The organism is Plantactinospora sp. CA-294935, from assembly GCF_050936445.1.
Lineage (GTDB): Bacteria > Actinomycetota > Actinomycetes > Mycobacteriales > Micromonosporaceae > Plantactinospora.
Map to the genome: position 1 here is coordinate 6,195,415 of NZ_JBNJMU010000001.1, position 115,343 is coordinate 6,310,757.

The 115,343-nt window shown below is 71.9% G+C and carries 86 protein-coding genes and 1 pseudogene (2 of these 87 only partly in view); 50 read left to right on the plus strand and 37 right to left on the minus strand.

The annotated features are described in order from the left end of the window. Positions 1-741 carry the 5' portion of a LacI family DNA-binding transcriptional regulator gene (locus ACQEVC_RS27390; RefSeq protein WP_432882901.1) on the minus strand. The gene continues 327 nt to the left of window position 1, outside the view, so 741 of the gene's 1,068 nt are visible here — the first part of the coding sequence; its start codon is at positions 739-741; the stop codon falls past the left edge of the window. A gap of 228 nt (positions 742-969) precedes the next feature. On the opposite strand from ACQEVC_RS27390, the gene ACQEVC_RS27395 reads away from it, so the two are divergent. Both ACQEVC_RS27395 and ACQEVC_RS27400 read left to right on the plus strand, forming a co-directional pair. Next, positions 970-2,616, plus strand: a complete 1,647-nt coding sequence (locus tag ACQEVC_RS27395) for a sialidase family protein (protein WP_432882903.1) — start codon at positions 970-972, stop codon at positions 2,614-2,616. A 93-nt stretch (positions 2,617-2,709) separates the two neighbouring features. Then, positions 2,710-5,985 carry a hypothetical protein gene (locus tag ACQEVC_RS27400; protein ID WP_432882905.1) on the plus strand — a complete coding sequence of 1,092 codons (3,276 nt, stop codon included), beginning with the start codon at positions 2,710-2,712 and terminating at the stop codon, positions 5,983-5,985. Positions 5,986-6,265: 280 nt separating this feature from the next. Here the strand turns inward: ACQEVC_RS27400 and ACQEVC_RS27405 are convergent, their stop codons facing one another. The 5 genes from ACQEVC_RS27405 to ACQEVC_RS27425 all read right to left on the minus strand — a co-directional run bounded on the left by ACQEVC_RS27405 (position 6,266) and on the right by ACQEVC_RS27425 (position 14,990). Beyond that, the gene (locus ACQEVC_RS27405) at positions 6,266-9,307 is read right to left on the minus strand and encodes a family 78 glycoside hydrolase catalytic domain (RefSeq protein WP_432882907.1); all 3,042 of its coding nucleotides are present in this window, start codon (positions 9,305-9,307) and stop codon (positions 6,266-6,268) included. A gap of 365 nt (positions 9,308-9,672) precedes the next feature. Continuing rightward, a complete protein-coding gene (locus ACQEVC_RS27410) occupies positions 9,673-10,908 on the minus strand; it encodes an SGNH/GDSL hydrolase family protein (protein WP_432882909.1) in 1,236 nt (411 codons plus the stop codon). 14 nt (positions 10,909-10,922) lie between these two features. Continuing rightward, on the minus strand, positions 10,923-11,792 hold the full coding sequence (locus ACQEVC_RS27415) for an alpha/beta hydrolase fold domain-containing protein (RefSeq protein WP_432882911.1): 870 nt from the start codon (positions 11,790-11,792) through the stop codon (positions 10,923-10,925). Beyond that, the gene (locus ACQEVC_RS27420; protein ID WP_432882914.1) at positions 11,789-13,147 is read right to left on the minus strand and encodes a sulfatase family protein; all 1,359 of its coding nucleotides are present in this window, start codon (positions 13,145-13,147) and stop codon (positions 11,789-11,791) included. The genes ACQEVC_RS27415 and ACQEVC_RS27420 overlap by 4 nt, the downstream gene beginning before the upstream one ends. Before the next feature lie 16 nt (positions 13,148-13,163). Further along, a complete protein-coding gene (locus tag ACQEVC_RS27425) occupies positions 13,164-14,990 on the minus strand; it encodes a glycosyl hydrolase family 28-related protein (protein WP_432882916.1) in 1,827 nt (608 codons plus the stop codon). A 263-nt stretch (positions 14,991-15,253) separates the two neighbouring features. Between ACQEVC_RS27425 and ACQEVC_RS27430 the strand changes: the two genes are divergently transcribed. From ACQEVC_RS27430 to ACQEVC_RS27475, 10 genes are read left to right on the plus strand one after another with little or no spacing between them, the layout of a single operon-like run. Next, a complete protein-coding gene (locus ACQEVC_RS27430; RefSeq protein WP_432882919.1) occupies positions 15,254-16,324 on the plus strand; it encodes a LacI family DNA-binding transcriptional regulator in 1,071 nt (356 codons plus the stop codon). Further along, positions 16,321-17,247 (plus strand): ABC transporter permease, encoded by a 927-nt coding sequence (locus tag ACQEVC_RS27435; RefSeq protein ID WP_432882921.1) that lies wholly within the window; start codon positions 16,321-16,323, stop codon positions 17,245-17,247. Before ACQEVC_RS27430 ends, ACQEVC_RS27435 begins: the two co-directional genes overlap by 4 nt. Further along, positions 17,244-18,110 (plus strand): ABC transporter permease, encoded by an 867-nt coding sequence (locus tag ACQEVC_RS27440; protein WP_432882924.1) that lies wholly within the window; start codon positions 17,244-17,246, stop codon positions 18,108-18,110. Before ACQEVC_RS27435 ends, ACQEVC_RS27440 begins: the two co-directional genes overlap by 4 nt. Positions 18,111-18,142: 32 nt before the next feature. After that, on the plus strand, positions 18,143-19,666 hold the full coding sequence (locus tag ACQEVC_RS27445) for an ABC transporter substrate-binding protein (protein ID WP_432882926.1): 1,524 nt from the start codon (positions 18,143-18,145) through the stop codon (positions 19,664-19,666). Then, positions 19,663-20,694, plus strand: coding sequence for an ABC transporter ATP-binding protein (locus tag ACQEVC_RS27450; RefSeq protein ID WP_432882929.1), 1,032 nt, complete (start codon positions 19,663-19,665; stop codon positions 20,692-20,694). The genes ACQEVC_RS27445 and ACQEVC_RS27450 overlap by 4 nt, the downstream gene beginning before the upstream one ends. Further along, on the plus strand, positions 20,691-21,497 hold the full coding sequence (locus ACQEVC_RS27455) for an ATP-binding cassette domain-containing protein (protein ID WP_432882932.1): 807 nt from the start codon (positions 20,691-20,693) through the stop codon (positions 21,495-21,497). The genes ACQEVC_RS27450 and ACQEVC_RS27455 overlap by 4 nt, the downstream gene beginning before the upstream one ends. Before the next feature lie 11 nt (positions 21,498-21,508). Then, positions 21,509-23,134, plus strand: coding sequence for an FAD-dependent oxidoreductase (locus ACQEVC_RS27460; protein WP_432882935.1), 1,626 nt, complete (start codon positions 21,509-21,511; stop codon positions 23,132-23,134). Further along, on the plus strand, positions 23,134-24,060 hold the full coding sequence (locus ACQEVC_RS27465; protein ID WP_432882937.1) for a dihydrodipicolinate synthase family protein: 927 nt from the start codon (positions 23,134-23,136) through the stop codon (positions 24,058-24,060). The genes ACQEVC_RS27460 and ACQEVC_RS27465 overlap by 1 nt, the downstream gene beginning before the upstream one ends. Continuing rightward, entirely contained in the window at positions 24,053-25,693 is a 1,641-nt protein-coding gene (locus tag ACQEVC_RS27470) for a glycoside hydrolase family 13 protein (RefSeq protein ID WP_432882940.1), read from the plus strand. The genes ACQEVC_RS27465 and ACQEVC_RS27470 overlap by 8 nt, the downstream gene beginning before the upstream one ends. A 45-nt stretch (positions 25,694-25,738) precedes the next feature. Beyond that, positions 25,739-27,286: an arylsulfatase gene (locus tag ACQEVC_RS27475; RefSeq protein ID WP_432882943.1), complete on the plus strand. Its 1,548-nt coding sequence runs from the start codon at positions 25,739-25,741 to the stop codon at positions 27,284-27,286. On the opposite strand, the gene ACQEVC_RS27480 is transcribed toward ACQEVC_RS27475, so the two are convergent. The 11 genes from ACQEVC_RS27480 to ACQEVC_RS27530 form a co-directional block, all read right to left on the minus strand. Continuing rightward, positions 27,283-27,588, minus strand: coding sequence for an alpha-amylase family glycosyl hydrolase (locus ACQEVC_RS27480; protein ID WP_432882946.1), 306 nt, complete (start codon positions 27,586-27,588; stop codon positions 27,283-27,285). The two genes, ACQEVC_RS27475 and ACQEVC_RS27480, sit on opposite strands and share 4 nt — an antisense overlap. 31 nt (positions 27,589-27,619) lie before the next feature. Next, positions 27,620-29,443 carry a glycosyl hydrolase family 28-related protein gene (locus ACQEVC_RS27485; RefSeq protein ID WP_432882949.1) on the minus strand — a complete coding sequence of 608 codons (1,824 nt, stop codon included), beginning with the start codon at positions 29,441-29,443 and terminating at the stop codon, positions 27,620-27,622. An 85-nt stretch (positions 29,444-29,528) separates the two neighbouring features. Then, the gene (locus ACQEVC_RS27490) at positions 29,529-30,350 is read right to left on the minus strand and encodes an ATP-binding cassette domain-containing protein (RefSeq protein WP_432882951.1); all 822 of its coding nucleotides are present in this window, start codon (positions 30,348-30,350) and stop codon (positions 29,529-29,531) included. Continuing rightward, positions 30,347-31,348, minus strand: coding sequence for an ABC transporter ATP-binding protein (locus tag ACQEVC_RS27495; protein WP_432882954.1), 1,002 nt, complete (start codon positions 31,346-31,348; stop codon positions 30,347-30,349). Before ACQEVC_RS27495 ends, ACQEVC_RS27490 begins: the two co-directional genes overlap by 4 nt. Before the next feature lie 31 nt (positions 31,349-31,379). Next, positions 31,380-32,879 carry an ABC transporter substrate-binding protein gene (locus tag ACQEVC_RS27500; protein ID WP_432882957.1) on the minus strand — a complete coding sequence of 500 codons (1,500 nt, stop codon included), beginning with the start codon at positions 32,877-32,879 and terminating at the stop codon, positions 31,380-31,382. Between the two features lie 73 nt (positions 32,880-32,952). Continuing rightward, positions 32,953-33,837, minus strand: a complete 885-nt coding sequence (locus ACQEVC_RS27505) for an ABC transporter permease (RefSeq protein ID WP_432882960.1) — start codon at positions 33,835-33,837, stop codon at positions 32,953-32,955. A 43-nt stretch (positions 33,838-33,880) separates the two neighbouring features. Continuing rightward, positions 33,881-34,810, minus strand: coding sequence for an ABC transporter permease (locus ACQEVC_RS27510; protein WP_432882963.1), 930 nt, complete (start codon positions 34,808-34,810; stop codon positions 33,881-33,883). 149 nt (positions 34,811-34,959) lie between these two features. Continuing rightward, on the minus strand, positions 34,960-35,265 hold the full coding sequence (locus tag ACQEVC_RS27515; protein WP_432882966.1) for a DUF6385 domain-containing protein: 306 nt from the start codon (positions 35,263-35,265) through the stop codon (positions 34,960-34,962). A gap of 62 nt (positions 35,266-35,327) precedes the next feature. Beyond that, positions 35,328-36,263 carry a DUF6772 family protein gene (locus tag ACQEVC_RS27520; RefSeq protein ID WP_432882968.1) on the minus strand — a complete coding sequence of 312 codons (936 nt, stop codon included), beginning with the start codon at positions 36,261-36,263 and terminating at the stop codon, positions 35,328-35,330. A 47-nt stretch (positions 36,264-36,310) separates the two neighbouring features. Beyond that, positions 36,311-37,948, minus strand: a complete 1,638-nt coding sequence (locus tag ACQEVC_RS27525) for a sialidase family protein (RefSeq protein WP_432882971.1) — start codon at positions 37,946-37,948, stop codon at positions 36,311-36,313. Further along, complete coding sequence (locus ACQEVC_RS27530) at positions 37,945-39,018, minus strand: LacI family DNA-binding transcriptional regulator (RefSeq protein ID WP_432882974.1); 1,074 nt, start codon at positions 39,016-39,018, stop codon at positions 37,945-37,947. Before ACQEVC_RS27530 ends, ACQEVC_RS27525 begins: the two co-directional genes overlap by 4 nt. A gap of 205 nt (positions 39,019-39,223) precedes the next feature. Here ACQEVC_RS27530 and ACQEVC_RS27535 point away from each other — a divergent pair, with 205 nt between their 5' ends. The 3 genes from ACQEVC_RS27535 (at position 39,224) to ACQEVC_RS27545 (ending at position 41,152) form a co-directional block, all read left to right on the plus strand. Further along, positions 39,224-39,535, plus strand: coding sequence for a hypothetical protein (locus ACQEVC_RS27535; protein ID WP_432882976.1), 312 nt, complete (start codon positions 39,224-39,226; stop codon positions 39,533-39,535). A gap of 174 nt (positions 39,536-39,709) precedes the next feature. Then, positions 39,710-40,591: a formylglycine-generating enzyme family protein gene (locus ACQEVC_RS27540; RefSeq protein ID WP_432891714.1), complete on the plus strand. Its 882-nt coding sequence runs from the start codon at positions 39,710-39,712 to the stop codon at positions 40,589-40,591. Between the two features lie 189 nt (positions 40,592-40,780). Then, positions 40,781-41,152: a hypothetical protein gene (locus ACQEVC_RS27545; RefSeq protein WP_432882979.1), complete on the plus strand. Its 372-nt coding sequence runs from the start codon at positions 40,781-40,783 to the stop codon at positions 41,150-41,152. 87 nt (positions 41,153-41,239) lie between these two features. Here ACQEVC_RS27545 and ACQEVC_RS27550 read toward each other — a convergent pair whose 3' ends face one another. After that, a complete protein-coding gene (locus tag ACQEVC_RS27550; protein ID WP_432882982.1) occupies positions 41,240-43,453 on the minus strand; it encodes an MMPL family transporter in 2,214 nt (737 codons plus the stop codon). A gap of 106 nt (positions 43,454-43,559) precedes the next feature. Here ACQEVC_RS27550 and ACQEVC_RS27555 point away from each other — a divergent pair, with 106 nt between their 5' ends. Then, positions 43,560-44,180, plus strand: a complete 621-nt coding sequence (locus ACQEVC_RS27555) for a TetR/AcrR family transcriptional regulator (RefSeq protein WP_432882985.1) — start codon at positions 43,560-43,562, stop codon at positions 44,178-44,180. A gap of 157 nt (positions 44,181-44,337) precedes the next feature. Here the strand turns inward: ACQEVC_RS27555 and ACQEVC_RS27560 are convergent, their stop codons facing one another. Next, positions 44,338-45,357 (minus strand): DUF3500 domain-containing protein, encoded by a 1,020-nt coding sequence (locus ACQEVC_RS27560; RefSeq protein ID WP_432882988.1) that lies wholly within the window; start codon positions 45,355-45,357, stop codon positions 44,338-44,340. A gap of 210 nt (positions 45,358-45,567) precedes the next feature. On the opposite strand from ACQEVC_RS27560, the gene ACQEVC_RS27565 reads away from it, so the two are divergent. Further along, on the plus strand, positions 45,568-47,031 hold the full coding sequence (locus ACQEVC_RS27565; protein ID WP_432882990.1) for a fibronectin type III domain-containing protein: 1,464 nt from the start codon (positions 45,568-45,570) through the stop codon (positions 47,029-47,031). Positions 47,032-47,400: 369 nt separating this feature from the next. Here ACQEVC_RS27565 and ACQEVC_RS27570 read toward each other — a convergent pair whose 3' ends face one another. Continuing rightward, positions 47,401-47,997 carry a hypothetical protein gene (locus ACQEVC_RS27570; RefSeq protein WP_432882993.1) on the minus strand — a complete coding sequence of 199 codons (597 nt, stop codon included), beginning with the start codon at positions 47,995-47,997 and terminating at the stop codon, positions 47,401-47,403. 137 nt (positions 47,998-48,134) lie between these two features. Here ACQEVC_RS27570 and ACQEVC_RS27575 point away from each other — a divergent pair, with 137 nt between their 5' ends. The 4 genes from ACQEVC_RS27575 to ACQEVC_RS27590 all read left to right on the plus strand — a co-directional run bounded on the left by ACQEVC_RS27575 (position 48,135) and on the right by ACQEVC_RS27590 (position 54,126). Next, positions 48,135-50,945 (plus strand): BTAD domain-containing putative transcriptional regulator, encoded by a 2,811-nt coding sequence (locus tag ACQEVC_RS27575; protein WP_432882996.1) that lies wholly within the window; start codon positions 48,135-48,137, stop codon positions 50,943-50,945. Positions 50,946-51,046: 101 nt separating this feature from the next. After that, the gene (locus tag ACQEVC_RS27580; RefSeq protein ID WP_432882999.1) at positions 51,047-51,286 is read left to right on the plus strand and encodes a hypothetical protein; all 240 of its coding nucleotides are present in this window, start codon (positions 51,047-51,049) and stop codon (positions 51,284-51,286) included. A gap of 1 nt (position 51,287) precedes the next feature. Then, a complete protein-coding gene (locus tag ACQEVC_RS27585) occupies positions 51,288-53,153 on the plus strand; it encodes a RiPP maturation radical SAM C-methyltransferase (protein WP_432883001.1) in 1,866 nt (621 codons plus the stop codon). Between the two features lie 127 nt (positions 53,154-53,280). Continuing rightward, on the plus strand, positions 53,281-54,126 hold the full coding sequence (locus tag ACQEVC_RS27590) for an SAM-dependent methyltransferase (RefSeq protein ID WP_432891717.1): 846 nt from the start codon (positions 53,281-53,283) through the stop codon (positions 54,124-54,126). A 125-nt stretch (positions 54,127-54,251) separates the two neighbouring features. Here the strand turns inward: ACQEVC_RS27590 and ACQEVC_RS27595 are convergent, their stop codons facing one another. The 4 genes from ACQEVC_RS27595 to ACQEVC_RS27610 form a co-directional block, all read right to left on the minus strand. After that, positions 54,252-55,649 (minus strand): family 43 glycosylhydrolase, encoded by a 1,398-nt coding sequence (locus ACQEVC_RS27595; protein ID WP_432883003.1) that lies wholly within the window; start codon positions 55,647-55,649, stop codon positions 54,252-54,254. A gap of 273 nt (positions 55,650-55,922) precedes the next feature. Continuing rightward, complete coding sequence (locus ACQEVC_RS27600) at positions 55,923-57,311, minus strand: glycoside hydrolase family 43 protein (protein ID WP_432883005.1); 1,389 nt, start codon at positions 57,309-57,311, stop codon at positions 55,923-55,925. A 221-nt stretch (positions 57,312-57,532) separates the two neighbouring features. Further along, entirely contained in the window at positions 57,533-58,432 is a 900-nt protein-coding gene (locus ACQEVC_RS27605; protein WP_432883008.1) for a carbohydrate ABC transporter permease, read from the minus strand. Continuing rightward, a complete protein-coding gene (locus ACQEVC_RS27610) occupies positions 58,429-59,442 on the minus strand; it encodes an ABC transporter permease (protein WP_432883010.1) in 1,014 nt (337 codons plus the stop codon). The genes ACQEVC_RS27605 and ACQEVC_RS27610 overlap by 4 nt, the downstream gene beginning before the upstream one ends. Positions 59,443-59,534: 92 nt before the next feature. Here ACQEVC_RS27610 and ACQEVC_RS27615 point away from each other — a divergent pair. After that, positions 59,535-59,798, plus strand: a pseudogene (locus tag ACQEVC_RS27615) (NAD(P)-dependent oxidoreductase); the annotation flags it as partial. A 24-nt stretch (positions 59,799-59,822) separates the two neighbouring features. Here the strand turns inward: ACQEVC_RS27615 and ACQEVC_RS27620 are convergent. Further along, entirely contained in the window at positions 59,823-60,929 is a 1,107-nt protein-coding gene (locus ACQEVC_RS27620) for an epoxide hydrolase family protein (protein WP_432883012.1), read from the minus strand. Between the two features lie 112 nt (positions 60,930-61,041). Here ACQEVC_RS27620 and ACQEVC_RS27625 point away from each other — a divergent pair, with 112 nt between their 5' ends. Continuing rightward, entirely contained in the window at positions 61,042-61,521 is a 480-nt protein-coding gene (locus ACQEVC_RS27625; RefSeq protein ID WP_432883015.1) for a MarR family winged helix-turn-helix transcriptional regulator, read from the plus strand. A 59-nt stretch (positions 61,522-61,580) separates the two neighbouring features. Here ACQEVC_RS27625 and ACQEVC_RS27630 read toward each other — a convergent pair whose 3' ends face one another. Beyond that, complete coding sequence (locus ACQEVC_RS27630; protein ID WP_432883017.1) at positions 61,581-62,021, minus strand: hypothetical protein; 441 nt, start codon at positions 62,019-62,021, stop codon at positions 61,581-61,583. 351 nt (positions 62,022-62,372) lie between these two features. On the opposite strand from ACQEVC_RS27630, the gene ACQEVC_RS27635 reads away from it, so the two are divergent. Further along, positions 62,373-62,705 carry a YciI family protein gene (locus ACQEVC_RS27635; protein ID WP_432883019.1) on the plus strand — a complete coding sequence of 111 codons (333 nt, stop codon included), beginning with the start codon at positions 62,373-62,375 and terminating at the stop codon, positions 62,703-62,705. Further along, positions 62,702-63,922, plus strand: coding sequence for an RNA polymerase sigma factor (locus ACQEVC_RS27640; RefSeq protein ID WP_432883021.1), 1,221 nt, complete (start codon positions 62,702-62,704; stop codon positions 63,920-63,922). Before ACQEVC_RS27635 ends, ACQEVC_RS27640 begins: the two co-directional genes overlap by 4 nt. Before the next feature lie 248 nt (positions 63,923-64,170). On the opposite strand, the gene ACQEVC_RS27645 is transcribed toward ACQEVC_RS27640, so the two are convergent. The 3 genes from ACQEVC_RS27645 to ACQEVC_RS27655 all read right to left on the minus strand — a co-directional run bounded on the left by ACQEVC_RS27645 (position 64,171) and on the right by ACQEVC_RS27655 (position 68,105). After that, positions 64,171-65,241: a glycosyltransferase family 2 protein gene (locus tag ACQEVC_RS27645; protein ID WP_432883024.1), complete on the minus strand. Its 1,071-nt coding sequence runs from the start codon at positions 65,239-65,241 to the stop codon at positions 64,171-64,173. After that, positions 65,238-66,413 carry a 3-dehydroquinate synthase family protein gene (locus ACQEVC_RS27650; RefSeq protein ID WP_432883026.1) on the minus strand — a complete coding sequence of 392 codons (1,176 nt, stop codon included), beginning with the start codon at positions 66,411-66,413 and terminating at the stop codon, positions 65,238-65,240. Before ACQEVC_RS27650 ends, ACQEVC_RS27645 begins: the two co-directional genes overlap by 4 nt. A gap of 267 nt (positions 66,414-66,680) precedes the next feature. Continuing rightward, positions 66,681-68,105: an AMP-binding protein gene (locus ACQEVC_RS27655; RefSeq protein ID WP_432883028.1), complete on the minus strand. Its 1,425-nt coding sequence runs from the start codon at positions 68,103-68,105 to the stop codon at positions 66,681-66,683. 396 nt (positions 68,106-68,501) lie between these two features. Between ACQEVC_RS27655 and ACQEVC_RS27660 the strand changes: the two genes are divergently transcribed. Genes ACQEVC_RS27660 through ACQEVC_RS27670 form a run of 3 tightly spaced genes read left to right on the plus strand, consistent with a single transcriptional unit; the run spans position 68,502 to position 78,014 of the window. After that, positions 68,502-74,330: an amino acid adenylation domain-containing protein gene (locus ACQEVC_RS27660; RefSeq protein WP_432891720.1), complete on the plus strand. Its 5,829-nt coding sequence runs from the start codon at positions 68,502-68,504 to the stop codon at positions 74,328-74,330. Further along, complete coding sequence (locus ACQEVC_RS27665) at positions 74,323-74,559, plus strand: phosphopantetheine-binding protein (protein ID WP_432883031.1); 237 nt, start codon at positions 74,323-74,325, stop codon at positions 74,557-74,559. Before ACQEVC_RS27660 ends, ACQEVC_RS27665 begins: the two co-directional genes overlap by 8 nt. Next, positions 74,556-78,014: an amino acid adenylation domain-containing protein gene (locus ACQEVC_RS27670; protein WP_432883035.1), complete on the plus strand. Its 3,459-nt coding sequence runs from the start codon at positions 74,556-74,558 to the stop codon at positions 78,012-78,014. The genes ACQEVC_RS27665 and ACQEVC_RS27670 overlap by 4 nt, the downstream gene beginning before the upstream one ends. A 70-nt stretch (positions 78,015-78,084) precedes the next feature. Here ACQEVC_RS27670 and ACQEVC_RS27675 read toward each other — a convergent pair whose 3' ends face one another. From ACQEVC_RS27675 to ACQEVC_RS27690, 4 genes are read right to left on the minus strand one after another with little or no spacing between them, the layout of a single operon-like run. Then, positions 78,085-78,609 (minus strand): phosphopantetheine-binding protein, encoded by a 525-nt coding sequence (locus tag ACQEVC_RS27675; protein ID WP_318393639.1) that lies wholly within the window; start codon positions 78,607-78,609, stop codon positions 78,085-78,087. Beyond that, on the minus strand, positions 78,590-80,614 hold the full coding sequence (locus tag ACQEVC_RS27680) for an AMP-binding protein (protein ID WP_432883037.1): 2,025 nt from the start codon (positions 80,612-80,614) through the stop codon (positions 78,590-78,592). The genes ACQEVC_RS27675 and ACQEVC_RS27680 overlap by 20 nt, the downstream gene beginning before the upstream one ends. Then, on the minus strand, positions 80,611-83,835 hold the full coding sequence (locus ACQEVC_RS27685) for a non-ribosomal peptide synthetase (protein WP_432883040.1): 3,225 nt from the start codon (positions 83,833-83,835) through the stop codon (positions 80,611-80,613). The genes ACQEVC_RS27680 and ACQEVC_RS27685 overlap by 4 nt, the downstream gene beginning before the upstream one ends. Beyond that, positions 83,832-84,650 (minus strand): hypothetical protein, encoded by an 819-nt coding sequence (locus tag ACQEVC_RS27690; RefSeq protein ID WP_432883042.1) that lies wholly within the window; start codon positions 84,648-84,650, stop codon positions 83,832-83,834. Before ACQEVC_RS27690 ends, ACQEVC_RS27685 begins: the two co-directional genes overlap by 4 nt. Before the next feature lie 376 nt (positions 84,651-85,026). Here ACQEVC_RS27690 and ACQEVC_RS27695 point away from each other — a divergent pair, with 376 nt between their 5' ends. Next, a complete protein-coding gene (locus tag ACQEVC_RS27695) occupies positions 85,027-86,466 on the plus strand; it encodes a condensation domain-containing protein (protein ID WP_432883045.1) in 1,440 nt (479 codons plus the stop codon). 51 nt (positions 86,467-86,517) lie between these two features. Here ACQEVC_RS27695 and ACQEVC_RS27700 read toward each other — a convergent pair whose 3' ends face one another. Then, entirely contained in the window at positions 86,518-87,798 is a 1,281-nt protein-coding gene (locus ACQEVC_RS27700) for a helix-turn-helix domain-containing protein (RefSeq protein ID WP_432883046.1), read from the minus strand. Positions 87,799-87,960: 162 nt separating this feature from the next. On the opposite strand from ACQEVC_RS27700, the gene ACQEVC_RS27705 reads away from it, so the two are divergent. The 13 genes from ACQEVC_RS27705 to ACQEVC_RS27765 all read left to right on the plus strand — a co-directional run bounded on the left by ACQEVC_RS27705 (position 87,961) and on the right by ACQEVC_RS27765 (position 100,360). Continuing rightward, complete coding sequence (locus tag ACQEVC_RS27705) at positions 87,961-88,713, plus strand: hypothetical protein (protein WP_432883049.1); 753 nt, start codon at positions 87,961-87,963, stop codon at positions 88,711-88,713. Then, a complete protein-coding gene (locus ACQEVC_RS27710) occupies positions 88,703-90,016 on the plus strand; it encodes an aspartate aminotransferase family protein (RefSeq protein WP_432883052.1) in 1,314 nt (437 codons plus the stop codon). Before ACQEVC_RS27705 ends, ACQEVC_RS27710 begins: the two co-directional genes overlap by 11 nt. Then, complete coding sequence (locus tag ACQEVC_RS27715; protein ID WP_432883054.1) at positions 90,013-91,566, plus strand: GMC family oxidoreductase; 1,554 nt, start codon at positions 90,013-90,015, stop codon at positions 91,564-91,566. The genes ACQEVC_RS27710 and ACQEVC_RS27715 overlap by 4 nt, the downstream gene beginning before the upstream one ends. A gap of 38 nt (positions 91,567-91,604) precedes the next feature. Beyond that, positions 91,605-92,177: a hypothetical protein gene (locus ACQEVC_RS27720; RefSeq protein ID WP_432883057.1), complete on the plus strand. Its 573-nt coding sequence runs from the start codon at positions 91,605-91,607 to the stop codon at positions 92,175-92,177. Next, on the plus strand, positions 92,174-93,181 hold the full coding sequence (locus ACQEVC_RS27725; RefSeq protein WP_432883060.1) for a BtrH N-terminal domain-containing protein: 1,008 nt from the start codon (positions 92,174-92,176) through the stop codon (positions 93,179-93,181). The genes ACQEVC_RS27720 and ACQEVC_RS27725 overlap by 4 nt, the downstream gene beginning before the upstream one ends. Positions 93,182-93,204: 23 nt before the next feature. After that, positions 93,205-94,521: a DegT/DnrJ/EryC1/StrS family aminotransferase gene (locus ACQEVC_RS27730; protein ID WP_432883062.1), complete on the plus strand. Its 1,317-nt coding sequence runs from the start codon at positions 93,205-93,207 to the stop codon at positions 94,519-94,521. After that, entirely contained in the window at positions 94,518-95,390 is an 873-nt protein-coding gene (locus ACQEVC_RS27735) for a transketolase (protein ID WP_432883065.1), read from the plus strand. The genes ACQEVC_RS27730 and ACQEVC_RS27735 overlap by 4 nt, the downstream gene beginning before the upstream one ends. Further along, positions 95,387-96,364, plus strand: a complete 978-nt coding sequence (locus tag ACQEVC_RS27740) for a transketolase family protein (RefSeq protein WP_432883067.1) — start codon at positions 95,387-95,389, stop codon at positions 96,362-96,364. Before ACQEVC_RS27735 ends, ACQEVC_RS27740 begins: the two co-directional genes overlap by 4 nt. 84 nt (positions 96,365-96,448) lie before the next feature. Next, positions 96,449-96,616 carry a lysine biosynthesis protein LysW gene (locus ACQEVC_RS27745; RefSeq protein WP_203855675.1) on the plus strand — a complete coding sequence of 56 codons (168 nt, stop codon included), beginning with the start codon at positions 96,449-96,451 and terminating at the stop codon, positions 96,614-96,616. After that, on the plus strand, positions 96,613-97,476 hold the full coding sequence (locus ACQEVC_RS27750; protein ID WP_432883071.1) for a RimK family alpha-L-glutamate ligase: 864 nt from the start codon (positions 96,613-96,615) through the stop codon (positions 97,474-97,476). Before ACQEVC_RS27745 ends, ACQEVC_RS27750 begins: the two co-directional genes overlap by 4 nt. Next, a complete protein-coding gene (argC, locus tag ACQEVC_RS27755; protein ID WP_432883074.1) occupies positions 97,473-98,501 on the plus strand; it encodes an N-acetyl-gamma-glutamyl-phosphate reductase in 1,029 nt (342 codons plus the stop codon). Before ACQEVC_RS27750 ends, argC begins: the two co-directional genes overlap by 4 nt. Before the next feature lie 9 nt (positions 98,502-98,510). Further along, positions 98,511-99,320 (plus strand): [LysW]-aminoadipate kinase, encoded by an 810-nt coding sequence (locus tag ACQEVC_RS27760; protein ID WP_432883076.1) that lies wholly within the window; start codon positions 98,511-98,513, stop codon positions 99,318-99,320. Continuing rightward, entirely contained in the window at positions 99,317-100,360 is a 1,044-nt protein-coding gene (locus ACQEVC_RS27765) for a M20/M25/M40 family metallo-hydrolase (protein ID WP_432883078.1), read from the plus strand. Before ACQEVC_RS27760 ends, ACQEVC_RS27765 begins: the two co-directional genes overlap by 4 nt. A 64-nt stretch (positions 100,361-100,424) precedes the next feature. On the opposite strand, the gene ACQEVC_RS27770 is transcribed toward ACQEVC_RS27765, so the two are convergent. After that, positions 100,425-102,389 (minus strand): non-ribosomal peptide synthetase, encoded by a 1,965-nt coding sequence (locus ACQEVC_RS27770; protein WP_432883080.1) that lies wholly within the window; start codon positions 102,387-102,389, stop codon positions 100,425-100,427. Between the two features lie 88 nt (positions 102,390-102,477). Here ACQEVC_RS27770 and ACQEVC_RS27775 point away from each other — a divergent pair, with 88 nt between their 5' ends. From ACQEVC_RS27775 to ACQEVC_RS27810, 8 genes are read left to right on the plus strand one after another with little or no spacing between them, the layout of a single operon-like run. Continuing rightward, positions 102,478-103,605: an acyl-CoA dehydrogenase family protein gene (locus ACQEVC_RS27775; protein ID WP_432883082.1), complete on the plus strand. Its 1,128-nt coding sequence runs from the start codon at positions 102,478-102,480 to the stop codon at positions 103,603-103,605. Continuing rightward, positions 103,602-104,465 (plus strand): acyl-CoA dehydrogenase family protein, encoded by an 864-nt coding sequence (locus ACQEVC_RS27780; protein WP_432883085.1) that lies wholly within the window; start codon positions 103,602-103,604, stop codon positions 104,463-104,465. Before ACQEVC_RS27775 ends, ACQEVC_RS27780 begins: the two co-directional genes overlap by 4 nt. Further along, positions 104,462-105,232, plus strand: a complete 771-nt coding sequence (locus ACQEVC_RS27785; RefSeq protein ID WP_432883087.1) for a thioesterase II family protein — start codon at positions 104,462-104,464, stop codon at positions 105,230-105,232. The genes ACQEVC_RS27780 and ACQEVC_RS27785 overlap by 4 nt, the downstream gene beginning before the upstream one ends. Positions 105,233-105,241: 9 nt before the next feature. After that, the gene (locus ACQEVC_RS27790) at positions 105,242-106,552 is read left to right on the plus strand and encodes a DegT/DnrJ/EryC1/StrS family aminotransferase (protein ID WP_432883090.1); all 1,311 of its coding nucleotides are present in this window, start codon (positions 105,242-105,244) and stop codon (positions 106,550-106,552) included. Continuing rightward, positions 106,549-107,577 (plus strand): hypothetical protein, encoded by a 1,029-nt coding sequence (locus tag ACQEVC_RS27795; protein WP_432883093.1) that lies wholly within the window; start codon positions 106,549-106,551, stop codon positions 107,575-107,577. Before ACQEVC_RS27790 ends, ACQEVC_RS27795 begins: the two co-directional genes overlap by 4 nt. A gap of 23 nt (positions 107,578-107,600) precedes the next feature. Continuing rightward, positions 107,601-108,911: an MFS transporter gene (locus tag ACQEVC_RS27800; RefSeq protein ID WP_432883095.1), complete on the plus strand. Its 1,311-nt coding sequence runs from the start codon at positions 107,601-107,603 to the stop codon at positions 108,909-108,911. Next, positions 108,908-109,546 (plus strand): class I SAM-dependent methyltransferase, encoded by a 639-nt coding sequence (locus ACQEVC_RS27805; protein WP_432883098.1) that lies wholly within the window; start codon positions 108,908-108,910, stop codon positions 109,544-109,546. The genes ACQEVC_RS27800 and ACQEVC_RS27805 overlap by 4 nt, the downstream gene beginning before the upstream one ends. A 16-nt stretch (positions 109,547-109,562) precedes the next feature. Beyond that, positions 109,563-112,862, plus strand: coding sequence for a condensation domain-containing protein (locus tag ACQEVC_RS27810; protein ID WP_432883101.1), 3,300 nt, complete (start codon positions 109,563-109,565; stop codon positions 112,860-112,862). A 57-nt stretch (positions 112,863-112,919) separates the two neighbouring features. On the opposite strand, the gene ACQEVC_RS27815 is transcribed toward ACQEVC_RS27810, so the two are convergent. Further along, on the minus strand, positions 112,920-113,936 hold the full coding sequence (locus tag ACQEVC_RS27815) for a hypothetical protein (RefSeq protein ID WP_432883103.1): 1,017 nt from the start codon (positions 113,934-113,936) through the stop codon (positions 112,920-112,922). A gap of 16 nt (positions 113,937-113,952) precedes the next feature. Continuing rightward, positions 113,953-115,343, minus strand: the 3' portion of a protein-coding gene (locus ACQEVC_RS27820) for a non-ribosomal peptide synthetase (protein ID WP_432883105.1). It continues 442 nt past the right edge of the window; 1,391 of the gene's 1,833 nt are visible here — the last part of the coding sequence; its start codon lies off the right edge, out of view; it ends in the stop codon at positions 113,953-113,955.

The window sequence follows — 115,343 nt, forward strand, 5'->3', positions numbered from 1 at the left end:
GCGGATCTCCGCGAGCAACCCCGCCACCTCGTCCGGCGACTCAAGGGTCCATACCGGGCCGACGGGCCGCCGCAGGTCCCTGGTCGGCACCGCGCGTCGGAACCCCTTCTCCCGGTCGCGGCTCGGTTGGGCGTCGCCGTTGCCGATCCGCGCGTACACGACCCGCTCGTGTCCCACCTCGAAGAGTCGCTCGGTCAGCCGCTGCGTCGCTCGGGCATAGTCGGCGGCGACATAGGGGATCGGCGCACCGCTGACCTCGCGGTGTCCCACGTAGACGAACGGGTATCCGGAGTCGCGGAGCTGCTCGATCTCCTCGACGTTCGGATAGCGACCGAGGAGCAGCGCACCGTCGGCCAGGGCCAGCCGCGTCGACCCGTCCCGGAAGATCTGCCGGCCGCCGGCAACGCCGGTGAACAGCAGGAGGTCGTACCCGAGCTCGGCGGCCTCCTGCTCCATGCCGAGCAGGAACGGGAAGTAGAAGTCGACGCTGGTGGTGGGGAAGACCGGTTCGAAGGTGTAGACGCCGATGATCCTGTTGCGGCCACCGGCGAGCGACCTCGCGGAGGCATTGGCGACGTAGCCCAACTCGCGGATGACGTTCAGCACCCGCTCGCGGGTCACCGGGCTTATCCGCACGCCCGCGTCGCGCTCGTTCAGCACGAGCGAGACCGTCGCCTGGCTGACGTCGGCAAGGCGGGCGACGTCGGCCTGGGTCGGTCGCCTCGCCGGTCCGCGGGTCATCCCTGCCCCTTGCTAATGCGCCCGACTGTGGTGATCGCCAGCTTCGCCCGCCGGTCGCGGCAGTGTCAAGGGAGCTGGCGCTCGTCTCTTCACGGTCAGCGGCAGGAAACGAGCCGGAAATGCTAATACCCATTAGCACCTGGTGTCATGATCAGGACGGCGGTAACGTCCGGAAAACCTCATCGAGGTCGTGCAACGCCCGGAGCGTCCGTCCAAGGAGACATTCGCATGGTCCTGCCCATCAACCGGCACGGCGTACCACGACGAACCGTCCTGGCCGCCGGTGCGGCCGCAGCGGGCGCGGCGCTGCTCGGCGCGCGTCCCGCCCTCGGCTCCGGCTCCACACCAGCGACACGCGACGGGTTCTTCGCCGAGTCGACGGTCTGGGCCAGTGGCGAGGACGCAGTGGTGACGCACTTCGTCTACGGCCTGGCGGTCACTACTCGGGACACCGTGCTGGCTTTCAGCGAGGCGCGCCTGAGCCGTACTGACGACGGCGCACACCACGTGGTGTGCCGACGCAGCGTCGACGGCGGGGCGACCTGGGGCGACACCATCGCGATCGAGAGCAGCGAGGGGGAGGAGAGTTGGGCGAACCCGACGCCGCTCGTCGACCGGTGGACCGGCCGGGTCTTCGTCTTCTACGCCCTCAACGAGCACAACGCGGCGAGCCGGGTGTTTTTCCGGTTCACCGACGATGACGGTCGAAGCTGGTCCGACCGCAGCGAGGTGACCGGTCTCTTCGACGGTGACGAGCACGAATGGACGTTCCATCTGCCCGGGCCGGGCCACGGGATCCAGCTCGCCGACGGCCGGCTCGTGCAGCAGGTGTGGCACCGGCGCGGCGTGGCGTTCCCGGCCGATCAGCGGCGGTACGGGGTCGGCGTGATCGTCAGCGACGACCACGGCGCCACCTGGCGGGCCGGCGGTGTGGCCCCGGTGTCGCCGATATACCCGGTCAACGAGTCACGCCTGGTACAGCGACCCGATGGTTCGATCGTCCTCAACGGCCGGTACTCCAGCGGCGGCGTCCACCCGCGGATCACCGCGGTCAGCGTCGATCGGGGCGAGTCGTGGTCGCCCCTGGTGTTCGACTCGTCGGTGGCCCACTTCACGGCGGTGGACGCGAGCTTCACCCGCTACACCGGCGGTCCGGGCAGTCGTGCCGTCTCCCGGACGCTGTTCAGCCGACCGGACAGCACCGCCCGGCGGGAGAACCTGACCGTGAGCCTCAGCTACGACGAGGGATGCAGCTACCCCTACAGCAGGACCGTCTACTCCGGACGGTCGAGTTACTCCGACATCGCCCGGCTCGCCGACGGGACGATCCTGGTGTTGTACGGCAAGGATGTCAACACCAACAACGTCGTCGACCGCGTGGCGCTCGCGCGCTTCGACCTGGCATGGCTCACCGGTGGCGAGGACTCGCTGCGGCGGGGTACCCGGATCCGGGAGTTCCGCCTGCCGGCCGAGACCGCGCGGTGGCGGGTCAGCGGCGGTGCCGCCGAGGCCGTCACCGATCTGAACGCGTCGGGATACCGCCTGCTCGACTACGTGGCGGCGGCCCCGGGCGACCGCCTCGAACTGTCCGTGCCGGTCCCGCTGCCCGGTGTCTACGTCGTGACGGCCCGGTGCCGGCAGGACGCCGCGTCGGGCGTGGTCCGTGCCTCGATCGTCGGCGTCGGACCGGGGGAGACCTTCGCGCCGGCCATCGACGTCGGCACCGCATTCCGCGAGTTCTCCTGCGGACGCTTCACCATCGCCCGGCCGGGCACCTACCGGCTGCGACTCGCGGTCGACGGACCCGGGGCCGGCGGCGGGACAGGACTCGGCCTGGACCACATCCGCCTGACGCAGGTCCCGCCCGGTCGCTGACGCCCGCCCGCGTCCGCACCGTCGAGCCAATCTCCCCCGCAGGTAGACCGTCGGCCCTCGCAGGCACCTGCTCGACCGCACTCGGAGGTTCCCATGACCCGGCCCGAAGCGGGACTCGCCCGCCGCGCCCTGCTCCGGTACGCCGCAGCCGGAAGCGCCGGCGCCGCCGTACCCGCCCTGGTGGCATCCGGTGCCGCCGCAGCCGACACCGACGGCGGCGGCGACGTTGACGCCCTCGTCCTGCAGAACCACGCGATCAGCCTGAGATGGCGGCACACCCCCGACGGTTGGGCATTGACCTGGCTGCGGAGCAAGCGGCACAACGGCTGGCGGAGCGTCCGCACGCCGTCCGGCCGGTACGGCATCTGGTCGGCCGGTTCGGCCCCGGACCCCGACAGTGTGCGGCGGGTGACCGCCGGAACCCGCACGTCGTTCCTGCCGCAGCGGGCGAGCCGGCGGGGGCAGACGGTCACCTTCGTCGCGACGCAGCCCACCGGCACCATGCGGGCGGTGTGGCGGCTCGACCCCGCCACCGCGACCGACGTCGTGGTGACGCTCACCTGGACGCCGAACAGCGCCGGCTGGTATTCCATCCCGAGCCCGACGCTCGCCACCCTCGCCGACGAAGACCTAGGCTGGGGCGTCATTCCCGGCTACTGGTCGTCGGCGACCTCGGCGACCGACGACACGCTGACCTACCAGTACCAGGTGGGCGTGCCGACGGTACCGCTGGTGACCACGGAGGCCACGACGACCAGCCTCACCGCCATCCTGCGAAGCCGCACCCAGGACGTCGCGCTCGCGGTCATCGCCGACCCGTCGCTGGCCCGCGACCCGTGGGCCGACAGCGCCTCCACGCAGAGCACCTGGCAGGTGGGCATGTCGCTGCGGGCGCTCACCGGCGAACTCAGCCCGACGAGCGTCTACCCGGTGCTCGGGCAGGCCGGCTCGCAGCTCGCCGCCGGCGAGTCGGTCACGGCGACGTTCCGGTACGTGCTCAGCGACGAGAGCTGGTACGAGGCGGCCAGGCACGTCACCCGGGACGTGTACCGGCTGGGCGACTATCTGGCCCTGGCGCGCGCGACCGACTCGCTGTCGCATCGAATCAACCGGATGCACGACTTCATCGTGTCGCCACGCTCCCAGTGGCACACCTGGGAGCACGCCGGGCTGACCCTCGGCGCCGAGAGCGGCAAGCTCTCCGACGTCGGCGCCATGTGGATGATGGACAAGCTCACCGGTGACCCGATCATCCGCCATGACCGGCTGCCGGTGGCCCGGAACTTCAAGCTGGCCCAACAGCAGACCACCGAGGGGCCGTTCCACGGCGCCGCGCTCGGCGAGTACTTCATGAACGGTGGCTGGGTCAGCGAGCTGGTCTGGACCAACAACCCCACCCCGGACTACGTCTCGCCGATCTTCACCACCTTCTACACGCTCGCCGACATGGGCAACATCGCCCTGTTCGACCCGTCGGACACCGAGATCCGGGATCGGATCCGGCTCGGCGCCGACAAGCTGTTGAGCTGGCAGCACGACGACGGCAGCTTCGACATCGGCTACCAGCGGGAGAAGCCGGACGTCCGGCAGTACCCGGAGCTGCCCGACCTGCGTGCCACCTGGTACGGCTTCGTCGCCGCGTACCGGGTTCTCGGCGACGCCCGGTACCTGGCCGCGGCCCGCCGCGGGGCCGACTGGTTCATCGAGCACGCCGTCACCACCGGTGACTTCGTCGGCGTGTGCGACGACGCCCGGCTGACCCGCGACTTCTCCGTCATCTTCGCCGCGCAGGCCCTGCTCGAACTGCACGAGCTGACCGGGGTCCAGTTCTATCGGGATGCGGCGATCGAGTGCGCCCGCTTCTACACGCTGCACATCTTCGACCATCCCACCGCCACCACGACCACGAAGACCTTCCACGGTGTCGAGGTGGCGGACTGGCAGACCAGCCAGGTCGGCCTCAGCTACGAGCGGTCCGGCTACACCGGCAGCGCGAGATGGGGCGGGCCCATCCTGCTGGCCAGCCACGCCGGTGCGTTCGTACGGTTCTTCCAGCTCACCGGTGACGTGCACTTTCTCGACCTGGCCCGGGCCGCGGCCCGCGGCCGTGACGCCTTCGTCGGTCTCGGCAGTGGCATCCCGTCGTACTACTGGTCGGCCGGCAACGGTGGCGACAGCGTCTACCCGTGGCACGGGTGGTGGCACATCGGGTGGGTACTGGACTACCTGCTCGCCGAGGCCCACCTGCGCACCGGCGGCAGGGTCAGCTTCCCGCCCGGACTCTGCACCGCCAAGGTGGGTTCCCACCGGCCGTACGGCTTCGCCGCCGGCCGGCTGTACGGACAGCCGGTGGACCTGTGGATGCCACGGACCCTGCTCACCGTCGACGACCCGAATGTGGACGTCATCACCGCGCGGTCGACCGACGGCACCCGGTTGTACCTGGTGGCGCTCAACCAACTCGGCCGGGCCACCTCGGCCACCGTGACGCTCAACCCGCGCGGCGTCGAACCGGGCAGCCGCGCCACCTGGACGGGTTGGCGGGCCGTCACCGGAAAGGTCGCCAGGGCCGGCGACGCCGAGTGGTCGCTCTCGCTGCCCCCGAACGGAGTCGCCGTCCTCGCTGTCGACGTGAGGCTTTCCGACGACCCGCTGGGGCCGGAGTTGCGGGGCGTCACAATCGACGGCGAACCCCTGACGCCACTGGTCTTCTGGTCGTACTTCGCCACGGTCGAGAGCTGGGCCCAGTGGCGCGTCGCCGGCGTAGACGCCTGGACCGACACCGCCCACGAAACCGGGTATGCCTTCACGCAGACCCTGGACCTGTCGACCCTCGAGCGGCCGACCGTGGTGCAGGTGCGCGTCGCCACCCGCCTGCCGGACGGGACCGTCGGATACTCGCCGAGCACCGAGTGGGAGGTGCCCGAGGTGTACGTTCCGGACGGCCCGAACCTCGCGCTGAACCGGCCGGTCGACGTCAGCTCGACATACCAGCCGCGGTACACCGGCGACCTGGCGGTGGACGGCAACGCCACCTCGAACGCCAGCCGCTGGCTCTCCGCCCTCGACGACGCGCAGCCGTCGATCACCGTCCACCTCGCCGCGCCGACCTCGCCGAGGCTGGTCCGGCTCTACACCGGCGGAGGGACCCCCTCCCTTCGGATCGTCGCCGGCGTCGTGCAGACCCGCAGCCCTGACGGCACCTGGGCCCAGGCCGGCGCCTTCACCGGCAACACCCTTCCGGTGGTCGACATCCCGATCGACTCCGGCCCCACCGACCAGGTTCGCCTGGTGGTCACCGAGCGGTCCACCGACGAGATCGACGTGGCGCGCGTCCACGAACTCGAGATCTACGACAAGGTGCGTTAGTCGGGCAATAACAGAGGGCAGTCATACCCGCCCAGAAACCTGGTGTGGGCTGCCGCTGGCCGGGCTACCGGAGCAGGCGCGGGTCGACGGCGTCGGCCATTGCGCGGTAGCCCGGCCGGGCCGGGGTGGGTGTGGTCGCCGCTGTCGTACCCCGGGGAGCAGCGATGTCGGGTCCCGCGTAGCGCGGCGTCGAGGTCGATGACTCCGTGGTGGTCGACGCAACCACGGAGGTACGCGTCGAGTTCGGTGCGCACCCGCTCCCGGCCCAGTCCTGCGGGGTCTACAGTCTCGAGGCGAAACGGTAGGTGCCCGAGCCCACCTCGTAGACCGCGTACCCGCCTTGCGTCTCGACGTACCTGACGCCGTCGGCCCGGTCGGCTGGCCGACGGCCTTCGGTGACACTGTCACTGTCGCTGGTCGGCACGTAGACCGTCGCGGAGGAGTTGACCGGTACGGTGACGTCGAGCGTCAACGCGTCGTCGTCGCGCTCCCACCCGACCGCGATCCGGCCGCGGATGGACTCGTGCGTCGCGGTGGCGTGCCCGAGTGAACCGATGCGCGGTCGAACGACGAACTTCTCGTAGCCGGGCCCGGACGGGGACGGCGTGATGCCCGCGAGGTCACTGTAGAACCACTGGTCGACCGTGCCCAGCATGTAGTGGTTGTTGGACCCCGGAAGGATGGCCCAGCGCGACGGGATCGTGGTCGCTCCGTTCTCGATCCAGTAGCCCCAACTGGGGTAGGTGGTCTGGCTGGCGAGCCGGTGCGCAACGTCGTGGTGACCGTACGCGGACAGCACCGGCAGCAGCACGCTGGTGCCCAGGATTCCGGCGTTGAGGTGCCAACCGCGAGCCTTGATGTCGTCGACCAGGCTTTGCACCACCGAGGCCTTGTGCGCCTCCGGGACCATGTCGAAGGCGAGCGGCACGGCATTGGAGGTCTGCTTGTACTCGAACCCCTCGAAGGTGTCGTAGTAGCCGCCGTTCTGGTCGTAGTAGACGGCGTTGAACCGGTCCCGCACGTGGTCGGCCAGGGCGGTGTAGCGCGCGGCGTCGGCGGCTCGGCCGAGCACAGTGGCGATCTGCGCCATTTCGCGGGCCGACTTGTAGAAGTAGGCCGTGCCGACCAGGCGCCGGTCTTCCTGAGGGTTCGCCCCGAAGGGTGACGAGTGGTCGCCGTACTGCTCGACGCTCATGATTCCGTCGTCGAGCTGCGTCTGCATGAAATCCATGTACCTGGTCAGCAACCCGTAGTGCTCGGTGAGCACGGTGCGGTCACCGTAACTGACGTAGAGAGCCCAGGTGAGTGCCGGAAGCACGCCGGTCCAGGCCGCGGAGATACTCCCCGAACGGAAGTCGTTCGGCCATGGCGCGACGACCGTCACCCTCCCGTTCTGCGCGGTATCCACTTGGTTGTCCTCGAAGTCGTCCAGCCACTTCTTGAAGAAGGCGGCCATGTCGAAGTTGTAGAGCATCGTCGGCAGCGCGACGTGCGCGTCGCCGGACCAGCCGCGCCGCTCGAAGGTCGGGCTGTCGGTCGGAATGCTCTGCAGGTTGTTGAGGATGGTGGCCCGCATCGCATCGTGGATGCGACCGTACAGCCGGTTGGACGACGTGAAGCGGCCAACCGAGTCGACCGCGTTGTGTACCTGCCGACCCGTGATGGTGCTGGTGCTGGGCCGCTCGGGCAGGCCCTCCACCTGGACGTACTGGAAACCGGTGTAGCTGAACCCAGGCTCCCAGACCTCCCTGCCCTTGCCGTTGAGGAGATAGATGTCGAGCTGTCCGGGCGCGTCGCTACGCTCCGGGTCGTGGTGGCCGAGGTTCCGCACCGTTCCGTCGTCGTTCAACTCCTCGCCGTACAGCATCCTGACCTCGCGGCCGGCCGGACCGGAAACCGACAGTCTGGCCCAACCAGCCGTGGTCCGGCCCATGTCAAACACATATACGCCCGGCTTCGGCTCCGTGATGCGCACCGGCTTGATGTCGGTCGCGGTGATCGGAGGCATCGACTGCGCCCGAATCTCCTGCGCCGGGGGCGAGAGGACCGCCGCGCTGGACCAGCCTGTGGCGTCGTAGCCGGGCGTGACCCAACCCGGCAGCGCCCGCCGGGCGTCGTATGTCTCGCCGGTGGCGATGTTGTCGTAAACCCTCGGCCCCTCGGTCACCCGCCAGGTCCCGTCCGAGGCCACGGTCTGGGTACTACCGTCGGTGTATTCAATCTCCAACTGCAGTAGCAGCTTGGTATCGTCGACGAAATCCGCACCGCCGGCCGGGCTGACGAATCCGAAGTGACCTCGACCCAGTTCGGCGCCGATCGCGTTGGCACCCCGCTTGATCTGCCCGGTGACGTCGTAGGTCGAGTACAGCACCCGTTGGTTGTAGTCGGTGAAAGCCGGATCGAGGACTCGGTCACCGCTGCGTTCCTCGCTCCTCGTGGCCGCGGCTATCCGTGCGCCGTTGAGGTAGTACTCACCATATCCGAGCCCGCTCGCGTAGAGCCGCGCTTGTTTGACCGGCTTGGTGACACCGAACTCCTTCCGGAGCAAGGGCGCCGGCGGATGGGTAGGGCGAAGCCGCACCTGGTTCAGCCACGGCCCCTTCCCGTAGGCCGCCACCCCGAGCGCGTCGGACCAGCCGGTGTCGTCGAAACCGGGCTGGTTCCAGCCCGACTCGGCCTGCCGGGTCGCGCGCCAGGACGAGTCCGTCATGACCTCGACACGCTCGCCGCCGGCCAGTTCGACGATGAGCTTGGCGACCAGGCCCGCCGGGCCCACATACCGGTTGCGGGCCGAAACCGCCAGCGTGTTGGGCCCGGCCACCAGCATGTCGGCGAGATCGACCTCAATGGCCATCCGACCGCCGAAGACACGCGAGTGAGAACGCGCGGCCTCCGCCCCGTTGACATACAACACGAACGCGTCATCCGCCGCGACGACCATCACGGCTCGCTCGACGGGTTGGGCCGGCAGGTCGAGCGTCCGCCGGAAGTAGCGAGAGCCGGCGGGTACGGAGGTTGCCGGGTCGCCCTCCGGGTTCCAGATCCACCAGGCTCCGGCCAGGTTGTTCGGTCCCTCCGGCATGCCGATCCACTCGGCCTTCCAGTCGGACTCGTCGAGCAGCCCCATCTCCCACCAGGCCGGGGCGCTCCATGCCCGGACGTCGCCGTCACCGTCGGCGACCCGCACCCGCCAGAAGTACCGGGTACCGGCACGCAGACTCGGGCCCGCGTACGCGACGTTGACCGACTGGGACGACGCCACCCAGCCGGAGTCCCACACGTCCGGTCGGCCGCCGGTCAACCGGTCGGACGTGGACGCCACCTGAACGCGGTAGCCCGTCTGCACCTGTGCCCGCTGCGATGACTCCAGTACCCAGCTCAGCAGAGGATGAGGTTCGTCAATCCCCAACGGATTGTGCGCATACTCCACCGTCATATCGGCCACGACCAGCCCGCGATCAGCCGCCGGCGCCGGCTGCGGCACCAGCGACGCCACCAACAGCGGAACCGTCAGCACGGCAACCGCGCGAACCCGGAGTCGGAACACAATGCCTCCCACACAGATCGGTGCATGGAGCAATGGATGAATCGGCACACCGCCGCTACCACCAACAGACCGAACAATCGCGGTGTGAAAACGAAGACCTCGCGTACCCCGACGGCACGCCGTACCGGTTGAAGCTCGAGCTAACCGAGCAGGCGCAGTTCGACGGCGTCGGCCATGGCGCGGTATCCGGCCGGGCTGGGGTGGGTGTGGTCGCCGCTGTCGTACTCGGGCAACAACGATGTCGGGTCTTCCGGGTCGCGTAGCGCGGCGTCGAAGTCGATCACCCCATCGTGGTCGGCGCCGCTGCGGAGGTAAGCGTTCAACTCGGTGCGGACCCGCTCCCGTTGTTCGGTGTACGCGCCTCGGTGAGACGGCAGAACGGTGCCGGCGATGACCCGCAGGCCGCGGGCCGCCGCACGGTACGCGATCTGCCGGTGCGCGGCGATCAGGTCCGCAGAGGTGACGGTCGAGCCGTAGATGTCGTTGATGCCTTCCAACACGATCACGGTGCGCACGCCCGCATGGGAAAGGACGTCGCGGTCCAGCCGGGCCTGGGCGGTGACGCCGGCACCGGGTCGCTCGGTGATGAGCCGGTTGCCCGAGATGCCCGCGTTGAGGATCGCTGGCCTGCGGGGTGGGGGCAGGGTGGCGGCGATGCGCTCGGCGAGGAAGTCGCACCACCCCTGGTAGCCGCCCCGGGGCAGGCTGCCGCTGTCCGTGATCGAGTCGCCGAGCGCGACGATCGTACCGGCGGACGGCTCACCCTCGCCGATGACCGCATCCACCCAGAACCAGTGCTCCACCGGTGTGTGGAACGCCGCCCCGGACTCGTCCGCACCGGCGTCGCCCGGTGGGGACAGGAAGGAGAAGTCCTTGGGGCGTAGGTGCCCGGTGACCTGCTCGAACCGGCCGGGCGTGTAGACGCTGATCGCCAGGTCATCGCCCGGCCCGATGAGGAGCGGCACCGGGTCGCTGATCACCTCGGCGCCCGGCGGTACGGTGATCGCCGTCGAGCCGCCGAAGGTGAGCGCCTTGTTCGTGCCTGGCACCAGGGCCGCGCCGGCCGATCGGCGGCCGAGATAAGCCGAGCCGACGGGGAGCGGCGCGGTGCCGAAGGCGTTACTCAGCCGGACCCGCAGCCTGCGGGCGCCGATGGTCGCCCGCACGGTGACCCGGACGGTCTGGTCGGCGATCGGGTAGGGCAGCGCGTCCGGCGACGTTCCCCAGATGGTCACCGGTCGGTGGGTCGGCGGTGTCACGACCGCAGCCGCCGGCCGAGAGGTCGCGAGCTGCGCGCCGACGGCCGCCACGCCGACTCCACTGAGAAACGCGCGCCGCCCGACGCGACTCGGCGACTCCTTCTTGGAGGCGAACATGTGCGTCTTCCTCTCTACCTGGTCGGGCCTGGCGAGGTGGACGCCGGCGAGCCGATCACCGACGTGAAGTGCTCGCCGAGGAAGCGGGTCGTCGCGCTCAGACAGCCGGCGTGGTCGTGTACCGGGAGTGCGTGCCCTTTTCCCACGACGATTTCGAGCCGGTTGGGCACGCCGGCGGCGTCGAGCGCGGCGTGGAATGCCTCGGCCACGGCCGGCGGCGTGGCCTCGTCCTGGTCACCGACGCGGGTGAGGATCGGCGGACAGGTCGGGGTGACGTGGGTGATGGGGGACGCCTGGGCGGCCGTCACCTGGTCGCTGTCATCGCCGAGGAACGCCTGGACCCGCTCCGGGAGCGGCGGCCGCCCGAGTGCCTCGCTGCGCAGGTCGACGACAGGGTTGTAGAGCACCGCCGCCTGAACCTGGCTGGAGACTTCCGCCCAGCCGCCGGATCCCTCGAAGCGCCCAGGGGTCAGGGCGACCATGGCCGCCAACTGCCCTCCGGCCGATCCGCCGGCTACCGCGATCCGCCGGGGGTCGAGGCCGAGCTCGGCGGCGTGGCCGCGCATCCAACGCACCGCGCACTTCGCGTCTTCGAGGGCTGCCGGCCACCGGGCTTCCCCGGACAGGCGATAGTGGATCGTGGCGGTTACGTAACCGTCGGCGGCGAGCTCGTCGGCGAGTCGGGCGAGCAGACCGGGGGTACCCGAATTCCACCCGCCGCCGTGGATGAAGACGACCCCCGGCCGTTGCTGTGCCGGATCGCCGGCGTGGAGGCCCAGAGTCAGGGCGCGTCCTCCCTTGCCCGCTGTCCCGTAGACGACGCCCGATCGCCATCGATATCCCCGGCGCGGCGAAGGAGCGCTGGCGGGTGGTGGTTGTGTCACGAACGTTCCCTTCCGGGCCCGAGCCAACTCATCGCCTCGTCATGTGAGGGCGACCGCACCGCGCCCACGAGCAGCGGATCGTCGACCTCGGTCAGCCACTGGCGCAAGCGGGCCATCAGTGCTGCCCGGTCGTCGGCGTAGTGTGGATCGTCGATCACGTTGGACAGTTCGTCCGGGTCGGCGTCGAGGTCGTACAGTTCCGCAACGGGATGGCTGGAGGCCGGGCCACTCAGTCCGACCCGCGGCGTACACCGCCGGCGCCACGACTGGCTGGCGTCCATGATCGACGGCGCGGAGCTGAAGTTCACAATGAGCTTTCGCGAACCGGTTCGTACGCAGCGGCGCGGATCGTAATAGTCGTGGTAGGTGAGCTGACCGAAGACCGCCTGGTGATGTCGGCCGGCCGTCCCCGTCATGGCCGGCGCCTGGCTGAGGCCTGCCACGTCGGCCGGGATGTGTCGTCCGAGCCCGTCGAGCAGCGTCGGCACCAGGTCGATCCCGGAGAACAGATCGGTCACGATCCGGCCGCCCTGCCAGCCGAGCGCCGGTGCCCGGGCCAGTAGCGCTATCTCCAGTCCTGGGTCGTAGAGGGTGCATTTCGCCCTTGGCAGCGCGAGGCCGTGGTCGGTGACGAAGACCACGATGGTGTTCTCGGCCAGCCCCAGATCGTCGAGCTTGCTCAGAACCCGGCCCACGCAGGCATCCATGTACCGCACTGCGCCCTGCAGTTCCGCGATCTCTTCTCGGGCGCTCGCGTCGTCGACCAGGTAGTCGGGTACCGCAACTCCTCGCTCGGCGTACGGCGACATGTGGTCGCCGACGAATCCCATGACTCCGGCAGGGTCGCGGCGGCCCGGCAGCCGGTGCGGTTCACGGAACCCGACTTGAAGGTAGAACGGCCGGCCGAGGTCGGCGAACCGGACCAGCCGGTCGATCGCCCGGTCTGCCACGACTTCTCCGTGACCTCCCGTCAGCACCTCGTCGAAGCCGAGCCGCCGGGCAACCTCTCCGTCGGGTCGGACCCGGGACTCGTGCTGCACACCGATGAGCGAGGTGAGATAGCCAAGTTCCGCCAGCCTGTCCGCCAGGTGGCGTTCGCCCGGCCGAAGGTCCCAGCCGAACTGGGCGTGGGTCAGGCCGAGTACCCCGTTCTGCTGGGGGAAGCGGCCGGTGAACAGTGACGCCCGCGACGGGCTGCACTGGGGGGCGGTGCTGAACGCCCGGCTGAAGCGGACGCCCGAAGCGGCCAGACGATCCAGGTTCGGTGAGTCGACTGTGGGCACGCCGTAGCAGCCGAGAAAGCGACCGAGGTCGTGGCAGTGCAGCACAAGGACGTTCAGCCCGCGACTGTCCATGTCGATCCGTCGGCCGTCAGACAGCCGAGCCGAGGACGACGTTGCGCCAGGACTGGCCGTCGGAGAGCGCGAGGGTGCGCTTGCCGGTCAACGGATCGCGGACCATGACGAGCCCGCCGACGTTGTCCGCCGGGTCCGGCAGGGAGTCCGGCGCGTGCTCGGCGAGCATCACCTGATGGGTGTAGACGGACCGCATCCGCCGATCGGCGCTGCCCAGATCCCGCACCTTGTCGGCGGGCGGGACCAGGCCGTTGACGTTGGAGGTCATCGAGACCACCTCGTTGCTGGAGTTGGTCGCGCACAGCAACTCGGTGGCGGCCGAGCCGGACTGGTTGACCGGGACCACCCGCAGCCCGCCCTTGACGCCGACGCTGGCGTTGCTGCCCTCCACGACGAAACTGCCGTAGGCGTCCGAGCCGACGTTGGGTGCGGCGGTGGTGGTGGACCGGACGATGACGGAGCCGTTGACGGCGGCGGTGAGCTGGTGTTGGTTGGCTCCGGCGCTGCGCCGTTCGACGTAGTTGTCGGCGCCGACCGTGCCGGCGTACAGGACACCGGCGGTGTTGCCGAACGTGTTGCCCGCGACCGTGGATCCGGAGACGGTACCGACGACCCGCACCGGAGCCGTGCTCGCCACCGGGTTGTCGCCGAACACGTTGCCGATCGCCGTCACGCTGGCCGCGTCGCCGTTGATCCGGACAGCACCCCACCGTTCGTCCCGGTCGAGATTCCAGTTGTCGAACGAGTTCGAGGCAACCGTGATCTCGGACGCCGACGAGGCGAAGTAGACCGGCGAGCGGAGGACCCAGTTGAAGCTGTTGCCGGTGATCGTGACCTTCCGCGCGGTCGCCTCGGGGCGGAACTCGATCGCGTGCGACGGGCGACCTCCGCCGGTGGGCTCACCGCCGCCGAAGATGTTGCCGGTGAAGGTGAGGTTCGTGCCGCCGGACGTGATGGCGACGACTGATCCGCCGGACCCGTTCTCGACGACGTTGCCGGCGAACGTCGAGTTGACGATCCCGCCGGAGAACAGCCGCCGGCCGATGTCGAGAACGTTGTTCGAGATGACCGCGCCGCGGAAGTTGTGGGCGTCCGCGCCCGACGTGACGATGGCCGTGCCCATGCTGTGGAAGTGGTTTCCCTCGATGAGCCACTTGCGCATCCCGTAGGGCAGCAGGTGGACGCCGCTGCCGGAGACCCCGGCGGTGGGCCATGAGATGTCCAGCCCGAAGTCACCGACCGCGACCAGGTTGTTGGTGAAGACGAGTCCGCGTCCGACGTGCTTGACGGCGGTGTAGAACTCCACGAAGGTGCACTCGGTGATCGTGGCGTCCATGTCGTCGGTGTTCGCCCGTTCGGCACCGGGATCCCGGGCGATGTGGATGGCCTGTGAGTTCTTCAGGCTTGCCGCGACGACGAAGCAGAGGCCGCGGACGGCCGCCAGCGGTGCCCGCAGCAGGATGCCGGTCCCGTCGAAGTCGACGTCGATGATCGAGGTCCGCGAGCCCATCGTGCCGGCGCCGGCCAGGACGAGGCGGTTGAAGTGCGGGCCTCCCGCCCCCTCCATGTCCCGGACGACCAGGGTCCGGGTGATCCGGTACGTGCCCGGCGGGAAGTAGACGATCTTGGTCGCCCGCTGGAGCTGCGCGTCGATGGCCCGCTGGATGGCATCGGTGTCGTCGGCCACCCCGTCCGCGACCGCGCCGAAGTCCTGCGGAGTCGTCGCGCCGGCCAGGTTGACCGGAGCCGCGTGGGCGGGAGCGGTGACCGCGCCGACGGCGGCCGTGGCGATACCCGCGATGCCGGCTGAGCGCAGAAGGTGACGGCGGTTGACGGTGCTCATGCGATTGGCCCCCTCAGTGGAGTGGGTTGGGCGGAGCGCCCGGTCGTCGTGTGTTCCGGGTCAGCACCGGCGCGATCAACTGATACGTATTGAGGCGGCAGCGTACAGAAGATCGTCCAGGCACCACAAGAGGCGACGAGTGGTCCTTCTGTAACGAGCCGGCAGCACCGATGTCACCATTCCGTGATCCTGGCCCCTTGCGGAGGTGCCGCGGGACCCCTACTGTGACCGAAGTTCGTTACGTATTAGTCAGATGGGTCGAGATGCGGAAACGTGTGGGGCCGAGACGGCCCACCCAGGTCGAGATTGCCCGCCGGGCCGGCGTCTCCCAGGCAACGGTCTCGCTCGTGCTGAACGGGACCGACGGTGTGCCGGTCTCGGAGCAGACCCGCCAGCGGGTCCACCAGGCGATCGAGGACCTGGGATACGCGGTGAACCCGGCCGCCCGGGCGCTGCGTGGCATGACCGTCAAGACCATCGGGCTCTACACGTTCGAGTCGGTCTTCCCGGTCGACCAGCGGGACTTCTACTACCCGTTCCTGCTCGGCGTGGAGGAGGAGGCGGCCCGCCTCGGCTACGACCTGTTGCTGTTCACCTCGGCCAACACGGCCCGGGACGGCGTCTACGCCCGTGGGCACAACGCGCTGCTGAAGGCGGACGGCTGTGTCCTGCTGGGCCGGCACATCTCCCGCGACGACCTGGCGAACCTGGTCCGGGAGGACTTCCCGTTCGTCTTCATCGGTCGGCGCACGGTGGACGGCGCCGAGTTGTCCTACGTCGCCCCGGACTACGTCGCACCGACAAGGGGTCTCGTGGAGGAGCTTGTCGCGCTCGGTCACCGGCGCCTGCTGCTGCTGCGGCAGACCGACGGCGCCGAACCGGGCGAGGACCGCGAGCTGGGCAGCCGTACCGGCGCCCAGGCGGCCGGCCTGCCCGCCGCCGACCTGCTCGTCGAGTTCTCCTCCGGCGCGGAGGACGTCACCGCCGAGCGGGTGAGCGGTTGGATCCGAGCCGGCGTGACGGCGGTCCTCGTGGAGCCGTCCGAGGACAACGCCACGGGCGTGGCGCTGGCCGAGGTCACCAGGGCGGCGGGAATCCGGATACCCGACGACATCTCGGTGGCCTTCCTGGGCTCCGCGCCCGCACCGACGGCGACCCGGATCTGGACCTCCTTCGAGCTGCCCCGGGTCGAGATGGGCCGGGCAGCGGTCGACCTGCTGGTCAAACTGCTCGACGGTGTGCAGGACCGGCCGATCCAACTGTTCGTCCCGTGCACCGACGTGCGGGGCAACTCGATCAGCCGGGCACCGCGGGCGCAGGTGACGCCGCGATGACCAGATACGTGCTACGCACCGTCGGCACCGCGATCGTGATCGTCCTCGGCGCCGCCACCCTCGTCTTCTTCATCATGCGGGTCGCCCCGGGCGACCAGGCGACCGTGCTGCTCGGCCCGGACGCCACGGCCGCCGAGGTGGCGGCGATGCGGAGCAGGCTCGGCCTGGACCAGTCGCTGCCGGTCCAGTACTGGCACTACCTCACCCAGCTGGCGACCCTCGACTTCGGCGACTCCTACCGCTTCGGCCGCCCCGCCCTCGGCCTGGTGCTGTCCCGCCTGCCGGCCACGGTGGAGCTCACGCTGACGGCCACCGCGATCGCGATGTTCGGCGCGGCGATCGGTGCCCTGGCCGGCGCGTACCGTGGCCGGTGGGTCGACCGCGGGATATCGGGCTTCGCCCTGGCGCTGTACTCCATGCCGCCGTTCTGGATCGGCATCATGCTGATCCTGGTACTGGCGCTGAAGTTCCGGTTGCTGCCCAGCGCCGGCACCGGGACGCCGGCGCACATCGTGCTCCCCGCACTGACGCTCGCCGCCCCGTTCACCGCGCTGCTGGTCAGGATCACCAGGAGCAGCGTGGCGGACACCATGGCCGAGCCGTACGTGCAGCGGTCCCGCGCCAAGGGGCTCACCACCCGCCAGGTGGTCACCGGACACGTCCTGCGCAACGCGGCGCTGCCGGTGGTCACCATCGGGGCGCTGCACGTGGGCACCCTGCTGGGCGGCGCGGTCATCATCGAGACCGTCTTCGCCTGGCCCGGCCTCGGCTCACTGCTCGTCTCCGCGGTCGCCAACCGGGACTACTCCATCGTGCAGGCGGCGGTGCTCGTGATCGCGGTCATCGTGGTGTGCCTCAACGTCGCGGCGGATCTCGCGGCCGCCCGGCTCGATCCGCGGATCCGGTTGGGAGGCGCGGCATGAGTGCGACCGCCGTACTGGCGCGGGTCCGGCCGCGGGCCCGGCGTTACCCGCCGGCCGTCCCCGCCATCGCCGCCGTCGTCCTCGCCGGCTACCTCGTCGCCGGCCTGATCGGCCCGCTGCTGATCTCGTACGACCCGGTGGCGACGAGCGTGTCGGACCGCCTGCTCGCGCCCGGCTCGACGACCGCCGACGGAAGTGTCGCCGTGCTGGGCACCGACGGGGTGGGGCGGGACATGCTCGGCCAGTTGGTGTACGGGGCCCGCACCTCGATCATCATCGGGTCCTCCGTGGTGGCCATCTGCGTGCTCGTCGGGATGATGTTCGGGACGCTGGCCGGCTACCTGTCCGGCTGGACCGACGTCGGGATCTCCCGGCTCATCGACGTCCTGATGGCCTTCCCGGGCATCCTGCTCGCCGTCGTCATCGCCGGACTCTTCGACCGGGGCCTTCTTGTCGTGGTGCTGGCGCTGTCCGTCGCGGGCTGGGTGGCGTTCGCCCGGCTCGCCCGCGGGCTGACGTTCTCGCTGCGGGAACGGCCGTGGATCGACGCCGCACGGCTGATCGGGGTGCCCACGCCGATCATGATCGTCCGGCACATCATCCCGTTCGTGATCGGACCGGTCACCGCGTTGGCGACCACGGAGTTCGCCGGCGCCGTCCTGTCCGAGGCCGGTCTGAGCTTCCTCGGGCTTGGCCTGCCGCCCTCCGCGGTCTCCTGGGGCCAGGTCATCGCGAACGGCAGGGACTACCTCGACACCGCTTGGTGGATATCCGCCTTCCCCGGGCTCGCGCTGACCGGGCTCGTGGTGAGCACGGGCCTGCTCGGCGACCACCTCACCCAGCGTTTCGGCGCCCGGCGCTGACAACGCATCCCCCTAACCCAGGAGAAGATGCAATGACGCTACAGCGACGGATGCGTACGGAGGTCCTCGCCGCCGCGGCCCTGGCACTCGTCGGGCTCGTCGGCTGTACCACCACCTCCGGCGGGTCCGAGAACGGCGGCGACGTCGCGCAGGAACTGGCCGTCGCCGTCCAGTTCCCGATCGAGAATCTCGATCCGCACGGCGCGTCCGCAATGGACAACGGTACCCAGATCGCCGCCAAGGCCATCTTCAGCCCACTTGTGCGGATCGTCGGCAAGAGCCAGTTCGAGGGTGTCCTCGCCGAGTCGTGGCAGACCAACGCGGACGCCTCCGAGTGGACCTTCAACCTGCGCGACAACGTCACCTTCTCCGACGGGTCCCCGGTCACCGGCGCGGACGTGGTCGCCTCGTTCAACCGGGTGGTGAAGCTCGCCGGCCCGATGGCGGTCAACTTCAAGGACCACCAGGCCAGGGTCGATGGCACGGACACGGTCGTCATCACCGGCAAGGGCCCGGATCCCGCGCTGCTCGGCAAGCTCATCACGTTCTACGTGACGCCGGCGAACCAGGACAAGGCGGGTTGGGAGAAACCGGTCGGTAGCGGACCCTTTGTCCTCCAGCAGTTCGCCCCCGGCCAGAATCTCGTCCTCGGTGCCAACCCGAAGTACTGGGCGGGCAAGCCGCAACTGGACCGGCTGGAGCTGCGCAGCATCCAGGAGATTTCGGCGCGGATGACCGCGCTGAAGACCGGCGAGGTCGGACTCACCTGGGCCATGCCGGACGACCAGATTCCGGCCCTGCGCAGCGACCCGGACCTCGCCGTGGAGAAGCTGGATGGCGGCGCCGTGGTGACGATGTGGATGAACAGCTCGGCGAAGGGGCTGACCAGCCCGGCCGTCCGGCGGGCCCTGTGGCAGGCCGTCGACTTCGAGACGATCATCAAGTCGCTGTACCCGGAGACCGGCACTCTCGCCAACTCGGTGATCGGCACCAACGTGCTCGGCTACGCGCCGCAGACCCCGGTCAAGTACGACCCCGTCGCGGCCAAGGCGGCGCTGGACGCGGCCGGCTGGGACTACGGGCAGACGATCCGGTTCCAGTTCTCGCAGCCGCAGTTCCAGCAGTTCACCGATGCGGTGGCGAGCGACCTCGCCAAGATCGGCGTCAAGGTCGACCCCACCCAGAAGGAGTCCGCGGTCTTCCTCCAGGATCTGCTGGCGCTCAACTGGGACCTGAACATCCAGCAACTCGGTACCGCCGGCTTCGACGCGGCCACCAACCTCGGCCGGCTGTACACCTGCGCGGCCAAGCGGACCGGCTACTGCAACGCGGAGCTGGACAACCTGCTCACCCAGGCCGGCTCGACCAGCGACACCGCCAAACGCCAGGACCTGTACGCACAGGCATCCAAGATTATCTGGGACGACGCCGTCGGCATGTACCCGATGTTCGTCCAGATCCCGTACGCCCGGAGCAAGGCGCTGCAGGACTTCACGCTCCCGATGGACGGCGTACCGGACTTCGCCAAGGTACGGATCGGCAGCGACGCACGGTGAAGCCGCTCCCGACTTCCCCGGTCGCCGACCCGGCACCGAGCGAGCCCGGCCCCGACGGTGGCTCGGCGGAGCTGTTGCGGATCGAGCATCTGTCGATCGAGCTGCCCGGCCCGGCGGGTCCGGTCCGGGTGGTGGACGACGTGTCGTTCGCCGTCGACGCGGGCCGGACCACCGGCCTGATCGGGGAATCGGGCAGCGGCAAGACGATGACCGCCTCGGCGATCATCGGCCTGCTTCCGGCCGGTGGCACGGCCTCCGGCCGGATCTGGTGGCATGGCGAGGACCTGGTGGCGATGCCGGAGAAGGCCCGGCGCCGGCTGCGCGGGCACAGCATCGCCATGATCTTCCAGGACCCCCAGTCCGCGCTGAACCCGACGCAGACGATCGGCCGGCAGGTCGGAGAGATCCTCCGCCGTGGCGGCATGCCGGCCAGCCAGGTACGTCGGGCCGTGATCGACCTGCTCGACCGGGTGGGGGTGCCCGATCCGGAAACGCGGCATGCCCAGTACCCGCACCAGTACTCGGGCGGCCTGCGGCAACGCGCGATGGTGGCGACCGCACTCGCCGGTTCGCCACAGCTCATCCTCGCCGACGAACCGACGACGGCGCTCGACGTCACCGTCCAGGCCCGGATCCTGGGGCTGCTCAAGCGCATCCGCGAGCAGGAGGGCATGGCCATGTTGCTGGTCAGCCACGACCTGCGGGTGATGGCGCACGTCGCCGACGAGGTCGTCGTGATGTACGCCGGCCGGGTGTGCGAGATCGGCCCCAGCCGCGAGGTGTTCAACCGGCCGGCGCACCCCTACACCAGGGCGCTGGTGGTCAGCGTCCCGGCGGTGCGCAACAAGACGGCCATCGCCGACCCGCTGCCCGGCAGCCCGGCGAACCCGGCCGAACGGCCTCCGGGATGCCCGTTCCATCCCCGGTGTCCCAAGGCTCGCGACCGGTGCCGCACCGAGGTGCCGCAGTTGCGGCACCTCGCCACCGGCCGGCAGGTCGCCTGCCACTTTCCCGAGGAGGCGACGTGACCGCCACGGGGCAGCCCGCGCTGCTGGAGGTCGACGACCTCGTGGTCAACTTCGGCACCCGGCGGGAGCGCCGGCGCGGCCTCAAGCCGAACGCCGTCGACGGCGTGTCGCTCACGGTAGGTCCTGACGAGACACTCGCCGTCGTCGGCGAGTCCGGCTCGGGCAAGACCACGGTTGCCCGCTGCGTCGTCGGCCTGCAGGCGGCGCAGCGGGGCACGGTGCGGTTCGACGGCGTCCAGGTCGGCCCGGTCGGCACCCGCACTCCGGCGACCCGCCGCGCCGTCCAGATGGTCTTCCAGGACCCCGCCGCCTCGCTCAACCCGCGCATGACGGTCCGCGCCATCATCACCGAGGCCTGGCGTACCCACCGGTCGGTCGCGCCCACCGACCGGACCTGGGACGCCGCCATCGAGGACCTGCTGAACGACGTCGGCCTGGACGCCGGCATCGCGGCCCGGCGCACGCCGTCGCTGTCCGGCGGGCAGTGCCAGCGGGTCAGCATCGCCCGCGCCCTCGCGCTGCGGCCGCGCCTGCTGGTCTGCGACGAGGCGGTCTCCGCCCTCGACGTCTCCGTCCAGTCCCAGATCCTGCGCCTGCTGGTCAGCCTGCGGGCCTCCCGCGGGCTCGCCATCCTGTTCATCACGCACGACCTCGGCGTGGTCCGCCAGATCGCGGACCGGGTGGCGGTGATGCAGCACGGTCGGCTGGTCGAGACCGCCGGCGCCGACGACCTGTTCGACCAGCCCACCCATCCCTACACCAGGACCCTGCTCGACGCCGCCCTCGACCTAGAGGGCGCGTGACACCCAAGACGATGGAACGGAGCACATTGGAGTCGCAGATTGCGGACGTCGATCTTGCCATCATCGGTGGCGGCGTGGGCGGCGTCGCCGCGGCGCTCGCCGCGCTGCGGCGCGGGCTGCGGGTGGTGCTGACCGAGGAGACCGACCGGATCGGTGGTCAGTTCACCAGCCAGGGAGTGCCGCCGGACGAGCACAGATGGATCGAGCAGTTCGGCTGTACCGCCTCGTACCGCAGATACCGGTCCGCCGTCCGGGACTACTACCGTCGGTGGTACCCCCTCACCGTCGCGGCGAGGAACGACCCCCGGCTCAACCCGGGACTGGGTCGGGTCGGCCCGCTGTGCCACGAGCCGAGGGTGAGCGGAGCTGTGCTGCGGTCCCTCGTCGACCCGTACCTGAGCAGCGGGCGGCTGCGTATCCTGCTCCGGACCAGGCCGGTCGCGGTGGAACTGCGCGGTGACCGGGTCACCGGCATCACCGTGGAACGCGCCGACGCCGGCCGGGTACACATCGTCAGCCCGTACTACCTGGACGCCACCGAGCTGGGTGACGTGTTGCCGCTGGCCGACGTGGAGCACGTGACGGGATTCGAGTCCCGGCACGAGACCGGCGAGCCGAGCGGGCCCGAGGTGGCACAGCCGGACAACATGCAGGCAGTCTCGTGGGTCTTCGCCGTCGAGCACCGGGAGGGCGAGGACCACGTGATCGAGCGCCCGGCCCGGTACGACTACTGGCGCGGCTACCGCCCGGCGTACTGGCCGGGGCCGCAGATCGGGCTGACCGCGCCCGACCCCCGGACGCTCGCGCCGCTGACCCGCACCTTCACCCCGAACGCGCGTTCCGGGCAGGTGGTCGCCGACCAGAGCCAGGATCCCGGCGACCGCGAGCTGTGGGAGTTCCGCCGGGTGGTCGCCCGTGAGCTGTACGAGCCGGGCTTCGTCACCAGCGACGTGACCCTGGTGAACTGGCCGATGATCGACTACCTGGACGGCCCGCTGATCGGGGTCGGCGAGGAGGAGAAGCAACACCATCTGCGCGGCGCCCGGGAACTGTCGGCCAGCATGCTCTACTGGCTGCAGACCGAGGCGCCACGACCGGACGGCGGCCAGGGATGGCCGGGGCTGCGGCTGCGGCCGGACGTGATGGACACCGTCGACGGATTCGCCGCGGCACCGTACATCCGGGAGTCCCGGCGGATCCGCGCCGAGTACACCGTCGTCGAACAGGACCTCTCCCTCGCCGTCCGGGGCGACGCGGGCGCGGTGGCGTACGACGACACCGTCGGGATCGGCATGTACCGGATCGACCTGCACCCCTCGACCGGGGGAGACAACTACATCGACATCGCCAGCTGTCCCTTCCAGATCCCACTCGGCGCCCTACTGCCGGTGCGGATCCGCAACCTGCTACCGGCCGGGAAGAACATCGGCACCACACACATCACCAACGGCTGCTACCGGCTGCACCCGGTGGAGTGGAACATCGGCGAGGCAGCGGGCTCGCTGGTGGCGTACTGCCACCGCGAGGCGGTGGAGCCGCACGACGTCCGCCGCAAGGAGCAGCACCTGCGGATGTTCCAGGGCACGTTGGCCGCCGACGGCGTCGAGCTCGGCTGGCCAGAGGTTCGGGGTTACTGATGGCGCTGTCTGGCAAGGATCTGCTGGGCGGCGTGGTCGTCCCGGCCGTCACTCCGATCGGCGGGCACGGCGGTCCGGATTTCGCCGCCGGCTGTGGGTACTTCGACGCGCTGGCCGCCGCCGGCATCACGAAGATCATGCTGTTGGGCACCAACGGCGAGGGGCCGCTGTTCGACACGCAGTCCATCGGCCAGTTCCTGGCCGACGCCGTCGGGCAGTGGAAGCGGCGGGTGCCAGGGGGAACTGTCGTCGTGAACGTCTCCGCCGCCGGGACCCGCGAGTCGCTGCTGCGGGCAGAGGCCGCCGCCGCGGCCGGATCCGATGCGCTGGTACTCAGCCCACCGTTCTACTTCCAGCACAGCGAGCGCGACATCGCCGCGCATTACCACGCGGCCCGCGCGGCGTCCCTTCCCGTCATCGCCTACAACACACCGAGATACGCCTCTCCGCTGGCGGCCGGCTCGATCCGGGCGTTGGCCGAGATGCCGCACGTCGTCGGCGTCAAGGACAGCTCCGGCGATGCGGCCGTCCTCGCCCAATGGCTGGAGGTACCCCGCGGCCGACCGGACTTCGGGGTGAGCCAGGGCGCCGAACAGTACCTGTACGACGCGTTGGCCGCAGGCGCGGACGGAATCACGCCCGGCATCGCGAACATCGCGCCGCGCGTCGCCGTCGAGCTGGTCGCCGCCCATCGTGGCGACGACGACGTGCGGGCCGCTCGTGCCCAGGAGCGGATCGTGCGGCTGATGAAGATCCACAGCGTCCGGCCGGGTGTTCCGGTGGTCAAGGCGACGCTGGCGCTGCGTGGCCTGTGTCCGGCGGACCTGGCCCCGCCGCAGCGGGTCCTCGACGACGACGAGACCGCCGACCTACGGCGGTTTCTATCCACCGTGGAGCATGAGTTGATCGGTACCTCGGATGGCTGACGCGCAGTGGTGGCGCACCGCCGCCATCTACCAGATATACATCCGGTCGTTCGCGGACGGCGACGGCGACGGCATCGGCGACATCGCCGGAATCCGCAGCCGGCTCGGCTACCTCGCGCAGCTCGGTGTCGACGCCATCTGGATCACCCCCTGGTACGCCTCGCCCAACAACGACGGCGGCTACGACGTACGCGACTACCGCGCCATCGACCCGACCTACGGTGACCTGCGGGAGGCCGAGCTGCTCATCGGGGAGGCACACCAGCACGGCTTGAGGGTCATCCTGGATATCGTGCCGAACCACACCTCTACCGACCATCCCTGGTTCCAGGCCGCGCTCGTTTCCCCACCCGGCTCACCGGAGCGCGCCAGGTACCACTTCGTGGACGGGCGTGGGCCCGGCGGTGAGCTGCCGCCCAACGACTGGCGCAGCACCTTCGGCGGCAGCGCCTGGCAGCGGGTGACCGAGGCGGACGGAGAGCCCGGACAGTGGTACCTGCACCTGTTCGACCCCACCCAGGCCGACCTGAACTGGTCAGATCCCGAGGTACACCGAGAGTTCCTGGACATCCTGCGGTTCTGGTTCGACCGCGGTGTCGACGGGTTCCGCATCGACGTCGCCACCGGACTGGTCAAGCACCCTGGCTATCCCGACCTGGGCTACCGGGAGGAGGACCTGCTCGTCCTCACGAACGTGCCGGACCATCCGCACCGGGACCGCGACGGGGTACATGCGATCTACCGTGACTGGCGAACGCTCGCCGGCGAGTACGACCCACCAAGGATCTTCGTCGCGGAGGCATGGGTCGCCGATTCTGAGCGGCTGGCCCGTTATGTGGCGCCGGGCCAGCTCCACACCACCTTCAACTTCCCGTTTCTGCAGTCCGCCTGGGACGCCGGCGAGTTGTCCTCGGTCATCGAGTCCACCTTGCACGCGATGTCCCGGGTCGGGGCACCGCCGACCTGGGTGCTGTCCAATCACGACGTGGAACGGACGGTGACCCGCTACGGGCGTGCGGACACCCGGAAGCAGCCGGGCAGATCCGGCCACGAGCTCGGACCGGTCGACATTGAGCTGGGCCGGCGCCGGGCCAGGGCCGCGATCCTGCTCATGCTCGCCCTGCCCGGCGTGGCCTACCTCTACCAGGGTGAGGAACTCGGCCTGCCCGACCACATGGACATCCCCGTCGACCGCATCCAGGATCCGATCTGGACCCGCTCCGGCGGGCGGCGCCGGGGACGCGACGGCTGCCGGGTTCCGCTCCCGTGGACGCTGGACCCGAAGGGTGCCGGGTTCGGTTCCGCGGACCCGTGGCTCCCGCAGCCGCACGGCTGGGAGACACACTCGGTCCAGAGCCAGCTCGACGACCCGACCTCCATGTACCACCTGGTGGCGAGGGCGCTGCGGATCCGCCGGAACCTGGGTGCCGCACCGGAGCTTGAGTGGGTGGTCCGATCCGATTCGGTCCTGCACTTCCGGCGCGGGCCGGCCCTCGAGTGCATCGTCAATTTCGGCGCCACCGAGGTGCCGGTGCCAGCGGGCGCGGTTCCGCTCCTGCGCAGCGACACCATCGACGCGACGCCCGACCCGCTCGGGCCGGACACGGCCGCATGGCTGCGGCCGAGGGGATAGTTCACCGGATCAGCCCCGGCCCGGGCGACTCGTAGAGGATGAACCATGAAGCGGCCGAACGTCGTGTTGATCGTCGCCGACGACCTCGGGTACTCGGACATCGGGTGCTACGGCGGCGAGATCCGTACGCCGAACCTTGACCGGCTGGGGCGGTCCGGGGTGCGGCTGTCGCAGTTCTACAACACGGCGCGGTGTAGTCCGTCGCGCGCGTCCCTGCTGACCGGGTTGCACCCGCACCAGACCGGGATCGGTGTCCTGGCCAGCCCCAACCGGCCCGGAGGGTACCCGGGTAGCCTCAACGACCGCTGCGTCACCATCGCCGAACTGCTCCGGGACGCCGGCTACGCCACGAGCCTGTCGGGTAAGTGGCACCTGAGCGGGTCGGTGTGGGAGCCGTCCGACTCGTGGCCGACGCGGCGGGGATTCGACGACTTCTTCGGCACGCTCAGCGGCTGCGGCAGCTACTACGACCCGGGGACGCTGCGCCGGGGCGAGGCGGATGCGAGCGCCGAGGCCCGCGATCCGCGGTTCTTCTACACCGACGCGATCACCGATCACGCGGTGGAGTTCGTCGGCCGGCAGGCCACCGCCGACCGTCCGTTCTTCGCCTACGTCGCCTACACCGCGCCGCACTGGCCGCTGCACGCCCCAGCGGAGGACATCGCCGGGTACGACGGTGTCTACGAGGCGGGCTGGGACGAGCTGCGCGGCCGCCGGCTGGAGCGGCTGCGTGCCGAAGGCTTGGTCGGCGCGGAGTCGCCACTGTCCGAGCGGGACCCGGCACAGCCGCCGTGGTCCGCGGTGCCGCACAAGGCGTGGGAGGCACGCCGCATGCAGGTGTACGCCGCCCAGGTCGAGCGGATGGACCGGGGCGTCGGGCGGATCCTGGACCAACTGGCGTGCTCCGGCGTCCTTGACGACACCGTGGTGATATTCCTGTCCGACAATGGCGGCTGCGCCGAGGAGCTGCCGCTCGGTGACCCCGAGGAGTTCCGCAGCAGGCGGGCGACGATCCCGGCCGCCACCCGGGACGGCGCGCAGTTGCGGGTCGGCAACGATCCGGGCATCGACCCCGGCCCGGAGGACACCTACGCCAGCTACGGCGTCGCGTGGGCAAACCTGTCCAACACCCCGTTCCGGCTGTACAAGCGGTGGGTGCACGAGGGCGGTGTCGCCACCCCGTTTCTCGCGCACTGGCCTGCGGGCGGCCTGGCCGGCGGTCGGATGGTCCGGACGCCGTTCCAGCTCACCGATGTGTTACCTACCTTGTCCGGTGCTACCGGCGTCGACTACCCGCGCGAGTACCGGGGGCGGGAGGTGCTGCCGCCCGAGGGGCGCAGCATGTTGCCCGCCCTGCGGGGAGAGTCGGGACCGGATTCCGACTTGTTCTGGGAACACCTCGGCAACGCCGCGGTACGCCGGGGGCGGTGGAAGCTCGTCCGCGAGCACTCGCAGCCGTGGGAGCTGTACGACATGGACGCCGATCGTTCTGAGCTGAACGATCTTGCCCAGCGACACCCCGGCCTCGTCGTCGAGCTGGCCACCGAGTACCAGCGCTGGGCGCAGCGGGTCGGCGTCATACCCCGCGGCTAGACCCCGCCCGGGCCGGCCCGTCGATCCGTCGGCGGTCGCGGCCGATGCGGGCACTCCTCGACCAGCTCGCGAGCTTCCTCGACGGATCCGTAGCGGAGGTGGACGGCACGACAGTCGGCCACGTCGTGGCCTGCGTCGCGCGGCGGCGAGTCGAACCAGGGCGAGATCCAGATGGCGTCGATGCCGAGCGGCGACAGGCGGTAGATCCGGCTGCGCAGCCCGGTGATGTCGCCGGTCCCGCCGGCGTAGGCGTTGGCGAAGGACCGGTTCACCCCTGGTAGATCGCCGCGTTGCGGCATCATGCGGCCGATGTCGTGCCGTCCACTGCGTTTCCTACTTGATGGCGTTGCCGAGCGGCACGCGCTGCCACGACGTGCCGTCGGACATGGCGAGGCAGGGTTTGCCGCCGTGGCCGTCGCTGACGTGGATGATTGCGCCGGTGTTGCTGGCGGCGGGCGGCAGGGTCTTGACGGTGTACGGGTGCAGGCGGGTGGCATGGGTGTAGACGGTGCGGATCTGTGCGTCGGGGCTGCCGATGTCGCGGGCGTTGTCGGTCGGGGGGATGAGCCCGGCGACGCTGGCCTGGAAGGCGACGACCTCGTTGGTGTTGGTGGTGGAGCACAGCAGGTTGGTGGCCGCAGATCCGGATGCGTTGACCGCGACCACCTCGACGCCGCCCTTGACGCCCGGCCCGGAGCCGTCGGCCAGTGCGCCTTCGACGAGGTAGCCGCCGTAGCTGTCGCCGGCCGTGATGCCGCCGGTGGCGGTGCTGAGGACGCGTACGGCGGCGGCTTTCGCGGCGGCCACCTGGAGCTTGCTGAACCTGCCCGGTTCGGTCTCCACGTAGGAGTCGGGGCCGATCGTCCCGGCGGCGACGAGTGCGTCCTGCTCGAACGTGTTGCCGACGATGTTGGACTCGCGCAGGGTGCCGACGACGTTGACCCCGGGTTGCCCGTTGGGGTTGGCCGACAGGACGTTGCCGAGGACGGCGAGTCTGGTGGCGTCCGCGCCGAGGTGCACGGCGCCGTGGCCGGCCGCCTTGACGAGGTTGAAGTGGTCGAATGAGTTGTCGGTGATGCTGACCTTGTCCACGGACTGGTCGAACCGGATGGCGGAGGCGCGGATCCAGTTGAACGAGTTCGCCGAGATGGTGACGTTTTTCGCGGATACCCCGCTGGTGAAGTGGATCGCGTAGCGGGGCGGCTCCCAGGCCCCGGGGTCGGTGTCGAACCCGCCGATGATGTTGCCGGTGATGGTGAGGTTGTGTCCGCCGGAGTCGATCTGGATGACGGCGTTGCCGGTGCCGTTCTCGATCACGTTGCCGGTGATGGTGGAGTTGGTGAGGCTGCCCTTGAACAGCCGCCGACCGATGTCGAGCAGGTTGTTGCTGATGACAGCGCCGCGGAAGTCGCCGTCCGGGGGTCCGTTGAAAATGATGGCGTCGAAGTTGGAGTGGAAGTGGTTGTCGGTGATGATCCACTTGCGCGTACCGTAGGGCAGCACGTGTACGCCGCTGCCCTGGATCCCTTCGGTGGGCCAGGAGATGCTGATGCCGTTCGTGCAGACGGCGACCTTGTTCTTGGTGAACAGGAAACCCCGCCCGACGCTTTGGACGGCGGTGTGGAAGCGCAGGAACGAGCATTCGACGATGGTGATGTCGGTGTCGTCGGTGTTCGCCCGGCGCGCGACGTGGATCCCGACGTTGCTGGCCGTCTTCACCGGGGCGTCGAACGCGACGCCGTGGATGCCGCCCAGCGATGCCTCCCACCGGATGCCGACGCCGTCGTGATGAAAGACGATCTTTGACGACTCCTCGCCGAACATGCCGTAGCCGCGCAGCACGAACCGGTTGAGGTGGGCGCCCGGGGTGTCGTATTCGTGGTCGCCGACGACGATCGTCGACGTGACTTTGTAGAGCCCCGGCGGGAGCACGACGATCTTGTTCCGTTGGGTGCGGGCGGCGTTGATGGCGGCCTGGATGGCGGCGGTGTCGTCGGCCTCGCCGTCGCCGACCGCGCCGAACTGCTGCGGGGTGAGCACCGGGGATCCATCGGCGTCGACCAGGCTCGGCGGTGGGGTTTCGGCGTGTGCCGGCCGGGTGAGTGCGAGTCCGCCGATGCCGGCGGCACCTGCCGCGGCGGCGGAACGGATCATCATGCGGCGGTTGATTCGATCGGTCACTGCGTCCTGCTCCATTCGGTGGGTTGGTATGGATGGGACTGGTGCGTGGTACCGGGGAGCCTCAGTCGGCCGCGTCGAGGTCGACGGCGGCCGCGAGGAGTTCTCGGGTGTAGTCGTGTCGTGGTGCGGTGAACAGGGTCTGTGCTTCGGCGTTCTCGACAATCTCGCCGCGGCGCATCACGAGGACGCGGTCGGCGACCTGGCGCACCACACCGAGGTCGTGGGTGATGAACAGCATCGACAGCGACCGGGCCTGGCGTACCTTCACCAGTAGTTGCAGCACTTGCGCCTGGACGGAGACGTCGAGGGCGGATACGGCCTCGTCGCAGACGAGCAGCCGCGGGTTGAGGGCGAGTGCCCGGGCGATGCTGACGCGTTGGCATTGGCCGCCGGAGAGTGCGGTCGGGCGTTTGCCGGCGACGTCGGGGTCCAGACCGACCTGGGCGAGCAGGTCGACCACAGCGTCGCGGCGGCGGCGGGGGTTGCGGCGCACGCCGTCCGGGGCCGTCTCCGGGTGTGCCTGCCAGGCTTCGGCGATGGAGGCCTCGGCAGACAGCCGGGGGTTCAGCGAGGACCGGGGATCCTGAAAGATCATGGCAATGGTGCGCCGCATGCCGCGGTCGCCGGATCGCCGGCCCAGCAGGGACTTCCCGTCGTAGTGGATGCTCCCCGAGGCCGGTGTGACGAGTCCCACGATGGCCTGGGCGATCGTCGACTTCCCGGAGCCGGATTCGCCCACCAGGGCGACCGTCTCCTGCGGTGCGACCTCGAGGGCCACGTCGCGTACCGCCGTGATCGTCGTCCGCCGGCCGAGCCCACCGCTGCGTGGCCCGGGGTACGTCACGGTCAGATCCGTGATCTGCAGTCCGGTGGCGGTGGTCACGGCGACTCCTCCGCGAAGTGGCAGGCGCTGAGCCGTCCCGGTACCACCTCGCGCAGTGCCGGCACCTCGGCCCGGCAACGGTCCTCGGCGCGAGGGCAGCGCGGGTGGAACGGGCAGCCGGCGGGTCGGTCGAACGGGTTCGCCGGGCTGCCCGGCAGCGGGTCGGCGATCGCGGTCGGCTTGTGCACGGACGGGACGCTGCGTACCAGCGCGGCGGTGTAGGGGTGCAGCGGCCGGCGGAGTACGGCCTTCGCCGGTCCGCTCTCGGCGACCCGGCCGGCGTACATGACGACGAGGTCGTCGGCGACGTGCGACATCACCCGCAGGTCGTGGCTGACGAGCAGCATCGACAGGCGGTCCTCGTCGCGCAGCCGGGCGAGCAGGTCCAGGATCCGGGCCTGCACGGTGACGTCCAGCGCGGTGGTCGGCTCGTCGGCGAGGATGATCTTCGGCCCGCCGGCCAGCGCCAGCGCGATCATCGCACGTTGCCGCATCCCGCCGGAGAACTCGTGCGGGTAGGCGCGGACCCGGTTGCCCGGATCGGGGATGCCGACATGGTCGAGCAGTTCCACGGCACGCTGGCGGGCCTGGCGTCGGGACAGTCCGCGTCCCCACAGGATCTCGCCGACCTGGTCGCCGATCGTCATCGTCGGGTTCAGCGCGGTCGACGGGTCCTGGAACACCACGGAGATCTCCCGGCCCCGGACCTGCCGGATGCGGGTGGGGCCGGCCCGAAGCAGGTTCTCCTCGCCGAGCAGCACCTGCCCGCTGAGCACGGCGGTGTCCGGGGTGAGGCGGACGAGGGCCATCGCGGTGAGCGATTTGCCGCTGCCGGACTCGCCGATCAGACCCGTGGTGCGACCCTGCGCGATGTCGAAGGAGACGCCGTCGACCACGGTGGCCATGCCGCGGGGGCCGGGCAGCCGGATCGACAGGTCCCGGACCCGCAGCGTCGCCGCGGCCGATGGCTGCGACGCCGCGGGCAGCTGGGTGGACATTACTGCCGTCACACTCGTCGGCTGGTGCCGGTCAATCATCAACCGAGACCGTGTTCAGCGGCGGCAGGCTTTCGAGGGTGGGTGCGAGTCCGGAGACGCCGGACCGGGCGGCGAAGACGACCTTGACGAACATCGGGTACATGCCGACCGCCTCGTTCCAGATCAGCGCGGTCGCGTCGCCGTACGCCTGCTTGCGCGTCTCCTGATCGGTGGAGGTGTTGCCCTTCTTCAGCAGTGCGTCCAGATCCGGGTTGCAGTACCCGGTCCGCTTCGCCGCGCAGGTGTAGAGCCTGCCCAGGTTGTACGACGCGTCCAGGCCGAGCGTGCCGACCTGCTGGATGTTGATATCCCAGTTCAGGTTCAGCAGGTCCTCGGTGTAGACGGCCTGCTCCTTCTGCAAGGCCTCGACCTTGACCCCGATGGCGGCCAGGTCGGAGACGACCGACTCCACCCACTGCTTGAACTGCGTCTGGGAGAAGTGGAAGCGCAGGGTGGTGTTGAAGTCGAACCCGGCGTCGACGAGTGCCTGCTTCGCCGCCTGCGGGTCGTAGCCGACCGGCTTCTGCGGCGCGTAGCCGAAGACCGTCGGCGCCAGCACCGAGTCGGCGGGTTGGCCACTCTCCGGGTACAGCGCCTTGATGATCTTGTCGAAGTTCACCGCCTGCCACAGGGCCCGCCGAACCTCGGCCTTGTTCAGCGCCGGCGTCGAGGCATTCATCCACATCGTCATGACCCCGCTCCCGTCGGCGGTCGTGAACTTGATGTCGGAGTTGCTGCGTAGCTGGGTCACCTGGTCATCGGGGATGCCCCAGATGATGTCCGCTTCGCCGGTCTGCAGGGCGGTGACCCTGGCCGCCACCTCAGGGATGGACCGGATGGTCACCTGGTCCACCTTCGGCTTGTCTCCCCAGAACTTCTCGTTGGGGACGATCACCAGGTCCCCGCCGGGACTGAACGACTTGACCTTGAACGGGCCCGACGTCACCGGCGTACCCGTGTAGCTGTCCTCGGTGGCGCTCGCCGGGGTGATCCTCAGTCCGGTCAGCTTCGCCAGCAGCGCCGGGTCGGGCTCGGCGGGCTTGAACGTCACCGTGTCATCGGTCGACTCGACAGCGACGTTGACGAAGTTCGCCGAGAACGGGCTCTTCGCCTCCACGGTGCGGGTGAACGACGCCGCGACGTCCTTGCCGGTCAGCGCAGAGCCGTCGGAGAACGTAATCCCGTCCTTCAAGGTGAAGGTGAACTGTGTCGCGGTGTTGTTCGACTCCCATTTCTCGGCCGCGACGCCCTGGAACTCGCCGGGTCCGACCGTCGCCAGCAGCGGGGCGTACAGCTGCAACGAGGCGAGACCGGTGCCGCCGTCGATGGCGAGCTTGCCGTTCGGGTCGATCGACTCGATTGGGAACTGGCCGGCCACGACGAGCTGGCCGCCGCTGCCGCCGCCGGAGTTGTCGTCTGCGCCGCATGCGGCGGTTGTTGTCAGGGTAAGGACCGCCGTTGTCGCGATGGCGGCGAGCCGGATAGACCTCATCGTCGTGCTCCTTACTGTGCTGCTTTTGGCTGTGCTGCGGGGATGGGGGTGTGTGCGGTGGTGTCGTGTGTCGTCATTGCCGGCGGCCGACGTGGCGGGTGAACAGGTCTCCGGTGAATCCCACGCTGATGACGAGCAGGGCGAGGGCGATGCCGGGGATGGTGGATATCCACCAGGCGCTGGCGAGGTACTCCTTGCCGGAGGCGATCGTCTGTCCCCAGGAAACGGAGGAGGGCGGCAGGCCCAGCCCGAGGAAGCTCAGGCTCGCCTCGGCGAGAATGGCGCCGGCGAACTCGGTCGTCGCCAGCGCGAGCGCGGGCCCGGCGAGGAAGGGCACGATGTGCCGGGTCACGATGGTCCGCCGGGGCAGCCCCATCACGGTCGCCGACCTGACCCAGTCCCGCTCGCGCAGGCTCATCGCCATGGACCGCGACAGGCGGGCGAAGCTGACCCAGTTGGTGACGGTGAGCGCGATGACGACGATCATGAGGCTCCGGTCGAAGACGCCGGCGATGACGATGGCCAGCAGGATGCCCGGGAACGCGACCAGCACGTCGATGACGCGGGAGACCGCCACGTCGGTGATCCCTCGCCGGTACCCGGCGAACGTGCCGAGGGCGATGCCGACAAGTCCGCTGAAGGCGACCACGAGCAGCCCGATCACGATCGACGTGCGGGCGCCGTACACCACCTGGCCGAGCAGGTCCCGGCCGAGGGCATCGGTGCCGAAGAACGCCGTGCTGCCGTCGCTGGTGACCGAGCCGGGGCTGAGCAGCCGGTCGTCGAGGTCGCCGCGTACGGGGGAGTAGTCGATGATCAGCGGGCCGACGGCGCCGACCAGCACGTACAGCCCGAAGACCACCATCGGGATGGCCTGCACTGCCCGGCCCACCCTGGTCCGGGCAGCCGTCACCGGGACCGGTGTGACCGGGCTTTGCGCCAGCTCCAGCGCGGTCATCCGTCGCCTCCCGTCCTTCGTCCGGTTGCGCTGGCCAGCTCGGTCACGACGCCACCCCCGCCCGGATACGGGGATCCAGCCGGGCGTTGAGGACGTCGGCGAGCAGGTTCAGCGCCACGACGACGATCGCGATGAGGACGGTCGCCCCCTGCACGATGGCGTAGTCGCGGTTGCCGACGGCGCTGACCAGCAACGAGCCGACGCCCTGCCAGGCGAACACCTGCTCGACGATCACCGCGCCGCCCATCAGGGTGCCGATGTGCAGCGCCACGATGCTCACCACCGGGATCACCGAGTTGCGTACGGCGTGGCGGGCCAGCACCGTCCGCTCGGACAGACCTTTCGACCGGGCGGTCAGGATGTACGGCTCGCTGGTGACCTCCGCGAGACTGCTGCGGGTGATCCGGGCCACCAGCGCGGTGAACGGGATGGCGAGGGTGATCGCCGGCAGCACCAGATGCCGGGCGTCTCCGGACCCCGCACTGGGTAGCAGCCGCAGGGTCAGCGCCATCAGCAGGATCAGCATGATGCCCGACCAGAACGACGGAAGCGCCTGCATCACCAGGGTGACGGCGGAGATCGCCCGGTCGGCGAGCCGTCCCGGCGCGCGGCCGGCGAGGATGCCCAGCAGCGGTCCGAGCACCAGAGCCAGCAGCGTCGCCGTCGCCGTGAGCAGGATGGTGGCCGGGAGGCGGTCGAGGATGACCGTCATCGCGGACTCGTGGAAGCGGTACGACTCTCCGAAGTCACCGGTGACGGCTTCGCGCAGGTAGCTGAGGTACTGCGCGAAAATCGGCCGGTTGAGTCCGAGCTCTTCACGTAGTGCGTCTACTTCTGCGGCGGTGGCCTCCGGCCCCAACTGGACGGTGGCCTGATTGCCGGGGGCGAGCCGCAGGATAACGAAGGTGAGGCTCAGAGTCCCCCAGACGGTGAAGACCATGAGGCCGAGTCGCCGGACCAGCCGGGGAAACATAAGTTTCTCTCCTCCTTCTTGTCACTGAACCTTTTTCAACCTGAACCGCGCGGCGCTCACACACCGCGTCCGACCTCGCGCTTCGACGGACCGCAAGGGGAGGTTGAAAAAGGTTCACTATCGGGCCCGGAAGCGTGGCCGCCTGCGGGTCATCCCTTCAGGGCGAGATGGACCAGGACGGTTGCCGGCTGCTGCTGCGTGGCGCCGCTGAACGCCAGCCGCAGCCACCCACCGAAGTTCGTCAGTTCGATCGCGGCGATCTTCTCGCCCGCCGCGATCACCCGAGGGTCGCCCCGGTCGACCCAGTGCAGCCCGTCCGGCGAGATCTGTGCCTGGACGGACAGATCCGGGTGGTCGCCTTCGACCTGGACGAAGAAGACCGCTTCGCCGGCCCAACCCGCTTCGTAGGAATGGGTGGCGTGGTCGGCGGTGATCGTGAGACGGCGTTCGATCACGGAAGTAGCGAATGTGAGCACGAAGAACCTTTCCCAGTGGAACGACGGTTGGCCGGCAGCGGTCAGTCCGTGGAGTACACGACGGAATCGAGGAAGAGATTCACGGATCGGTCCGTGTCGGTCTCGACGAAGAAGATCGGGTTGATCAGGTTGGTGATGTTCTTGTACGGCTCGGTCAGCGTCGGTGACAGTCCACGCAGGTCGAACGTGCGGTCCATGCTCTGCATCTCGACGTACTCGCGCCGCTGGTAGTCGACGAGCAGCCGGAAATAGAGCCAGTTGAGCTTGTCCGGGCTCTCGTTGTAGAGCAGGTCCTGCTCGCCGTCGGGCACCCACTGGAAGGCGTCCGCCGAGCCGTCGGGGTAGCGGCGGCCGTACCAGAGGTTGTCGATCCCGGGACGCTGCCAGCCGTCCTCGCGGCCGTAGCACCAGTCCTTCTTCGTCACCCCGTCGGCCACCCGCCAGTACTGCCACTTCTTGGTGAGCGTGCCGTTGACGGAGTTCACGTACCGCATTCCCGGCATCCAGCGGTACTGCGCGTCCTGCAGGTCGAAGTAGAACCCGAACGCGCGGATGTCCTCCTCGCCGAAACCGAGCCGGTCCTGCTGCGGCGTGTACGCGTACCACGCCTCGATCTGGATGTACCGCATCGTCGGGTCGAAGTTCGACAGCCGCTTCAACGCGACACCCATGCTGCCGTTGGCCGGCTTCTCCTCGTACCGGTTGGCGACCGGCCTGGTGTTCAGCTTCAGCGAGTACGTGCCCTCCATCGACCCGTGCGTGGCGGCGAACCGCATCGGCGCCGCGCTGATCATCGACGGTGCCCAACTCGCCAGGTCCACTTCCGAGGGGTAATGCCGGTAGTCGTCGTTGACAAAGTTGGGCGTCAGGTCCAGCCACCCGTTGAAGCCCTTGTCGAAGTCGTCGTAGGTGACGATGTTGCGCAACGGCTTGAACTTCTCCAGGCCGCGCTCATAGTGAATGACCTTTTGCACCATGCCTCCGTGGCGATAGCGAATGTGCCGGATGGGGGTGTGAAGTTCTGCTACGTCCTGCCGGGCGGGTCGAGCCGGATCGAATCGACCTGGAACGTGTATGTGCCGTCGGGACCTGCACCGGCCGCGGCGAACTCGACGCGCACCGGCCGTTTCGCGCGGACGGTGATCAGTCCCAGGTCGGCGTCCAGGAAGGGGTTGCCGGATGAGGTGGTGACGACGCCGCCCCTGCGGCGACCGTCCACCGTGACGGCGACGTCGCCGCCGCTCGCTTTCTGCGGTGTGCGGAAGCGGCACCGCAGACGGCGGGGACCTGTCACGGCTGGCACGATCGTCACGGCGTACCCGTCACCGTGGGCCACCGCCGGAATGTGGGCCACCGCGGAGCCGGCCGCCGCCGCGTCGAGGACCATCGGCGCCCGCGGGATCGACGTTTCGACGCGCAGTCCCTCCACCTGGTAGAGCCTGTGCGGCTCCGTCGGCCCGTGGTGGGCGCCGTCGCGGTCCTCGGTGAGCCAGGCCAGGTCGAACCGGGCGGCCACGACGTCCTGCGTCTCGACTCCGGTCTGCCCCAGCCTGCTGTAGAGGACGAGCAGTTCGCCGTCGCTCAGCCATACGAGGTCGGAATAGCCGGCCCGCGCGCCGTCGACGACCCGACCCCACGACCACGACGTGGCGCCGTCGTAGCTGATCCGCGCGTACAAGGTCTCCCGTGCGGTGCCGGCCACGGGACTGGTGTAGACGATGCGCTCGACGCCGCGCCGGTCGACCCGGGCGGCGAGGCCGGCCGCGATCCCCGCGTGCGGGGCGATGTTCGTCTCGATGACGGCCTCGGTGAAGGTCCGACCGCCGTCGCGGCTACGGGCCACGGCACGGCTGGTGTTGCTCACCCCGCCGGCCAGCCGGGAGTGCACCAGCACCTCGCCCGTGCCGAGCTGCGCGATCCGCGCCTCGTCCAGGCCGAGCCCCGCAGGGTCCGGCACGACGCCGCCACCGGCCCAGCTCCGGCCGCCGTCGTCGCTGTAGATGACGCTCGCGCCGTAGTCGCGTTCGGCGGCAGGCAGGCTCAGCGTCCGCCGATGCCAGACCTCGACCAGCAGCCGACCGCTGGCGAGCTGAATGCCGCGGCCCGGCCCGGGTAGGTGGAACGTCCATCCGCGCCCGTTCGCGGCGAACAGGTCCGTCACCTCGACCGGGTCGCTCCAGGTGCGGGCGTCGTCGGTCGAGGTGCGCCGGAAGACCCTCGAGGACTCGCCCTTTTCGTTGAGCGCGTAGAAGAGCGTGATGCGTCCGGTGCGCCGGTCGACCACGGGTGTGGGATTGGCCCAGGCGCCGCCGTCATGGTGTTCGAGGTACCGCGTCGAACCCCAGGTCCGACCGCCGTCGGTGCTGCGCCGCAGTACCAGATCCTTCGGGCCATCGTCGGAGCTGGAACCGAAGCGCGCCTCACTGAAGGCCAGCACTGTGCCCTTCGGCGTCACGTCCACGGCGTGCACCCGGAAGTCGACCCATCCGTTCTCGCCACGGGACCACAGCGTCGTCGGATCCAGGAATCCTGCATCGGTGCGCCGGAGGCTTTCGCGGGCCGCCGACGGCGTCGCGGCCAGGATGGCGGTAGCCGCACCCAACCCGGCGGCGATCGCCTGTCGTCTGGTCAACCACGCCGGTGCCGTATCGCGTTCGATCATCTCGTCACTCCCGTCGAGGGCGGTGCCGACACCGAGTCGCCCGGGACCTGGATACAGTCCAGATAGATCTGCCGGTGCTCTCCGACCTCGGTGTCGAGCAGTTCGAGCAGCAGGCGTACGGCTTCGCGACCCATCTGTTCCCGAGGGATGCTGAACCGGGTCCAGTCGCGGGCGGTCGCGTGGACCAACGGCGGGTCACCGAGAAGGAAGACCGAGCAGTCCTGCGGAATGCTCGCGCCTGCCTCGGCGGCCGCCCGCTCCACGGCGAGGATGGCGCTGTCCTCTTCGCTGTGCTCCACCAGGACCGCCGTGATGCCCGCGGCGAGCCAATCTTCGAACCGGGCGCGGGTGATGTCGGCGGGCTCCTCGTCCGGCGGATGGATCACGACGTCGTCACCTGGGATCCCGGCAGCGGCGAGCCCTGCCCGGAAACCCGCCTCGCGATCCCGTAACCATTCCTTGTCGTCGGTCGCCTTCAAGTACGCGAACCGGCGGTGTCCGAGGCGCACCAGGGACTGCACCGCTGCGCGTGTCGCGCCGACGTAGTCGGCCGCCACATAGGACAGCTGTTGGCCGGGCACCTCGCGCCGACCGATGAAGACGAACGGGAAGTCCTCGCGCAGCAGCGCCGTCAGGTCGTCGTGGTGGAGATGACGTCCGAGCAGAACGCAGCCGTCGGCCAACTTGAGCCGGTTGACCCCGCCGGCGTAGATGCGGCGATCACCGCCGGCGGTCGCTGAGCTGAACAGCAGGAGGTCGTAGCCGTACTCGGCGGTGGCCCCCTCGACGCCGAGCAGGAACGGGAAGTAGAAGTCCCGTTGATCTACGGGGAAGACCGGCTCGAAGGTGAACACGCCGAGCAACCGGTTGCGGCCACCCTTGAGGCTTCGTGCCACGGGGTTCACCGCATAGCCGAGTTCGACCGCTGCCTCCAGCACAGCCCGCCGGGTCTGCTCGGCGACGTTCGCGCTCGCCGGCCCACCGCTGATCACCAGGGACACCGTCGCCTGGGACACGCCGAGGCGACGGGCGATGTCGACTTGGGTAGCTCGCCGACGTGGCGTCGTCATGTCGATAGCCTCTTTAATACGTATGAAGAAGATCGTCGCCGACGTTACGGAGAGATTTCTGCTCCGTCAAGAGGTCATGTCCGGCGTCCTCCGGTGCCGCTCGTGGGCGCGCTCCGCGACGCCGGGTACGCCACCGGGATGTCGGGCAACTGGCATCTGAGCAGTACGGTCTGGGACCCGACCGCGCGGGTACGGCGGGAAGGGGGTGCTGCCGCCCGAGCGGCGCAGCATGCTGCCCGCCCTGCGCGGCGAGCGGCTACCGGAGGTGACCCTGTGCGGGGAACACCTCGGCAATGCCGGGGTACGCCGGGGGCGGTGGAGGCTGGTCCGCGAGCACCCCGGACCATGGGGCCTGTACGATGTCGCCGCCGACCGCTCCGAGTCGACCGATCTCGCTCAGCGTCGTCCCGGCCCTGTCGCTGAACTGGCTACCGAGTACCAGCACTGGGCACAGCGGGTCGGTGTCGTACCCCGCGACCGGACCCGTACGGCGGGTAGCGCACCAGCACCCCGCTGAGCAGGGAGCGGGCTTCCACCTGTGGCACGGTGGGAGAAACCACGGCGTGCGGTGGAGAGGGGAGGCGTGACCTTGAGTTCGTGCTGCGGACCGGGCAGAGATCCAGGGCACCCGACGATGGCGACGTTCGACTTCGACATCCCGCAACGGGACTCCGTCCGGGTGGCGAAGAGCATGATAGCGATCCCGGCCGGTTCGTTCTGGATGGGCGGCGACGACCAGGATGCAATTCCTGCGGACGGGGAAGGACCGGTGCGGGAGGTGCACGTATCGGCCTTCCGTATCGACTCGAAGGCAGTGAGCAACGCAGCCTTCGCCGCGTTCGTGAAGGCCACCGGGTATGTGACGGAGGCCGAACGATTCGGCTGGTCGTTCGTGTTCCACCAGTTGGTGGGGGAGCGGGCGCGAGGTGCGGTGATGGATGCCCGGGTTCCGGACGCGCCATGGTGGCTGGGCGTGCAGGGGGCGGACTGGCGGCACCCGGAAGGTCCGGGTTCGCACGTGGGCGGACGCAGCAACCACCCGGTGGTGCACGTTTCCTGGGCCGACGCGACCGCGTACGCCGGCTGGGCCGGCAAGCGGCTGCCGACGGAGGCGGAATGGGAGAAGGCCGCCCGTGGCGGCCTGGTCCGCAAGCGGTTCCCCTGGGGGGACGAGTTCACCCCGCGCGGGCAGCATCGGTGCAACACGTGGCAGGGCCGTTTCCCGACCAGGAACACCGGCGAGGACGGATACCTCGGGACGGCGCCGGTGGACGCCTACCGTCCGAACGGGTTCGGCCTCTACAACATGTCAGGAAACGTCTGGGAGTGGTGTGCGGACTGGTTCGACGCCGACTGGCACGCGGAGCCGTCGGACGCCACGCGGATCGATCCTCGGGGACCGTCCGCGGGAAACAGCCGGGTGATGCGTGGCGGCTCCTACCTGTGCCACGTCTCCTACTGCAACAGGTACCGTGTTGCCGCGCGTACCCACAACACCCCGGACAGCGCAAGCGGTCATCTCGGCTTTCGCTGTGCCGTGGACGAACCGGAAACGCTGCCCGCCGCGGACTGAGTACCGGGATCGGCGGCGGCCGGTGAAGCGTAGTTGGCGGCCGGCTGCCTGCTCTTGACCCGCCCCGTGTCCGGCGTGCGCCACGCCACGGTAGAGGTCCCCCGGACCACGATCCCGGGCTCCCACCGCAGGATCTGCTTGCTCGTGCGGGATAGCGTGTCCGTCGTCGTGCCAAGGATCGGAGGCGATGTGTCCGGGGACCAGGTCCAGTTCGTGCTCGTGCAGGGCGTCATGCAGGTACCCGTCCTGCTGGTGCTGGTGGTGGGTCTCATCCTGGTGGCGGCCCGTCGCGACCGGCTTTCCCGGCTGGCCAAGGGCCTCGCCGTCGCGGGCTGCGGCGTGCTGCTGATCGGAGTCCTGGCGAACGTGGCGTGGCTGGCGTTGATCCCCACGCTGCTGCGCACCGACCCGTCCGCGACGGAGTTCGGCGTCATCAATGCGGGGATAGCCCTGGTGCTGAATCTCTGCCAGGCCGTCGGGCTCGGGCTACTGATCGGCGGCGTGCTGGCCGGCGGCATCCGGCCACCGGTCGCGGCCGGTCAACCTGTCGCGATGCGGTAGGCAACCTGGCGACCGCAGTCACGACGATCTCCAGATCGGGGCTGACCGGGCGGGAACGGTAGTTCCGGCGGATCACCGGCCCGCGGGTCATCGCACCGGAAGCGTCGCGTCGGGTTCCGGAACGGGTTGGGCCGGGGGAGTCGACCCGTGCGGGTCGATCCGGCGCTGGAGCCGGCGGAGCGGCGCCGGTGCCCACCAGTTGGCCCGACCGGCCAGCCGCATGAACGCGGGCACGAGCACCGCGCGGATGACGGTGGCGTCGACCAGGATCGCGATCGCGACACCGACGCCGATCATCTGGAGGTACATGACCCGGCCGGTGGCGTAGAGGGAGAACGACGCCGCCAGGATGACGGCGGCGGCCGTGATCAGTGGTCCGCTGCGCTGGAGTCCTTCGAGGACCGCGCGGGTGTTGTCGCCGGTGACCTCGTACCGCTCCTTGATCCGGGACAGCATGAACACCTCGTAGTCCATCGACAGCCCGTACGCGACGCAGAACATCAGGATCGGGAACGCGGGATCGAGGGTGCCGATCGGAGTGAAGCCCAGCAGCGAGGAGAAGGCTCCCTCCTGGAAGACGAACACCAGCGCACCGAACATCACCGACAGACTGAGCAGGTTCAGCACGGTCGCCTTGACCGGGATGAGCAGGCTGCCGGACATCAGGAACAGCAGCACGAACGTGATCGTCAGGATCAGCACGACCACCAGCGGGACCCGTTGCATCAGGGTGGATCGGAAGTCGGTCAGCTCGGCGGGGTATCCACCGACCACCACCCGGTCGTACGGCGTCGGGGTGGCGCGGATCCGCTCGACCAGGGCGGGGACCTCGGTGCCGGCGAGGACGTCACGGGTCGGGATGGCCTCCAGCCGGGTGCCGTCCGGGCTGGTCAGCCGCTCCGGGCGCGGTGCGGCGCGCACCAGTGCTCCGTCGGCGAAGATGCCGACGGCCGAGTTGACCTGGACGACGCCGTCGATCCGCGACAGTTCGGCGGCGTACCCCGCGGCGGCGTCGGGGCGTCCGTCGGGGGCGATGACCTGGATGGCGTCGTTCGGCTCCTGGGCGAAGTTGGCGCGCAGTTGGTCGTACGCCTGCCGGGTGGACGCCGACGGTGGCAGCACCCGGTCGTCGGGCAGTCCGATCCGCAGCCCCAACGCCGGTGCGCCGAGCGTGCCGACCAGGAGCAAACCGGCGACGGCGAACGGCAGCGGCCGGCGCATGACGCGCGCCCCGAAGCGGTGCCAGCGCCGTCCGGGTGCACCGGGCGCCGATCCGCGCCGGACCGCGCGGGGGCCGAGCGCCGCCAACGCCGCGGGCAGCAGGGTCAGTGAGCCGACTACCGCCATGGCGACGACCAGAACGCCCGCGTAGGCGAACGAGCGCAGGAACGAGTACGGGAACACCAGCAGCACCGACAGCGAGGCGGCCACGGTAAGCCCGCTGAAGATGACGGTGCGGCCGGCGGTACGCACCGTCGTGGCGACCGCATGGGGCACCGGTGTACCGGCGGCGAGTTCCTCGCGGAAGCGTGCGATGACGAAGAGGCAGTAGTCGACGCCGAGACCGATCCCCATCACCAGCGTGATGTTGGCCGCGAACGACGACACCTCGGTCAGGTTCGCCAGCAGGCGTAGCCCGGCGAGCGTGCCGAGCACGGAGAACAGCCCGACGCCGAGGGTGAGCAGCGCCAGCCGGGCCCGACGGTACAGGGCGTACAGCAGCAGGAACATCAGCGGCACGACGAGCAGTTCGGCCCGGACGAAGTCCGCCGCCGCCTCTTCGCTGATCTGCGCGGACACCGCCTCCGCGCCGGCTACCCGCACCTCGATCGCCTGGTCGACGAGGGTGAACGCGGGCAGCAGGCGTTCCCTGATCTCCTGCCGTGCGGTGGTGGCGTCACCCTCCACGTGGGCCAGGATCAGCGCCTGACGGCCGTCCGTGCCACGCAGCGTCGGGTCGTTCCCCTCCGACCAGTACGACCACACGTCCCGGACCAGCGGCCGGCCGGTAAGGTCCGCGGCGATGCGCTGCCCGGCCTCGCGGACCGGCTCACTGTCCACGGTGCCGGTGCGGGCGGTGACCAGCAGGATCAGGTTGGCGTTGCCGGTGTGGAACTGCTGCCGCAGCATGCGCTGGGCGTGCACCGACTCGGTACCCGGGGCCTCCCACCGGCTGAGCACCATGGCGCCCATCGCGCCCGCCCCGACGGCGGCGAAGACCAGGGTCGTGATCAGGCCCACGACCAGCGTGAGGCGGCGGCGCCGAGCGACGAGCGTGCCGAGGCGGTGCAGCACAGGCATGACGGTCCCCTGCTAGGCTCAAATACGAGCGGTCGCCCGTGTTCGCCACCATACGAGCGGTCACTCGTATTCGTCAAGGTGGCTTCGTGGTCGGAAGGGGACGCCGGTGACCCAGCCGCGAGCGGTCAAACGGCAGGCGCGGGGTCGGCAGCGGATCGCCGACATCCTCGACGCCGCGCTGGCCCTGTTCGCCGAGAACGGCTACGAGCGGACCAGCACCAACGCGATCGCCGCCCGCGCCGGCATGTCGCCCGGCTCGCTGTACCAGTTCTTTCCCAACAAGGAGGCCATCGCCGAGGCGCTCTCCACCCACCTGGTGGAGCAGATGCGGGCCGCCCACTCCTCGGCGTTCGACCTCTCCCGGGTCACCGACCTCACCCTGCACGAGCTGATCGACCGGATGGTCGACCCGCTGGTCACGTTCAACGTGAGCCATCCGGGGGCCAAGGCGCTGCTGGCGAACACCGACATGCCGGCCGGCACGCACGGGGCCGCCCGCCCGCTGCACGAGGCGGTGGTCGACCGGGTCGCCGCCGTCATCCAGGCCCGGATCCCCACCCTGCCGGCCGCCGAACGCGACCTCGCCGCCATGGTCTCGGTCCGCATCGTCGCGGCCATGATGCCGCCTATCGTCGCCGTCGAAGGCGCCGCGCGCCGCGCGCTGACCGCCGAACTGAAGAAGGCACTGTACGGCTACATCGCCCCGCTGGATTCGGCCGGTAGCTGACGCCCGGCCCGCCCGCCCCGGTCGCCGCCGTGAGACACCGGCCCGCGCCCCGGCCGGTACGGGCCGCCGGCGCCGGCCTGCCCGGCACACCGGAACGTGCGGCTGCCTCCCGTCCTATTGCGGCCGCCTTCCGCCCTAATTGCGGCCGCCTCCCGTCCTATTGCGGTCGTCGCGGCCGCGTCGGTCGGTGCTGAGGAAGGCCGTAGCCCTGCGGCTCCTGGTCATGTGCGTTGTGGAGCCGTGCGTAGTGATCGCGAAGCAGGTCGCCGCCCCAGTCGTCGCGCAGATGCCGCCATACGGAGTGGGCGTGGTTGGCGTCGTCCTGGGTGTTGTCGTACTCGATGAGGAACTCGGGTGCCTGTATGCAGTAGTAGTGGCCCTCACCGGGTGTGGTCGGGCCCGCCCACGCGAACCGGATTCGGTGCAGGCCCGCCACCTCGGCGTCGCGCCAGCAGGCTTGCGCGTACGGTGCCGGTACCCGGTGGAGGTAGCGACGGACCAACCGGTCGAGGATTTCCTGTTGCGTCGGACGCAGCAGGTCGCGGCCGATACCTTCGGGCAGCAGTGTCGGGTCGGCCACCGGGTCGGCCCGGGTGAGGATGTCGTCCGGAGCGACGTCGGCACTGACGCCGAGCGCACGTTGGTCGGGGTCGAGTCCGGTCGCGAGCTGGCGGGCCAGGTCTTCCTCGGGGCCGAGGATCCGGCGGCCGGCGTGCGGCCCGGAGGGTACGACGGCCGGTTCGGACCCGACGAAGTGAGGGGTGAACGTGGTGCCGCCGGGCGTTACGACGACGTGCACGGCCAGGTGGTGACCGTTGATCCGCCAGCCCCATGGCTCGGCGCCGTCCGGGTCGCCGAGCACCCGTAGCCAGTAGCGGTCACCCCCGGGCGGTGAGCCGGTCGCCAGCTCCCGCCTGACCCGCTCGATCTCGATGGCGCCGACGGCGAGATCGCCGCCGTCGGGAGAGTGGGCCGACCGGAGCAGATCGATCGCGAGTGCGTGCTGGGCGTCGGTGAGGTGTTCCATCGACAGGCCGGGCCGGTCCCCGGGCAGATAGCTCCACTGCCGCAGGTGGGAGTCGGTGAGGTCGCCGCGGACCAGACGGCCCTGCTGTTCATCCAGGCTCGTGACGAGGGCGCGCGCGCATCGGCGGGCGTCGTCGGCGGCGGTCGTCATGGAATACCCCCAAAGAGACTGGTCGCGCGACGCCCCGTGCGTGCCCGGCACATCGCAGGGGCGTCTCGGGCCGATCAGACTACCGTCGCAGGTGCGCCCGGAAGAGTGGCGGCAGGTCTGATGCTATGGCAGTGGCTGAGAAGGTCACCCTGGCCCTTGACAACCCAGGCATCCGCATCCTTCGATGTCATTTTGGATGTGGGAGGCTCCGTGCGACATGCGGCAGTGGTGACTGCGGCGCTCCTGACCTTCGGTAGCGCGGCCGCCACGGCGGTTCCCGCTGGCGGCACACCCGCCACGAAGGCGGTCGGCCCGCTGGCGGCACCGATCGACTTGGCGGTCAGCGCGGGCGGTGAGTCGGGGATGCTCTCGTGGCGGCAGCCGTCGGCCGGACGGGCCCGCGCCTTCCGCGTCTACGAAAGCGGAGTCGAGATCGCCCGCAACACGACGACCCACGCGCCGCTCACCAACCTCGGCTTCGCGCGCACCCGCACCTACACCGTCACCGCCGTCGACGACCAGGGTCGCGAGTCGGCCCACTCCGCCCCGATCAGTCGCCGCCTCGGCATCTCCGGCATGCCACCGACGTGCGTGCCGGCCACCCTCGGCGACCTGGCCGCCACCGCTGTCAGCGCCTCGGCCGTCACGCTGACCTGGACCGTCGACGGCGACCCCGGCACGACCGTGGTCACCGGCGCCCCTGCCGGCCCGCTCACGACCACCCAATCCGGAATCCGCGTCGGCGGCCTCAGCCCTGGCACCCCGTACACCTTCGAGGTCAGCCACCACCCCCACTGCTCCGGCCCGGCCGGGCCGGCCATGCGGGTGGCCGTGGTGACCGTGGCCGGCCCGTCCGGCACACCGGCTCCACCCGCCGACCCGGCCGTCACCGCGAGCACCGACACCACGCTCACCCTGGGCTGGCAGCCGCCGTCCACCGTCGCCACCCGCTACGCCGTCTACGAGTCCGGACGCCGTGTGGCGACCTCCACCGGCACGTCCGCGACGGTTTTCGGTCTCTACCACGCCGCCTGGTACGCCTTCCAGGTCACGGCATTCGACGCCCGCGGCAACGAGTCACCCGCCGTCGTGGTCGCCGGAAACACCGCCGCGTGCCAGACCCGTCCGCCGCGCCCGGCCGCCCTCAGGGCCACCGTTCTGTCCGCGTCGTCGGTCCGGCTCTCCTGGGAGTACGACGCCTGGGCCGACGGCTACACGGTCTACACCGGCGACGTGGCGGTCGGCACAAGCGCCGGCACGACGACCGTTGTCAGCGGACTACCCTCCGCCACGACACAGCGACTGCGGGTTGTCGCCACACTGCCTGGCACGTGCGGCCAGAGCCCGGCCAGCCCGGCCGTGGCCGTCACCACCCCGGCCGGCCCCGCCAACCGACCCGCCCGGCCCACCGACTTCCGGGTGGCGTCGGCCGACCCGATGACCGGCGCGATGACACTTAGCTGGACCCAACCGGCAGGGGACGAACCCGCCGTCGGGTACCGGGTGTACCGCGGTGCCGAGATCCTCGCGGAGACAACGGCCGCACCGGTCACGCTCTCCCTCCCGCAGGCGACGACCCAGGTGCTCGCGGTCGTCGCCGTCGACGGGCAGGGGATGGAGTCCGCCCGCAGCGCCGACCTGACGGTCCGGGTGCCGTACCTGCCCCCGCCGTAGCCCGGCCCGGCCGGGTTGGCGTTGCGGCCGTGGCTGTGCCGGGGTACCCCCGGTATGGGTACGGACCGCGCGGGTCCGCCGGGTCACCCCGACGGACCCGCGCGGCCGAGCCCTCCGTGCAGACGTCGACGGAGATGCTGCCGATCGCGGCCCGAGCCGTACGTCGACGCCCGACTCCCGGCCGCTGTGCCCCTTCAGGCCGGCGAGCCCTTGGACGTACGCGTTGGCGAGGCGTTCAGGTCCACCGGATGGAGCGGTCAGCAGTGCGGTGGTACGGACGCCGGGCCGCATGGTTTTCCCTTCCTGTGAACGCTCTTCCTCGGCTGGCGGTGCGGGGACGGCACGGGTGAGTGCCGTCCCCGCGATCCGTCAGGACCAGGTGATGGAACTGGCCTCGTCGTCCATCCAGCCCATGTCGGCCTGCCCGGCGTCGTACGCGGTCGAGACGCCGGTGAAGTTGATGTGCTCGTAGTGCTTGGCGTAGCAGTTGGCGAACGCCTGGTAGGAGCCGATCTCGTCGTTCCAGTCGGACGACAATCCCGACATCAACCAGTCCGTGTCGGCGAGCGTGCTCGTGCAGCCGCTGGTCGCGGTGACGATCAGCCGGCTGCCTTCGAAGTCGCTGTCCTCGTACTCGATGCCGATGACGATGTCAGCGGCGGCCGCGCGAGACGCGGACTGCTTACCACCGCGGGCGTTGCTGGCCTCCAGGCGTGCCCGGAAGGCGCTGTCGCGTACGGCCGCGTTTCCATCCGCCGGGGCGTTGGTGATCCGGCTGCCGGTCGCCCGGGCGACCGCCTCGGTGAAGCTGGCGAAGCACACCGGCTTCGGTGCCGCGGCACTGACGTCCAGGACGCACGCAGTGACCGGCTCGGTCTGTTCGGCGGCCTGCGCCGGTGCGGCGGCGGCCGGCAGGGCCAGCGCCGCAGCGACGATCGGTGTGAGCGTGAGCGCACGCAGACGCATGAGTGTTTCCTCCTTGATTCGGGGCCACCGGGCGGGTGTGCCCGGTGAAATCACCTTCGCGTCCGGTTCTGGTCAGCAACCTTGCGGCGACCTTGCGGTCCAGCACAGGATCGATTGACGACGATGGAGGGTGGGTCGTGGAGTTCCTGCTGCTCGGGGAGGTCCAGGTGCGGGCCGACGGGGCCGGCGTGGATGCCGGCACGCCTCGGCAGCGGTCGGTCCTGGCGGCACTCGCGGTCGATGCTCCCCGGCCCGTCACCGTCGAGACGCTGGTCGACCGGGTCTGGGACGAGGAACCGCCGGCCGAGGCCCGCAACGTGGTGTACTCGCACGTCAGCCGGCTGCGGCGCATGCTGCGCCGGGCCGGCGGGAGCGCGGCGCCGCAGATCGTGCGCCGGCCGTCCGGGTACGCGTTCGAGGTGGAACCGGACCGGATCGACCTGCACCGCTTCGGACGGCTGACCGGCCGAGGGACCGATCCGCTCTGCCCCGATCGGGAACGGATCGACACGCTCGGCGCGGCGCTGCAGCTATGGCGTGGCGTGCCGCTGGCCGGGCTGACCGGTGCCTGGGCGGAGCGGGTCCGCGACACCTGGCTACGGCGCCGGCTGGACGCCGCGGTCGCGTGGGCGCTTGCCCAGGTCCGCCTCGGCCAGCCCGAATCCGCTGTCAGGGTGCTGACCGAGCTGGCCGTGGAGTACCCATTGGCGGAAGCGCTGGAGGAGGCGCTCATGCGGGCGCTGCACGCCGCCGGACGCGACGCCGAGGCCATCGCCCGGTACGCCACCCTGCGCGAGCGGCTCACCGACCAGCTCGGGGTGGAGCCCGGTGCCGGGTTGCGGGCCCTGCATCAGGCGCTGCTGCGCGGCACCTTGCCGCCGGCCGTGCGTACGCCCGGCGTGGCGCGGCCGCCGGTGACGCCGTCGCAACTGCCGCCGGACGTGCTGGTGTTCGCCGGGCGGGAACGGGAGCTGGCCCAGCTTGAGGAGTCCATCCGCACCACCGGGAGGCACGGCACGGCGCTCATGATCGTGACCGGCACCGCGGGGGTCGGCAAGACGGCCCTGGCCGTACGGTGGGCGCACCGCGTGCGGGACCGGTTCCCGGACGGGCACCTGTACGTCAACCTGCGAGGCTTCGACCCGACCGGCACGCCACTGGAGCCGGCGGAGGCCCTACGCGGCTTCCTCGACGCCCTCGGTGTGCCGCCGGAGGGTGTACCGGCCGGGTTGCAGGCGCGGGCCGGCCTGTACCGGAGCCTGCTGGCCGACCGCCACACGCTGGTGTTGCTGGACAACGCCCGCGACGCCGACCAGGTCCGGCCGTTGCTGCCCGCGGCCTCCGGTGGTGCGGCCATCGTGACCAGCCGTGACCAGCTCACCGCGCTGGTGGCGGAGGGCGCCCGGCCGGTGACCCTCGGACTGCTCGACCGCGTCGAGGCGGGTGACCTGCTGGCCCGCCGGCTCGGCGCGCAGCGGGTGGCCGCCGAGCCCGGCGCGGTCGACGAGATCATTTCCTGCTGCGCCCGGCTGCCGCTGGCGCTGAGCATCGTGGCCGCCCGGGCGGTGCTGCATCCCCACTTCCCGCTCCGCACACTCGCCGCCGAGCTCGTCGGTGGCCACGGTGGGCCACCGCAGGCCCGACTGCTGCCCTTCGCCGACGCCGGGCCGCAGGCCGACCCGCGCACCGTGTTCTCCTGGTCGTACCTGCGGTTGACCCCGGCCGCGGCGGCACTGTTCCGGATGCTCGGCGTGCATCCCGGTCCCGATCTGACCGTGCCGGCCGCGGCCAGCCTGGCGGGCCGGCCGCTGGCCGAGGCCCGCACGTCGCTGGCCGAACTGGCCCGCGCACACCTCGTCGAGGAGCACCTGCCGGGCCGTTACGGGTGCCATGATCTGTTGCGCGCGTACGCGGCGGAGCTCGCAGAGACCGTCGACACCCCCACGGATCGCCGGGCGGCGGCGGGCCGGATGCTGGCCCACTACGGGCACACCGCCGACGCCGCCGATGCCCTCATCGATCCGCATCGTGACGATCCGGCCGAGGTACCTTCGATCCCGGCAGGTGTGCGGCCTGAGCCGGTGACCGGCAACGCACAGGCACTGGCCTGGTTCACCGCGGAACGGTCGGTGCTGCTCGCCGTCCTGCGCCGGGCGACCGGCTTCGACGTGGAAGCCTGGCACCTGGCGTCGGCGATGCGCCGTTTCCTGGCGTACCAGTGCCACTGGCGGGATGAGATCGAGGCACTCACGGCAGCGCTGGACGCCGCACGACGGATGGGCGACCCGTCGCGGGAGGGTTTCGCCCACTGCTACCTGGCGTGCACGCAGGTCCACTTCGGTCGCACCGACCTGGTGCGGCGCCACCTCGACTCGGCGCTGGACTGTTACCGAAGGGCCGGAGACCCCGCCGGCCAGGCGCGCACCCATCACGTCCTCGCCTGGACGCTCGACGCCGCACATCGGTACTCGGAGGCGCTGGCGCACGCCGAGGCCGAACTCGAGCTGTACCGGACGATCGGCCACCGCGCCGGCCAGGCCCGCGCGCTCAACGCGGTCGGCTGGTTCCACACCCGTCTCGGCAACCACCAGGCGGCCGTCGCCCATTGTGAGGAGGCGCTGCGGCTGCAACGGCGACTCGGTGACCGGCTGAGCCAGGCGGGCACGCTGGACAGCCTCGGCTACGCCCGGCACCAGCTCGGTCAGCACGACCTGGCCTTCGCCCACTACCACGCCGCTGCCGACCTCTACCGCAGTCTCGGCCACCGCTACTACGAGGCGAACGTGCTCACCGCGCTCGGCGACGCCTGTCAGGCCACCGGGGACACGGCCGCCGCGCGCCGCGCATGGCAGGCGGCGCTGGACAACCTGGTCCTGCTGCGGCATGTCGACGCCAACGGGCTCCGGACCCGTCTGACCGCGCTGTCGACGGTGGACAAGAGGTCTTGACGCACCATATCGAGCCAGGCATTCTGCGCAGAACTGAACCTATTTCAACCTGAACCGCAAGGGGAGGTTGAGAAGGATTCACCGACATCCCCGGGAGAACGATGACTTCGCTGAGCTTCACCCAGGAAGATCTCGACGGCCTCGCCGCAGCGCTGGACACCCTACAACTCAACCAGAACCAGCACACGCTGCTGGCCGCCATAGTCGCCAATGCCGCCAAGTCCGTACCGCTGCACACGCCACCGTCGTTCGGCTCCTTCGCCGAGCAGTTCGACGCCGCCTACAGCCCCGGCCTGGCCCAATTCCTGGTGAATCCCGCCGGCCACATCATCCGCGGCTGACGTGCCGACCGGCCCTGCCCGGGCGGCGTATCCGGTGGTGCTGGTGAGCATGCCGTTCATGGCGGCCGATCGGCCGTCCATCCAGATCGGCCTGCTCGCCGCGATCCTGCACGAGCACGGATTCCCGGCCAGCACCCGGCATGCCACTCTGGACTTCGCCGCCCGGCTGGGACCTGCCCGCTACGACGCCCTCGCCCAGCACCGGGAACGGCTGGTCGGCGAATGGCTCTTCTCGGTGGAGGCATTCGGTGACGCGGCTCCCGACCCGCAGGGCCGATTCCTCGACGAATTCACCGATGATCTCGCCCACCTCGGTGCACCGGGGGAGATTCGGGAGTGGCTGCTACATACCCGGGACAGGGATGTTCCCGCCGTCCTCGACGCGCTCGCCGCCGACGACGCCTGGGCAGATGCCCGCGTGGTCGGGTTCAGCTCCACGTTCCAGCAGAACGCCGCATCCATCGCCCTCGCCCGCCGCCTCAAGGCGCGGCACCCCCGGCTGGTCATCGTGTTCGGCGGCGCGAACCTCGACGCCGAGATGGGCGCCGCGCTGATGCGTACCGCCGACGTGATCGACTTCGGCGTGGCGGGGGAGGCGGACATCGCGCTTCCACGCCTGCTCGACGCGCTCTGCGGCGGTCAGGACGGGGCCGGCATCCCCGGTGTGATCCGGCGTACCGCAGGCCAGGTCGTCGCCACACCGTCGGCGGCGCCACCGGAGCACCTCGACGCGTCGCCGCCGCCGGACTACGACGAATACTTCGCCCGCGCCCGGCAGCTTCGGCTGCTGCCCGGCGGTGGCCACTGGAACGTCTGGCTACCGTTCGAGTCGGCCCGCGGGTGCTGGTGGGGCGCCAAGCACCATTGCACCTTCTGCGGCCTCAACGCCACCAGCATGCGATTCCGGACCAAGTCGGTACCGCGGCTGCTGGCCGAACTCGCCGGGCAGGTGCGGCGGTACGGCAGCCTTCGCTTCGAGGCCGTCGACAACATCCTCGGCACGGCGCACCTGGCCCACCTCATGCCCCAGTTGCAGGAGACCGGCGCCGACTACGAGATCTTCTACGAGGTACGGGCCCACCTCAGCCGCGCCCAGCTCCGGCTGCTCTCCCGCGCGGGTGTGCGGCACCTGCAACCCGGTATCGAATCACTCAGCACCGCGGTGCTGCGTCTGATGGACAAGGGCACCACCGCCGCACAGAACGTGAACCTGCTGCGGTGGGCCCGCTACTACGGCCTCACCGTCAGCTGGAACATCCTCTGGGGCTTCCCGGGGGAGACCGCGCAACAGTACGCGGACCAGGCGCGCCTGATCCCGCACCTGACACACCTGACCCCACCCGCGGGCGCCTCGCGGATCTGGATGGAGCGTTTCAGTCCGCTGTTCACCCAGCCGGAACGCTTTCCCACCGTGTGGCGCGCACCGGAACGAAGCTACAGATACGTCTACCCGCCGGAGACCGACCTGGACGAGTTGGCGTACTTCTTCGAATACGAGCTGGAAGACACGCTGCCCGACGAGGCGTACCAACCGTTGCGGGAAGCCGTCGCAGGCTGGGGCGCGGCATGGCAACGCCCCGAGCCGCCCGCCCTCACGTACTGGTCATCGCCCGGCTACCTGCGGATCTACGACGCACGGCATCCGGGGCGGGAAGGCACGTACGAGTTTCGGGGACTCCTCGCCGAGATCTACCTCGCCTGCGCGGAGAGGCCCAGCAGCGCCGCGGCCGTCCGCTCCCGCCTGGCCACGCCGGTGGCCGTACCAACCGTCGAGGAGGCGATCGGCGAATTCAGCGCACGCGGGCTCATGCTCCGGGACGGATCACTCGCGCTCTCGCTGGCCCTCCCCGCGGTAGGCGGCCGGTAGAGAGCCCTACCGGCACCGTTCCGGGGGCTGACGAACCCGTACCAATACGGCCTGAACGACAACCGGTGCGCCGCACGCGCCCAGCGTGGTGGCGGTAGGCTGCCGCACAAGATTCCTGCCCTGACCGCTGTCCCAGGAGCCCCTCGTGTCTGTGAACCGCAGTGTCGAAGACGCTGGTCAGCCCGCGCCGCGGATCAACACCGCCGTTGCGCACAACGCGAGGATCTGGGATTACTGGCTCGGCGGTAAGGACAACTACAAGGTCGACCGCGAGGTGGGCGAGCGGATCCGCGAAATGGTGCCGCACATCGATGCGGTGGCCCGGGCGGACCGCCGGTTCCTGTCCAGGGCCGTGCGCTACCTGGCCGGTGAGGTGGGCATCCGCCAGTTCCTCGACATCGGAACCGGGCTTCCGACAGCGGACAACACACACCAGGTCGCGCAGGCGATCGCTCCGGAGTCCCGCATCGTCTACGTCGACAACGATCCGCTGGTGCTGGTGCACGCCCGGGCGTTGCTGAACAGCAGCCCCGACGGAGTCACCGACTACATCGAGGCCGACGTACGCGATCCGGACACGATCCTGACCCAAGCGGCACAGACCTTGAACTTCGACGAGCCGATCGCGGTCATGCTGCTCGGTGTCCTCAACTTCGTCCAGGACACCGGGCAGGTCCAGGCCATCGTGGACCGGCTCCTGGACGCGGTCCCTTCCGGCAGCTACCTGGCTCTCACACACCCGACCACCGAACTCGGCGGTGAGGGAAACGTGGAGGCGATGGCGTACTACAACCAGCACGCCACCCCCAAGATCTGTGCCCGCGGCGGCGCGGAGATCACCCGCCTTGTACACCGGTTGGAACTGGTCGAGCCTGGCCTGGTGTCGTGCTCCCTGTGGCGGGCCGGCGCCGACGAGAACGGCGCACAGCCGGTGCAGGTGCCGCAGTACGGGGTGGTCGGGCGCAAGCCCTGACCGATGGACACCGGCGGTCCAGCTTGCCAGACAGCACGTTCCGGGGTGCAACAGCAGGCAGGCGGCGCCGAGGACCGCGCTCAGCCGGGCGAGGGCTCTCGACATGGGGCGATCCCGCGATGGCTCTACAGAGTGGGGACGATCGGGCGGATGGTGCCGTCGGCGTTGAACTCCATCCGATCGATGGTGGTTTCCCGGTTGGTGCCGTTGCCGGCCGGCACGGCGAACCGGTGGTAGGCGATATACCAGGTGTCGGTGCCGGGTGCGCGGACGACCGAGTGGTGACCGGTGCCCTTGATACCGGCGCCGAGCCGTTTCTCCAGCACCACGCCGCGCTTGGTCCACGGGCCGAACGGCGACGGTCCGGTGGCGTAGGCGACCCGGTAGTCCTCGCTGCGGGTGTCGTTCTCGGACCACATGAAGTAGTAGGTGCCGTTTCGGGTGAGCACGAACGGTGCCTCGTTGTAGCCGGGCGGGGTGATGGTGCGCACCTGGGCCGGGTCGTACGAGACCATGTCGGCGTTCAGCCGTACGGCGCGGGCCACGCCCTGGCCCCAGTACAGGTAGGACTGGCCGTCGTCGTCGGTGAAGACCATCGGGTCGATCGCCTGACCGCCGGGGAACTGGTCGCCGCGCACGAGCGGGTGTCCCAGCGCGTCGCGGAAGGGGCCGGTCGGTGAGTCCGCCACGGCGACGCCGAGCTGTTTGCCGGTGTTGCCGCTGGCTGCCCCTCCGCTGAAGTAGAGGTAGTAGCGGCCGTTGCGGGCCGCGACCGCCGGGGCCCAGGCGGAGTTGTCCGCCCACGACACGTCCGGCCCGTGGTCGAGGATCACCCCGTGGTCGGTCCAGTTGACCAGGTCGGTGGAGGAGAACGCCTTGTAGTAGGTGCCGCTCCAGCCGGCGTACCCGTCGGTGGTCGGGTAGAGGTAGTAGCGGCCGTCGAAGGCGGTGAGGTGCGGGTCGGCGAAGAGGCCCGGGATGACCGGACCCTTGGTCGTCCTGGCCGCCCACGGCGCGGTCATCCGGAACGAACTGTCCGCCCGGAACGTTGCGGTGTCCTGGTAGGGGTCCAGCCAGAGCACGGAGTCGCGGTGCCGGATCCGCCGCTCGGGATAGTTGTACGAGGCGAGCGAGACCGATCCGGCGACCGAGCCCTCCACGGCGCAGAAGGTGGCGTCGGCCCGGAAGGTGGGGTCGCCGGTGTTGGTGTCGATCCGCAGGCGCCAGTCCCGGTGCCGCAGGAACTGCCCGTTCCTGGCCTGCAACGAGTGGCACCGCGGCGAGGCCAACCCGTTTACCACCGTGAATGTGGCATCCAGCTTCGCCTGGGTGGTGCTCCCGGACGAGACCTCGTCGAGCCGCCCGAGGTGGTCCTGGTGCCGTACGTACCGTCCGGCGAGGTTGACCGACTCCAGTGACCGCGCGCCTGTCGGTAGCGCCGCTGCCCGCGCGGGCGAGCCTGGTACCACGGCCAGCAAGCCGGCGGCCAGCGCGGACAGTGTGAGGACGGGAAGGATACGCATCACGAGGCTCCGATCTGGGTGTGCGGCCGCTGCCGGTCCACGCGTCGAGGCGTGTCCACGCCGTGCGTCGTCAGCCGGTGGTTCGGCAGGTGGCGTCGGCGCGGCCGGTCGCGGTGCTGATCGCATCCGGCCGCAGTTGGGCCTCGGCCGGTCGTTCGGTGCGGCAATTGCCATGATCGCCTGCCCTCGGGTAGGCGGGACGCAGGCCGGGGGAGCGGGTGGTGTGGGAACGTACCGCCCGCTCCCCCGGGGTTCGGTGGGCTGCCGTGGCGGCTACGGGGTGACGCGGAAGGTCGCGTCCTGCCGGTCGGCCGCGCTCGAACTCGCGCTGATCGGGTCGATCCGGAGCAGGTAGTCGGTGTGCCGCAGGTACCGGTCCGGGAAGTTGTACGACCGGAACGACGACCATGCCCCGTCCGCCAACCCGGCGACCCGGTAGAACGTGGCGTCGCCCCGGAACGCCGCGGTGTTGTCGTTCTCGTCCAGCCGGATCGCGTAGTCGCTGTGCCGCAGGTACCGGGACGGGAAGTTGACGGACTGGAAGGAGACGCCGCTGGAGTCCGCCAGGCCCGGCACCATCCGCCACATCTGGTCCTGGTGCGGGTCGAACGGGTACGCGTCGATCCGCCCGACGTTGTTGGCGTGCCGCACGTACCGGTCCGGGAAGTTCGACGACTTCAGCCGGGTCCAGTTCGGCAGTCCCCACCGGGACACCAGCGCGTCGTACTCGGCGGAGCTGATCCCGGCGATCGAGCCGTGCTTGGCGTTCAGCGGCGGCGTGTAGTCGCGCTGGTTCATCGCCGCCCACGAGTTGCCGGCGACGTTCGCGCTCGACCAGGCGTAGAAGTCGTTGTTGACCGGGCTGAACGAGTCGGCCCACAGCCGCCAGCCGGTGCCCTCGTTGGTCTTGAGCAGCAGCGGCGCCTCGATCGCGTTGCCCTGCCGTAGCCCGCTGGTGTAGGTGGTGTAGCTGTTCGGCGCGCCGGTGGTCGAGCGGGCGCCGTAGAGCAGGCCGGTGGAGAGGTTCTTGTAGTACAGGTAGTAGGTGGAGCCGTCGACGACGATGTCGCCGTCCAGTACCGGGAAGCCGGGGCTGAAGTAGACCTGGTTGGCGCTGACTGTCCGGAAGTCCGACGTGTAGTTGACCATGAGCACGTCGGTGCCGTTGTTGGCCGAGTAGACGATGCCGTACTGGCCCCGGGTGGCGTCCCAGAAGGCGGTCGGTGCCCAGGTGTGCGTGTTCAGGCCGTGCATCCGGATCCGGCGGTAGCCGGTGAAGTTGGTCAGGTCGGTCGAGTCCCAGACGTGCAGGTACTGGTTGTTCTGGCCGAAGTCGGTGCCGTTGAGGTCCGTGGCCAGCACCACGAAGGTGCCGTCCTGCTTGCGCAGGACGAACGGGTCGCGCAGGCCCCGGGTACCGGCCGTCGGGGTGACCACCGGACTGTTCTGGTTCAGCGGCGACCAGTTCAGGCCGTCCCGACTGACTGCCAGATGCAGACCGTAGTTCGCCCCGGACATGTCGGGAGTCTCGGTGAAGTACGCGAACACGTACGCCGTGTTGGGCGCCGCCGACGCCGCCGGCGGCACGGTCAGTACGGCGCCTGCGGTGACCAGCGTGGACATGGTGGCGAGCAGCCCGAATGCTCTTCGGTTCAGGAACACGATGACGACCTCCTTCTCGTCGGTGGTGCGGTATGACGGCTGTCGCAGAAGTGCTGTTAACGCTCACATCTGCGACTGTCGGTCTCGCCCTGAAGACGAACGACGCACGGGGCGTTCGGGTTCACGACGGAGTGGCGTGTCTGTTACCGGAAGGGTCGGGACGACATCCCCGCCTGGTGCGGTTTCGATTGGGGTGCTGTTGCCTATAAGAGTGTTAGCGCTCACATTGTCGCTGTCAAGCCCTCGACGGCCCTCGATGGAATCCACGGTTGCGGTCGTGCTGTCGCCACCACGGTGGACGGTCGGAGCGGAAGCTGCCGTCCGTGCGTCGACTGTGGCGCGGCGACCGCAGCGGCTTCGCCGGTGATGTCGGCCCCGCCGGTCACGTACTGCCGCAGGACCGTGCCGATCGGCCACTTCGACTGGTCGTTGAAGTAGATGATGGCCTCGAAGAAGCGGTTCCAGTACGCGACCGCGTAGAACAGTCCGACGACCGCCAGCACCGCCTTGGACAGGGGCAGCACCACCCGCCACAGCACCGCCCAGTCGCCGGCGCCGTCGATGCGTGCCGCCTCCAGCAGCTCGGCCGGGATCGACTGGAAGAATCCCCGCATCACCACCAGGTTGAACACGTTCACCAGGAACGGCAGGACCAGCGCCGCGTACTGGTCGAACAGCCCGGTGCTGCGCACCACCAGGAACAGCGGGATCATCCCGGGCGGGAACAGGAAGGTGAAGAGCACCAGCAGCAGCAACGGACGGCCGCCGTACAGGCCGGGGCGGCTCAGCGCGTAGGCCAGGAAGACCGTGCAGGTCAGGCTCAGCGCCGTGCCGATCACGGTGACGCCCGCACTGACCAGCAGCGCCCGCGTCACGATCCCACCGTCGAGGATCTCCGCGTACGCGTCGAAGCTGACCCGCTGCGGCCAGACCACCCAGCCGCCGTTGGCGATCACGTCCTGCGGCGCGGCCAGGCTCGTGGCCAGCACCGTCCACATCGGGAAGAGGACGAGCAGCACGACGACGGCGAGGGCGGCCGCCTTGGCGATCCGGATTCCCGGCCCCGGCCTGCCCTGCCAGGCGCGGTAGCTCGCCCGTTTTCGCTGAGTCACGGTGTTCACCGGTGGTACACCCCCTGCTCGCCGAGCCGGTGCGCGACCTTGTTGGCGGTGTAGACGAGGGCGACCCCGATGACACCCTTGAACAGGCCGGCGGCGGCCGCGTAGCCGAACTCGCCGTTGGCGAAGCCGGTGAAGTAGACGAACGTGTCGAGTACCTCGCCGGCCTCCGGGCCGACCGCCTGCCGCTGCAGGAAGAACTGCTCGAAGCCGACGTCGAGGAACTCGCCGAGCCGCAGCACCAGCAGCAGCACCAGTACCGGGCGGATGCCGGGCAGCGTCACGTGCCACAGCCGCCGCCACCAGCCGGCACCGTCCAGCGCCGACGCCTCGTACTGCTGCTCGTCCACCTGCGACAGCGCGGCCAGGAAGATGATCGTCGCCCAGCCGCACTCCTTCCAGATCAACTGGACGACCACCAGCGGTCGGTAGGTGTCCGGGTTGCCCATCACGTGGACCGAGCCGAGACCCAGCTCGCCCAGCCAGCCGTTCAGCACGCCCGCGCCGCCGAGCATGTGCTGGAAGAGGGCCAGGACGATCACCCAGGAGAGGAAGTGCGGCAGGTAGACGACGCTCTGCACGAACCGCTTGACGGTGCTGCCCACCAGGCTGTGCAGCAGCAGCGCCAGGGCGAGCGGAGCGGGGAAGAAGAAGACGAGTTGCAGTGCGGCGATCACCAACGTGTTGCGGACGGCGTCCCAGAACTCGGGGTCGCCGAACATCTGCCGAAAGTTGTCCAGCCCGACCCACTGGCTGTCCGCCAGTCCGAGGAACGGCACGTAGTCGACGAAGGCGAGCGTGTTGCCGAACAGTGCCCCATAGTGGAAGACCAGGAAGTACGCCACACCCGGCGCCGTGAGCAGCAGGAGGACCAGGTCGCGCCGGATCCGCTGGCGATGACCGGGCCGGCGCCGGGCGCTGGCAGCGGTGCGGCCCTCGGAATCCCGGATCTCCGACGACCGCCTGGTCCCGATGGCACCCACCCGGCGGCCTCCCATCATCACGATCGTCATGTGACCGAAACAAGGTGGCACGAAGATAAAGCGTTTACCTAGGCGTCCCGGATCGGCCGGCTCGTCCTGGAGCGGCTCCGGCCCGGGGCTCCCTCGTGGAGACGGCCGCGCTTACCGACCACTGCGGCAGCGGCCGGATCGACGCCGTGCTCGACGTCACCGACCCGGAGCCACTGCCGGCGGACCACCCGCTCCTGCTCCTGCCGAACGTCCTGGTCACCCCCCACCTGGCCGGATCGCAGGGGCACGAACTCGGGCGCCTCGGCGAGTACGCGGTGGCCGAGGTGGCGCGCCTGGTCAACGGCCAGCCGCTGGAAGGGCGGGTACGGGGCGGCGATCTCCATCGGATCGCCTGATCCGGGGCCCGCCTGGGGTGCCTTCTAGCCGGTGGCGACCTGGTGGTGGGAGTCGATGTGGTTCAGGAAGAAGTCCCGGATGTCCCCGGCGAGCAACTCCGGTACCTCCATCGCGGCGAAGTGGCCGCCGCGCTCGAATTCCGACCAGTGCCTGATGTCGTACAGTCGCTCGGCCAGCGGTCGCACCGACAGCGTGATGTCGTACGCGAACACCGCCACGCCAACCGGTACCGGGCACGGCTCGGTTCGCCGCGGGGTGTCGCGGTGCAACCGCGCCGAGGAGGCCGCGGTGGCGGTCAGCCAGTACAGCGAGATGTTGGTGAGCATCCGTTCGTCACCGATCCGCGAGCGGGGGTCGGTCCACTGTGCGAAGCGCTCGGCGATCCAGGCGAGCTGGCCGACCGGCGAGTCGGTCAGCGCGTAGCCGATGGTCTGTGGGGTGCTGGCCTGCAGAGCCTGGTACGGCGGGCGGTTCGCCATCAGCTTCCGGACCGTGTCCAGCCGCGCCTCATCCGTCTCGGACAGTTCGACGTCGGCGTCCGGTACCGGCCGGGTCGGCAGGTAGTTGACGTGCACCCCGACGACCTGCTCGGGTGCCACCGCGCCGAGCGCCGTTGAGATGCCCGAGCCGAAGTCGCCGCCCTGCGCGCCATAGCGTTCGTATCCGAGACGGTGCATGAGCTCGGCCCAGGCGCGGGCGATCCGGGCGACATCCCAGCCGCGCTCCTGGGTCGGGCCGGAAAATCCGTAACCCGGGATGGACGGAATCACCAGGTGGAAGTCGCGGGACAGCGGCTCGATCACGTCGAGGAACTCCAGGAACGAACCGGGCCAGCCGTGGGTGAGGATCAGCGCGAGCGCGTCCGGTTTCGCGGACCGGACGTGGACGAAGTGGATGTTCTGGCCGTCGATCTCTGTGGTGAAGTGCGGAAGCTCGTTGAGCGTGGCCTCGTGCTCGCGCCAGTCGTAGCCGGTGCGCCAGTATTCGACCAGTTCCTTGAGTCGCGCCAACGGGAAGCCGTAGTCCCACCCGGCGTCGGCGACCTCGTTCGGCCAACGGGTGCGGGAGAGCCGGTCGGTCAGGTCGTCGAGGTCGGCTTGGGGGATGTCGATGCGGAACGGCTTGATCATGGTCTCAGCTCCGAAGGATTCGTTCGGCAGATAAACGTTCGGGTTGCCAACGTTTAGGTTCCTAACGGTACCACTATCATTAGTGCTCCGAACGGTTCGTTAGACTCGTCACATGGAGAACCCGTCCGAGGAGACGCCCGCCAAGTGGGAGAGCCTGCCCAGCTGGCTGCTCACCCAGACGGGCAACCACGCGCACCGGCTGGTGGCCGAGGGATTCTCGTCGGTCGGCGCCCGCGGCTACCACTACCGCCTGTTGGCGACGTTGGAGGAGTTCGGCCCCGCCAGCCAGGCCGCGCTGGGCCGCCGTAGCGGCATCCACCTCAGCGACATGGTCGCGACGATCAACGAGCTCGCCGAGCGCAACCTGGTCGAGCGCGCGCCGGACCCCTCCGATCGGCGGCGCAACATCATCTCGCTGACCGCGGCAGGCAAGCGGCAGCTACGGCGACTGGAGAAGCGGCTCGCCGAATGCCAGGACGAGTTGCTGGCCCCGCTGTCACCCGAGGAGCGACAGCGGTTGACCGAGCTGCTGTCCAGGCTGTTGGACCACCACGACCGGCGAACCGGCATCGCCGAAGAGTCGCGGCACTGACCGGGTACGCCCCGAGAATTGCGGCCCTGCCCCGGCCTCCGTCGGCTCGCCGCCGCCGGTCAGCGGGTCGCGCTGAGCACCACCAGGCCGAGACACGCCAGTACCACCAGCAGGATCGCCGCGCCCTGGATCGCTCTCGTCCGCGCGCGCCGCCCCCGCTCCTCCTGCCACATCCGGCGCTGTGACTCCCGGCCCTGTTCGGTGTCGCGACGCCAGTCGGGTTCGAGCACCGCCGTACCCTCGGCAATCGCGTCGGCGACCCGCCGCACGTCCTCGGCGCGGTACTCGGTCCAGGTCGTCGTGCCGTACGTGCCGGTCGCCTGCGCCTGGGTGGTGCCAACCCCGTTGGCCCGGACCACCGCGTCGTAGCGCCAGACGACCGGCCAGGCGAGCGCGACCTCCTCGGCGCTGAGATAGCCGTCGGTGGCGTAGTAGCGACCGCGACGCCGCCGGGCGATCAGGTCCGGCACCGGCACCGGTGCGGGGATCTCCACCGTCACGGGCCCTCCCGGGGAGTCACGCTGGGATCACTCTGCCGCACCTCTACCGCTCCCACAAGGCGCGGCGCCCGGCAGGCCGGGTCCGCGCTGCGGTGACAGCGGCGGTCGGGACGAGGGAGTGGCAACCACCGGCGACGACCACCTCGCCCAGGACCACCGGCGTCGGCTCCTGGCCGCTCGACACCGATAGCATCGAGGCCGCCTACCGGCGCGAACACTTCCCGCCAACGCGTCCGATCGCCCGCCGTACGAAAACCCTGGAAGAAAACTCCGGCGGAACGTGTCGGATCGAGGCAGCGGCGTTCGTGGCAGGGGTGAGCGGCGGCCACCCGACGACAGGAGATGACTCCGATGGCGCAGTACCTGATTTCCGTGCTCGACGACACGACCAACTCCGCCACCGCGGAGGAGATGGTCGCGATCAAAGCCTTCAACGAGCAGATCCGGGCCGAGGGCCACTGGGTCTTCGCCGGCGGCCTCGCGTCGCCCAGTACGGCCACCGTGGTCGACGGCCGGGACGGGGCGGCGGTGTTCACCGACGGGCCCTACCTGGAGTCGAAGGAGTTCATCGGCGGCTTCTGGATCATCGAGGCCCCCGACCTCGACGTGGCGCTCCGGATCGCCGCCCTGGGGTCGAAGCACTGCAACCGGAGGGTCGAGCTCCGGCCGTTCCTGGGCGCATGACCGACGTCGACGAGGTGATCGCCCGGGTCCACCGCGAGGAGTGGGCCCGGGTGGTCGCGATCCTGGCCAGGCGGTTCGGGGACCTCGACATCGCCGAGGAGATGGCCGCCGAGGCGTTCGCGACCGCCGTCGAGCGGTGGCCTGTCGACGGCGTCCCTCCGAATCCCGGCGGGTGGCTCACCACCACCGCCCACCGCAAGGCCATCGACCGGATCAGACGTGAGGCCAGGCGCGAGGAAAAGCACAAGGAGGCGGTGATGCTGTCCGACACCCCCGAGCCGATCGGCGCCATCGACGACGACCGGCTCCGCCTCGTCTTCACCTGCTGCCACCCCGCTCTCGCCATGGAGGCGCGGGTTGCGCTGACCCTGCGGATGGTCGGCGGGCTCACCGTGCCCGAGATCGCCCGCGCCTTCCTGGTCCAGGAGACCGCCATGGGCCAGCGGATCACCCGCGCGAAGGCGAAGATCAAGGCAGCGAAGGTCCCCTATCGCGTGCCGTCACGTGCGGACCTCCCGGCCCGGATCACCGGGGTGCTCGCCGTCCTCTATCTGATCTTCAACGAGGGCTACCTGGCCTCGGACCCCGAGAAGGAGGCGGTCCGGGCCGACCTGACCGCCGAGGCGATCCGGCTGACCCGGCTGGTCCGTGAGCTGATGCCGGCGGACGGCGAGGTCGCCGGACTCCTGGCGCTGATGCTCCTGACCGAGGCTCGCCGGGCCGCGCGGGTGTCGGCGAGCGGTGAGCTCGTCACCCTCGACGAGCAGGACCGCGGCGCCTGGGACCGCGAGCTGATCGCCGAGGGCCACGCCCTGGTCCGCGCGCGCCTCGCCTCCGGCGAAGCGCCGGGGCGCTACCAGATCATCGCCGCGATCAACGCCGTCCACACCGACGTCCGCGACGTCCGCGACACCGACTGGTCGCAGGTCGTCGCGCTCTACGACCAGCTGGTCCGCCTCGAACCCTCGCCGATCGTACGGCTCAACCGGGCGATCGCGGTCGCCGAGCTCGACGGCCCGGAGGTCGCGCTGGCGGAGGTTGACGGTCTACCGCTGGAGGGCTACCACGCCTTCCACGCCACCCGCGCCAACCTGCTGCGCCGGCTGGGCCGCAGCGGCGAGTCGCGGACGGCGTACGACCGGGCCATCGCGCTGGCCGGCAACACCGCCGAGACGGCGTACCTCATCCGTCGGCGCGACCAGTTGGCCGGCCACTGAGCCGCACCACCCCGATCACTGCCCGGTCGCGTACCTTGGCGCCCCGGCTCACCCGTGCCGACCCTGCCCCGGCTGGGACCGCCCGTCGGTCCGCTGAGCCGGACGCCGTCGGTAGGCCGTCGTCGGTGGGCAGCCGTTGGTAGGCCGCCGTTGGTGGGCCGTCGTTGGTGGGCCGCCGTCGGTGGGCCGCCGTCGGTGGGCCGTCGTCGGTAGGCTGCCGCATTCCGCTTGAGCCGGTCCGACCGGCGTCATCCGCCGTACGGCCGATCCGGCGTCCTGTCCCACTCGAACGCCTCGTCATCGGTCCAGCCGAACCCGGTGAAGATCCGGTCCGGCCGCCCCAGTTGCAGCGCGCCGATGAACTCGCCGAGATCGAACGACCAGTCGAGCAGGGCGCAGGCGGCGGCCTCGGCGACCGAGGTCAGCGACTCGTCGGTCGGGGCGAGCCGCTCCCGGGTGTCCCGGGCGAGCAGCGCGGCGGCGGCCAGCGGCACCAGCAGCGCGGTACGCCCCCGGGAGTGCCGCAGTCCGGGCAGCGCGGCCATCGCGGCCAGCACCAGCACCCCGGTCCGGTTCAGCTTGGGCCGCCCCCGCTTCGGGTGGACGTCGAGCAACCACTGCCCGGACCGCCCGTAGGTGACCAGCCGGCGGCTCACCGTACCGAGCGAGTCGGTGCTGCCCTTGTCGTGTACGACCACCGCCGCCGGGTCGCAGGTGATCGTCCAGCCCGCCTCGGTGAGTCGGATTCCGAGGTCGACGTCCTCGCCGCCGACGACGGTCAACGGGCGTTCGGCGAAGCCGCCGACGGACTGGAACGCGCTCTTGCGGACCGCCAGGTTGCAGGTCGTGGCCCAGGCGACCCGACGGCACTGTCCGGGCCACTCGAAGGCGGCGTTGAGCAGCCGGGAACGGCGCATCACCCGGAAGACGGTGGTGTCCGCCCCCTGCAGGTAGGTCGGCCCGGCGACCGCGCCGACTTCCGGCGGGGCGGTCCGCAGGGTCTTCAGGTGCCGCTGCAACAGGTCCGGGGTGGCCAGGCAGTCCGAGTCGATGAAGAGCACCAGGTCGTACCTTGCCAGCCGCACCCCCAGGTTGCGCTTCGCACCGACGTACCGGGGCCCGAGGACGTACGTCGCACCGTGTTCCGTGCAGTGTGCCCGGTGCAGTCGGGCGTCGGCGGGGGTCGAGTCGTCCACCAGCAGGAGCTGCACCGGCTCCGGGCAGTACGCGATGGCGTCGCGCAGGCTCGCCAGCAGTGCCCGGGTCTCCTGGACCCGCCCCTTGACCGGTACGACGACCGACAGACCGCGTTCCGTCACCTCGGCACCCCACTTCGCTGGCCGGAGGCCGCCCCGGCCCCCATGCTCCGGATCACCGTGTCCAGGGCGTCCATCACCTCTGCCACGGGTACGGGCACCAGCGGGCGCCCGTCCTCGCCCCGGACTGGTCGGCCCGGACCGTCGAGCAGCACCATCAGCACCTCGTCCGGCGCGCAGTCGGCGTACCCGCGCTTGTTGTCGGCGGTCAGCGCGCGCAGCACGGCCGCCCGGTCGAGCCGGCGGAACCGGTCGCCGGCCTCCGGCAGCCCGAGCAGTGCCGTCAGCCGGTGGTGTGCCTGCACGGTGTCCCGGTCCAGCCCGTGGAACCGGCGGCCCAGTTCGGCCGCGACCAGCATGCCCCAGGCGACCGCCTCGCCGTGCCCGATCGCGCCGGCCGAGGCGAACTCGACGGCGTGCCCGACGGTGTGGCCGTACTCGAAGAGCACGGCCGGGCCCCGCTCGTGCGGATCGCCGGTCAGATACGGCTGCTTGGCCTCGATCCCGATCTCCAGCAGGTCGCGCAGTGCAGCCGTCGGCCGGTGCCGCAGGTCGGCCATGGCCCGGACGAACCGCTCTCCCTGATCGGGCACCGCGACCAGGATGTTCTTCGCCATCTCGGCGAGGCCGGTGTGCAGGTTGCCCTGCGGCACGGTGCACAGCCAGCGCAGGTCGCAGACGATCAGCGAGGGCGGGAAGTAGGCGCCGCAGAGGTTCTTGCCGGCCGGCAGGTTGACCCCCTGCTTGAGCGAGATCACCGCGTCGAACGCCGCGACCGGGGTGGTCGGGGCGTGCACCAGCCGGGTCCCCCGGTAGAGCAGCGCGGCGGCGAGTCCGGCGACGTTGCCGACGGTCCCGCCGCCCATCGCCAGGATCGCCGAGCGCCGGGTGAGCTTCCGCTCGGTGGCGTACTCCAGAATGGCCTGCACCGAGAAGAGCGTCTTCTCTGCCTCGACCGCGTCCAGGGTGAAGGTCTCGACCCGCAGATGCCGGGCGAGCGGGGCGGTCAGCCGGCCCGCGTGGTCCTTGACCTGCCGGTCGGCGACCACCAGCACCGCGTCGGCGTCGGCGAGCCGAGCTGCCACCGTGTCGACCAGTTCCGGTAGGCAGTCGACGCCGTACCGGTAGGGGACCCGGATGTCGCCGAAGACCAGATCGCGCGCGGTCAGCGCCATCGGGCACCGGTCTTCTCGACGCTCGGTGACCGAGAATTTTCGGAAAGATGGCCGGTCGGTAGCTGCTCTCGGATCGGCCGGAGGGTGTCTGTCGCGATCTGGTTGGACAAGGTCAAGGTCGGGCCCTCCCCGGATGAAACGCCACCACAACCAGCCGGAAGGGGTGGCCTCAGGACCGTCGGCGTCAGATTAGATCAGCTAAGATCGATCAGCAAGCCTTCCGGAAAGTATTCGCAACGACCGGCGAGGGGTTTTCGGGATCGGCGGTCATTCGACCAGTGACCGATAGTCGATCTTCCCGTTCGGGCGTCGTGGCAGCCGGTCGATCGCGGTGGCCACCACGCCCAGCCGATGCAGCCCGAGTCGTCCGGTCACCGTGCTGACCACCGCCGCCAGCCGGCCCCGGTCGGCCTCCTCGCAGAAGATCTGGATCCGGTCCCCGGCCGGTACGGCGGCGGCGGGGACGATCTCCGCGACCAGGTGCTCGACGGCGTCGAGGTTCACCCGGACCCCGAACGCCTTGCCGATCCGCCCCAGCCGACCGGAGAGCCACAGGTAGCCGTCGTCGTCGAGTCGACCGGTGTCGCCGGTGCGCAGTGTGCCGCCCAGGTCGTCGCCCCGGCCGAGATCCGCGGCGGTCTCGGCGTACCCGAGCATCACGCCCGGCCCGTGCACCAGCACCTCGCCGCTGCCCGGATCACCCGGCCCGGCGGGATCCGGCTCGATCGACAGCCGGGTCCCCGACAGCGGCGGGCCGACCGAACCGAGCTTGGCCGGCAACCGCTCCGGTGGCAGTACGCAGATCCGGGGCCCGGCCTCGGTCTGGCCGTACATCACGTACAGCCGGCCGCCGTGTGCCGCCATCGCGGTGGAGAACCGGGTGACCAGGTCGGTGCGGAGCCGACCGCCGGCGGCGCTGAGCACCCGGACGGTCGGGTTGCGCTCCGGGCTCCACGGCTTGCGGGCCAGCAGTTCGTAGGTGTGCGGCACGCCGGCCAGCGAGGTGACGCCGTAGCGGTCGACGTCCCGCCAGAACCCCTGGTCGAGTACGCCGCGCCGGTCCAGCACCACCGTCGCGCCGGCGAGCAGGTGACTGTGCAGCACGCTGAGCCCGTAGGAGTAGAACAACGGCAGGGTGGTGACGGCGACGTCGTCCGGGCCGATCCCGAGGGCGGTGCCGATCGACCGGGTGTTGGCCAGTACTCCGGCCGTCGACAGCCGGACCAGCCGGGGCCGGCCGGTCGATCCCGACGTGCCGAGCAGCAGGCCGAGCTGGTCGTGCGGCCGGACTTCCGGTCCGCCTCGGCGGACCCAGCTCGGCCCGAGGCCGGCCGGCTCCACCGCCCGGTAACCCGGTGGCGGGTCGGCGCCGGCCGGTCCGGGTACGCCGGGTGCCGCCGCCGCGTCCCATCCGAGTACGGCGGCGGGGGCGAACCGGTCGACCAGGTCCCGTACCGAGCCGGCGCCGATGCCCGCCCCCCAGACGACGACCGGCCGGTGGGCCCGCAACGCGCCCAGATAGCGCAGCACCGGGCGGAGTTCGTTCGGCAGCACACAGACCACGACGCCCGGCGGAATCGGATCGAGGGCCCGCACCACGACGTCGAGCGCGGCGTCGAGTCGGGTTCCGGTCAGCGTCTCACCGGTGGCCGCGTCGATCAGCCGCGCGCCCGGCGCCGGCAGCGGGATCATCGACCGAAAAGTACCCGGTACTTTCGGGTGCGACCAGACCCCCGCGTGCGCCGTCGATCGAGGACCGTCCACCCCTGGGACCGGTTGCTTCCGGCCGGCGGACCCGACCGTCGGTTGTGGCCTGCGGGCTGGTCGGTTCGGGGTGGAGCTGCGGTGGCGAGCCATCCGACGGCGGTTACCCATGTTCGATATCGAAGCCGGCTGCTATGTTGTGATCGACGCTGATCATCCTCACCGGCTTCCGGAACATCTTCGGAACATGGCTCCGACGATGGCCGCCGGCCCGGCCGGTCAGCAGCCGAACGGGGAGTCGCCTTGTCCACATTGGACCGCGACCGCACCACGCCGGAGAGCCGGGTCGAGCGGGTCGCCCGGCTGTCGGACGCCAAGCGGGCGATGTTGGCCCGCCGGCTCGGTGCCGCCGGCACCGGCCCGGCGGTCACCGTGCCGCGCCGGCCCGAGACGGCCGACCCGGAACTCTCCTGGGCCCAGGAGCGGCTGTGGTTCATGGAGCAGTTCGCCCCCGGCACCGCCGCGTACGTGGTCCCGGTCGTCCTGCGGCTGCGCGGCCCGGTGGAGCCGGCGGCCGTACGCCGGGCACTCGACCGCTGCGTGGCCCGACACGACAGCCTGCGTACCGGCTTCGCCGCCGGCCCGGATGGCACCGCCGGCACGTACGTCGTCGGCCCCGCCCCGGTGCCGCTCGCCGAGGTACCCGTCGACCGGGCCGTACCCGTCGGCCGGGCCGTACCCGTCGGCCGGGCCGTACCCGTCGGCCGGGCCGTACCCGTCGGGCCGGGGTCGGCGGGCGGCACCGCCGAGGTCGCCGACGCCGACCTGCCCGGATCATCGCCGGTGGAGGAGGCAGCCCGGGAGCTGATCGCCGCCGAGCTGGCCCGGCCGTTCGACCTGGCGGCGCCGCCACTGCTGCGGGCCACGCTGTTCCGGCTCGGTGCCGAGGACCACGTCCTGCTGCTCGCCATCCACCACATCGTCTGCGACGGCTGGTCGGCCGAGGTACTGGTCGGGGAGATCCGCGAGCAGTTGGCCGCCGAGGCGCGCGGGCTCCCGCCGGTCCTGCCCGACCTGCCGGTCCGGTACGCGGACTACGCGGCGTGGCAGCGCGGCAGGGCCGACTCGGGCGGCTACTTCGCCGACCTGGACTACTGGCTGCCCCGGCTGGCCGGACTGCCGCCACTGGAACTGCCGACCGACCGGCCCCGCCCGGACCGCCAGACGTACGTCGGCGCGACCCGGACCTGCACGGTCGAGCCCGAGCTGGCCGAGCGGCTGGTGGCGCTGGGGCGCCGGCACAACGCCACGCTCTACATGACGCTGCTGGCCGCGTTCCAGGTGCTGCTCGCCCGGCATTCCGGGCAGCGGGACTTCGCGGTGGGCTCACCGGTGGCCGGGCGCCCACTGCCCGAACTCGACCCGATGGTCGGGCTGTTCCTGAACATGCTGACCATGCGCGCCGAACTGGCCGGCGATCCCACCTTCGCCGAGCTGCTCGGCCGGACCAGGGACGCGGCGCTGGACGCGTACGCCCACCAGGAGCTGCCGTTCGAGCGGCTGGTCAGCCGGCTCAAGCTGGTCCGGGACGTACGCCGGTCGCCGCTGTTCCAGGTGCTCTTCGCGTTGCAGAGTTACGGTGGCCGGGGCGTCCGCACCGAGGCGGTGCAGCCGGCCGCGGACCAGCTCGCCGGGCCCCGGATCGAGGCGTTCGGCTTCGCCCACCCGGCCACCCGCTTCGACCTGGAGCTGTACGTCGCGCCGGACGCCGCCGGGGGTGGGCTGCACTGCACCTTCGTCTACCACCGGGACCTGTTCGACCCGGAGACCTGTGCCCGGCTGATCGGCGGATGGCAGCGGCTGCTGCGGGACGTGGTCGAGGCACCGGACCGCCGGCTGTCCGGACTGGCCCCGCTGACCTCGGACGAGCGGGACGCGCTGCGGCGCTGGAACGACACCGCCGTGCCGGTCACCGGACCGGCCACCCTGGTGGAGCTGGTCGAGGCACAGGTCCGGGCCGCCCCGGACGCCGTGGCGGTGCGCTTCGAGGGCGAGCGGTGCGACTACGCGGAACTGAACGCCCGGGCCAACCAGGTGGCGCACCGGCTCCGGGCCGCCGGGGTGGGCCGCGACGACGTGGTGGCGGTCTGCGCCGAGCGCTCCGTCGAGCTGGTGGTGGCGCTGCTCGGCATCCTCAAGGCCGGCGCCGCCTATCTGCCGCTGGACCCGGACTATCCCGCCAGGCGGCTGTCGTTCATGCTCGCCGACAGCGCCGCCCGGGTACTGCTGCGGCAGCGGAGACTGAACCCTTTCCAGCCTGAACCGCGCGGCGCGGGCGCCTCGACTTCCACCCGCGGCCTGCACGACCCGCAGGGGGAGTTGGTAGAAGGTTCACCGCCGGTGCCGCCGGCCGACCTGGCGGTCCGCACGCTGCTGCTCGACGACCCCGCGACCTGGGCGGACCAGCCCCGGCAGGACCCGCCGCCGCTGGCCGGACCGGACGACCTGGCGTACGTCATCTACACCTCCGGGTCGACCGGCCGGCCCAAGGGCGTGCTCGTCACCCACCGGGCGGTGGTCAACCGGCTGGACTGGATGCAGCGGGCGTACCGGCTCGGCGCCGACGACGTGGTGTTGCAGAAGACACCGGCCGGCTTCGACGTCTCGGTCTGGGAGTTCTTCTGGCCGCTGGCCACCGGGGCGCGGCTGGTGCTGGCCCGGCCGGGCGGGCAGAAGGACGCGGCGTACCTGCGTGACCTGATCGTCGCCGAGTCGGTGACCACCACCCACTTCGTCCCGTCGATGCTGTCGGTGTTCCTGGCCGAGGACCTCGGCGCCTGCCGGTCGCTGCGTCGGGTGATCTGTAGCGGCGAGGCACTGGGCCCGGGGCTGGCCGCCGATGCGGTCCGGGCTTTGCCCGGGGCGGAACTGCACAACCTGTACGGGCCGACCGAGGCGGCGATCGACGTCAGCTCCTGGCACTGCCGCCCCGAGACCCTCGACGGCCGATCACCGGTGCCGATCGGCCACCCGATCCAGAACATCCGGCTGTACGTGCTGGACCGGCACCTCAACCTGGTCCCGGTCGGCGCGCCCGGTGAGCTGTACATCGCCGGGGTCGGGCTGGCCCGAGGCTACCTCGGGCGGCCGGGCCTGACCGCCGACCGGTTCCGGCCGAACCCGTACGGGCCGCCGGGGGGCCGGATGTACGCCACCGGTGACCTGGTGCGGCGGCGTGCCGACGGTGCGATCGAGTTCCTCGGCCGGATCGACAACCAGGTGAAACTGCGCGGGTTGCGGATCGAGCTGGGCGAGATCGAGGTGGCGCTGCGCGACCAGCCCGGGGTGGCGGAGGTGGCGGTCGTGGCCCGGGAGGACGTGCCGGGCGACCAGCGGCTGGTCGCCTACCTGGTGCCCGCCCGCGTCGCCGGCGCGGGGCCGGTTGACGGTGCCGGGCCGCAACCGGCGCGGTTGCGCACGGCGCTCAAGGAGTCGCTGCCCGACTACATGGTCCCGTCGGCGTTCGTGGTCCTCGACGCGCTGCCGGTGAGCCCGAACGGCAAACTGGACCGGGCCGCGCTGCCGGCCCCGCAGCAGGACCGCGCCGTGGACACCGATTTCGTCGCGCCCCGGACGCCCACCGAGGAGGCGGTCGCGGCGGTCTGGCGTACCGTGCTCGGGCTGCCCAGGGTCGGCGTACTGGACGACTTCTTCGACCTGGGCGGACACTCGTTGCTCGGGGTCCAGGTGGTCACCCGGCTGCGTACGGTGGTGCCGGCCGGTGGCGCACCGGTCAGCGTGATGGACCTGTTCACCCACCCCACCGTCGCCGGGCTGGCCGAACTGCTGGACACCCCGGCGGAGCGACGCGGGCCCCGGCGACTGCTGCACGAACTGACCCCCGCCGTCCCGGCCGGCCAGCGGGTCCGCACCCTGGTCTGCGTCCCGTACGGCGGCGGCAGCGCGGTGGTGTACCAGCCGCTGGCCGACGCGTTGCCGGCCGGCCATTCGCTCTACTCGGTCTCGGTGCCCGGCCACGATCTCGGGCTGACCGAGGACTCGCTGCCGCTGGCCGAGGTCGCCGGGCGGTGTGTCGCCGAGATCCAGGAGCGGATACCGGGCCCGCTCGTGCTCTACGGCCACTGCGGACTCGGCAGCGCGCTGATCGTGGAGATCGCCCGCCGGCTGGACGCGGCCGGGCGGGACCTGGAGGCCGTCTACATCGGCGCGGTGTTCCCGTTCGCGAAGCCGACCGGCAAGGTGCTCGGTCGGCTCGGCCCGCTGCTCCGGCAGGACCGCCTGGCCAGCTACCGGCACCAGGTGAACTGGTTGAAGTCGATGGGCGTGGACGTCGACGAGCTGGGCCCGGAACAGGCCAGGCGGATCGTGCAGAACATGCGGCACGACTTCCGGGCGGCCGAGGAGTACTTCACCGGCCTGCTCGACAGCGGCGTACCCCGGCTCCGCGCCCCGGTCATCTCGGTGGTCGGCGACCGCGACCCGAGTACCGACTACGCACAGGAGCGCTACCGGGAGTGGGATTTCCTCGGCGCCGACACCGCGCTGGTGGTGATCGACGAGGCCGGACACTACTTCCTGAAGTACCGGGCGGACGAGCTGGCGGAGATCGTCACCAGCACACACACCGCGCTGGCCGCCGGCCCGGCCGGGGCCCGGTCGCTGACCGCCGAGGCCCGAGGTCCGGCCCCCGGCTGGTGGCTGGACCGCTACCCGGAGCGCGACGGTGAGGGCGAGCCGGCGGCACCGTCCGGCGCCGCCGATCCGAGGACGGGCGACCGGCGGGCCGTCGGGGTCGGGCAGGCCGCCGCGGTACGCGCGGCGCCCGCACCCAGCATGGGTCGGTTCCTCGCGGTCGTCGTCGGTCAACTGGCCTCGATGACCGGCTCGGCGCTGACCGAGTTCGCGGTGCCGATCTGGATCTACACGGAGACCGGCTCGCTGGCCAGGTTCGCCATCTTCTTCGTGGTGGGGCTGGTCCCCGGCATGCTGATCGCGCCACTGGCCGGTGCCATCGTCGACCGGTACGACCGGCGCCGGGTGATGCTCGGCGGCGACATCGCGGCCGGGAGCGTACAACTGCTGTTCGGGCTCCTGCTCTGGACCGACAACCTGCACGTCTGGCACGTCTATCCGCTGCTCGCCGCGCTCTCCTGCGCGCTGACCTTCCAACGGCTCGCCTTCACCTCGGCGGTGCCGCAGTTGGTGCCCAAGCGCTACCTCGGGCACGCCAACGGGTTCGCCCAGACGGCGGCCGGGATCGCCCAGTTCGTCGTACCGCTGGTCGCGGTGGGGCTGATGGCGAGCATCGGGCTCGGCGGGATCCTCGCGATCGACGTGCTCAGCTACACGGTGGTGATCGGCATGCTGCTGGTGCTCCGGTTCCCGGCCACCATGGCCTACCAGCGGCGCGAGTCGTTGCTCGCCGAGATCAGGGGCGGTCTGGCGTACACCCTCAACCACCGTGGGATCCGCGCGATGCTGCTCTTCTTCGCCGCGCTCAACATCTTCCTCGGTCCGCTGATCCTGCTCGTCTCGCCGCTGGTGCTCTCCTTCGCCGAGCTGCCGCAGGTCGGTCAGGTGGCGTTCGGCGGCGCCCTCGGGGTGGTGCTCGGCGGGCTGACCATGACCGTCTGGGGTGGACCGGCCCGGCGTCGGATGCGCGGCATGCTGCTCGGTACGGCCGTGCTGGCGCTCTGTGCCCTGGTCGTCGGCGTGCGGCCGGCCACCGCACCGGTCGCGGCCGGTGTATTCGGGATGATGTTCACGCTGACCCTGGTCAACGCGATCTACGCGACCATCGTGCAGGTGACCGTGCCGCAGCGGTTCCACGGCCGGGTCTTCGCGCTGAACACGATCGTGGCCTGGTCGACCCTGCCGTTCGGCTTCGCGGTGATCGTCCCGTTCGGCCCGCGCCTGTTCGACCCGCTGCTGGCCGAGGGCGGGGCGCTCGCCGGCACGGTGGGCCAGGTGATCGGGGTCGGACCCGGCCGGGGGATCGGGCTGATGTACCTGCTCTGCGGGCTCGCCATGGCGGCGCTCGCCCTGACCTGCCTGCGGGTGGGCATCCTGGCCCGGTTCGACACGGCGGTACCGCAGGCGCCCCCGGACGACCTGTTCGGGGTACGGGCCCGCGAGGAGCGGCAGCGGGCGCTGGCCGCCGCACAGACCACGAACGGGGGTACCGGTGACTGACGGCGAGACCGAGACCGAGGTGCTGGAGATCGTCCGGGAGGTGCTCGACGTCGACCCGGTACGGCCCGAGGACGACCTGTTCGCGCTCGGGTTCACCTCGCTGGCGATCGTGAAGACCGCCGCCCGGGTCCGGGAGCGTCTCGACGCCGAGCTGCCGCTGTCGGCGTACTTCGACGCGGCGACCGTCGCCGATCTGGTGGCGGCCGTGGTCGCCGTGCGTCCGCGATGACCGGCGCGACGACCGGCCGGCGGGCCGACGACGACCCGGCCCCGGGGACCGGCCGGGGGCCCCTCACCCTGGGGCAGCGACGCCTGTGGTTCCTGACCCAGCTCAACCCGGGGTCCAGCGAGTACCACATGCCGCAGGTGACCCGGCTGCGCGGACCGCTGGACGTGGCCGCGCTGACCGGCGCCCTGCACGACGTCGTACGCCGGCACGGCATCCTGCGTACCCGGTTTCCGGTGGACGTCGACGGGGAGCCGGTGCAGGAGGTGCTCGACGGCTGGCGGTTGCCGGTCGAGCTGGTCGAGTTGGACGAGCTTGACGGTGCCGCCGAGCTGGTCGAGCTGGCTGAGCTGGCCGAACTGGACGGTGTTGGCGAGACCGCGCTGGCCGCCGACGATGCCGACCTCGACGAGCCGGCGCGGCTGGCGTACGCCTCGGCGGTGGTGGCCGACCGGGTCAACACGCCGTTCGAGATCACCGTGGCCCCACCGGTACGGGCCAGCGTGCTGCGACTCGGGCCGGACGACCACGTCCTCTGCGTCGTACTGCACCACCTGCTCGCCGACGACTGGTCGCTCGGCGTGCTGTTCCGGGAGCTGTCGGCCGGCTATGCCGCCCGGCTGGCCGGGCTGTCCGCCGAGCTGCCCCCGCTGCCGATGCAGTACCTCGACCATGCCCGCGCCGAGCAGCGGCGCCTCGCGGCGGGCCGGGAGGAGAGCTGGCGGTACTGGAGCGGCGAGTTGGCCGGTGCCGAACCGCTGGATCTGGTCACCGACGCGCCCCGCCCGCCGAGCATGACGACGGCCGGAGCCTTCGTCGGGCACCGGCTGCCGGCGGGCGTGGCCGAGGACGTGCGCGGATTGTGCCGGGTCGGCCGGACGACACCGTTCATGACGATGCTCGCCGGGTACCTCGCGCTGCTCGGGCTCTACACCGGCCAGTCGCAGATCCGGGTCGGCTCGCCGGTCAGCAGCCGGGACCGGGCCGAGCTGGAACCGCTGATCGGGTTCTTCCTGACCACCGTGGTGCTGCGCGGCGACCTCTCCGGCGACCCGTCGTTCCGGGAACTGCTGGCCCGGGTCAAGACGACGGCCGTCGGCGCGTACGGCCACCTCGACACGCCGTTCGAGGAGCTGATCTCCCACCTGGCGCTCCGCCGGGATCCGGACCGCAATCCGCTCTTCGACACCATGTTCATGGTGCACGGCACCCAGGCCGGTGAACTGCGGCTGTCCGGCCTGGTCGCCGGAGCGTTCGATCCGGGACACCAGCAGGCCAAGTTCGACCTGCTGGTCGAGGTGCACACCGGGGACGACGGCTGGCGGCTCCAGGCCAACTACCGTCCGGAGCTGTTCGAGCCGGCCACCGTCACGCTGCTGCTGCGCCGCTTCGAGCGGCTGCTGCGGCACGCGGCGCAAACCCCGGACGAGCCGCTGTCCAGACTGTACGAGCGGCTGGCCGGTGACGAGCCCGACCCGACGGCGGGGGACGGTTTCGACTCCGGCCTCGTGCCGCGCCCCGCCGGACCGATGCCCGGCGAGCGCGGCGGCGTCGGGCCGCCGCCCCCGGCCGGCCTGGTGGAGCTGCTCGCCGCCGCCGCGACGGCGTACCCGAACACCATCGCGGTCAGCGGCGTCGACGGCGCGCTGAGCTACGCCGAGCTGCACCACCGCGCCGGTCGGCTGGCCCGGTTGCTGCGTCGGCACGGCGCCCGGCGGGACCACCTCGTCGCGGTCTGCCTGGAACCGGGACCGGATCTCGTCGTCGCACTGCTCGCCGTGCTCACCGTCGGGGCGGCGTACCTTCCGCTGGATCCCGGCCATCCGCGCCGCCGGCTGGGGTACCTGCTCGCCGACGCCGGGGCCGGGCTCCTGGTCACCACGACCGGCCTGCGGGACCGGCTGGATCCGACCGGGTGCGAGGTCGTCGACCTGGACCGGATGCGCGGGGACGACGAGCCGTCGGCCGAGCCGGCCGATGCCGAGCTGTCGGATACAGAACCGGCCGATGTCGAGCGGCCCGATGGTGAACCGCCCGCCCGTACCCTGCCTGACTCCGGGTCGGACCCGTTGGCGTACGCCATCTACACGTCCGGGTCGACCGGGCAGCCGAAGGCGGTGGGTGTGCCTCGGTCGGCGCTCGCCGCCCGGGTGCGGTGGATGGTCGAGGCGTACCGGATCGGCCCGGCGGACCGGGTGTTGCAGTTCTCCTCGGCCAGCTTCGACACCTTCGGCGAGGAGGTGTACCCCACCCTGGTCGGCGGTGCCACGCTGGTCGTGCCGCCGGCCCGGGCCGAACTGCCCGACTTCCTGGCCACCCCGGCCGGGCAGGAGCTGACCGTACTCGACCTGCCGACGTCGTACTGGCACGAACTGGTCGCGGATCTGGCCGGGATCGCCTGGCCGGCTCGGTTGCGGCTGCTGATCCTCGGTGGCGAGCAGGTCCGGCCCGACGCGCTCGGCCGCTGGTTCGCGGCGTTCGGCGACCGGGTCGAGGTGTTCAACACGTACGGGCCGACCGAGGCGACGATCATCGCGACGGCGGCCCGGTTGACCCCGGCCGACGCTACCGGTCGACCGCCGATCGGACGCCCGCTCGCCGGCACCACCGCGCAGGTGCACCGGCCCGGCGGCGCTCCGGTGCCGGTCGGCGTGCCCGGGGAACTGCTGCTCGGCGGTGCCGGGCTGGCCCGGGGCTACCTCGGGCGGCCGGAGCTGACCGCGCAGCGGTTCGTCGAGTACGGCGGCGAGCGCCGGTACCGCACCGGTGACCGGGTGCGGTGGCGGCTCGACGGTGCGCTGGAGTTCCTCGGCCGCCTCGACGACCAGCTCAAGGTGCGGGGCCACCGGGTGGAGCCGGGCGAGGTGGAGGCGGCGATCGTCGCCCACCCGGACGTCCGGCACGCGGTCGTCACGGCCGACGGTGACGCCCGGCTCGTCGCCCACCTGGTTCCGGAGCCGGGCACCGAGGCGCCCTCGCCGGCCCAGCTCCGGGCACACCTGTCCGAACTGCTCCCACCGCACCTGCACCCGGACGCGTACGGGGTGCTGGCCGCCCTGCCGCTGACCGCGAACGGCAAGGTCGACCGGAAGGCCCTGCCCGCCCCGACCTCGGTGGCCCCGGCTCCCGGCGGTACGCCGGTCGCGCCCCGGACCGACGCCGAGCGTCTCGTCGGGCAGGTCTGGGTCGAGGTGCTCGGCGTCGAGCGGGTCGGCATCCACGACGACTTCTTCGAGCTGGGCGGCCATTCGCTGCTGGCCACCCGGATGGCGGCGCGACTGCGGGGCGTCGTCGGGGTCGCCGTACCGCTGCACACGATCTTCCGGCGCAGCACCGTCGCCGAGTTGGCGGAGGCGGTCGAGGACCTGCTGCTCGCCGAGATCGAGCAACTCGACGAGGACGAGGTGGCGAACCTGCTGGCCCTCGACGACGTGGCGGCGCGGTTACCGGACGGCTGACCGGCCCCGCCCGGGGTACGACGCCGGGCCGGGCGCGCTCGCCCCGGTGGGACCGGGTGCGGGACGGCCCCTACCGGCGCTGGTCGATCGCCTCGGCGACCGCCCGCAGCGACGGCATCGACAGCAGCTCGTCGAAGGAGAGCGCGACGCCGAACCGCTCGTTGGTCGAGTCCAGCAGCAGCGTGGCGGTCATCGAGTCGCCGCCCAGGTCGAGGAAGTTGTCGTCCGCGGCGACCCGGCGGCGGCCGAGGATCTCCCGCCAGATGCCGGCGAGTTCCACCTCGGTCGGGGTCCGGGGCGGATCGAACCCACACGCACCGGGTTCGTCGACCGCCTCGTGCGCGATCTGTTCGGGCAGTACCCGGCTCTCGGCGTCCCGGGGCAGTTTCGGCAGCACCACGACGAGGTCCGGGAGCTGCTCGGCCGGCACCGACTCCCAGATGTCGTCGCGGATGTCCACCGCAGTGCAGTACAGCCGTGGGGTGACCGCGACGATCCGCCGCGCCCTGGCCCGGACGACCGCGAACTCGGCGACGTCCGGGTGCTGACCGAGCAGCGATTCGACGACCTCGGACTCAGTGGACTGGGTGCTCATCGGGTTCCTCTCCTGGGTCGCCTGCCTGGTCCTCGGCCGCCCGCGCCCGCTCCTCGGCCACGTACCGGGCCAGTTCCGCGACGGTGGCCAGTTCGAAGATCGTGACGGCGTCCAGTTCGACGCCGAGCCGTACCCGTAGCTGCGCGGCGACCTCGACCGCCAGCAGCGAGTCGCCGCCGATCTCGAAGAAGTTGTCGTGTACGCCCACCGAACCGACGTCGAGCAACTCCGCCCAGGTCTGCGCCATCCGCTCCTCGACCTCGGTACGGGGTGCGGTGAACGAGGCCGGGCCGGTGCCGTCGAGCAGCTCCGGCAGGTGTCGCTTCGGCACCTTGCCGGCCGCGTTCCGGGGAATCTCCTCGACGAGCCGGATGATCGCCGGCAACTCCCGCCGGCTCAACTGCCGGGCCGCGTGCTGACGGATCTCCCGCGTGCTGGCCTCGGCCCGCAGTACCACGAACGCGGCGATCACCTCGCCGAGCACCGGATGGTCGACGGGGAAGACGGCCGCCTCGGCCACCGCCTCGTGCCGGCCGAGCACCTCCTCGACCCGGTACGTCGACACGTTGAACCCGCCCACGTTCACCACGTCGTCGGTCCGGCCGGCGAGGAACAGGTAACCGTCGGCGTCCAGGTATCCGAGATCTCCGGTCCGGGTCCATCCGTCCTGGAACCCGGCCGCACCGCCCGCTGCGGTGCCGGAGCCGCCGGTCCCGGCCGTACCGCCCTCGCCCGGGCCGGGGCCGTCGGATCCATCGGACCCGTCGCCGTCCAGGAACCGCCGGGATGGGGCGACCGCGGACCGCAGCCAGACCACGCCCACCGCACCGGCGCCCAGCAGGCTGCCGTCCTCGGCGGTGACGCGTACCTGGTTCGCGCCGACGGGCCGGCCGACGGAGTCCGGCCGGTCGGGGTCGAACTGGGTCGCCACCCGGGCCGGAAACGCCTCGGTCGAGCTGTAGAAGTTGTAGAACGTCGCGTTCGGGAACACCGCCGGCAGCTCCGGCATGATGCCGACCGGCAGGGCCGCGCCGGAGAAGTGCACACCGCGTACGGTGGAGAGTTTCGCTGCCTGGTCCGTCCCGTCCCGGACCAGCCAGTGCCCCATCGCCGGCACCAGGAAGACCGAGCTGACCTGCCACTGCTCGGTCAGCCGCCGGAAGTCGGGGACGGTGAATTCGGGCATGATCACCAATGTCTGCTGGCCGCCGACGCTGTTGACCAGGTGGATCTGTCCGGCGACCGACCCCAGCGGCAGGGCGTGCAGGCCGGGCTGGTTGGCCCGGACACCGGTGGGCCAGGTGGGCTGGGCCCGGACCACGTTCGCGTGGGTCGCGACGACACCCCGGGGCAGCGCGGTGGTGCCGGAGGTGAAGACCACATCGGCGATGTCCAGCGGGGTGGCCTCGATCGGTACCGCCGAGTCGTCCTGTCCGGCGGTCAGCTCGGCGGTGTCGGCGGCCCAGCAACCGACTCCGGCGACCGCCGCCCCGCCCCCGTCCGGGCCGGTGTCGCCGGTCCCCGGCATGCCCTGGCCCGGTTCCGCCGGCCCGGACGGGCGGCGGCCGGAACCGACCGGCCCGGGCGCGCCGACGGTGCCGGGCGCGGTGACGATCCCGGCGACCCGGTGCCGGGCGACCAGCCGCCGGATGTCCTCGCCGGTGAAGCGCTCGCCGAGCAGCAGCGCGGCGGCCCCGACCTTCAGCGCGCCGAAGTACGCCACCACGAACTCCGGCCAGTCCGGACCGGCGAACACCAGGGCCAGCTTGTCGCCCCGGACGACGCCACGGTCCCGCAGTCCCCGGGCGAGCGCGTTCGACCGCGCCTCGATCTCGGCGAAGGTCAGCACCGGTCGACCGTCGACCACGACCGCCGGCCGTTCGGGTACCAGCCGCGCGCTGCGGCGGAGCAGATCGGGTACGACCCGGGGCGCGCCCGAGTCGCCGTACCGGGTGCCCTCGATGCGGGTCCGCGCCGACATCTCGACCCCCTCCAGTCTGGTCATTCGGCCAGCTCACCCGGCTCGTCCCGGGCGTCGCCCGGAAGGTGCCGGGAGCCGCCCCGGACGATGTCGGCCAGCTCGTACGGCGTCGGGGCGTTGAAGACGTCCTGGAGGGTCACCTCGTGGCCGGTCCGGTCGGCGATCCGGGCGGCCAGCACCGCCGCGAGCAGGGACTGGCCGCCGCTGGCGAAGAAGTTGCTCCGCTCGTCGACGTCCGGGCGACCGAGCAGCTCCACCCACAGCTCGACCAGCGACCGCAGCAGCGGGTCGAGCGCAGTCGGTGCGGGTGCCGAGCCGGACGGGCCCGGTCGGGTGGCCGGCGGCGCGACCTCCGGCAGGGCGTGGTGGTCGACCTTGCCACTCGGGGTCCGGGGCAACCCGTCGAGGCGGACCAGGTCGGCGGGGACCAGGTAGTGCGGCAGCACCGCCCCGGCGTGCCGGGCCAGCTCGGTCAGGAACCCGTCGTCGGTGGACGGATCGACCGGCTGCACGTAGCCGACCAGCCGGCCGTCGCCCTGCGGGTCGCCGTGCACCACCACGGCTGCCGCCGCGACCGACCGGTGCCGCTCCAGCGTCGACTCGATCTCACCCAGTTCGATCCGCCGGCCGCGCAGCTTGATCTGCCGATCGGCCCGCCCGAGCAGCTCGATCGTGCCGTCCGGCCGCCAGGTGCCGAGGTCGCCGGTCCGGTAGCGGCGGTCCGGCCCGGGTCCGCCGGCGAACCGTTCGGCGGTCAGCGCCGGCTGGCCCAGATAGCCCCGGGCCACCCCGGCACCGCCGATCCACAGTTCACCGACCACCCCGGGCGGGAGTTCCCGTCCGTCGTCGTCGAGTACGTGCAGGGTGGTGTGCCAGATCGGACCGCCGATGCCGACCGGGTCCGGTACGCCGGGGTGGATCTCGGCCACCGTCGACCAGATCGTCGTCTCGGTCGGGCCGTACACGTTGCACAGCCGGCAGCCCGAGCGGAGCAGCCGGTGGGCCAGCGCGGCGGTCAGCGGCTCGCCACCACACAGCACCCGGCGCCCGGCCAACTCGTCGGTCAGCCGTCCCGCCACCAGGCGCCAGATCGTCGGCGTGCTCTGCACCACCCCGACGTCGTGCCGGGTGACCAGGTCGAGCAGCAGGTCCGGACGGACCTGGGCCGAGTCCGGCGCCACCACCGCGGCACCGCCGTGGCCGAGCGCGAGCAGGAGTTCTAGGGCGGAGATGTCGAAGCCGAACGAGGTCAACCAGAGCGTCCGGTCCCGGTCGGACACGGCGAGATGGTCGGCGAAGAATCCGACGAGGTTGGCCAGGTTGCCGTGGGTGATCTCCACACCCTTGGGCGTTCCGGTCGAGCCGGAGGTGAAGATGACGTACGCCAGGTCGTCGTCCCGGACGAGGTCGAGCCCGGCCGGCACCGCCGGGGCGTCCGACCGGGCCACCGGGTCGAGGTGGTCGAGCCGGAGCACGTGTCGGTCCGCCGCCCAGGCCGGCGGGGGACCGGCGCTGGTGAGCACCGCCCGGACGTCCGCCGCGTCGAGCCGTACCCGCAGCCGGGCGACCGGCTGGGCCGGGTCCACCGGCAGGTAGCCGGCACGTAGCGACCAGGCGGCGAGGACGGCCGCGGCCAGGTCGCCGCCGCGGGGCAGGGCGAGCCCGACGACGGCGCCGGGGCCGACACCGGCCGCCGCGAGGCGTGCCCGGATGACGGCGGCCCGGTCGGCCAGCCAACCACGGTCGCGGGCCTGCCCCTCCGACTCGACCAGCGCGCACTCCGCTCGGCTCTGCCGGATCCGCTCGGCGACCAGGTGCGGCACCAACCGGCTCACCGGGGCCGCGGACCCGTTCACCCGCTCCAGGGTCGTCCGCTCGTCGGGATGCCACATGTCCAGGTCGGCGAGCGGTCGGTCCGGGTCGGCGGCAGCGGCCCGGAGCAGCAACTCGTACCGGCTGATCAGCGCCAGCACATAGGATTCGTCGTGGATCTCCGTGCTGTAGACCGCCTCCAGGGCAATCCGTTCCGGCCAGCGGAGTACCACGAACTGCAGGTCGTACCGGCTCATCCGAGAGTCGACGGTGACCCAGGCGGAGTCCGGCAACGGGCCCGGGGGCACCACGGTCGAGGCGGGCAGGAAGTTGAACATGTGCCGGAACAGCGGCGCGCGCCAGTTCATGGCGTCCAGGCCCAGCCCGCCGAGCAGGTTCTCGAACGACACGTCGGCGTGCTCCAGACCCGCCACCAGTTGCGCGCGGACCTCCGCGACGAGGTGCCGGAAGCTGTCCCCCGGCCGCACCGTGACCCGGAGCGGCAGCGTGTTGACGTGGTACCCGACCCGGCCGGCCGCCGCGCCGCCCCGGGTGTCGACCGGCACCGCGACCACCAGGTCCGGCCCGGCGCCGTGCCGGGCCAACAGCAACAGGTACGTGGCGAGCAGCACCATGTTGTCGGTGACCCGGAGCCGACGGCGCAGCGAGTCCAACGCCGCCCGGCCCTCGGCGGAGAGCACCCGTTCGAGCCGGGCACCGGTGAAGCGGGGCTCCGGCGGTTCGATCCGGGCCCGACCCAGCGGGAAGGTCTTCGGGTCGATTCCGGCCAGCCGCTCGGTCCAGTACCGCAGGCTGGTCTGCCGGGGGGTGGGCTCCCGGTGGCCGGCGTGGGCCGGCGAAACGACCTCGTCGGCCGGCCGGCCGACGTTCCCGGCCGGTGGGTCCGGCGCCGGACCGGCGCCGGCCAGCTCCAGGTAGATCGTGGCGAGTTCCGGCAGGACGATGCCGGCGGACCGGCCGTCGAAGGCGATGTGGTGGACGACCAGGCACAGCACGCTGCCCGGACCGTCCCGGAACGTGACCCGGGCCACCCGCAGCGGCGGCTCGGTGGTCAGCTCGAACGGCTGCCCGGCCAGTTCCGCGAGCGTGTCGGCGAGACCGGCCCTGGTGGTGCGGAGACTCCGCACCGGTGGCGGCGGCAGGTCGGGGTCGAGCACCCGCCGGTACGGGACACCGTCCCGGGCCGGGAAGACGGTACGCAGCACCGGGTGGCGTCGGGTCAGCTCGTGTACCGCGGCGGTCAGCACCGCCGGATCGATCGGGGCGGACGTGCTGATCGCGAACGGCAGGTTGTCCACCGCGACGGCGGGCGCCAGCCGCTGGAAGAGCCAGAGCGCCTCCTCCTTGCGGTTCAGCGCCTCCTCGTCGGCCCGGTCGTGCGCACCCGGCCGTTGCCGGGTCGACTGGGTCATGACCGGCCGGCCAGCGGCTCGGCGACGAGCGCCCGCCCGGCGAGGTCGGCGGCGCGAAGGTCGGCGAGCAGCTCGGGCGCCGGGACGTCCAGCCGGACCTGCCGGTCGGCGCCGGGGATCGGTGGTGGTTCGTGGCCGGCGGAGAGGACGACCAGCGCCGGCCCCGGGCCGTCGGGTGGCGCCGCCGCCGACAGCAACAGGTACCGCAGGTAGGTGTCGATCCGGGCGCAGAGCTGGTCCGCGATGGACGGTGGAACGCCCTGCCCGGCGCAGGCCGGCCGGGCCAGCGCCGCGTACCGGTCGGAGAGTCGCCCGGCCAGCCGGCTCAGGTCGGGCTGGGCCCGTACCTCCTCCCGGGCGGCCTCCCGGGCGGCCCGTACCTCGGCGGCGGGCAGCGCGGCGGCGAGACCGTCCAGCGCGGTCCCGAACTGGTCGTACAGCGTCTCCGCCGTTACCTCGGCCGGGTCGAAGAGGACGACCGGCGGGGTGACCCCGTAGCGGTCCGCCAGCCGTCGGGCCAGGGCACGGGCGAGCGTGCCGCCGGCGCAGTATCCGAGGATGCCGGCCGTCCCGCCCGAAACCGGCAGGTCCCGGTCCAACCAGAGGTCCAGCCCGCCGGCTGGGAAGTCGACCGACGCCGCCGCCACGTTTCGCCAGCCGGTCTCCTCGGTGCCCCACACCGGGTACGGCTCGGGCAGCAGCCGAGCCAGGTCGGTGAACCCGGCCCCGGCCCGGGCCTGCGCCGGGGTGAAGTCGACGGCGAGTAGACCGGGCCCGGCTCCGGGGCGCAGCAATCGCCAGCCTTCGGATGACATACCTTCCCCTCCCGGAACCGGCGGCGTGACCTACCGCCCGGCCCCTTCCCCGTCGAGGCAGCCCGCTCGCCGTCACCCTAGTGCGATCATCCACGTCCGTCGAGGTCCCGGATATTTTTCGGCCGGTTCGAGTCTCGCAGCTAGACAATAACCAGCAGCTCAGCCTGGTGGTCGGGTCGTCGTGCCGCCGGCCGGCCCGACCTACCGTGAGTCGGCTGATCGGGAAGTTTTCCGGACTACTTCCGGAGTGACGGCCGGCCGACCTACTGACCGAAATCCGGTCGGTGCCTGGCCGGGTTCCGGGACCTCCGCTGCCCGGCTGCCGGACGCGTCCGTCCTTGACAGACCTGAATGCCGGATAGCAGGCTCTGAGCCCATGCCGCCGACGGTCACCGCGCTGGCTCGCAGTCAGGAAACGCTCTGGGAGTTCGTCCGCTGCTTCGCGCCGGACGACCCGGGGTGCCTCGGCTACAACGTCTTCGGCACCATGCCGCTGACCGGGCCGGTGGACCTGGCGGTGTTCCGGGGCGCGGTGCGGGACGTGGCGCGACGGCACGATGCACTGCGGATCGTCTTCGAGACGATCGCCGACGACCCGCTGATCCGGATCGAGGACGAGGTCGAGCCGATCGTGACCTTCGTCGACCTCTCCGGCGAGCCCGCCGGTCGGGTCGCCGCGCGGCGGGGCAGCGTACTTGGCTACGAGAGCGGTCGTGCCTTCGACCTCCGCCAGGGTCCGTTGTGGAGCGTGACGCTGGTCCGTTCGTCCCGGACCGACCACACGGTCGCGGTGAGCATGTTCCACCTGATCGCGGACGGTTGGTCGACCGGAGTCTTCCTGCGCGACCTGGCCGCCGCGTTGGCGGCCCGGACCGGTCAGGGTGGCCCGCTGCCCGAGCTGCCCCTCCGGTACGCCGACGCGACGGCCGCGCCGAGGTGGAGCGCCACGGAGCGGCGGCGCCGGACGGAGTTCTGGCAGCGGCAGCTCACACCGTTGCCGGAGGCGTTGCCGTTCCCCGGGGTCGGCGAGGGTGCGGGGGGATGGTCGGGCGGCACGGACGGTCCGGGCGGCGACGCCGGCCGGTACGCCGGGCTGGACGTGACCGCCACGGCGAAGGTGACGATCGGACTCCCCGCCGACCTGGCCCGCCGGCTGCACGGGTACGCCCGGCAGCACCGGATGACGCCGTTCGTGCTCTCCCTCGCGGCCTACCGGGTGCTGCTCGGCGCGATGACCGGCTGGCCCCGGCTGGTGCTCGGGACGGCCACCTCCGGCCGGGACGAGCCGGGGGCGACCGAGCTGGTCGGCCAGTTCACCCACAACATCTACGTGGCGACCACGATCCCGTTGCGGACCACCCTGGCGGACGCGGTCACCGAGGTCCGGACCAGCACCTTCGCGGCGATGCGGCAGGTGGCGTCGTTCAAGGAGATCGCCCAGGCGGTGAACCCGGGCTTCGCGGAGGCCCGGCCCTGGCCGTTCCTGCTGCTGTACCACTCGTGGTTCCAGTCGGCACCGCCGGCCGGTGGTGCGGCCGGTGGCCGGGCCGGGGCCGGGGACGAGGTCCGGGAACAGCGGTCGCGGGGGAGATTGCCGGTCGGGGCCGAGATCGGGCCCGATCGGCGGGCGCTGTGGGCCAAGCGGGGCGAGCCGGGTATGACGGTCAGCGACGACCGGCGGAGCGCGGAGCTGAACTACAACCCGACGTGCTACGACCGGGACGCGGTCGTCGACGCGGTCCGGGGGTACCGCGTCGTGCTGGAAGAACTGCTGCGTGACCCGACCCAGCGCATTTCAGACCTGAAGCTCTCCTGACCGGCGCCGGGCCGGCCGGCCCGGCGCGTGGGGCGACCGTACATCTACCTCTCAGCCCCGGGCGGCGGCCTGCTGGCGCAAGGCGTCGATCTTGCGCCAGGACTCGGCAGCCCGCCGGTAGTTGCCGTCTGCCTCGTAGCGCTCCGCCGCTTTGCGCTGCCACTCGATGGCTTCGTCGATACGGCCGATCCGTTGCAGCGCGTCGCTCAGCCCGGCGAGCGCCATCACCGTCTCGCTGCCGTTGACCTGCTGCGGCCGTTCGAGCAGCTCGGTGTAGAGCCTGGCCGCCTCGGCCGGGTTGCCGGCGGTGAGCTCGTAGTGCGCCCGCTCGCGCTGCGCCGCCAACCGGTCCGGCTCGAGCCCGGCCAGGCGCGCGTTCAGCTCGGCCGAGTCGATCCAGTCGCGGGCCTTTTCGAGGTCGTGCCCGCCCTCCAGCAGGACCGACGCGGTGAACCGGGAGAACCGGAGCCAGTCGTGCAGGGTCATGGTGCCGAAGACCAGGGTCCGATGTGCCGCCAGGAGGTGCTCGTACGCCGGGGCCGGGCGGCCCATCCGGGAGTAGGCCATGCTGGCGATCCAGTGCGTCCGGCCGAGGACACCTGCGTACCCGCCGTCGTTCGCCAGCCGGATCATCTCCTCGATCGTGCGCTCGGCGGCGTCGAAGGCGTTGGTCTCGACCTCGATCGAGGCGAGGATGCCGAGCAGTTGGACGTGCTCGCTGCTGCCGCTCAGTTCGCCCTTGCTGACCAGTTCCACCGCCTCCTGGGCGGCCTTCTGCGCGCTGGCCAACCGGCCCATCTCGCGCAGGATCGACGCGTTGTGCGCGGCCAGCACGACCTGGATGGCGGGGGAGCGGTCCACACTGGGGATCCGGCGCAGCTCGTCGACCAGGGCGAGTCGTTCCTCCTGGTCGCCGGCATCGGTCAGGACCTTGAGCAGTTCGATGCCGTACGCCAGACCGGCCTCGTCGTTGCCGGTGAGGCGCGCGCCGGCGAGCTTCTCCTCGATCAGCTTGCGGGCCCCGGCGAGGTCGCCCATCTCGGCGAGACGGCGCATCTCGACCTGGGCGACGAGTTCGGACGGTTCCCGGCCGCGGCCGCCGCCGAGTCCTTCCACCTCGTAACCGAGCAGCTCCTGTGGGGTGACGTCGAGCAGCCGGGCCAGCCGGATCACGACCTCGAGGCTGGGCACCCGGCTGCCGTTCTCCAGCAGCGAGATGTAGCTCGGCGTCATGTTGTCGCCGGCCAGGGCCTTCTGTGACAGGCCCATCTCGATGCGGCGGTTGCGCAGACGGTTACCAAACTCCGGTTGACCCACCACAAGTTCTTTCATCGGTGTTGTCGACTCCAGTCACTAAGTCCGATGTTTACCACTGTATCGCTACGCCGCTCTGTTGAGGGACTCGAATCGCCCGTCCTCGGCGAAATCTAGGTGTTGACGGCAGCAGATTACTGGAGTCATCATAGCTTAACTGGAGTTGAGGAGGTGATGGGGATGTCCGGACGCACCGGGGGCGGTCCATCCGTGGTGGCGCTGTGGAGCGCGCCGCGGTCACGATCGACCGCCTTCCTGCGCATGATCGCCGAGCGCGGCGACCACGTGGTGTTGCACGAGCCGTTCTCCCAGCTCACCGATTTCGGGGCGTACGTCGTCGCCGGGCAGACCGTGCGCGGCGAGGCCGAGCTGATCGCGCGGATCGAACGGCTGGCAGCGGACGGGCCTGTCTTCTTCAAGGACACCACCGACTTCCGCTACCCGGGCCTGCTGGCCGACCGCGGTTTCCTGCGCCGGGTCAGTCACATCTTCCTGATCCGTGACCCGGCGGCCGCCATCGCCTCGCACTTCGCCCTCAACCCGCGGCTGACCAGCCCGGAGGTCGGGTTCGAGCGACTGGCCGAGATCCACGACGCGGTCACGGCCGCGGGCGGGGCGGCCGTGGTGGTCGACTCCGACGACCTCGTCACCGATCCGCCGGGCACCGTCGCGGCGGTCTGCGCCGCCGTCGGCTGGGACTTCCGGCCGGACACGCTGTCCTGGTCACCGGGTCTGCTGCCGCAGTGGCAGCGCACCAGCCGGTGGCACGTGCGCACCGGCGCCACCGACGGCTTCCGCCCGGTACCGGCCGAATATCCGGACACCGTGGCCAACCATTCCGTGCTCGCCGCCTTCGACGCCCATCACCGGCCGTTCTACCAGCGGCTGCGGGACCGGCGGATCGCCATCGAGAGGAACAGCAGTGTCCGTTGAGATCGAAGCCCCGCCCGGCCGTATCGGCCTGTGGCACGGGATCACTCCGCTCGCCGTGTCCGCCGAACTGCTCGACGAGGACGCCCAGCAGGTCAGCGGCGCCGGCGTCTGGGTGACCGACCGGGCCGGCCGCACGTTCCTGGACGCGCGGGCCGGGATGTGGAACGTGGCTCTCGGCTACCGTCACCCCACGGTGATCGACGCCGTCACCGCGCAACTGCGGACCCTCCCGGCCGGCGTCACCATCCGCTTCGAACAGCCGCCGCAGATCACCATGGACTACGCGGAGCGGCTGCTGGACCGGGTCGGCGGTGACTACGCCACGGTGAAGCTGTACCAGTCCGGCGCCCAGGCGGTCGAGGGCGCGGTGCTGCTCAGCCGGTACCTGAGCCGGATCGAGGGGACGCCCGGCCGGGACCGGATCATCGCGCTGAAGAGCAGCTGGCACGGCGCCGGCGTGGCGGCCGGCGCGGTCACCGGCGAGCCGCACGTGCACGGCGCCTGCGGACCGCTGATGGCCGGGGTCAGTCACGTCGACCCGCCCGGCCCGGACGACACCGGCACCGGATGCGCCGCCGTCGCCGCGGAGTTCGACCGGCTCGGCCCGGACCGCGTCGCCGCGGTGATCGTCGAGCCGGTTCTCGGCACCGACGTGCGGCCGCTACCGGACGGCTACCTGGCCGGCCTGGCCGCGCTCTGCCGTCGCAGGGGCGCGCTGCTCGTCGTGGACGAGATCACCACCGGCTTTGGCCGCACCGGGGCACTGTCCCGCTCGCTGGCCGACGGGGTGCACGCCGACCTGCTGCTGCTCGGTAAGGGCATCACCGGCGGCTACCTGCCGATGTCGGCCATGCTGGTCGGCTCCGCACTGGCCGCCCGGCTGCTCGGCAGCCCCACCCGGGAGGGCTTCCCGCACGGCTCGACCAGCGACGGGTACCCGCTCGGCGCCGCGGCCGGGATGGCGGTGCTCGACGTCTTCGACGCCGGCCTGCTGGACCACGTCGCGGTCGTCGGCGCGTACCTGCGGGACCGGCTGGAGACGCTGCGCGAGCGGCATGCGTCGATTGTGGACATCCGCGGTCGCGGCCTGATGCTCGGCATCGAACTGGCCACCGGCGGGGTGCCGTGGCCGGCCGCCCGGTGCGAGTCGCTCCGCTTCGCCTGCGAGGAGCACGGGCTGCTGATCCACACCGGCAACAACGTCGTCGACCTGATGCCGCCGCTGATCGTGACCGCGGCCGAGTGCGACGAAATCTGCGCGCGGTTCAGCCGCGCCCTGAGCGGGGCGGAGGCGGGCTGGTGACCGGCGCGGGGAAGGCGTCCCGTCACTTCGACGTGGCGGTGGTGGGCGGCGGTAGCGCCGGCGCGGTCGTCGCCGCCCGGATGGTGACGGCGGGCGCCTCGGTGTGCCTGATCGAGGCGGGGCCGGACTACGGCCCGCTCGGCGCCGGACGGTGGCCCGCCGACCTGCTCGACCCGCGAATCCTGCCCACCTCGCACGACTGGGACGTGCACGGGGAGATCACCACGTCCCGGGCCCGGGTGCTGGGCGGATGTTCGGCGCACAACGGCTGCTGGTGCGTCCGGCCCACCCCGCTCGACGCCGCCGAATGGGTGGCCGGCAGCGGCGGGGACTGGACCCCGGCCGAGGTCGGAGCCGCCGTCGCCCGCGCCGAGGCGGTGCTGGCCCCGCGGCGGGTGCGGGCGGACGCCCTCACTCCGGTGGCCCGCGCCGCACTGGCCGGCGCGGACCGGCTGGGCGTGGCGATGCTCGGCGACGTCAACGACGCCACGGCGATCGACGGAGCCGGGCTGCCGTGGGTCAACATCCACGGGTCGGTGCGCTGGAACACGGGCTTCGCGTATCTGGACGGCCTGCGCGGGCTGCCCGGTCTCACCATCGAGGCGGATCTACCGGTCGACCGGCTGCTCTTCACCGGCGCCCGGGCGACCGGCGTACTCGGCCACCGCCACGGTGTGCCGGTCACGGTGGCGGCCGACCGGGTCGTGCTGACCGCGGGTGCGTACGGCACCCCGGCGGTCCTGCTGCGCAGCGGTGTCGGACCGGCCGACGAGCTGGCCCGGCACGGGATCCCGCCGGTCCAGATCCTGCCCGGCGTCGGCGCGAACCTGGCCGACCACGTCGGCTCCGGGCTCACCTTCGCCGCCTCCGACGACCTGATCGCGGCCACCGGCGCGTTCGCGGCCGAGCACGACTTCTTCCCCAGCCAGGTGCTGTGGAAGGCACGCAGTCCGCACTGCGACCCGGGCGGCTGGGACGAGTTCATCCTGCCGATCCCGCAGTACGACCCCACCCGTCCCGGTCGCGCCGGGTACCACGTCCAGCTGCAGGCCTTCTGCATGACCCCGCGCTCGCGCGGCCGGGTCCGGCTGCGCGGCCGCGACCCGCAGACGCCGCCCGAGATCGACCCGCGGTTCCTGACCGACCCGGAGGGCCACGACCTCGCGGTGATCCTGGACGGGCTGGAGCGGGCCCGCGAGCTGGCCGCGACCCCGGAGCTGGCCGGGCTGCTCGCCGCCGAGCTGCTGCCCGGCGCGGACGCGACCGACCGGGACGAGCTGGTCGAGCACGTCGAGGCCACGGTCCGCGGCTACTGGCACCCCACCGGGACCGCCGCGATGCTGCCCGACGCCGACCCGATGTCGGTGACCGGCCCGGACGGGCTGGTCCGGGGCCTGGACAACGTGCACGTCGCGGACGCCTCGGTCATCCCGGTGTCGCCACGCGGCAACACCAACCTGCCGGTCGTCGCGGTGGCCGAGGTGATCGCGGCCCGGCTGGCCGGCGCGGCCACCGCCGCCCGGGAACCCTCACTGGGTCTGGTCGCCTGACTGTCCCGGACGCCACGACGCGGAAAGGAGCACCACCGATGCGGGAGCAGGTCCCGATCGAGCTGGCGGCACACCTCAACAACGCGGGCATCACCCCGGCCAGCGACACCGGCCGCGGCCGATTCAATGTCTGGCGCAACTCGCTGCCCGGCGAGGAGCTGCCACTGGGCCGCCCGGTCACCGCCGGCGGCGTCCGCTTCGCGTTCCCCGCCGCCGGGCCCGGCCGGCCCGACAACGTGCGCTGCGAGGGGCAGCTCGTGACGGTACCGCCCGGCCGGTACGACTGGTGCTGCCTGCTCGCGGCGGGGGAGCGACGGGTCGAGGACGAGGTGGCCCTGCACTTCGCCGACGGCAGCGTGGACTTCGAGGCGGTGCGGGTCTCCGACTTCTGGGCCGCCTCGGCGGTGTTCGGCGAGGAGGAGGCCGTCGCCACGTCGGTCATGCACTACCCGCAGCACGTCCAGCCCGGGGTCACCGCGCACATCTGGTGCCAGCGCGTGCCGGTGACCCGCCGGGCCGAGCTGCGCCGGCTACGCCTGCCGCACAACGTCGCGCTGCACGTCTTCGCAGTCACCCTGTGCCCGTCCCGGGAGGAGGCGAACGCGGTATGACCTGCGTTCGGAGCGTCACCCAGTGGTACCGCGACCCGGTCAGCTGCCTGCAGTCCACCCTGGCCACCCTGCTGCTGGAAGCGGGCCACGATCCGCTCGAGGTGCTCGGGCTGAGCTGGGAGTTCCGGTACCACCCCGGCGACGTGCGGCCGGAGGAGTACTACTGGCCCTGCCGCCGCCCCGGCGACCTGGCCGGGAGCCTGCTGCCGCTGCACGACGTCACCTCGCGCTGGCGGGCGATCGACCCGGCCGACCCGCTCGGTGAGTGGCGAGACGCGCTCGCCGGTGGGCGGCTGCCGGTGGTCGCGGTCGACAACTACCACCTGCCGTTCCGGCCCGCGTACCACGACGTGCACGCCGCCCACCTCCTGGTGGTGTACGACGTGGACGAGACGGCCGGCACCGTGGCGGTGTCCGACGCCATGCCCCCGGACTTCGCCGGCCCGTTACCCGCCGAGGTGCTGCTGCGTAGCTGCGCCGCCGCCGGGGTGGACGACGAGCAGGACGTCTTCTTCAGCGGCCCGGTCACCAGTGGCGGCCGCTGGCTCGACGTCCGCCTGCCGGCCACGATCCCGGCCCTCGACCCGGGTCGCCTGGGACTCGCCCTGGAGGCCAACGCCGCCGCGTTCGCCGCGCCGTCCGCGCACGCCTGGACCGGCGCCGACGGGCTGCACCGGTACTGCGCGCGGACCGGCACGGCGGCCACCCCGGAGCTGCTCGCCGAGGCGTACACGTTCGGCTGGGGCATGCAGGCCCAGGCGTCGCTGCACGGCGAGCTGCTGCGCACCCTCGGCGCCCGCTGGGACCGGCCCGCCCTGGCCGAGGCCGGCCGCCGGGTCGAGCAGGTGGCGCACCGCTGGACCGCGGTCCGCGTGACGGCCGCGCACGGCCGCGACGACCTGGCCGGCTGCGCCGGCCCGCTGCGGGACCACCTCGGCCGCCTGCAGCGGGCGTACCAGGAGGCGCAGGCCGCCCTCGGCCGGGCCGCCGTCGACCTCCGATGACCACGACCGCGAAGGAGAGCACCGTGACCGCCCTGTCCGTTCCGATCCGCCAGCGTGCCGCGGACGTGCTCGCCGCCTTCGGGGGCGCCCCGGCCGTGCCCCGGGCGTTGCGCAACCTGCCCTGGCCGGTGATCACCGACGCCGACCGGGCCGCCGTCACCGCCGTGCTGGACGACCATCTGGTGTCCAACGCGGATGGCGAGACCGCGGTCAGCCGGCTGGAGAACCGCTGGGCCGAGCTCTGCGGCACGCCAGCCTGTGTCGCCGTGTCGAACGGCACCACCGCGCTGTCGCTCGCCCTGGCCGCGCTCGGCATCGGGCCGGGCGACGAGGTGGTGGTGCCGGCGCTCAGCTTCGTCGCGTCCGCCCTCGCGCCGCTGCACCAGCTCGCGGTGCCGGTCTTCGCCGACATCGACCCGGTCAGCTTCACGCTGGACCCGGACTCCGTCGCGGCGGCGATCACCCCGCGGACCGCCGCGATTCTGCCGGTGCACCTGCACGGCCAGCCGGCCGACATGGACCGGCTGGGCGCGCTGGCCGCCCGGCACGGCCTCGCCGTGGTGGAGGACGCCGCGCAGGCCCACGCCGCCACCTGGCGGGGCCGGCCGGTCGGGCAGTTGGGCGACGCGGGCTCGTTCAGCCTGCAGGCGACGAAGAACCTGCCCACCTGCGGCGAGGGTGGCCTGGTCACCTTCACCGACGCCGCGGTGGGCGCGCGGGCCCGCACCGTGCGGCAGTTCGGCGAGGTGATCGAGCCCGGCCGCGACCGGGACTACCTGTCCCACCGGCTCGGCTGGAACCACAAGATGAGCTCCGTCCAGGCCGCGTTCACGCTGTCCCAGCTCGATCGGTTCCCGGCGTACGAGGCGGCCCGGCAGCGCCAGGTGGCCGCCTTCCTCGACCGGTTGCGGTCGCTGCCCGGGCTGACACCGCCGCGCGTCGTGCCCGGCAGCACCCATGCCTGGCACATCCTGCGGTTCCGGCTCGACCCGGAGGCCGCCGGCCTGCCCGACGTCACCCCCGGTGCCCTGCGCCGGACCGTACACCGCCTGCTGCACGCCGAGGGAGTCCCCATGTCGCGATACCAGATCCGGCCGCTCCCCGAGCAGCCCGTCTTCACCGACCGCGTCGGTTTCGGCGGTGGCGTGCCCTGGTCGTACGCCGTGCCGGCGCCCGCACTGCCCACCCCGGTCACCAGCGCGGTGATCGACGACTCGCTGACCCTGCAGAAGCGGCACCTGCACCCGGACGCCGGACCGGCGCTGGAGCGGTACGCGGACGCGTTCGAGAAGGTCTGGGCGAACCTGCCGACCGTGGCGAGCATGGCGAGGGCACGATGACCGTCCTCGCCGTACCAGCCACCGGCCGTACCACCGCGACCGAGGCCGAGGCAGCCGCCGCCCGGATCCGGCACCACGTCGTCGACATGTGCGCCGGTGGCGACGGCGGCCATCTCGGCGGCTCGCTGTCCTGTGTGGACATATTGAGCGTGCTGTACTTCGACGTCCTGCGGGTCGACCCGGATCAGCCGCACGACCCCGGGCGCGACATCTTCCTGTTGAGCAAGGGGCACGCGGCCATCGCCCTGTACGCCACCCTGGCCGAGCGCGGTTTCCTGGACCCCGCGGAGCTGGCCGGGTACGGCCGGCGGGGCAGCCGCCTGCTCGGCCATCCGACCCGGGCGGTCCCCGGCGTGGAGCTGCCGACCGGATCCCTGGGCCACGGGCTCGCCCTCGGCCTGGGCCTGGCCCTGTCCGCGCGGCTGCGCGAGGCGGGCCGCCGGTTCGGGCCGCGGCGGCGCACCTACGTCCTGCTCGGCGACGGCGAGTTGCAGGAGGGCTCGTGCTGGGAGTCGGTGATGGCGGCTGCCTCGACCCGGGCGGACCACCTGGTCGCGGTGGTCGACCGCAACGGCCTGCAACTCGGGTCGCCGACCGAGCGGATCTGCCCGATGGAGCCGCTGGGCGAGCGCTTCCGCAGCTTCGGCTGGGACGTCCGGGAGGTGGACGGGCACGACCACGACGAGCTGCGCGCGGCGCTGGGCACCGCGCCGTGGACCGCGGGCCGGCCCGGCGTGGTGATCGCCCGGACGGTGAAGGGCCACGGCGTACCGGCCGCGGAGAACCGGATCGGCGCCCACTACACCGCCCTGTCGGCCCGGGTCGCCGCCCGCGCCCATCGGGACCTCAGCCTCCGGAAGGCGTCGTGACTTCCCCGGTCGCGGCGCCGGTCGCCACCCGGCACGCGTACCGCGACTGGCTGATCGCCCGGATGCGGGACGACCCCCGGGTGATCTGCCTGGACTCCGACACCGGCCTGTTCACCGGCGCCGACTTCGGTACCGCCGCAGACCGTTACCTGGACCTGGGTATTGCCGAGCAGAATCTGTTCGGGGTGGCGGCCGGACTGGCCCACGACGGGTGGCTGCCGTACGTGAACACGATGGCCGCGTTCGCCGCGAGCCGTGCCGCCGAGGCGGTGAAGATCGACATCGCGTACAACCGCCTCCCGGTCCGGATCGCCGCGACCCACGGCGGCCTGGCTGCCGGGCATCTCGGACCCACCCACCACGCGCTGGAGGACCTGGCCGTCATGCGCGCGATGCCGTCGATGACGGTACTGGTCCCCGGCGACGCGGCCGACGCCGTCGCCCTGCTCGACCAGGCGCACGGTTACGACGGTCCGGTCTACCTGCGGCTCGGCCGCAAGCCGACTCCGGACCTCCCGCCGGCGCCAGCACCCCGGATCGGCGTACCGCAGGTGCGGCGCGACGGGACCGAGGTGTGCCTGCTGGCCTGCGGCCCGCTGCCGACGCTGCGGGTGCTGGCCGCGGCCGAGGCACTGGCTGCGGCCGACGGGGTGAACGCGCGCGTGGTCCAGGTGCACACGCTGAAACCGCTGGACGACGCGGCGATCGCGGGCGCCGTCCGCGGATGCACGGCGGTCGTGACCGTCGAGGAGCACTGGCGCGAGGGTGGCCTCGGCTCGGCGGTGGCCGGGTTCCTGGCCTCCCAACCGGGCCCTCGGCTGGTCCGGATGGGCGTCGGCGACATGTACGTCTCGGCGGTCGGCAGCCAGGAGGAGCTGCTCGACGCGCTCGGCATCACGGCGGCCGGGATCGCCCGCGCCGCTCGCTCGGCGCTGCGGCCCGGGCTCGACTCGCCACTGTTCGCGAAGTTCTGACCGCTGACCCCGCCACTGTTCGCGAAGTTCTGACCGCTGACCCCGCCACTGTTCGCGAAGTTCTGACCGCTGAGGAGGACCGAAGTGACGACCACCTGCCCCGAATGCTTCGAGACCGTGACCGCGCCGGCCGAGCCGGTGCTGCACGAGATCCTCGAGTGCGCCGAGTGTCGCGGCGAACTCGAGGTGGTCAGCACCGCGCCGCTGCTGGTGGCCCTCGCGCCCGAGGTCGCCGAGGACTGGGGAGAGTGACCGCCCGCGCTGGTCGCGACCCGGTGCTGGTGCTGGCCTCCCGGGTCGGGCCGGACGAGAAGTGCCTGCTGACCGCCCTGCGGCGGGGCGGGCACGCGGCAGAGGTGCTGGACACCAACGCGCTGCACCGCGCGGCGTCCGGCCCGACCGGCCCGGGCGGGCTCGTGCTCAACCGGGAGATCGGCCAGGTCCGGGCCCGCTACGCGGCCACCATGCTGGAGGCGGCCGGGATGACCGTGGTCAACTCGGCCGCCGGCGTGCAGACCTGTGGCGACAAGTGGCTGACCAGCCTGGCGCTGGCCCGGGCGGGTCTGCCGGCGCCGCGCACCGTGCTGGCTGCCTCGCCGGCGGCGGCCGGCGAGGCAGCCGCGGAGCTGGGCTTCCCGGTGGTCCTCAAGCCGCTCATCGGGTCCTGGGGACGGCTCGTCACCCGGGTCCGCGACGCCGAGGAGGCGGCCACCGTGCTGGAGCACGTCGCGGCCCAGCCATCGCCACAGGCCCGGGTCGTCTATCTGCAGGAGTACGTGGACAAGCCCGGTCACGACCTGCGTGCGCTGGTGGTCCGGGGCGAGGTGGTCGCGGCGATGCGCCGGTACGCCGACGACTGGCGTACCAACGTCTCCCGGGGCGGTCGCACCGAGCCGTGCGTGCTCGACCCGGACACCGAGAAGCTGGCCGTTCGGGCCGCCGAGGCCACCGGCGCCGACATCGCCGGGGTCGACCTGGCCGAGGACCGGTCCGGCGCGGTGCTGGTGCTCGAGGTCAACCACCGGGTCGAGTTCGCCGGGCTGCAGCGGGCGCACGACGGGCTCGACATCGCCGCGACCATCGTGGACCGGATCGTCGGAGGTGCGTCGTGACCACGACCGCGGCGGTGATCGGCGGCTCCGGGTACATCGGTGGCGAACTGGTCCGGCTGCTGCTCGGCCACCCGGAGATCGAGCTCACCACCGTGACGTCGGCGCGGCTGGCCGGGCGGCCGGTCGACACGGCCCATCCCAATCTGCGCGGCCGCACCCGGCTGACGTTCACCGATCCGGAGGCGCTGAGCGGTGCGGACGTACTCTTCGTGGCCGCGCCGCACACCGAGACGATGGCGCTGCTGCCCCGCCTGCTGGACCGGGGCAAGGTGCTGCTCGACCTCTCCGGCGACTTCCGGCTGCGCGACCCGCTGGTGTACCGGGAGCACTACGGCGTCGCGCACACCGCGCCGGACCTGCTGGAGTCGTTCACGCCCGGGATCCCCGAGTTGCATCGCGACCGGCTGACCGGCGCTGACCGGATCAGCGTGCCCGGCTGCATGGCCACCGCGGCGATCCTCGCCGTGCACCCGCTGGCCGCCGACGGGCTGATCGACGGCGAGGTCGCGGTGGACGCCCGGACCGGCTCCAGCGGGTCCGGCGCCCGCGGCGGGCCGGGCGACGCGCACGCCGAGCGCAGTGGCGCGATGCGCGTGTTCGCGCCGCTGCGGCACCGGCACCAGGCCGAGATCACGCAGGCCACCGGACATCCGTGCCGGATGACCGCGACCGGCGTCGAGGCGGTACGCGGGGTCCAGGTGCTGTGCCGGGCCCGGCTGCGCGACGGTACCGGGCCACGGGAGGTGCGTGACGCGTACCGGCGGGCGTACGCGGCCGAGCCGTTCGTCCGGATCGTGGCGCAGCGCCGAGGTACGTTCCGGCTGCCCGACCCGAAGATCCTGGCCGGTTCGAACTTCTGCGACGTCGGCCCGGTGGTGGACTGCGTCGACGGGTGGGTCACCGCCGTCGGTGCCCTGGACAACCTGGTCAAGGGCGGCGCCGGCAATGCCGTGCAGTGCCTGAACATCCGGATGGGCTGGCCGGAGGAGCTCGGCCTCGGCTTCACCGGACTGCATCCGGTCTAGGAGGCGGGTATGGACGTCGTGGTGGTCAAGTGCGGCGGCAACGCCGGGGTGGACGCGGCCGCGGTCTGCGCCGACGTCGCCGCCCTACACGTCGCGGGCACCCCGGTGGTGCTGGTGCACGGCGGGTCGGCGGAGATCGACCGGCTCGCCGCCCGGCTGGGCGTGCCGCGCCGGGAACTGGTCTCGCCGGACGGCGTGACCACCCGCTACACCGACGCGGCGACGCTGGAGGTCGTCCAGCTTGCCCTGGCCGGAATCGTGAAGCCGCGGCTGGTCGCCGGCCTGGCCCGGCACGGGGTGCCGGCGGCCGGGCTGACCGGCCTGGACGCCGGTCTGCTGCGGGCCCGGCGCAAACGTGCGGTCCGGGCGGTGTCCGGCGGGCGCCGGGTGGTGGTCCACGACCAGCACGCCGGTCGCCTCGAACATGTCGATCCGGCCGTCCTGCTCGCGATGCTGGGTGCCGGTGTGGTGCCGGTGGTGTCCCCGCCGGCCGCGGACGAGGACGGCGCGCCGGTCAACGTGGACGCCGACCGGGCGGCGGCGGCGATCGCGGCGACTCTCCGGGCCCGCGCGCTGGTGCTGCTCACCGGCGCGCCCGGCGTGCAGACCGACCCGGACGACCCGGGCTCGGTGCTCCCGGCGGTGACCGTCGGAGACACCCTGCCGGCGTACGCGGCCGGCGGCATGGCCCTGAAGCTGGTCGCCGCGCGCGAGGCGCTGGCTGGTGGAGTGCCGCGGGTGGTGGTCGCCGCCGGCTCCGGTCCCGAGCCGGTACGCGCGGCGCTGGCCGGCGGCGGCACCCTGGTCGGTGCCCGGTGACCTCGCCCGTCGACCTGCTGACCGACCTGGTCGCGATTCCCTCGCCGTCGTACGCCGAGCACGAGGTCGCCGCCTGCCTGGTCGGCCACCTGCACCGGCTGGGGTTCGCCGCGCACCTGGACGCGGCCGGCAACGCGGTCGGCGTCCTGGACCGGGGTCCCGGGCCGTCCGTGCTGCTGCTCGGGCACATCGACACGGTGCCCGGCGGGCCGCCCCTGCGGGTCACCGCCGACGCGGTGCACGGCCGGGGCGCGGTGGACGCCAAGGGGCCGATGGCGGCGCTCACCTGCGGGGCGGCGCGGGCCACCGGCTTCCGGGGGCGGCTGACCGTGGTCGGTGCGGTGGAGGAGGAGACGCCGGGCTCCCGTGGCGCGATGGCGGTAAGGGACACCCTGCCCCGCCCGGACGCCGTGATCATCGGCGAGCCGAGCGGGTGGTCCGATGTGGTGCTGGGGTACAAGGGCAAGCTCGACCTGCGGGTCCGCGCCGACTGCCCGGGGGCACACCCGAGCGCCCCGTACCCGCGGGCGGTGGAACTTGCCGCCCGGGCCTGGGCGGTGTTGCTGGACGAGATCGGCGCCGACCCGGCCGACCCGGCGTCGGCGCACCGGAACTTCGCCGACCCGGCGGCGACGCTGACCCTGCTGCGCGGCGACCCGGAGCACGCCGAGGCCGAGATGAGCGTCCGGACCCCGCCGGGATTCGACGTGCACGCCTGCGTCGCCGCCGTGCGCGCCCGGGTCCCGGCGGCCACCGTGACGGTGCGGGGCGCGGTACGCGCCTGCCGGGTGCGGCGCAGCGACCCGGTGGTGCGCGCGCTCAGCGGTGCCATCCGGGCCGAGGGCGGGGAGCCGGGCGCCAAGGTGAAGACCGCCACCTCGGACATGAACACCCTGAGCGAGGTCTGGTCGGTGCCGATGGCCACGTACGGCCCGGGGGACAGCCGGCTCGACCACTCCGATGACGAGCACATCCGCATCGACGACTTCCTGCGCGGCGTCGCCGTCGTCGAGCGCGCCCTCACCTCGCTATCGCTCTGAGACGTACCGACATGGCGGGCGGCGGACCCCGATCCGGGATCCGCCGCCCGTCACCGTCCGGCGCTCACTCGGCGAGCATCGCCTCGACCTCGTCGTCGGAGAGGTCCGCCAGTCCGGCGAGGATGGCATCCAGGTCGCTGCCCGGTCCGGCGGTCGCGGCCGTTTCGACCGTGCCGGCGAGCCAGGCCAGCGTCGGCTCGCGGAGGAAGTCGCTCAGCGGGATCTCGGCGTCGAACTCCTCGCGTACCCGGGACAGCAGCCGGATCGCCTGGATGCTGTCCCCGCCCAGCTCGAAGAAGTCGTCGTCCGGGCCGGCGGCGACGGGCCCGAGCACCGGCAGCAGGCAGGTGTCGCGCAACCGCCGCTGGGTCGGGCTCAGCTCGGCCGCACCGTCGTCGCCACCGGCCGGCCGGATCCGGCGCAGCGCGGCCAGGTCGGTCTTGCCGTTCACCGTCAGCGGGATCGCGTCCACCTCGACGAGCAGGGCCGGAACCATGTGCCGGGGGACCAGCTCGGCCGCCCGGGCGCGGATCGCGGCCAGGTCGGCCGGCGCGGTGACCGGCACGATGTAGGCGACGAGCTGGCCGTCGTCCTCGGTGGTGGCCACGGCCTGCCGTACCCCGTCGGTGCGGACCAGGGCCGACTCGACGTCGCCCAGCTCCACCCGGTGCCCGTGGACCTGTACCTGCCGGTCGTTGCGGCCGAGGAAGACCAGGTCGCCGTCGGCGGTCCACCGGCACAGGTCACCGGTGCGGTACAGCCGGTCGCCCGGATGGCGGGCCCAGGGGTCCGGGACGAACCGGTCGGCGGTAGGGCCGGGACGGCCGGCGTACCCGCGGGCCAGGCCGGGACCGCCGATGCAGAGTTCGCCCGGTTCACCCACCGGCACCGGGCGCAGCCGTTCGTCGAGGGCGTACGCGACGTGGTTGTCCATCGCCCGCCCGATCGGCGGCGACGTGGTCCACTCGCCGGTGCACTCCTTGGCCACCACGGTCACCGTGCACTCGGTCGGGCCGTACCCGTTGAGGAATCGGCAGTGCCGCGCCCACCGGGTGGTCAGCTCGCCGGTGAACGCCTCGCCGCCGACGAAGGCCACCCGCAGGTCCGGGAACCCGGCCGGGTCGAGCAGGTCCAGGATGGCCGGTGGCAGGTCCACGACGGTGATCCGTTCCCGGCGCAGCGCGGCAGACAGGGCGGTCACCGACAGCCGCTCGTCGTCGCCGGGCAGGTACAGCGCGGCGCCGGTCAGCAGGGCGGCGAAGATCTCGAACACCGACACATCGAAGCCCAGCGACGCGTACTGGATGATCCGGTCCTCGGGCGTGAGCCCGAACATCCGCTGGACGGTCTCGACGAAGTGCACCGCGCCGGCGTGCTCGAGCAGCACCGCCTTGGGCACGCCGGTGCTGCCGGAGGTGTAGATGGCGTATGCCAGCCGGTGCGGGTGCCCGGGCGAGGCGGCGAGCGGGGGCGCGGCGGGCCACGGCCGGTCCAGCCGGAACACGGGCGGACCGTCCGGTGGCAGCACCGGCTCGGTGCCGGCGTCGGCCAGGACCAGGACGGGATCGGCGTCGCGCAGCACCGCGGCGATGCGCTCGGCCGGATTGCCCGGGTCGATCGGCACCCAGTACCCGCCGGCCCGCAGCACGGCCAGGATCCCGATGACCGCCCGTGCGTCGCCGCGTCCGGTGAGGACCGCGACCGGGCGCTCCGCGTCCACGCCGTGGGCGCGCAGGGCGGCGGCCAGCTGCTCGACCTCGGTGGCCAGCTCGGCGTACGTCCGGCGGCCGGCGCCGTCGACGACCGCGACCCGGCCGGGTTGTCGGGCGGCCGTCTCGGCGAACACCTCGCTGAGGGTGCGGGGCGTGCGCGGGATCTCGTCGGGCGCCCACTCGCGCATCAGGGTCTCGATGTCGTCCGGTGGCGGCGCCGGCGGCGCGGTGGCCGCCCGCAGTCCGGTGAGGAAGCTCGTCCGCCGGTCGGCCGGGATGCGGCTGAGCCGGCGCAGCAGCTCGTTGTCAACAGTCACCGCTCCTCCTCAGGAAATCGGGTTTACGGGAGTGACAGAGCGAACTTTACTGGAGTAATCTCCGGTTCACTAGAGAAAGGAGGTGGCCGTGGACTTCGGATTCGACTCGCACCAGAGCCGACTGCGCGCCCGGGTTCGCGCCGTACTGGCGACGCCCGGCGTCCGCCGCGCCATCGACGACCTCGCGGCGGGCACCGGCGAACCCGACGAACGCCCGCTCTACCGGGCGATCGGCGCCGCCGGCGTCCTCGCCCCCGACTGGCCCGCCGAGTTCGGCGGCCTCGGCGGCGGACCGATGACCCTCGCGGTGGTCGCCGAGGAACTGTCCCGGGCCGGTGTCCCGGACACCCTGCACATCAACACCGTCCAGATCGTCGGGTCGGTGCTGCGCGCCATCGGCACGGCGGACCAGCAACAACGCTGGCTGCCCCGGTTCGCGGCCGGGGAGCGGTTCGCCTGCGTGCTCTACACCGAGCCGGAGGCCGGGTCCGACCTGGCCGCGCTGACCACCCGGGCCGAGCCGGCGCCGGGCGGGTACCTGGTGAGCGGCACGAAGATCTACAGCCTCAAGGCCGCCCTCTGCGACGTGGCGCTCGCCGCGGTGCGCACCGGCGACCCCGGATCCCGCTACGACGGCATCACCCTCGTCCTGATCGACCTGCACGCGCCCGGCGTCCGCGTGGCGCGGATACCCAGCCTCGCCGATGAGCATTTCCACCGGGTCGACCTCGACGCGGTGTTCGTCCCGGAGTCCGATGTGCTCGGTGAACCGGGCGCCGGCTGGGCCGCGCTCACCACGGCGCTGGCCATGGAACGCACCGGGCTCGACTACGCGCTCAAGGCGGCCCGTTGGTACGACACCGCCCGCGCCGCCCTGACCCCCGGCGACGCCGCCGACAGCCTGGCCGACCTGGGCCGGCACGGCGCCCGCGCCGACGCCGCCCGGCTGCTCGCCTGGGCCGCGCTGGCCCGGCTGGAGGAGGACCGCTTCGACCCGGTGTTCGCGGCGATGGCCAAGCTGCACACCAGCGAGTCCGCCGCCGCGGTGGCCGAGTGGGGCGCCGCGCTGCACGGCGCGGCCGCCGCCCCGGCCACCGGCCGCGCCCGCTGCCTCGAATCGGCCTGGCGGGAGGCGCCCGGCCTGACCATCTCGGCCGGCGTCTCCGAGGTGATGCTCGAACTGATCGCCGGGTCCCTGTCCGGGAGCGCGCGATGAGGCCGCTGCCCGACGCCCTGCAGGACGAGCTGCGCACGGCGCTGCGCCGGGCGCTGCACGACGTACCGCCGCGCGGCGACGTGCACGACCTGCTCGGCCGGCTCGGTCTGCACGGCCTGGAGATCGCGCCGGCCGCCGGTGGGCTCGGACTCGGGCTGAGCTACGGCGTCGTGGTGGCCGAGGAGCTCGGACGGGTCGCGGCGTGCGACACGTACCGGTCCGGGTGCCTGGCCGCGGAGACCGGGCCGTCCGCCGCAGCCGAGGTCGCCGGGGGCGCGCGCCCACCGGCCGTGGCGCCGCCCCCGGCCGGCGGCGCGCTGGTCCGCGCGCGGATCCGTCAGGCCGGCTACCTCGTCGGTCTGGCAGCCGGCGCGCACGAACTGGCGGTCCGGCGCAGCGGTGAGCGACGCCAGTTCGGCCGACCGATCGCCGCCTTCCAGGCCACCGGCTTCATCCTCGCCGCCGACCTGGTCCACATCGAGGAGGCCCGATTGCTGACCGCGTACGCCGCCTGGCTGGCCGACCGGGACACCGCCGGTATCCCGGACTCCGCGGCCGACGAGCCGTGCGGCTGGCCGCCTGCCGACGGCGAACCGGAGCTGGCCGCGATCCAGGCCCTCGCCGCCGCCGCCGAGGCGGCCACCGGCGTCACCCGGCGGGCGCTGCACCTGCACGGCACGTACGGGCTCACCGGCGACGCCGCGATCCAGCACTACTACCGGCTGGCCGGGACCGAGGCGACCAGCCTGGGCCGGCCGGCCGCGCTGTGGCGGGCCGCCGGACACCGGCGCCTGACGGCCGGCCCCGACACCGAACACACGACCGCGGTCCTTGCCGCCGCGGGGAAGGGCGAGCGATGAACCCCTGGTTCCGGATCCACCAACGAGACCCCGAGGCGCCGATGCGGCTGTACTGCCTGCCGTACGCCGGTGGCAGCGCCTCCCTCTACCGTGGCTGGGGTGCCGGCCTGACCGGTGTCGCCGAGGTTGTCGCGGTGCAGTTGCCGGGACGGGAGAACCGGATCGGCGAACCGCCGGTGGCCGCCATGTCCACCCTGGTCGATCGGCTCACCCGAGCGATGCGGGCCGAGCCGGCCCGGCCGTACGCGCTGTTCGGCTACAGCATGGGCGCGCGGGTGGCCCACCACGTCGCGCATGTCCTCTCCGCAGCGGGCCGACCGCCGGAACGGCTGTTCGTCGCCGCCTCGCCCGGCCCGGCCGCGCCACCCGGCCCGGCCGCGCACCACCTGAGCGAACCCGATCTGATCGCCCACCTGCGCCGGCTCGGCGGTACCCCGGACGAGGTGCTGGACAGCGCCGAACTGCGCCGGCTGGTGCTGCCCGCGGTCCGTGCCGACCTGGCCGTGGTGGAGACCGCGGCCCGCCCGGCCGGCCCGCCGCTGTCCTGCCCGGTGCACGCCTTCGCCGGGCGCACCGACCCGGAGGCGTCACCGGACCGGATGGCCGCCTGGGACGTGGAGACGTCCGGCGACTTCGTCCTCGACACATTCGACGCCGGTCACTTCTTCGTCCACGCCGACCCGGCCGGTCTGCTCGCGCGGGTCCGGGCCTGTCTCGTCCCGGTCCCGGCGCGCCCGGTGGCCGCGCCGGCAGCCGTCGCCGCCTAGGAGGCCGTCATGGGCACCGACGATCCCGTCGTCATCCCGCACCCGCCGCGCTGGCCGGTCTACGACCGCGCGGCGGCCGACCGGGCCGCCGAGCTGATCAGGCGCGGCCGCTCCTTCGACTACGACCACGGGCCGGAGATCGCCGGCCTGGAGGCGGCGTTCTCCCGACGGCACGACGGGCGGCACGCGCTCACCCTGAACTCCGGGACCAGCGCCCTGCTGGCCGCGTACTTCGCGCTCGGGCTCGGGCCCGGCGACGAGGTGATCGTGCCGACGTTCACCTTCCTCGCCACCGCCTCGCCGCTGTTCCTGCTCGGCGCCGTGCCGGTACTCGTGGACAGCGAGGGTCCGGACGGCACGGTGAGCGCGGCGAGAATCGAGCGGGCGGTCACGCCGCGGACCCGGGCGGTGGCGGTGACCCACCTGTTCGGGCACCCGGCACCGATGGACGAGATCACCGCCCTGTGCCGGCGGCGCGGGCTCGCCCTCGTCGAGGACTGCTCGCATGCGCACGGGTCCACGTACCGGGGCCGGCCCGTCGGCACCTTCGGCGATCTCGCCGTCTTCAGCATCGGCGGGCTCAAACTCGTCTCCGGCGGGATGGGCGGGGTGCTGCTCGCCCGCGACTCCCGGCACTACGACCTGGCCTGCCTGCTGACCGCCTTCAAGCAGCGCAGCGAACGCACCGTGCACGATCCGCGGCTGCGCCGGCTGGCCGACGTCGGGCTCGGCGGCAACCTGCGGATCAGCCCGCCCGCGGCGGTGCTGGCGCAGAGCCACCTGGACCGGATCGAGGAGCTGGTGGCCGCGAAACGCGCCAACGTGTACCGGCTGCTGGAGCCGCTGGTCGCGCACCCCGGGCTGACCGGTCCGGTGATCGCCCCGCACGTGACGATGGGCGGCTGGTACGACGTCGTCGTCACCGTCGACCCCGAGCGGGCCGGGTTCAGCCGGGACGACCTCGTGGCGGCGCTGCGCCGACAGGGTGTCAAGGCCGACGTGCCGGCCACCCGGCCGCTGCACCTGAGCAGCATCTTCACCGGCGCCGAGCCCGGGCACCGGCGCCCGTACCCGCCGGACGTGCTGGCCCGGCACTTCCGGCACCGTCGTGGTGACCTGCCGGTCGCCGAGGCGCTGCACGACGGCTGGGTCAGCCTGCCCGGGCCGTACTTCAACGACACCGCCGGAGCGCTGGTCGAGCCGTACCGGGCCGCGTTCCGGGCCGCCCTCGACCGGCTGGGGTCGGCCCGCCCGCCGGCCCCGTCCGCTGCGACAGCGGTCGTACCGGGAACCCGTGCGGCCGCGGGAGGAGTCCGATGATCCGTTCCACCGAACCAGCCGCGCACCTGGTCATGCCGGCCAGCGTCGGCGTCTGGTTTCCGCATTTCCTCGGCTCCGGAGGCCCGGACCGCACCCTGGTGCTCGGCGAGGCGCCCGCCGTCGACGTCGGCGTGGTCCGCGACGCCCTGTCCCGGATCGGCTCCCGCCGGGTGGTGCTGCACTCCGGCCACGACACCCTCTACCGGGACCGGACCCTGGCGCAGGCACTCGCCGGATCCGGGTTCCGGCCGATCGCGCAGTCCGGCCGGGCCACCCGGATCGGGCTGGACAAGCTCCTGATGAAGGAGTTCTTCGACGCCCGCGGCTGCCCGGGCCTGCCCTGGACGACCGGCAACCGGCTGCCCGGGGTCGCCGGGGACCCGCTCGTCGTCATCAAGGACCGGCACGGCACGCAGAGCCGCGGGACCGTGCTGGCCCGGCTGAGCAACCGCGCTCCGGCCCCGGACGAGATCGCCGAACTGTACGCCGACGGCGTCGAGTACTCGATGGTCGTCTTCCGGGACGGCGAGCGGGTGGTGACCCTGCCGCCGATCTGGAAGGGGCCGACCTCGACCGCGCTGGTGCCGCCCTGGCGCCGGTTGCGGCTGTGCCCGTACGACTCGATCGATCCGGCCCTGGAACGCCGGCTGCGCGACGACGCGCGGGCGCTCGCCGTCTCCGCCGACGCGGTCGGCCTGATCGAGATCGAGTACCTGGTCACCGCCGACGGCGTGGCCCGGGTCCTGGAGATCAACCCGCGCGTCTCCGGCACCATGCGGCTGGCCGCGATGGCCACCGGGCTGCCGATCTTCGCGCTGTACGACGACCACACGGTCAGCGGCGACGTCGCCGCCACCGGCCATGCCGCCGAGATGCCGTACCGGGGCGACCCGGTCTGCGACCCGGCGGGCGGCGTCTTCGCCACCTCACGGCTCACCGTCGTCGCCGACGACCCCGGCCGTGCCCTCGACAAGCTGCGCCGCTGCGCCGGCGTGCCTGCCGTTGCCACCGCGGCAGCGGCCTGATCCGTTCGCCAGGAGGTTCACCGATGATCACCGAACTCGCACCCGCGACCACCCCGCCGCCCGAGCCGGCCCCACCGCGCGACCACTCCAAGCGTGACTTCCGGCTGCTCTGGTTCGGGCAGGGCGTGTCCACGATCGGCAGCGAGATCACCGAGATCGCGCTGCCGTTCACCGCCCTGGTCTTCCTGGGGGCGTCGGCCACCGAGATCGGCATCCTCAGCGGCCTGAAGGACCTGGCCGGGCTGGTGCTGACCCTGTTCGCCGGCGTCCTGGTCGACCGGATGCGCCGCCGCCGCCTGATGATCGCGGCCGACCTGGGCCGCTTCCTCGCGCTCGGGATAATCCCGCTACTGGCGCTCGGCGGCATCCTGTCGATGCCGATCCTGTACGTCGCCGCCTTCGTGGTCGGCTGCCTGACCGTCGTGTTCAACCTGGCGTACCCGGCGTTCGTGGGGTCCCTGCTGGACAACGACCGGCTGATCAACGCGAACAGCAAGCTGGAGGGCACCCAGCAGATCGCCGGCGTCGTCGGCCCCGGTCTCGGCGGCATCCTGGTGCAGGTGCTGCGCGCCCCGTTCGCGATCGCCGTGGACGCGCTCAGCTTCCTGCTGTCCGCGCTGAGCCTCAGCGCGATGCGGCACCGCGAGTCCGAGGACGACCTGATCCGCGGCGACACCGGCGGGTTCCGCGGCGTCTTCCGGGACATCAAGGAGGGCCTGGTCGCCACGTTCGGGAACCCACACCTGCGCGCCCTGGCCGCCGAGGCCGCGACGTTCAACCTCTTCTCCCAGATCGTCATGGTGCTGTTCCTGGTGTACGCCAGCCGCGACGTCGGCCTCAGCGCCGGTGTCATCGGGGTGGTCTTCGCCGTCGGCAGCGTCGGCGGCACCCTCGGCGCCCTGATCACCGGCAAGCTGGTGGACCGGATCGGGGTCGGCCCGGCGCTGGTCTGGTCGACCGCGCTGACCGTCGCCCCGATGGTGGCCCTGCCGTTCATCAGCGGGCCGAAGCCGGTGCAGGCCGTGCTCTTCGGCGCGGTCTACCTGATCGTCGGACTCGGCATCGTGATCTCCGCGATCACCAGCATCACGATGCGCCAGACCATCACGCCGAGCCGACTGCGTGGCCGGGTCAATGCCAGCTTCCGGTTCGTCACCATCGGCGTGATCCCGATCGGCGCGGTCGGCGCCGGCCTGCTCGGCGACTGGATCGGCCTGCACAACGCCCTGTACATCTCGGCCGTCGGCACGCCGCTGGCGCTGCTGTGGCTGATCTTCTCGCCCGTGCCCAAGGTCCGCACCCTGGACGAGATCACTCCGGAGGAGAACCGATGACCGCCGCGATCAGCGACCCGGCCGTTAACGCCGGAGGCTGCGACCACGGGTACGCCCTGACGCCGTGCCTGTGGGGCGTCGAGCCGGAGCCGTACGTCGAAGCGTTGGACCGTCACGTCACGCTGGACGGCGCCCGCGCGCTCGACGCCGGCTGCGGCGAGGGCCGCAACACCGTCTTCCTGGCCCGAGCCGGCGCGACCGTGGACGCGGTCGACATCTCCGAGCTGGCCCTGGAGCACGCCCGCCGGCTCTGGCCGGACGAGCCGCGGATCACCTGGGGGACGGCGGACGTCTCGCTGGCCGTCCCGGGCGGCGGGTACGACGTCGTGGTCTGCGACAGCGTGCTGCACTGGAACTCCAGCCTGGACCAGGCCCGGCGAACCGTCCGGAACCTCCAGGCGGCGACCCGGCCGGGCGGGGTGCACGTGCTCTGCTCGTTCAACGACCGCGCGCAGCAGTTGGACCGGCACGTCAATCCGCCCCGGCTGCTGCCCGCGCACCAGGAGTACCTGCGCATGTACACCGGCTGGGAACTGTTGCGGGTCGAGGACATCACGATCATCTCGTCGCACGCGGACGTGCCGGAGCCGCACACGCATTCGGTCACCAAGATCCTGGCCGCCCGGCCACGCTGAGGACGAGGAGGACGTGATGCTCGACTCCCCGACGGTCGCCGCCGGGCCGGTGCCCCTCTCGTACGCCCAGGAGCAGCTCTGGTTCATCGAGAACCTGTCCCCGGCGGCGCGGCTGTACAACGAGCTGTGGCAGCTGCGGCTGGACGGCGACCTCGACGTCGGCCTGCTCGGCCGGGCGCTGGACGCGGTGGCGGAGCGGCACGAGTCGCTGCGTGCCACGTTCCCGACCGAGAACGGCGCGCCGGTCTGCCGGTACCTGACATCCCTGTCGCTGGCCACCGGCCCGGCGCACGACCTGGGCCACCTGCCGGAGGGCGAGCGCCGGCCGGCGGCCGAGCGGATCGCCCGCGAGTTCGCCGACCGCCCGTACGACATCGCCGCCGGGCCGCTGACCCGCAGCATGCTGCTGCGCCTCGGCCCGCGCGAGCACCTGCTCCTCATCGGGTGCCACCACCTGGTCGCCGACGGGCAGTCGTTGACGCTCATCCGCACCGAGCTGGACGAGCTGATGACGGCCGAGCTGACCGGCCGACCGCCGGCGCTGCCACCGCCGGCCGCCCGGTTCGCCGACCACGTGGCGCGGCAGCGGGCGGCGCTGGCCGGCGGGGAGTGCGGCGAGGGGCAGGCGTACTGGCGGGATCGGCTGTCCGGCGCCCCCGCACTGCTCGACCTGCGCAAGGGACGGCTCCGGCCGGCGGTGAAGTCCGAGCACGGCGAACGTGCGCGGTTCGACCTGGATCCGGCGTCCGCCCGCGGTCTGCTCGACTTCGCGATCCGGGAGAGCAGCACCCCGGCCTGCGTGCTGATCGCGGCGTTCGCGGCGGTGGCGCACCGGCACACCGGGGACGACGACCTGATCATCGGCACCGCCGGCGCGGGAAGGAGCCCGGGCGGCTTCGACGACGTGGTCGGGTTCTTCGCCAACACCCTGCCGCTGCGGCTGCGTCCGCACCCGGCCTCGTCGTTCCGCAGCCTGCTCGCCGAGACCACGGACGCGGTGCTGGACGCGCTGGAGTTCGAGGAGGTGCCGTTCACCAGCATGGTCGAGGGCCTCACCGGCCGGGACCCGAGCATCCCGCCGCTGGTGCAGGTGATGGTCACCCAGTCGCCGAAGGTGGCCGAGGGCGTGCCGTTCGGCCCGGTGCGGGCCACCGAGGAGCAGATTCCGCGCGGCCGTGCCCGCTTCGACCTGCTGATCGAGGCCGAGGTCGGCCCGGGCGACGTGACCCTGTGGGTGGAGTACGACGACGCGCTGTTCGAGGCGGCGTACGTGGGTACCCTGATCCGGCACCTGGAAGCGGTGCTGCGTGCCGGGTGCGCGGACCCGGAACTCGAACTGGGCCGGTTGCCGATGCTGGGTGCGGGGGAGCGGTCCTGCTCGGAGCGGGAGGTGCTGATCGGCGACTGCGTGGCCCCCGACTTCGCGCTGGGTCGGCTGCACCGCGCCGGCCCGGGCGGGCGCATCGACGACGTGCTCGTCCCGCCGGGCCCGGACACCGGCCGGGTTGGGTACCGGCGGCCGGGTGGTGTCGTCGTCGACCTGGGCCCGGCGGACCGGTTCCCGGTCATCGGCGGCATCACCGTGCCGCTGGACGAGGCGGCCGCGCTGCCACCGGACGCCGTTCCGCGGTACGCCTCCGCCGCCCGGCAACCGGGTGCCGAGCCGGACGTCGGCGACCCGCCCGGCCTCGACACGGTCCGGCCGGCGCTGCTAGCACTGTGGCGCCGGGAACTCGGCGACCCCGGGTACGGCCCGCACGACGACGTGTTCGAGCACGGCGGCCACTCGATGATGGTGGCCCGGCTGGCCCTGTTGGCCCGTGACGAACTGGGGCTCGAAGCGCCGATCCGGGCGATCTTCGAACACCCCACCGTGGACGGTCTGGCCCGGTTGATCTGCCGGGGGCAGCCGGACGCCGTGCAGACCCTGCAACTGCTGGCCGGGCTCAGCGGCGACGAGCTGGACGCCCTGCTGCCGGCCGCCGCCGGACCGGCCGCCGCCGATCCCGGCCCCGCCCCGCTGACCGGGGCGCAACGGCAGATCTGGGTGATGGAGCAGCTCGCCCCCGGCGGGTCGACGTACAACGTCCCGCTGGAGTTCGACCTGACCGGCACGCTCGATCCGGAGGCGCTCACGGCGGCGTTCGCCGCGGTGACCGCGCGGCACGACGCGCTGCGGTGCCGGTACGAGTGGACCGCGGATGGCCCCGTGCAGCAGGTCGTGCCCGGCGCCGGCCCGGAGCTGGAGCTGCATGACCTCACCGGCCTCGGCGAGCAGCGGGCCCTGGCGGCCGCCGACCGGATGGCCCGCGAGCAGGCGGCGTCCGGGTTCGACCTGCGCACCGAGCCCCCGGTCCGGGCCCAGTTGGTGCTGGCCGGGCCGGCCCGGGCCCGGCTGCTGGTGGTGTTCCACCACATCGGCGTGGACGAGGTCGGCCTCTACACGTTCCGGCGGGATCTGGTGGCCGCGTACCGGGCGGCCCGGGACGGTCGGCCGGCCGCGCTGCCGGCGCCCGCGCTGACCTGGACCGAGTACGCCCGGTGGGAGCACGACTGGCTGGCCGGCCCGGCCGGGGACCGCCAGCGCGACTACTGGGCCGCTGCGCTGCGCGGCGTGCCGGAGCTTCGGCTGCGCACCGACCTGGTGCCGCCGGAGGGCCTGAGCTTCGCCGGCGGCCACTACGACCGGGTGCCGTCGGTGCCGCTGATGAGCGCGGTCAGGATGCTCGGCGCGGAGCTGTCGGCGACGCCGTTCATGGTGTTCGCGGCGGCGTGCGCGGTGCTGTTGTCGCGGCTGTCCGGGCAGCAGGAGTTCGTGGTCGGGGCGCCGGCCGAGAACCGGCAGCGCGCCGACGCGCGCGAGCTCGTCGGGTGCTCGGTCAACGTGCTGGCGCTGCGGGTCCGGGTTCCGTCCGGGGCCACGTTCGCGGAGGTCGTCGCCGGAGTCCGGGAGGTGACCATCGACGCGTACGACAACCAGGGCCTGCCGCTGCCGGAGGTGGTCCGGCTGCTCGGGGTGCGGCGCGAGGCGAACCGGCTGCCGCTGGTCCAGGTCACCGTGGCCTGGCAGGACGGCGACGACATCAACCTGGACCTGCCGGGCTGCGCGTCGACCTGGCGGTACGTCTCCAGCGGCGCGTCCCGCTACGACATCTCGTACACCGCCCTGCGGCGCGGGGACGAGCTGGAGCTGGGCGCTGAGTACAACACCGCGCTCTGGCACGCCGAGTCGATCGATGCCCAGCTCGCCGCGCTGGAGCGGATCCTCGTCGGCGCCGCCGCTGCCCCGGCCACCGCGGTATCAGAGCTCGACTGACAGCGCACAGGACGGGAGCGGTCATCCACAGTGGATGACCGCCCCCTCTTTTCCGCGTCAGACGTCGACCCGGTCGAAGACCGCCCGCACCTGGCGGCACGCCTCCAGCAGCTCGGCCACCCGCCCCGGCGGGTACATCTGGTCGCCGTCGCCCGGGCGGTAGAGCCGCTCCGGGCGCAGGAACGACTCCAGCAGGATGCCGTCGGCGCCGAACGCGAAGGCGGCCAGCGCGGCCGGCGCGATCGCGTGCCGGCGTCCGGTGCTGTGGCTGGGGTCGAAGACGACCGGCAGGTCGCACCGCTGCCGGACGGCCAGGATGGCGCCGAAGTCGGGCTGGAAGGCCAGCGAGTCGTCGAAGGTCGCCACCCCGCGGGCGCACAGCACGATCGCCCGGTTGCCGCGGCTGAACACGAACTCGGCGGCGCGCAGCCAGTCCGACACCGACGAGCGCAGCCCGCGCATGAGCAGCACCGGCCGGTCGATCGTGCCCAGTTCGGCCAGCAGCGCCCGGTTGGACATGTTGCGAGTGTCCACCTGCAGGCAGTCGGCCACCTCGGCGACGGCCTGCACGTCCCGCGGGTCCAGCACCTCGGTCACCACCGGCAGGCCCACCTCGGCCCGGATCGCCGCCAGGTCGGCCAGCCCGCCGCGCCCCTTCCCCTGGAAGTGGTACGGGCTCGAGCGGGGTTTGAACAGTCCCATCCGCAGCGCCCGGGCGCCCTGGGCGCGCAGCACGTGCGCCGTCTCCAGGGTGTCCGGCACCGACTCCAGGGCGCACGGCCCGGCGGCGCACCACACGTCGCCGTCGCCGACCACGGCCCGGCCGATCCGCACCTGGTCGGGCGCCACCCGGCTCTCCCGGCCGACGAGCCAGTACCCGCGGTCGGTGGTGCTGTGCTCGGCGAGCACCACCTCGGCGGTGGCCGCGTCGAGCGCGGGCACCCGCGACTCGTCGCCGCTGACCACGACGAAGGTGCGGCCGGCCAGGCCGACGGCCCAGGCGGCGACGTCCGGGCAGGCCCGGAGCCGGCCGACCAGCCGGTCGATCACGGAGCCCGGCGTTCCGGGCATCATCTCGTAGAGCATGGTGTCAGGCGCGCAGGCGCCCGGCCAGGGTGGCCGGGGTGGGGTTCTGGAAGATCACGCGCAGCGGCACCCGCTTGCCGAGCAGCGCCCGCAGGCGCTGGGCCAGCCGCGCTCCGGTCAGCGAGTCCCCGCCGAGGTGGAAGAAGTTGTCCTCGGCGCCCACGCCGGTGCGGCCGAGCACCTCGCCGAAGGCGCCCGCGATCCCGGCCTCGAGCTCGTCCCGCGGTTCCCGGTGCTCACCGCAGCGGGCCATCGACACCCAGTCGGGTGAGGGCAGGGCGGTGCGGTCCACCTTGCCGTTCGGGGTCAGGGGCATCCGGTCCAGGAAGGTCACGGCCGCCGGGACCAGGTAGGCAGGGAGCCGCTCGGCGAGGTACGCGACGATCCGGGCCGCGTCCGGGCGGGGATCCGCGACGACGTACCCGACGAGCCGCCGGTCGGTGCCCTCGGTCCCGCCCTCGACCGCGACCACCGCGGCGTCCCGGATCCCGGGCAGCTTCAGCAGCTCCGCCTCGATCTCGGCCGGCGACACCCGGAACCCGCGGATCTTGATGTCCCGGTCGGTGCGGCCGTGGTGCTCCAGATGCCCGTCCGGGCGCATCCGGCCGAGGTCGCCGGTGCGGTACAGCCGGGTGCCGGGCCGCCCGTACGGGTTGGGCACGAACCGGTCCGCGGTCAGGCCGGCCGCGCCGAGGTAGCCGCGGGCCAGCTCCGGGCTGTCGACGCAGATCTCGCCGATCGCACCGGCCGGGACGGCGCGCAGCGCGGCGTCCAGCAGGTGCAGGCGCACGTCCGGCCAGGGTCGCCCGACCGGGGGCAGCCCGGCCCGGTCGGCGGCGGTGGCGGTGCGGTTGGTGAGCCGGCCGTCCCACGGGACCAGGCTGCTGGTGACCCCGTTCGCCTCGGCCGAGCCGCACGAGACGGCCACCTCGAACGGCAGCGCGGCGGACGCCCAGCGGCGCACGGTGTCACTGCCGATGGTGACCAGCCGCAGATCGGTGTCGGCCGGCCAGTCCAGGTTGACCATCAGCTCTGCCAGCGGCATCGGCAGGAACGCCTTGGTGACGGCGTACCGCAGCAGCCAGTCCCGCAGGTCCTCGACGTCGGCGACGATGCCGGCGGGCGCGGCGTGCACGCTGGCGCCGGCGGCCAGGTACGGCCAGATCTCGCCGACCATGGCCGAGGAGCCGGGCGGAGAGATCCACGCGGCCCGGTCGTCGGCGGTGATCCGGTGCCCGGCCTGGTGGGTGGCGATGCTGTGCGCGACCGAGCGGTGCAGCACGCCCACCCGCTTGGGCTCGCCGGTCGACCCCGAGGTGTGCACCAGGTACGCGAGGTTGTCCAGGTGCACCGGCACGTTGAGGTCGTCGGGCGCCTGCCGGTCGATCTCCGGCC

Excerpts from the sequence above, each read along its gene's own strand:
- ACQEVC_RS27395 (WP_432882903.1), top strand. The coding sequence starts at position 970 with ATGGTCCTGCCCATCAACCGGCACGGCGTACCACGACGAACCGTCCTG.
- ACQEVC_RS27400 (WP_432882905.1), top strand. The coding sequence starts at position 2,710 with ATGACCCGGCCCGAAGCGGGACTCGCCCGCCGCGCCCTGCTCCGGTAC.
- ACQEVC_RS27410 (WP_432882909.1), bottom strand. The coding sequence starts at position 10,908 with ATGTTCGCCTCCAAGAAGGAGTCGCCGAGTCGCGTCGGGCGGCGCGCG.
- ACQEVC_RS27420 (WP_432882914.1), bottom strand. The coding sequence starts at position 13,147 with ATGGACAGTCGCGGGCTGAACGTCCTTGTGCTGCACTGCCACGACCTC.
- ACQEVC_RS27425 (WP_432882916.1), bottom strand. The coding sequence starts at position 14,990 with ATGAGCACCGTCAACCGCCGTCACCTTCTGCGCTCAGCCGGCATCGCG.
- ACQEVC_RS27430 (WP_432882919.1), top strand. The coding sequence starts at position 15,254 with ATGCGGAAACGTGTGGGGCCGAGACGGCCCACCCAGGTCGAGATTGCC.
- ACQEVC_RS27435 (WP_432882921.1), top strand. The coding sequence starts at position 16,321 with ATGACCAGATACGTGCTACGCACCGTCGGCACCGCGATCGTGATCGTC.
- ACQEVC_RS27440 (WP_432882924.1), top strand. The coding sequence starts at position 17,244 with ATGAGTGCGACCGCCGTACTGGCGCGGGTCCGGCCGCGGGCCCGGCGT.
- ACQEVC_RS27445 (WP_432882926.1), top strand. The coding sequence starts at position 18,143 with ATGACGCTACAGCGACGGATGCGTACGGAGGTCCTCGCCGCCGCGGCC.
- ACQEVC_RS27460 (WP_432882935.1), top strand. The coding sequence starts at position 21,509 with ATGGAACGGAGCACATTGGAGTCGCAGATTGCGGACGTCGATCTTGCC.
- ACQEVC_RS27465 (WP_432882937.1), top strand. The coding sequence starts at position 23,134 with ATGGCGCTGTCTGGCAAGGATCTGCTGGGCGGCGTGGTCGTCCCGGCC.
- ACQEVC_RS27470 (WP_432882940.1), top strand. The coding sequence starts at position 24,053 with ATGGCTGACGCGCAGTGGTGGCGCACCGCCGCCATCTACCAGATATAC.
- ACQEVC_RS27475 (WP_432882943.1), top strand. The coding sequence starts at position 25,739 with ATGAAGCGGCCGAACGTCGTGTTGATCGTCGCCGACGACCTCGGGTAC.
- ACQEVC_RS27480 (WP_432882946.1), bottom strand. The coding sequence starts at position 27,588 with ATGATGCCGCAACGCGGCGATCTACCAGGGGTGAACCGGTCCTTCGCC.
- ACQEVC_RS27485 (WP_432882949.1), bottom strand. The coding sequence starts at position 29,443 with ATGATGATCCGTTCCGCCGCCGCGGCAGGTGCCGCCGGCATCGGCGGA.
- ACQEVC_RS27495 (WP_432882954.1), bottom strand. The coding sequence starts at position 31,348 with ATGTCCACCCAGCTGCCCGCGGCGTCGCAGCCATCGGCCGCGGCGACG.
- ACQEVC_RS27500 (WP_432882957.1), bottom strand. The coding sequence starts at position 32,879 with ATGAGGTCTATCCGGCTCGCCGCCATCGCGACAACGGCGGTCCTTACC.
- ACQEVC_RS27505 (WP_432882960.1), bottom strand. The coding sequence starts at position 33,837 with ATGACCGCGCTGGAGCTGGCGCAAAGCCCGGTCACACCGGTCCCGGTG.
- ACQEVC_RS27510 (WP_432882963.1), bottom strand. The coding sequence starts at position 34,810 with ATGTTTCCCCGGCTGGTCCGGCGACTCGGCCTCATGGTCTTCACCGTC.
- ACQEVC_RS27520 (WP_432882968.1), bottom strand. The coding sequence starts at position 36,263 with ATGGTGCAAAAGGTCATTCACTATGAGCGCGGCCTGGAGAAGTTCAAG.
- ACQEVC_RS27525 (WP_432882971.1), bottom strand. The coding sequence starts at position 37,948 with ATGATCGAACGCGATACGGCACCGGCGTGGTTGACCAGACGACAGGCG.
- ACQEVC_RS27530 (WP_432882974.1), bottom strand. The coding sequence starts at position 39,018 with ATGACGACGCCACGTCGGCGAGCTACCCAAGTCGACATCGCCCGTCGC.
- ACQEVC_RS27540 (WP_432891714.1), top strand. The coding sequence starts at position 39,710 with ATGATAGCGATCCCGGCCGGTTCGTTCTGGATGGGCGGCGACGACCAG.
- ACQEVC_RS27550 (WP_432882982.1), bottom strand. The coding sequence starts at position 43,453 with ATGCCTGTGCTGCACCGCCTCGGCACGCTCGTCGCTCGGCGCCGCCGC.
- ACQEVC_RS27560 (WP_432882988.1), bottom strand. The coding sequence starts at position 45,357 with ATGACGACCGCCGCCGACGACGCCCGCCGATGCGCGCGCGCCCTCGTC.
- ACQEVC_RS27570 (WP_432882993.1), bottom strand. The coding sequence starts at position 47,997 with ATGCGTCTGCGTGCGCTCACGCTCACACCGATCGTCGCTGCGGCGCTG.
- ACQEVC_RS27580 (WP_432882999.1), top strand. The coding sequence starts at position 51,047 with ATGACTTCGCTGAGCTTCACCCAGGAAGATCTCGACGGCCTCGCCGCA.
- ACQEVC_RS27595 (WP_432883003.1), bottom strand. The coding sequence starts at position 55,649 with ATGCGTATCCTTCCCGTCCTCACACTGTCCGCGCTGGCCGCCGGCTTG.
- ACQEVC_RS27610 (WP_432883010.1), bottom strand. The coding sequence starts at position 59,442 with ATGACGATCGTGATGATGGGAGGCCGCCGGGTGGGTGCCATCGGGACC.
- ACQEVC_RS27620 (WP_432883012.1), bottom strand. The coding sequence starts at position 60,929 with ATGATCAAGCCGTTCCGCATCGACATCCCCCAAGCCGACCTCGACGAC.
- ACQEVC_RS27625 (WP_432883015.1), top strand. The coding sequence starts at position 61,042 with ATGGAGAACCCGTCCGAGGAGACGCCCGCCAAGTGGGAGAGCCTGCCC.
- ACQEVC_RS27635 (WP_432883019.1), top strand. The coding sequence starts at position 62,373 with ATGGCGCAGTACCTGATTTCCGTGCTCGACGACACGACCAACTCCGCC.
- ACQEVC_RS27640 (WP_432883021.1), top strand. The coding sequence starts at position 62,702 with ATGACCGACGTCGACGAGGTGATCGCCCGGGTCCACCGCGAGGAGTGG.
- ACQEVC_RS27650 (WP_432883026.1), bottom strand. The coding sequence starts at position 66,413 with ATGGCGCTGACCGCGCGCGATCTGGTCTTCGGCGACATCCGGGTCCCC.
- ACQEVC_RS27655 (WP_432883028.1), bottom strand. The coding sequence starts at position 68,105 with ATGATCCCGCTGCCGGCGCCGGGCGCGCGGCTGATCGACGCGGCCACC.
- ACQEVC_RS27660 (WP_432891720.1), top strand. The coding sequence starts at position 68,502 with ATGTTGGCCCGCCGGCTCGGTGCCGCCGGCACCGGCCCGGCGGTCACC.
- ACQEVC_RS27670 (WP_432883035.1), top strand. The coding sequence starts at position 74,556 with ATGACCGGCGCGACGACCGGCCGGCGGGCCGACGACGACCCGGCCCCG.
- ACQEVC_RS27675 (WP_318393639.1), bottom strand. The coding sequence starts at position 78,609 with ATGAGCACCCAGTCCACTGAGTCCGAGGTCGTCGAATCGCTGCTCGGT.
- ACQEVC_RS27680 (WP_432883037.1), bottom strand. The coding sequence starts at position 80,614 with ATGACCAGACTGGAGGGGGTCGAGATGTCGGCGCGGACCCGCATCGAG.
- ACQEVC_RS27685 (WP_432883040.1), bottom strand. The coding sequence starts at position 83,835 with ATGACCCAGTCGACCCGGCAACGGCCGGGTGCGCACGACCGGGCCGAC.
- ACQEVC_RS27690 (WP_432883042.1), bottom strand. The coding sequence starts at position 84,650 with ATGTCATCCGAAGGCTGGCGATTGCTGCGCCCCGGAGCCGGGCCCGGT.
- ACQEVC_RS27695 (WP_432883045.1), top strand. The coding sequence starts at position 85,027 with ATGCCGCCGACGGTCACCGCGCTGGCTCGCAGTCAGGAAACGCTCTGG.
- ACQEVC_RS27700 (WP_432883046.1), bottom strand. The coding sequence starts at position 87,798 with ATGAAAGAACTTGTGGTGGGTCAACCGGAGTTTGGTAACCGTCTGCGC.
- ACQEVC_RS27705 (WP_432883049.1), top strand. The coding sequence starts at position 87,961 with ATGTCCGGACGCACCGGGGGCGGTCCATCCGTGGTGGCGCTGTGGAGC.
- ACQEVC_RS27720 (WP_432883057.1), top strand. The coding sequence starts at position 91,605 with ATGCGGGAGCAGGTCCCGATCGAGCTGGCGGCACACCTCAACAACGCG.
- ACQEVC_RS27725 (WP_432883060.1), top strand. The coding sequence starts at position 92,174 with ATGACCTGCGTTCGGAGCGTCACCCAGTGGTACCGCGACCCGGTCAGC.
- ACQEVC_RS27735 (WP_432883065.1), top strand. The coding sequence starts at position 94,518 with ATGACCGTCCTCGCCGTACCAGCCACCGGCCGTACCACCGCGACCGAG.
- ACQEVC_RS27760 (WP_432883076.1), top strand. The coding sequence starts at position 98,511 with ATGGACGTCGTGGTGGTCAAGTGCGGCGGCAACGCCGGGGTGGACGCG.
- ACQEVC_RS27780 (WP_432883085.1), top strand. The coding sequence starts at position 103,602 with ATGAGGCCGCTGCCCGACGCCCTGCAGGACGAGCTGCGCACGGCGCTG.
- ACQEVC_RS27785 (WP_432883087.1), top strand. The coding sequence starts at position 104,462 with ATGAACCCCTGGTTCCGGATCCACCAACGAGACCCCGAGGCGCCGATG.
- ACQEVC_RS27790 (WP_432883090.1), top strand. The coding sequence starts at position 105,242 with ATGGGCACCGACGATCCCGTCGTCATCCCGCACCCGCCGCGCTGGCCG.
- ACQEVC_RS27795 (WP_432883093.1), top strand. The coding sequence starts at position 106,549 with ATGATCCGTTCCACCGAACCAGCCGCGCACCTGGTCATGCCGGCCAGC.
- ACQEVC_RS27800 (WP_432883095.1), top strand. The coding sequence starts at position 107,601 with ATGATCACCGAACTCGCACCCGCGACCACCCCGCCGCCCGAGCCGGCC.
- ACQEVC_RS27805 (WP_432883098.1), top strand. The coding sequence starts at position 108,908 with ATGACCGCCGCGATCAGCGACCCGGCCGTTAACGCCGGAGGCTGCGAC.
- ACQEVC_RS27810 (WP_432883101.1), top strand. The coding sequence starts at position 109,563 with ATGCTCGACTCCCCGACGGTCGCCGCCGGGCCGGTGCCCCTCTCGTAC.
- ACQEVC_RS27815 (WP_432883103.1), bottom strand. The coding sequence starts at position 113,936 with ATGATGCCCGGAACGCCGGGCTCCGTGATCGACCGGCTGGTCGGCCGG.